At 71.2% G+C, this 110,513-nt stretch carries 113 protein-coding genes and 1 other RNA gene (2 of these 114 only partly in view); 69 read left to right on the top strand and 45 right to left on the bottom strand.

Translation table 11 applies throughout. The features are described from left to right. From ACIPJY_RS01560 to ACIPJY_RS01585, 6 genes are all read left to right on the top strand, one after another. On the top strand, positions 1-361 hold the 3' portion of the coding sequence (locus ACIPJY_RS01560; RefSeq protein WP_400460309.1) for an ATP-binding protein. 71 nt of this gene lie to the left of the window's left edge; only the last 361 of its 432 coding nucleotides appear in the window; its start codon lies beyond the left edge, outside the window; it ends in the stop codon at positions 359-361. Between the two features lie 109 nt (positions 362-470). Then, positions 471-1,430, top strand: a complete 960-nt coding sequence (locus ACIPJY_RS01565; RefSeq protein WP_400460307.1) for an AraC family transcriptional regulator — start codon at positions 471-473, stop codon at positions 1,428-1,430. Between the two features lie 36 nt (positions 1,431-1,466). Beyond that, positions 1,467-2,024: an RBBP9/YdeN family alpha/beta hydrolase gene (locus tag ACIPJY_RS01570; protein WP_400460305.1), complete on the top strand. Its 558-nt coding sequence runs from the start codon at positions 1,467-1,469 to the stop codon at positions 2,022-2,024. A gap of 129 nt (positions 2,025-2,153) precedes the next feature. Continuing rightward, positions 2,154-3,284 (top strand): hypothetical protein, encoded by a 1,131-nt coding sequence (locus tag ACIPJY_RS01575; protein ID WP_400460303.1) that lies wholly within the window; start codon positions 2,154-2,156, stop codon positions 3,282-3,284. A 44-nt stretch (positions 3,285-3,328) separates the two neighbouring features. Next, positions 3,329-4,180: a Nif3-like dinuclear metal center hexameric protein gene (locus tag ACIPJY_RS01580; protein ID WP_400460301.1), complete on the top strand. Its 852-nt coding sequence runs from the start codon at positions 3,329-3,331 to the stop codon at positions 4,178-4,180. A gap of 2 nt (positions 4,181-4,182) precedes the next feature. After that, entirely contained in the window at positions 4,183-4,917 is a 735-nt protein-coding gene (locus ACIPJY_RS01585) for a zinc ribbon domain-containing protein (RefSeq protein WP_400460300.1), read from the top strand. 151 nt (positions 4,918-5,068) lie between these two features. Here ACIPJY_RS01585 and rnpB read toward each other — a convergent pair. The 3 genes from rnpB to map all read right to left on the bottom strand — a co-directional run bounded on the left by rnpB (position 5,069) and on the right by map (position 7,078). Then, an RNA gene (gene rnpB / locus ACIPJY_RS01590) (RNase P RNA component class A) lies at positions 5,069-5,425 on the bottom strand. A 26-nt stretch (positions 5,426-5,451) separates the two neighbouring features. After that, on the bottom strand, positions 5,452-6,201 hold the full coding sequence (gene ppgK / locus ACIPJY_RS01595) for a polyphosphate--glucose phosphotransferase (RefSeq protein WP_400460298.1): 750 nt from the start codon (positions 6,199-6,201) through the stop codon (positions 5,452-5,454). 13 nt (positions 6,202-6,214) lie between these two features. Further along, on the bottom strand, positions 6,215-7,078 hold the full coding sequence (gene map, locus ACIPJY_RS01600; RefSeq protein WP_400460296.1) for a type I methionyl aminopeptidase: 864 nt from the start codon (positions 7,076-7,078) through the stop codon (positions 6,215-6,217). A 131-nt stretch (positions 7,079-7,209) separates the two neighbouring features. On the opposite strand from map, the gene ACIPJY_RS01605 reads away from it, so the two are divergent. Continuing rightward, entirely contained in the window at positions 7,210-7,386 is a 177-nt protein-coding gene (locus tag ACIPJY_RS01605) for an SPOR domain-containing protein (protein ID WP_400460294.1), read from the top strand. On the opposite strand, the gene ACIPJY_RS01610 is transcribed toward ACIPJY_RS01605, so the two are convergent. Beyond that, positions 7,383-9,146 carry an NAD+ synthase gene (locus ACIPJY_RS01610; protein ID WP_400460292.1) on the bottom strand — a complete coding sequence of 588 codons (1,764 nt, stop codon included), beginning with the start codon at positions 9,144-9,146 and terminating at the stop codon, positions 7,383-7,385. The two genes, ACIPJY_RS01605 and ACIPJY_RS01610, sit on opposite strands and share 4 nt — an antisense overlap. Positions 9,147-9,207: 61 nt before the next feature. On the opposite strand from ACIPJY_RS01610, the gene glnA (ACIPJY_RS01615) reads away from it, so the two are divergent. From glnA (ACIPJY_RS01615) to ACIPJY_RS01635, 5 genes are all read left to right on the top strand, one after another. Continuing rightward, positions 9,208-10,545, top strand: coding sequence for a type I glutamate--ammonia ligase (gene glnA / locus ACIPJY_RS01615; protein ID WP_400460290.1), 1,338 nt, complete (start codon positions 9,208-9,210; stop codon positions 10,543-10,545). 37 nt (positions 10,546-10,582) lie between these two features. Beyond that, complete coding sequence (locus tag ACIPJY_RS01620; protein WP_400460288.1) at positions 10,583-13,534, top strand: bifunctional [glutamine synthetase] adenylyltransferase/[glutamine synthetase]-adenylyl-L-tyrosine phosphorylase; 2,952 nt, start codon at positions 10,583-10,585, stop codon at positions 13,532-13,534. A 503-nt stretch (positions 13,535-14,037) separates the two neighbouring features. Next, positions 14,038-15,633 (top strand): glycosyltransferase family 2 protein, encoded by a 1,596-nt coding sequence (locus tag ACIPJY_RS01625; protein WP_400460286.1) that lies wholly within the window; start codon positions 14,038-14,040, stop codon positions 15,631-15,633. After that, a complete protein-coding gene (locus tag ACIPJY_RS01630; protein ID WP_400460285.1) occupies positions 15,626-17,158 on the top strand; it encodes a glycosyl hydrolase in 1,533 nt (510 codons plus the stop codon). The genes ACIPJY_RS01625 and ACIPJY_RS01630 overlap by 8 nt, the downstream gene beginning before the upstream one ends. After that, on the top strand, positions 17,155-18,591 hold the full coding sequence (locus ACIPJY_RS01635; protein ID WP_400460283.1) for a UDP-glucose dehydrogenase family protein: 1,437 nt from the start codon (positions 17,155-17,157) through the stop codon (positions 18,589-18,591). Before ACIPJY_RS01630 ends, ACIPJY_RS01635 begins: the two co-directional genes overlap by 4 nt. 229 nt (positions 18,592-18,820) lie before the next feature. Here the strand turns inward: ACIPJY_RS01635 and glnA (ACIPJY_RS01640) are convergent, their stop codons facing one another. Next, the gene (gene glnA / locus ACIPJY_RS01640; protein ID WP_400460281.1) at positions 18,821-20,245 is read right to left on the bottom strand and encodes a type I glutamate--ammonia ligase; all 1,425 of its coding nucleotides are present in this window, start codon (positions 20,243-20,245) and stop codon (positions 18,821-18,823) included. 141 nt (positions 20,246-20,386) lie between these two features. On the opposite strand from glnA (ACIPJY_RS01640), the gene ACIPJY_RS01645 reads away from it, so the two are divergent. After that, positions 20,387-20,821, top strand: a complete 435-nt coding sequence (locus tag ACIPJY_RS01645) for an RDD family protein (RefSeq protein ID WP_400460279.1) — start codon at positions 20,387-20,389, stop codon at positions 20,819-20,821. Positions 20,822-21,001: 180 nt separating this feature from the next. Here ACIPJY_RS01645 and ACIPJY_RS01650 read toward each other — a convergent pair whose 3' ends face one another. Next, positions 21,002-21,715, bottom strand: a complete 714-nt coding sequence (locus ACIPJY_RS01650; RefSeq protein WP_400460277.1) for a DUF4191 family protein — start codon at positions 21,713-21,715, stop codon at positions 21,002-21,004. Positions 21,716-21,842: 127 nt separating this feature from the next. On the opposite strand from ACIPJY_RS01650, the gene ACIPJY_RS01655 reads away from it, so the two are divergent. After that, the gene (locus tag ACIPJY_RS01655) at positions 21,843-22,721 is read left to right on the top strand and encodes a hypothetical protein (protein ID WP_400460275.1); all 879 of its coding nucleotides are present in this window, start codon (positions 21,843-21,845) and stop codon (positions 22,719-22,721) included. A gap of 179 nt (positions 22,722-22,900) precedes the next feature. Here ACIPJY_RS01655 and sucB read toward each other — a convergent pair whose 3' ends face one another. From sucB to ACIPJY_RS01670, 3 genes are all read right to left on the bottom strand, one after another. Beyond that, a complete protein-coding gene (gene sucB / locus ACIPJY_RS01660; protein WP_400460273.1) occupies positions 22,901-24,409 on the bottom strand; it encodes a 2-oxoglutarate dehydrogenase, E2 component, dihydrolipoamide succinyltransferase in 1,509 nt (502 codons plus the stop codon). 64 nt (positions 24,410-24,473) lie between these two features. Then, positions 24,474-25,847 (bottom strand): dihydrolipoyl dehydrogenase, encoded by a 1,374-nt coding sequence (gene lpdA, locus ACIPJY_RS01665; RefSeq protein ID WP_400460271.1) that lies wholly within the window; start codon positions 25,845-25,847, stop codon positions 24,474-24,476. A 162-nt stretch (positions 25,848-26,009) separates the two neighbouring features. After that, entirely contained in the window at positions 26,010-27,515 is a 1,506-nt protein-coding gene (locus ACIPJY_RS01670; protein ID WP_400460269.1) for a leucyl aminopeptidase, read from the bottom strand. Positions 27,516-27,590: 75 nt separating this feature from the next. Here ACIPJY_RS01670 and ACIPJY_RS01675 point away from each other — a divergent pair, with 75 nt between their 5' ends. From ACIPJY_RS01675 to ACIPJY_RS01695, 5 genes are all read left to right on the top strand, one after another. Continuing rightward, positions 27,591-28,523, top strand: coding sequence for a proteasome assembly chaperone family protein (locus ACIPJY_RS01675; protein ID WP_400460267.1), 933 nt, complete (start codon positions 27,591-27,593; stop codon positions 28,521-28,523). 146 nt (positions 28,524-28,669) lie between these two features. Beyond that, complete coding sequence (locus ACIPJY_RS01680; protein WP_400460265.1) at positions 28,670-29,995, top strand: nitrate/nitrite transporter; 1,326 nt, start codon at positions 28,670-28,672, stop codon at positions 29,993-29,995. Between the two features lie 196 nt (positions 29,996-30,191). After that, positions 30,192-31,472 carry an RNA polymerase sigma factor gene (locus ACIPJY_RS01685; RefSeq protein WP_400460263.1) on the top strand — a complete coding sequence of 427 codons (1,281 nt, stop codon included), beginning with the start codon at positions 30,192-30,194 and terminating at the stop codon, positions 31,470-31,472. Between the two features lie 9 nt (positions 31,473-31,481). Further along, positions 31,482-32,741, top strand: coding sequence for a MurT ligase domain-containing protein (locus ACIPJY_RS01690; protein WP_400468124.1), 1,260 nt, complete (start codon positions 31,482-31,484; stop codon positions 32,739-32,741). Continuing rightward, positions 32,738-33,511, top strand: coding sequence for a type 1 glutamine amidotransferase (locus ACIPJY_RS01695; RefSeq protein WP_400460259.1), 774 nt, complete (start codon positions 32,738-32,740; stop codon positions 33,509-33,511). Before ACIPJY_RS01690 ends, ACIPJY_RS01695 begins: the two co-directional genes overlap by 4 nt. Before the next feature lie 78 nt (positions 33,512-33,589). On the opposite strand, the gene ACIPJY_RS01700 is transcribed toward ACIPJY_RS01695, so the two are convergent. Then, entirely contained in the window at positions 33,590-33,814 is a 225-nt protein-coding gene (locus ACIPJY_RS01700; RefSeq protein ID WP_400460258.1) for a hypothetical protein, read from the bottom strand. A 194-nt stretch (positions 33,815-34,008) separates the two neighbouring features. On the opposite strand from ACIPJY_RS01700, the gene ACIPJY_RS01705 reads away from it, so the two are divergent. Then, positions 34,009-36,135: a type IIA DNA topoisomerase subunit B gene (locus ACIPJY_RS01705; RefSeq protein WP_400460257.1), complete on the top strand. Its 2,127-nt coding sequence runs from the start codon at positions 34,009-34,011 to the stop codon at positions 36,133-36,135. Between the two features lie 202 nt (positions 36,136-36,337). Here the strand turns inward: ACIPJY_RS01705 and ACIPJY_RS01710 are convergent, their stop codons facing one another. Then, on the bottom strand, positions 36,338-38,824 hold the full coding sequence (locus ACIPJY_RS01710; RefSeq protein WP_400460255.1) for a DNA topoisomerase (ATP-hydrolyzing) subunit A: 2,487 nt from the start codon (positions 38,822-38,824) through the stop codon (positions 36,338-36,340). Positions 38,825-38,883: 59 nt separating this feature from the next. Here ACIPJY_RS01710 and ACIPJY_RS01715 point away from each other — a divergent pair, with 59 nt between their 5' ends. Next, positions 38,884-40,035 (top strand): alkaline phosphatase family protein, encoded by a 1,152-nt coding sequence (locus tag ACIPJY_RS01715; RefSeq protein ID WP_400460253.1) that lies wholly within the window; start codon positions 38,884-38,886, stop codon positions 40,033-40,035. Between the two features lie 56 nt (positions 40,036-40,091). On the opposite strand, the gene sepH is transcribed toward ACIPJY_RS01715, so the two are convergent. Next, positions 40,092-41,105, bottom strand: a complete 1,014-nt coding sequence (sepH, locus tag ACIPJY_RS01720) for a septation protein SepH (RefSeq protein WP_400460251.1) — start codon at positions 41,103-41,105, stop codon at positions 40,092-40,094. Between the two features lie 274 nt (positions 41,106-41,379). On the opposite strand from sepH, the gene ACIPJY_RS01725 reads away from it, so the two are divergent. After that, on the top strand, positions 41,380-41,679 hold the full coding sequence (locus ACIPJY_RS01725) for a DUF4193 domain-containing protein (protein ID WP_031263038.1): 300 nt from the start codon (positions 41,380-41,382) through the stop codon (positions 41,677-41,679). Between the two features lie 138 nt (positions 41,680-41,817). Here ACIPJY_RS01725 and ACIPJY_RS01730 read toward each other — a convergent pair whose 3' ends face one another. Continuing rightward, complete coding sequence (locus tag ACIPJY_RS01730; protein ID WP_400460248.1) at positions 41,818-42,249, bottom strand: DUF3093 domain-containing protein; 432 nt, start codon at positions 42,247-42,249, stop codon at positions 41,818-41,820. A 65-nt stretch (positions 42,250-42,314) separates the two neighbouring features. Between ACIPJY_RS01730 and dut the strand changes: the two genes are divergently transcribed. From dut to dxs, 5 genes are all read left to right on the top strand, one after another. Further along, the gene (gene dut / locus ACIPJY_RS01735) at positions 42,315-42,779 is read left to right on the top strand and encodes a dUTP diphosphatase (RefSeq protein WP_400460246.1); all 465 of its coding nucleotides are present in this window, start codon (positions 42,315-42,317) and stop codon (positions 42,777-42,779) included. Beyond that, on the top strand, positions 42,776-43,498 hold the full coding sequence (locus ACIPJY_RS01740) for a DUF3710 domain-containing protein (protein WP_400460244.1): 723 nt from the start codon (positions 42,776-42,778) through the stop codon (positions 43,496-43,498). Before dut ends, ACIPJY_RS01740 begins: the two co-directional genes overlap by 4 nt. 10 nt (positions 43,499-43,508) lie before the next feature. After that, positions 43,509-44,255 (top strand): DUF3159 domain-containing protein, encoded by a 747-nt coding sequence (locus tag ACIPJY_RS01745; protein WP_400460242.1) that lies wholly within the window; start codon positions 43,509-43,511, stop codon positions 44,253-44,255. A gap of 128 nt (positions 44,256-44,383) precedes the next feature. Further along, on the top strand, positions 44,384-47,200 hold the full coding sequence (gene acnA, locus ACIPJY_RS01750) for an aconitate hydratase AcnA (RefSeq protein ID WP_400460240.1): 2,817 nt from the start codon (positions 44,384-44,386) through the stop codon (positions 47,198-47,200). 131 nt (positions 47,201-47,331) lie between these two features. Beyond that, the gene (gene dxs / locus ACIPJY_RS01755; RefSeq protein ID WP_400460238.1) at positions 47,332-49,275 is read left to right on the top strand and encodes a 1-deoxy-D-xylulose-5-phosphate synthase; all 1,944 of its coding nucleotides are present in this window, start codon (positions 47,332-47,334) and stop codon (positions 49,273-49,275) included. 230 nt (positions 49,276-49,505) lie between these two features. On the opposite strand, the gene ACIPJY_RS01760 is transcribed toward dxs, so the two are convergent. The 4 genes from ACIPJY_RS01760 to ACIPJY_RS01775 form a co-directional block, all read right to left on the bottom strand. After that, complete coding sequence (locus ACIPJY_RS01760; protein ID WP_400460236.1) at positions 49,506-51,650, bottom strand: 3-hydroxyacyl-CoA dehydrogenase NAD-binding domain-containing protein; 2,145 nt, start codon at positions 51,648-51,650, stop codon at positions 49,506-49,508. After that, a complete protein-coding gene (locus tag ACIPJY_RS01765) occupies positions 51,647-52,858 on the bottom strand; it encodes a thiolase family protein (protein WP_400460234.1) in 1,212 nt (403 codons plus the stop codon). The genes ACIPJY_RS01760 and ACIPJY_RS01765 overlap by 4 nt, the downstream gene beginning before the upstream one ends. A gap of 135 nt (positions 52,859-52,993) precedes the next feature. After that, a complete protein-coding gene (locus ACIPJY_RS01770; protein ID WP_400460232.1) occupies positions 52,994-54,232 on the bottom strand; it encodes an HRDC domain-containing protein in 1,239 nt (412 codons plus the stop codon). After that, a complete protein-coding gene (locus ACIPJY_RS01775; RefSeq protein ID WP_400460230.1) occupies positions 54,225-54,839 on the bottom strand; it encodes a DUF3000 domain-containing protein in 615 nt (204 codons plus the stop codon). Before ACIPJY_RS01775 ends, ACIPJY_RS01770 begins: the two co-directional genes overlap by 8 nt. A 23-nt stretch (positions 54,840-54,862) precedes the next feature. Between ACIPJY_RS01775 and ACIPJY_RS01780 the strand changes: the two genes are divergently transcribed. After that, positions 54,863-56,086: an alpha/beta hydrolase family protein gene (locus ACIPJY_RS01780; RefSeq protein ID WP_400460228.1), complete on the top strand. Its 1,224-nt coding sequence runs from the start codon at positions 54,863-54,865 to the stop codon at positions 56,084-56,086. Positions 56,087-56,155: 69 nt separating this feature from the next. Here ACIPJY_RS01780 and ACIPJY_RS01785 read toward each other — a convergent pair whose 3' ends face one another. Together ACIPJY_RS01785 and ACIPJY_RS01790 are read right to left on the bottom strand one after the other, a co-directional pair. Then, positions 56,156-56,608, bottom strand: coding sequence for a SufE family protein (locus ACIPJY_RS01785; protein ID WP_400460226.1), 453 nt, complete (start codon positions 56,606-56,608; stop codon positions 56,156-56,158). After that, entirely contained in the window at positions 56,605-57,516 is a 912-nt protein-coding gene (locus ACIPJY_RS01790; RefSeq protein WP_400460224.1) for a sulfurtransferase, read from the bottom strand. The genes ACIPJY_RS01785 and ACIPJY_RS01790 overlap by 4 nt, the downstream gene beginning before the upstream one ends. Before the next feature lie 130 nt (positions 57,517-57,646). On the opposite strand from ACIPJY_RS01790, the gene zapE reads away from it, so the two are divergent. From zapE to ACIPJY_RS01805, 3 genes are all read left to right on the top strand, one after another. Then, positions 57,647-58,654, top strand: coding sequence for a cell division protein ZapE (gene zapE, locus ACIPJY_RS01795; RefSeq protein WP_400460222.1), 1,008 nt, complete (start codon positions 57,647-57,649; stop codon positions 58,652-58,654). A 336-nt stretch (positions 58,655-58,990) separates the two neighbouring features. Then, positions 58,991-60,265: an ammonium transporter gene (locus tag ACIPJY_RS01800; RefSeq protein WP_400460220.1), complete on the top strand. Its 1,275-nt coding sequence runs from the start codon at positions 58,991-58,993 to the stop codon at positions 60,263-60,265. 252 nt (positions 60,266-60,517) lie between these two features. Continuing rightward, on the top strand, positions 60,518-61,168 hold the full coding sequence (locus ACIPJY_RS01805; RefSeq protein WP_400460218.1) for a tyrosine-protein phosphatase: 651 nt from the start codon (positions 60,518-60,520) through the stop codon (positions 61,166-61,168). Between the two features lie 91 nt (positions 61,169-61,259). Here the strand turns inward: ACIPJY_RS01805 and ACIPJY_RS01810 are convergent, their stop codons facing one another. Further along, positions 61,260-62,231: an aldo/keto reductase gene (locus ACIPJY_RS01810; protein ID WP_400460216.1), complete on the bottom strand. Its 972-nt coding sequence runs from the start codon at positions 62,229-62,231 to the stop codon at positions 61,260-61,262. Between the two features lie 172 nt (positions 62,232-62,403). On the opposite strand from ACIPJY_RS01810, the gene ACIPJY_RS01815 reads away from it, so the two are divergent. Next, positions 62,404-62,796: a ChaB family protein gene (locus ACIPJY_RS01815; protein ID WP_400460214.1), complete on the top strand. Its 393-nt coding sequence runs from the start codon at positions 62,404-62,406 to the stop codon at positions 62,794-62,796. Positions 62,797-62,880: 84 nt separating this feature from the next. Then, positions 62,881-63,849 (top strand): beta-ketoacyl-ACP synthase 3, encoded by a 969-nt coding sequence (locus ACIPJY_RS01820; protein ID WP_400460212.1) that lies wholly within the window; start codon positions 62,881-62,883, stop codon positions 63,847-63,849. Here the strand turns inward: ACIPJY_RS01820 and ACIPJY_RS01825 are convergent. From ACIPJY_RS01825 to ACIPJY_RS01850, 6 genes are all read right to left on the bottom strand, one after another. Continuing rightward, on the bottom strand, positions 63,846-64,727 hold the full coding sequence (locus ACIPJY_RS01825; RefSeq protein WP_400460210.1) for a hypothetical protein: 882 nt from the start codon (positions 64,725-64,727) through the stop codon (positions 63,846-63,848). The two genes, ACIPJY_RS01820 and ACIPJY_RS01825, sit on opposite strands and share 4 nt — an antisense overlap. A gap of 191 nt (positions 64,728-64,918) precedes the next feature. Then, a complete protein-coding gene (locus tag ACIPJY_RS01830) occupies positions 64,919-65,848 on the bottom strand; it encodes a hypothetical protein (RefSeq protein ID WP_400460208.1) in 930 nt (309 codons plus the stop codon). 295 nt (positions 65,849-66,143) lie between these two features. Continuing rightward, positions 66,144-66,539, bottom strand: a complete 396-nt coding sequence (gene fliW / locus ACIPJY_RS01835) for a flagellar assembly protein FliW (RefSeq protein ID WP_400460206.1) — start codon at positions 66,537-66,539, stop codon at positions 66,144-66,146. Next, positions 66,536-67,417 carry a flagellar hook-associated protein FlgL gene (gene flgL, locus ACIPJY_RS01840; protein ID WP_400460204.1) on the bottom strand — a complete coding sequence of 294 codons (882 nt, stop codon included), beginning with the start codon at positions 67,415-67,417 and terminating at the stop codon, positions 66,536-66,538. Before flgL ends, fliW begins: the two co-directional genes overlap by 4 nt. Before the next feature lie 2 nt (positions 67,418-67,419). Further along, positions 67,420-68,841 carry a flagellar hook-associated protein FlgK gene (flgK, locus tag ACIPJY_RS01845; protein ID WP_400460202.1) on the bottom strand — a complete coding sequence of 474 codons (1,422 nt, stop codon included), beginning with the start codon at positions 68,839-68,841 and terminating at the stop codon, positions 67,420-67,422. Positions 68,842-68,845: 4 nt separating this feature from the next. Beyond that, on the bottom strand, positions 68,846-69,331 hold the full coding sequence (locus tag ACIPJY_RS01850) for a flagellar protein FlgN (protein WP_400460200.1): 486 nt from the start codon (positions 69,329-69,331) through the stop codon (positions 68,846-68,848). Positions 69,332-69,742: 411 nt separating this feature from the next. Here ACIPJY_RS01850 and ACIPJY_RS01855 point away from each other — a divergent pair, with 411 nt between their 5' ends. The 17 genes from ACIPJY_RS01855 (at position 69,743) to ACIPJY_RS01935 (ending at position 84,147) form a co-directional block, all read left to right on the top strand. Beyond that, the gene (locus ACIPJY_RS01855; RefSeq protein WP_400460198.1) at positions 69,743-70,561 is read left to right on the top strand and encodes a sigma-70 family RNA polymerase sigma factor; all 819 of its coding nucleotides are present in this window, start codon (positions 69,743-69,745) and stop codon (positions 70,559-70,561) included. A 131-nt stretch (positions 70,562-70,692) separates the two neighbouring features. Then, complete coding sequence (locus ACIPJY_RS01860) at positions 70,693-71,532, top strand: flagellin (protein WP_400460196.1); 840 nt, start codon at positions 70,693-70,695, stop codon at positions 71,530-71,532. An 85-nt stretch (positions 71,533-71,617) separates the two neighbouring features. Further along, complete coding sequence (gene fliD, locus ACIPJY_RS01865) at positions 71,618-73,024, top strand: flagellar filament capping protein FliD (protein ID WP_400460194.1); 1,407 nt, start codon at positions 71,618-71,620, stop codon at positions 73,022-73,024. 11 nt (positions 73,025-73,035) lie between these two features. Continuing rightward, positions 73,036-73,473, top strand: coding sequence for a flagellar export chaperone FliS (gene fliS / locus ACIPJY_RS01870; RefSeq protein ID WP_400460192.1), 438 nt, complete (start codon positions 73,036-73,038; stop codon positions 73,471-73,473). Further along, entirely contained in the window at positions 73,463-73,747 is a 285-nt protein-coding gene (locus ACIPJY_RS01875) for a hypothetical protein (protein ID WP_400468126.1), read from the top strand. The genes fliS and ACIPJY_RS01875 overlap by 11 nt, the downstream gene beginning before the upstream one ends. A 265-nt stretch (positions 73,748-74,012) precedes the next feature. Next, entirely contained in the window at positions 74,013-74,357 is a 345-nt protein-coding gene (locus ACIPJY_RS01880; RefSeq protein WP_400460891.1) for a flagellar basal body rod protein FlgB, read from the top strand. Then, entirely contained in the window at positions 74,354-74,749 is a 396-nt protein-coding gene (locus ACIPJY_RS01885) for a flagellar basal body rod protein FlgC (protein ID WP_400460188.1), read from the top strand. Before ACIPJY_RS01880 ends, ACIPJY_RS01885 begins: the two co-directional genes overlap by 4 nt. Next, positions 74,749-75,081 carry a flagellar hook-basal body complex protein FliE gene (fliE, locus tag ACIPJY_RS01890; protein WP_400460186.1) on the top strand — a complete coding sequence of 111 codons (333 nt, stop codon included), beginning with the start codon at positions 74,749-74,751 and terminating at the stop codon, positions 75,079-75,081. The genes ACIPJY_RS01885 and fliE overlap by 1 nt, the downstream gene beginning before the upstream one ends. Next, entirely contained in the window at positions 75,081-76,775 is a 1,695-nt protein-coding gene (fliF, locus tag ACIPJY_RS01895) for a flagellar basal-body MS-ring/collar protein FliF (RefSeq protein WP_400460184.1), read from the top strand. The genes fliE and fliF overlap by 1 nt, the downstream gene beginning before the upstream one ends. After that, entirely contained in the window at positions 76,772-77,806 is a 1,035-nt protein-coding gene (fliG, locus tag ACIPJY_RS01900; protein WP_400460182.1) for a flagellar motor switch protein FliG, read from the top strand. The genes fliF and fliG overlap by 4 nt, the downstream gene beginning before the upstream one ends. Next, the gene (locus ACIPJY_RS01905; protein WP_400460180.1) at positions 77,799-78,503 is read left to right on the top strand and encodes a hypothetical protein; all 705 of its coding nucleotides are present in this window, start codon (positions 77,799-77,801) and stop codon (positions 78,501-78,503) included. The genes fliG and ACIPJY_RS01905 overlap by 8 nt, the downstream gene beginning before the upstream one ends. Then, positions 78,500-79,828: a FliI/YscN family ATPase gene (locus tag ACIPJY_RS01910; protein ID WP_400460178.1), complete on the top strand. Its 1,329-nt coding sequence runs from the start codon at positions 78,500-78,502 to the stop codon at positions 79,826-79,828. The genes ACIPJY_RS01905 and ACIPJY_RS01910 overlap by 4 nt, the downstream gene beginning before the upstream one ends. Continuing rightward, entirely contained in the window at positions 79,828-80,259 is a 432-nt protein-coding gene (locus ACIPJY_RS01915) for a flagellar FliJ family protein (RefSeq protein ID WP_400460176.1), read from the top strand. Before ACIPJY_RS01910 ends, ACIPJY_RS01915 begins: the two co-directional genes overlap by 1 nt. Beyond that, positions 80,256-80,960, top strand: coding sequence for a C40 family peptidase (locus ACIPJY_RS01920; protein WP_400460174.1), 705 nt, complete (start codon positions 80,256-80,258; stop codon positions 80,958-80,960). The genes ACIPJY_RS01915 and ACIPJY_RS01920 overlap by 4 nt, the downstream gene beginning before the upstream one ends. Beyond that, a complete protein-coding gene (locus ACIPJY_RS01925; RefSeq protein WP_400460172.1) occupies positions 80,957-82,468 on the top strand; it encodes a flagellar hook-length control protein FliK in 1,512 nt (503 codons plus the stop codon). The genes ACIPJY_RS01920 and ACIPJY_RS01925 overlap by 4 nt, the downstream gene beginning before the upstream one ends. A 23-nt stretch (positions 82,469-82,491) precedes the next feature. Further along, positions 82,492-82,923, top strand: a complete 432-nt coding sequence (locus ACIPJY_RS01930; protein ID WP_400460170.1) for a flagellar hook assembly protein FlgD — start codon at positions 82,492-82,494, stop codon at positions 82,921-82,923. Between the two features lie 48 nt (positions 82,924-82,971). Beyond that, the gene (locus tag ACIPJY_RS01935; protein ID WP_400460168.1) at positions 82,972-84,147 is read left to right on the top strand and encodes a flagellar hook protein FlgE; all 1,176 of its coding nucleotides are present in this window, start codon (positions 82,972-82,974) and stop codon (positions 84,145-84,147) included. 716 nt (positions 84,148-84,863) lie between these two features. On the opposite strand, the gene ACIPJY_RS01940 is transcribed toward ACIPJY_RS01935, so the two are convergent. Then, a complete protein-coding gene (locus ACIPJY_RS01940; protein ID WP_400468128.1) occupies positions 84,864-85,331 on the bottom strand; it encodes a MarR family winged helix-turn-helix transcriptional regulator in 468 nt (155 codons plus the stop codon). Positions 85,332-85,448: 117 nt separating this feature from the next. On the opposite strand from ACIPJY_RS01940, the gene ACIPJY_RS01945 reads away from it, so the two are divergent. Beyond that, on the top strand, positions 85,449-86,051 hold the full coding sequence (locus ACIPJY_RS01945; protein WP_400460165.1) for a hypothetical protein: 603 nt from the start codon (positions 85,449-85,451) through the stop codon (positions 86,049-86,051). Between the two features lie 31 nt (positions 86,052-86,082). After that, the gene (locus ACIPJY_RS01950; protein WP_400460163.1) at positions 86,083-87,069 is read left to right on the top strand and encodes a signal peptidase I; all 987 of its coding nucleotides are present in this window, start codon (positions 86,083-86,085) and stop codon (positions 87,067-87,069) included. A gap of 28 nt (positions 87,070-87,097) precedes the next feature. Here ACIPJY_RS01950 and ACIPJY_RS01955 read toward each other — a convergent pair whose 3' ends face one another. Both ACIPJY_RS01955 and ACIPJY_RS01960 read right to left on the bottom strand, forming a co-directional pair. After that, positions 87,098-87,709 (bottom strand): hypothetical protein, encoded by a 612-nt coding sequence (locus ACIPJY_RS01955; protein WP_400460161.1) that lies wholly within the window; start codon positions 87,707-87,709, stop codon positions 87,098-87,100. A 79-nt stretch (positions 87,710-87,788) separates the two neighbouring features. Next, entirely contained in the window at positions 87,789-88,841 is a 1,053-nt protein-coding gene (locus ACIPJY_RS01960) for a BLUF domain-containing protein (RefSeq protein ID WP_400460159.1), read from the bottom strand. A gap of 365 nt (positions 88,842-89,206) precedes the next feature. Here ACIPJY_RS01960 and ACIPJY_RS01965 point away from each other — a divergent pair, with 365 nt between their 5' ends. The 5 genes from ACIPJY_RS01965 to ACIPJY_RS01985 all read left to right on the top strand — a co-directional run bounded on the left by ACIPJY_RS01965 (position 89,207) and on the right by ACIPJY_RS01985 (position 91,260). Beyond that, positions 89,207-89,338, top strand: a complete 132-nt coding sequence (locus tag ACIPJY_RS01965) for a hypothetical protein (RefSeq protein WP_400460157.1) — start codon at positions 89,207-89,209, stop codon at positions 89,336-89,338. A 224-nt stretch (positions 89,339-89,562) separates the two neighbouring features. Next, positions 89,563-90,315 carry a glycoside hydrolase family 16 protein gene (locus tag ACIPJY_RS01970; protein WP_400460154.1) on the top strand — a complete coding sequence of 251 codons (753 nt, stop codon included), beginning with the start codon at positions 89,563-89,565 and terminating at the stop codon, positions 90,313-90,315. Between the two features lie 90 nt (positions 90,316-90,405). Beyond that, positions 90,406-90,663: a hypothetical protein gene (locus ACIPJY_RS01975; RefSeq protein WP_400460147.1), complete on the top strand. Its 258-nt coding sequence runs from the start codon at positions 90,406-90,408 to the stop codon at positions 90,661-90,663. Next, a complete protein-coding gene (locus tag ACIPJY_RS01980) occupies positions 90,660-90,902 on the top strand; it encodes a dihydrofolate reductase family protein (RefSeq protein ID WP_400460145.1) in 243 nt (80 codons plus the stop codon). Before ACIPJY_RS01975 ends, ACIPJY_RS01980 begins: the two co-directional genes overlap by 4 nt. A gap of 49 nt (positions 90,903-90,951) precedes the next feature. Beyond that, on the top strand, positions 90,952-91,260 hold the full coding sequence (locus ACIPJY_RS01985) for a hypothetical protein (protein ID WP_400460142.1): 309 nt from the start codon (positions 90,952-90,954) through the stop codon (positions 91,258-91,260). A gap of 10 nt (positions 91,261-91,270) precedes the next feature. Here ACIPJY_RS01985 and ACIPJY_RS01990 read toward each other — a convergent pair whose 3' ends face one another. After that, positions 91,271-91,906 (bottom strand): hypothetical protein, encoded by a 636-nt coding sequence (locus ACIPJY_RS01990; protein ID WP_400460140.1) that lies wholly within the window; start codon positions 91,904-91,906, stop codon positions 91,271-91,273. 178 nt (positions 91,907-92,084) lie between these two features. On the opposite strand from ACIPJY_RS01990, the gene ACIPJY_RS01995 reads away from it, so the two are divergent. Continuing rightward, entirely contained in the window at positions 92,085-93,344 is a 1,260-nt protein-coding gene (locus ACIPJY_RS01995; protein WP_400460138.1) for an MFS transporter, read from the top strand. Between the two features lie 85 nt (positions 93,345-93,429). Here ACIPJY_RS01995 and ACIPJY_RS02000 read toward each other — a convergent pair whose 3' ends face one another. Together ACIPJY_RS02000 and ACIPJY_RS02005 are read right to left on the bottom strand one after the other, a co-directional pair. Next, a complete protein-coding gene (locus ACIPJY_RS02000; protein ID WP_400460136.1) occupies positions 93,430-94,122 on the bottom strand; it encodes a hypothetical protein in 693 nt (230 codons plus the stop codon). Positions 94,123-94,159: 37 nt separating this feature from the next. Next, positions 94,160-95,011 carry a PHP domain-containing protein gene (locus ACIPJY_RS02005; protein WP_400460135.1) on the bottom strand — a complete coding sequence of 284 codons (852 nt, stop codon included), beginning with the start codon at positions 95,009-95,011 and terminating at the stop codon, positions 94,160-94,162. 66 nt (positions 95,012-95,077) lie between these two features. Between ACIPJY_RS02005 and ACIPJY_RS02010 the strand changes: the two genes are divergently transcribed. After that, complete coding sequence (locus ACIPJY_RS02010; protein WP_400460133.1) at positions 95,078-95,218, top strand: hypothetical protein; 141 nt, start codon at positions 95,078-95,080, stop codon at positions 95,216-95,218. Between the two features lie 47 nt (positions 95,219-95,265). Here ACIPJY_RS02010 and ACIPJY_RS02015 read toward each other — a convergent pair whose 3' ends face one another. Continuing rightward, a complete protein-coding gene (locus tag ACIPJY_RS02015) occupies positions 95,266-96,132 on the bottom strand; it encodes an SDR family oxidoreductase (RefSeq protein WP_400460131.1) in 867 nt (288 codons plus the stop codon). A gap of 105 nt (positions 96,133-96,237) precedes the next feature. On the opposite strand from ACIPJY_RS02015, the gene ACIPJY_RS02020 reads away from it, so the two are divergent. Continuing rightward, the gene (locus tag ACIPJY_RS02020) at positions 96,238-96,804 is read left to right on the top strand and encodes a dihydrofolate reductase family protein (RefSeq protein WP_400460129.1); all 567 of its coding nucleotides are present in this window, start codon (positions 96,238-96,240) and stop codon (positions 96,802-96,804) included. A gap of 92 nt (positions 96,805-96,896) precedes the next feature. Here the strand turns inward: ACIPJY_RS02020 and ACIPJY_RS02025 are convergent, their stop codons facing one another. Then, positions 96,897-97,841, bottom strand: a complete 945-nt coding sequence (locus ACIPJY_RS02025) for a glycoside hydrolase family 16 protein (protein WP_400460126.1) — start codon at positions 97,839-97,841, stop codon at positions 96,897-96,899. 246 nt (positions 97,842-98,087) lie between these two features. Here ACIPJY_RS02025 and ACIPJY_RS02030 point away from each other — a divergent pair, with 246 nt between their 5' ends. Further along, positions 98,088-98,591 (top strand): hypothetical protein, encoded by a 504-nt coding sequence (locus ACIPJY_RS02030; protein WP_400460123.1) that lies wholly within the window; start codon positions 98,088-98,090, stop codon positions 98,589-98,591. A gap of 51 nt (positions 98,592-98,642) precedes the next feature. On the opposite strand, the gene ACIPJY_RS02035 is transcribed toward ACIPJY_RS02030, so the two are convergent. From ACIPJY_RS02035 to ACIPJY_RS02045, 3 genes are read right to left on the bottom strand one after another with little or no spacing between them, the layout of a single operon-like run. Beyond that, positions 98,643-99,002 carry a YciI family protein gene (locus ACIPJY_RS02035; protein WP_400460120.1) on the bottom strand — a complete coding sequence of 120 codons (360 nt, stop codon included), beginning with the start codon at positions 99,000-99,002 and terminating at the stop codon, positions 98,643-98,645. A gap of 28 nt (positions 99,003-99,030) precedes the next feature. Next, entirely contained in the window at positions 99,031-99,591 is a 561-nt protein-coding gene (locus ACIPJY_RS02040; protein ID WP_400460117.1) for a GrpB family protein, read from the bottom strand. A 7-nt stretch (positions 99,592-99,598) separates the two neighbouring features. Then, positions 99,599-100,240: a GNAT family N-acetyltransferase gene (locus ACIPJY_RS02045; RefSeq protein WP_400460114.1), complete on the bottom strand. Its 642-nt coding sequence runs from the start codon at positions 100,238-100,240 to the stop codon at positions 99,599-99,601. 52 nt (positions 100,241-100,292) lie between these two features. On the opposite strand from ACIPJY_RS02045, the gene ACIPJY_RS02050 reads away from it, so the two are divergent. Together ACIPJY_RS02050 and ACIPJY_RS02055 are read left to right on the top strand one after the other, a co-directional pair. Next, complete coding sequence (locus ACIPJY_RS02050; protein WP_400460112.1) at positions 100,293-100,823, top strand: tetratricopeptide repeat protein; 531 nt, start codon at positions 100,293-100,295, stop codon at positions 100,821-100,823. Between the two features lie 18 nt (positions 100,824-100,841). After that, the gene (locus tag ACIPJY_RS02055) at positions 100,842-101,027 is read left to right on the top strand and encodes a hypothetical protein (RefSeq protein ID WP_400460109.1); all 186 of its coding nucleotides are present in this window, start codon (positions 100,842-100,844) and stop codon (positions 101,025-101,027) included. On the opposite strand, the gene ACIPJY_RS02060 is transcribed toward ACIPJY_RS02055, so the two are convergent. Then, positions 101,002-101,712 (bottom strand): HAD family hydrolase, encoded by a 711-nt coding sequence (locus ACIPJY_RS02060; RefSeq protein ID WP_400460106.1) that lies wholly within the window; start codon positions 101,710-101,712, stop codon positions 101,002-101,004. The two genes, ACIPJY_RS02055 and ACIPJY_RS02060, sit on opposite strands and share 26 nt — an antisense overlap. Positions 101,713-101,823: 111 nt before the next feature. Between ACIPJY_RS02060 and ACIPJY_RS02065 the strand changes: the two genes are divergently transcribed. From ACIPJY_RS02065 to ACIPJY_RS02075, 3 genes are read left to right on the top strand one after another with little or no spacing between them, the layout of a single operon-like run. Further along, positions 101,824-102,069, top strand: coding sequence for a DUF4177 domain-containing protein (locus ACIPJY_RS02065; RefSeq protein ID WP_400460103.1), 246 nt, complete (start codon positions 101,824-101,826; stop codon positions 102,067-102,069). Further along, positions 102,066-102,332, top strand: a complete 267-nt coding sequence (locus ACIPJY_RS02070) for a hypothetical protein (protein ID WP_400460100.1) — start codon at positions 102,066-102,068, stop codon at positions 102,330-102,332. The genes ACIPJY_RS02065 and ACIPJY_RS02070 overlap by 4 nt, the downstream gene beginning before the upstream one ends. 44 nt (positions 102,333-102,376) lie before the next feature. Next, on the top strand, positions 102,377-102,958 hold the full coding sequence (locus tag ACIPJY_RS02075; protein ID WP_400460097.1) for a GNAT family N-acetyltransferase: 582 nt from the start codon (positions 102,377-102,379) through the stop codon (positions 102,956-102,958). A gap of 106 nt (positions 102,959-103,064) precedes the next feature. Here ACIPJY_RS02075 and ACIPJY_RS02080 read toward each other — a convergent pair whose 3' ends face one another. Further along, positions 103,065-104,066, bottom strand: a complete 1,002-nt coding sequence (locus ACIPJY_RS02080) for a hypothetical protein (RefSeq protein WP_400460095.1) — start codon at positions 104,064-104,066, stop codon at positions 103,065-103,067. Between the two features lie 35 nt (positions 104,067-104,101). Beyond that, a complete protein-coding gene (locus tag ACIPJY_RS02085; protein WP_400460092.1) occupies positions 104,102-105,034 on the bottom strand; it encodes an NADP-dependent oxidoreductase in 933 nt (310 codons plus the stop codon). Between the two features lie 92 nt (positions 105,035-105,126). Here ACIPJY_RS02085 and ACIPJY_RS02090 point away from each other — a divergent pair, with 92 nt between their 5' ends. Beyond that, positions 105,127-105,606: a MarR family winged helix-turn-helix transcriptional regulator gene (locus ACIPJY_RS02090; protein WP_400460089.1), complete on the top strand. Its 480-nt coding sequence runs from the start codon at positions 105,127-105,129 to the stop codon at positions 105,604-105,606. 16 nt (positions 105,607-105,622) lie between these two features. Here ACIPJY_RS02090 and ACIPJY_RS02095 read toward each other — a convergent pair whose 3' ends face one another. From ACIPJY_RS02095 to ACIPJY_RS02105, 3 genes are all read right to left on the bottom strand, one after another. Next, entirely contained in the window at positions 105,623-106,609 is a 987-nt protein-coding gene (locus tag ACIPJY_RS02095) for a squalene cyclase (RefSeq protein ID WP_400460086.1), read from the bottom strand. A gap of 77 nt (positions 106,610-106,686) precedes the next feature. After that, positions 106,687-107,142, bottom strand: coding sequence for a VOC family protein (locus tag ACIPJY_RS02100; RefSeq protein WP_400460084.1), 456 nt, complete (start codon positions 107,140-107,142; stop codon positions 106,687-106,689). A gap of 85 nt (positions 107,143-107,227) precedes the next feature. After that, the gene (locus ACIPJY_RS02105; protein ID WP_400460081.1) at positions 107,228-107,596 is read right to left on the bottom strand and encodes a VOC family protein; all 369 of its coding nucleotides are present in this window, start codon (positions 107,594-107,596) and stop codon (positions 107,228-107,230) included. Between the two features lie 62 nt (positions 107,597-107,658). On the opposite strand from ACIPJY_RS02105, the gene ACIPJY_RS02110 reads away from it, so the two are divergent. Further along, positions 107,659-108,117, top strand: a complete 459-nt coding sequence (locus ACIPJY_RS02110) for a MarR family winged helix-turn-helix transcriptional regulator (RefSeq protein ID WP_400460078.1) — start codon at positions 107,659-107,661, stop codon at positions 108,115-108,117. A 43-nt stretch (positions 108,118-108,160) separates the two neighbouring features. Then, a complete protein-coding gene (locus ACIPJY_RS02115) occupies positions 108,161-108,808 on the top strand; it encodes a dihydrofolate reductase family protein (protein ID WP_400460076.1) in 648 nt (215 codons plus the stop codon). Between the two features lie 73 nt (positions 108,809-108,881). Here the strand turns inward: ACIPJY_RS02115 and ACIPJY_RS02120 are convergent, their stop codons facing one another. Both ACIPJY_RS02120 and ACIPJY_RS02125 read right to left on the bottom strand, forming a co-directional pair. Beyond that, positions 108,882-109,766, bottom strand: coding sequence for an aldo/keto reductase (locus ACIPJY_RS02120; protein ID WP_400460073.1), 885 nt, complete (start codon positions 109,764-109,766; stop codon positions 108,882-108,884). Between the two features lie 118 nt (positions 109,767-109,884). Then, positions 109,885-110,513, bottom strand: the 3' portion of a protein-coding gene (locus ACIPJY_RS02125) for an MFS transporter (protein WP_400460070.1). The gene runs 574 nt beyond the window's last position; the window shows 629 of its 1,203 coding nt (coding positions 575-1,203); its start codon lies beyond the right edge, outside the window; its stop codon occupies positions 109,885-109,887.

Raw genomic sequence — 110,513 nt, forward strand, 5'->3', positions numbered from 1 at the left:
CTTCCTCGCGGGCGTCTGGGGCACGGAACCGTCCGTCGGTCCGGAAGACCGCATGGCCTTCGAGCTGGCGCTCGTCGAGCTCGCCTCGAACGTCGTCGAACACGCCGGTGGCGGCGCGCGGGTCGCGTGCTCGCTCGCGCTCGCGGTCACGGGCGACGGCCTGGAGGCCCGACTCACCGACGACGGTCGGCCCACCTCCGTCGATCCGTCGGCTGCCGAGCTCCCCGACGCGTCCGCCGAGAGCGGCCGCGGTCTGGCCCTGGTCGGCATGGTCGTCGACGAGCTCCGGTACGAGCGCGACGGCGACCGGAACCGGTGGACGGTCCGACGCGGACGTGCTCCGGACGGGCTGACGCCCTGATCCGCGCCGCGTGACACCCTGATCCACAATGCGCAGCCAGGAGGCCGGAACCCGCAAGACAGCTCGTCCGATTGCGGCCTCGACTGGCGGTCGTGTCACGATGCGCGCGATGACAGTCGAGCCCGATCCCCGCATGAGCTTCGAGACGTCCGGCGACGATCTCGATGACGCTCGGCGCATGTACGAGGACGCCTACGAGGGCTCCGGGTTCATCGCTCGACGCACGTCCCGGCCGTTCTCGTACCGGTTCCGCGTCGTCGGCGACCAGACCATGTCGCTGCGGTCGAGTCGCTTCGACGCCGGCATCCGCGGGGCGGTGGAGTCCCGCGACGAGTACGTCGTGATGTGGACGGTCGACGGTGGTGGGCGCGTCGACATCGGGCGGGACGAGGTGTCCTTCGGTCCCGGTGCGCCGATGATGTTCCCGACCGGACGGGCGTTCGAGTTCGAGCTCGCCGACGTCCGGCAGAGCCTGGTGCAGTTCGACCGGACCTACCTCGAGGGCATCGCCGCCGAGGTGCACGGCGCACAGCCCGGGTCCCTCGTGTTCGACCACGCAGCCGTACCGGCAGCCGACGACGTCCGGATGTGGCACCGGCAGGTCCAGGACGCGGCCGCCGTCGTGCTCGGCACCGGTCCGGTCTCGCCACTCGCGATGGCGGAGACGGCGCGGGCCACGGCGACGACGCTGCTCCGCACGTTCCCGCACCGGCTGCTCACGGCAGAGGTCTCCCTGCCACAGGGCGCGACCGGGCGGGTCCGCGAGGCCGTCGAGTACATGTCCGCGTTCGCGCACACCCCGATCTCCACCACGGACGTCGCGGCGCACGTCGGGTTGAGCGTGCGCGGGCTCCAGCAGGCGTTCCAGCGCCAGATCGGCTCCGCACCGAACGCGATGCTCCGCGGGATCCGGCTCGACCGCATCCGTCAGGAGCTGCGACGTGGCACGCCGGGCGAGTTCACGGTGGCCTCGGTCGCCGTCCGCTGGGGGTTCGCACACCTGGGCCGGTTCTCGGCCGCGTACGCCGCGCGGTTCGGCGAGTACCCGCGGGACACGCTGCAGAACTGAGTGGGCACCGGCTCCGACGCCCTCTACGCTCGGACCGTGAACCGAGAACGACCGTGGGTGATCGTCCCCGGGATCTGGAACTCCGACCCTGAGCACTGGCAGTCGCGCTGGCAGGCCGAGCGGGGCGGCGACGCCGTGCGGATCGCGCCGACGTCGTGGTCCGAACCCGAGCCCGCGGACTGGTTCGCCGCCATCGACCGGGCGATCGCCGCGGTGGACGGGCCGCCGGTGCTCGTCGCGCACAGCCTCGGCGTCCTCGCGGTCGCGGGATGGCTCGCTGCCGATGGCGGCCGGAACGACGACGGACGGGTCGCCGGGGCCTTCCTCGTCGCCGCACCCGACCCCGGGGCCCCCGGGTTCCCCGAGGCCGCCGCAGGGTTCGCCGCACCTGACCGGGCGGTCCGGACGCCGACCCTGCTCGTCGTGAGCGACGACGACCCGTACTGCACGCCGGAGCGGGCCGAGGCGATGGCAGCGAGCCTCGGCTCGGACGTCCGCAGGATCGGCGCTCACGGGCACGTGAACGTCGCCAGCGGCGTCGGGGAGTGGCCGGACGGGCGTGCACTGCTCGAGGAGTTCGCGCGGGGCTGCTGAGGCGCGTGTGACGAGAGTGCACCCGCGGTCTCGACACGCCGATCACCTTCGACGCGATATGGCAGGCGATCCCGCGACACACCGGGGATGAGCGACAGCATCCACCCCGCGATATTTATCCTTCGGAACATGGAAACGCAGTCCGGTGCACGCACCCCTCTCGTCGACCCGTTCGGTCGCGAGCTCGAGGAGTGGCTCCGTGACGCCCCGGCCACCCGTGCCCCGTACGTGTCGGACCTCGTGGTCCCGCCCGTCACCGGCCCGGTGCAGCGACCGGACGCCGCCGCGGCAGCCGAACCCGTGCTCGAGCAGGTCGGACCCGACGAGGTCGAGCCCGAGCGGGTCGACCTCGAGCAGCTCGGCGCCTCGTCATCGGACGACACCGCGTTCCGCCGGCCCCGCGACCGTGGGCGCCACGCCTCGGTCTGCGCCCCGTCGTTCCCCGAACCGCCCGAGCGGCTCGCCCTGCGCATCGAGGAGCTCGCGGTCGAGGTGTCCGCGCAGAGCGGCCGCGCCACGATCGAGCGCATCGTGATCCTCGAGGACGAGGTCCGCCGTCGCGACGAGGACCTCGCCCGGCTCGCCGCATGGGAGGCCGTCGTCGCCGACCTGAGCGACCCGGAGATCGACGCGGCGCGGGCCTACGCCCGGTCCGTGTTCGAGGACCTGCTCGCCGACGCCGCCGACGAGGCGGATCGTCGCGACCGCGCCGCTGCACGCCGCGCCGCGACCACCGCTGCCGTCACGGTCGTGGCGCCGGTCCCCGCCGTCGAGGCCGCTCCCGCCGCGGCTCCCGCGCTCGTGCTGCCCCCGGTCGCCGCACCGGTCGTCGTCAGCGCGACCACTGCCGTGGACGGCGCGTCTGCGGATCGTGACGAGCCCGCGCGACTGGTGCCCACCCTCTCCCCGTCTCCACGGCCGTCACGCCTCTCCGCAAGCTCCGCGGCGCGCCGGAACCGGCAGCCGTGGGCCCAGGCCGTCACACCGGTGTCGGCGAACACGCGACCCACCCCGCTCATCCAGCCCGTGACCGGACCGACCGTGGTCGACCGCGACACGTTCGCAGCCGTGCTCCGTGCGCACCGTGCCGAGACGGCGGGCACGCCGGTCGTCTTCCCGGAGGAGCACGCCGCCGCGCTGCCGGAGACGGCTGCCGAGCCCGCGACGTCCACCGCCGACGTCGAGCGGGTCGAGTCGGCCCAGCCCGGCTGGTGGTCCCGCGTCGTCGCCGCTGTCCTGCGGGTCCTCGGTCGCCGCTGACCTGTCGGCACCGGCCCCGTCGATCCCCTCGGTAGACTGTCCGGATGCCGACCCTGCGCGATCTCCAGGCCGTGATCGAGTCCCTGTGGCCGGTCGCGGGAACCGAGTCGTGGGACTCCGTCGGCCTGGTCTCCGGTGACCCGGACGCAGTCGTCGAGCACGTGCACCTCGCCGTCGACGCCGTGCCGGACACCGCGCGCGAGGCCATCTCGGTCGGGGCGGACCTGCTGCTGACGCACCACCCGCTGTTGCTCCGCGGTGTGACGACCATCGCCGAGGACACCTACAAGGGCGCGGTGCTCGCGACCCTCGTCCGCGGCGGGTGCGCCCTCGTCGCCGCCCACACCAACGCCGACGTCGTCGCGTCGGGCACCTCCGCGGTGCTGGCCGACCGTCTCGCGCTGCAGGATCTCCGTCCCCTCGAACCGGGCACTGCGCCGGACACCGGCATCGGCCGCGTCGGCGTCCTGCCGGAAGCGGTGCCGCTCGGCGTGCTCGCCCGGCGCATCGTCGACGTCCTGCCGCCCACCGCGTCGGGCGTCCGCGTGTCCGGCGACTACGAGCGACCCGTCCGCACCGTGGCGCTCTGTGCCGGCGCGGGGGACTCGCTGCTCGGCAACGCACTGGTGCGCGACGCCGACGTCTACGTCACGAGCGACCTCCGGCACCACCCGGCGTCGGAGTTCCGTGAGCAGGCGATGCTCACCGACGGACCCGCCCTGATCGACACGTCGCACTGGGCCACCGAGTGGCTCTGGCTCGACGTCGCCGCGGAACAGCTCCGGCAGGCCGCCGGGGTCCGCGTGACCGTGAGCGACCTCCGGACCGACCCGTGGGACTTCGCCGTCCTGCCGAGCGCGGCCGCCCCCACCCCCACCACCGAACAAGGAGCCTGACCATGAAGGCAGCACCCGAGGACCAGGTCATCCTCCTCGACGTCCAGCGACTCGACAACGACATCACGCGCATCGCGCACCGGATCAGTTCCCTGCAGAAGGGCGACCGGCTCACCGAGCTGAGCGCGAGCGCGTCCGGCCTCCGCAGCCGGCTCGCCGCGGCGACCGGTGACGTCGAGGACGCCGAGCGCGACCTCGCGCGGCTCGAGTCCGACACCGCGACCGCCCAGGCCCGCGTGACGCGCGACACCACCATGCTCGCGAACGTGTCGAGCGCGAAGGACGCCGCCGGCCTGCAGAGCGAGCTCGACTCGCTGCAGCGCCGCATCGGCGACCTCGAGACGTCGGAGCTCGAGATCATGGAGAAGCTCGACGTGCTGCGTGCCCGGGTCGGCGACATCGAGGCCGAACTCGCCGACGTCGAGGCGTCCCGCTCCGGCCTCGTCGCCGAGCGTGACACCGAGATCGCCCGCCTCGAGGCCGACCGCTCCGCCGTGGTGCAGAGCCGCGCGGACGTCGCCGCGAAGGTGCCGGAGGAGCTCCTCGCGCTGTACGAGCGGCAGCGTGCCCGGTACGGCTTCGGCGCCTCGCTGCTGCAGGGCGGCGTGTCGACGGCGTCGGGCGTGACCCTCACGGGTGCCGACCTGCAGGCGATCCGTGCCGCGGCGCCGGACGACGTCGTGCTCTGCCCGGACAGCGAGGCGGTCCTGGTCCGCACGAGCGAGTCCGGCCTGTAGCGCAGCCGCGGCGCTCGCGCGCTGCGCCGCGCTCGCGCCCGTGGTGCGGACGCACTTCGCACAACCGGAAGCACCCCGAACCACGGAGTTCCGTGGTTCGGGGTGCTCCCGGTTGTGCGACGGCACGCGGTGCCGTGCGATGTACGGGGTGCGAACGGGCCGGCCGTACGCCGGGTTCTGTCCCGCCTTGCGGCGGTGACGGCCATCTCTCTCGGACCGACGTTGCCGTCGGCCTCCAGCGGTCTACCCGAGGACTCGGCGAGCAGCCTCGACGTCCTCTGTCTGACCTTGCTCCGGGCGAGGTTTACCGAGCGGATCCGGTCACCCGGACCCCTGGTGGTCTCTTACACCACCGTTTCACCCTTACCGGTGTCGCCACCGGCGGTCTGCTTTCTGTGGCACTGTCTCGCGGGTTGCCCCGGGTGGGTGTTACCCACCGCCCTGCTCTGTGGAGCCCGGACGTTCCTCGGCACTCCCGGGGGAGTGACGCGACCGTCTCACCGACCCGTTCGCAGACCGAGTTTAGCCGACTACTCAGGCGCTGCGGGCCGCCAGGGTCGCCGCGCCGATGATGCCGGCGTTGTTGCGGAGCGTCGCGGGGATGATGTCCGCCTGCAGGTCGAGCAGGGGGAGGAACTCCTCGTACTGCTTCGAGACCCCACCGCCGACGACGAAGAGCTCCGGGGAGAGCAGCGCCTCGAGCCGCGAGTAGTACTTCTGCAGTCGCTTCGCCCAGTGCTTCCACGACAGGTCGTCGCGCTCCTTCGCCGCGAAGGACGCCTTCGTCTCGTAGTCGACCCCGTCGATCTCCAGGTGGCCGAGCTCCGCGTTGACGATGAGCACGCCGTCGTTGATGAGCGCCGTGCCGATGCCCGTGCCGAGCGTCGTCATGATGACGAGCCCGTCGCGGCCCTTCGCCGCGCCGAACTGCTGCTCGGCGAACCCGGCGGCGTCGGCGTCGTTGACGAAGTGGATGGAGCGGCCGAGCTCCTTCTCGAACAGGGCCTCTGCCTCGAAGCCGATCCACTTCTTCGACACGTTCGCCGCCGACATGGTCTTGCCGTCCCGCACGATCGCCGGGAAGCAGACGCCGACCGCGACGTCGGACGCCGGGGAGAGCTCGTCGAGGATCGAGGACGCGACCGCGACGATGTCGTGCGGCTTGCCGCCCTCGGGGGTGGCCTTCTTGATGCGCTCGGTCGTCAGTTCACCGGTCGTCGTGTCGACGATCGCGCCCTTGATGCCCGTACCGCCGATGTCGACGCCGACTGCGAGTGTGGTCATTGAGCGGTGCCTTTCAGGAGACGGTCAGGAGTTCGGCGCCACGGTCCGTGACGACGAGGGTCTGTTCGAACTGTGCGGTCCAGGACTTGTCGCGCGTGCTGACGGTCCAGTCGTCGGCCCAGATGTCGGCCTCGATCCCGCCGAGCGTGAGCATCGGCTCGATGGTGAAGACCATGCCGGGCTCGATGACGGTGTCGTACTGCGGCGCGTCGTGGTGCGGGATGATCAGCCCCGAGTGGAAGGCCCGGCCGACGCCGTGGCCCGTGTAGTCGCGGACGACGCCGTAGCCGAAGCGCTTCGCGTAGGACTCGATCGCGCGTCCGATGACGTTCACCTGCCGACCGGGAGCGACCGCGCGGATGCCGCGGTTCATCGCCTCCTCTGTGCGGGTGACGAGGTCGACGACCTCCGGTGCTGCCTGCCCCACGACGAACGTGCGGTTCGTGTCGCCGTGCATGCCGTCCTTGTACGCGGTGATGTCGATGTTCACCAGGTCGCCGTCCTGCAGCACGGTGTCGTCCGGGATGCCGTGGCAGATCACCTCGTTCACCGAGGAGCACAGCGACTTCGGGTACCCGCGGTAGCCGAGCGTCGAGGGGTACGCCCCGTGCGCGACGATGAACTCGTGGCCGATTCGGTCGAGCTCGTCGGTGGTGACACCCGGACGGATAGCGGCTCCCACGGCGTCGATCGCCTGCGAGGCGATGCGGCCCGCGGTGCGGATCAGCTCGACCTCGTCCGGGGTGTACGTGTCGCCGAGGCCGTGCTCGTGCGGCTCCACCCGGCCGACGTACTCCGGCCGCTCGATGTCCTTCGGGACGGGCCGCTGCGGAGAGATGCGGCCGGCAGTCAGGTGTCCGTGTTCGTCCCGGGGCATGCGCTCCACTCTAGCCGCGCGGGCACGGCCTCCGGACCCGCGGTACGACACCCGCGCGGGCACGGCCTCCGGACACGCGGTACGGCACCCGCGCGGGCACGGCCTCCGGACCCGCGGGTACGGTGGAGCGCATGAGCGACGAGCGCATCGAGTCCCAGTGGTGGTTCAACGAGAAGACCCACACGGTCGAGCAGGGGCCGCAGTCCCCCCAGCGCGACCGGATCGGCCCGTTCGAGACGCGTGAGGAAGCGCAGCACGCCCTCGAACGCATCGCGGCCAACAACGACAAGTGGGACGAGGAGTCCTAGGCGGCACCAGGGCCCGAGGGTCGGTAGGTGATCGGCAGCCGCCGGTCCCGACCGAACGCCATGCCGCTGATCTTGGGCCCGATCGCACCCTGCCGGCGCTTCCACTCCGAGCGGTCCACCAGGCGTGTGACCTCGGCCACGACGTCCGCGTCGAAGCCCGCGGCGACGATGTCCGCCGCGCCCTCGGCCCGCGTGACGTAACGGTCCAGGATCGCGTCGAGCACCTCGTACGGCGGCAGGCTGTCCTGGTCCTCCTGCCCCTCACGGAGCTCCGCGGACGGCGGCTTCGTGATCGAGTTCTCCGGGATCGGCTCGGTCTCGCCGCGTGACGCCGCGAGCGCGTTCCGCCACCGGGCGAGCTCCCACACGGTGGTCTTCGGGACGTCCTTGATCGGTGCGAACCCTCCGACCGAGTCCCCGTAGATCGTGGAGTACCCGACCGCGAGCTCGGTCTTGTTCCCCGTGGTCAGCACGAGGTGCCCGTCCAGGTTCGACAGCCCCATCAGGATCAGGGCCCGGACCCGCGCCTGGATGTTCTCGGCGGCGAGACCGGTCAGCGCCAGCTGTGCGTCGAACGGTGCGACCAGGTCGGCGATCGGCTCGGTGCGGTACCGCAGGCCGAGCCGCGCCGCGACGTCGTCGGCGTCGGACACCGAGTGCGACGAGGACCACCGCGACGGCATCGAGACCCCGACGACCTGCTCCGGGCCGAGTGCGTCGACCGCGATCGCCGCGCACACGGCGGAGTCGATCCCGCCGGAGAGCCCGAGGACGACCGACCGGAACCCGTTCTTCCGCACGTAGTCGCCCGTGCCGAGCACGAGCGCGTCCCAGATCGCGGCGAGGTCGGACGGCAGGACGGCCACGTCCCGGGGGAGCGCCGGACGCTCGGCGAGCGAACCCGGTGTCGAGTTCGGGGTGTCGAGCGCGACCCGCTGCACGTGGTCGGTGACGAGGGCCTCGGTCCGGGCCGGCGCCGGGTCGACGTCCACGACGAGCAGGTGCGTCCGGAACTGCGGCGCCCGCGCCAGGATCGTGCCGCGCTCGTCGACCACGACCGAGTCGCCGTCGAAGACCAGGTCGTCCTGCCCGCCGACGATGTTGACGTAGGCGACGATCGTGTCCGACTCGGTCGCCCGGCGCGTGACCAGCGGCAGCCGGACCTCGTCCTTGTCGGCCACCCACGGCGACGCGTTCACCACGAGGAGCAGCCCGGCGTCGGCGTCGAGCACCCGGGCGACGGGGCCGCCGTCCCGCCAGAGGTCCTCGCAGATGATGACCGCCACGTCGACGTCGGCGATCCGGGCGACCAGCAGGTCCGACCCGGGGATGAACACCCGGTACTCGTCGAACACGGAGTAGTTCGGCAGGTGGTACTTGGCCGTGGTGGCCACGACGCGCCCGTGCTGCAGGATGCTGGCGCAGTTCTTCGCGATGGCGGTCGGCGCGGTGCTGACGTCGACCGGGCGCGGCTCGAACGGGCCGTCCGGGTGGCCGACGACGACCGGGACGTCCCCGAGCCCCTCCTCGGCGAGGCGCGCCGCGAGCGACGTCACGGCGGCGCGTGCGGCGCGGAGGAACGACGGCCGGGACGCCAGGTCCTCGATCGGGTAGCCGGAGATCGCCATCTCACCGGCGGCGACGAGGTCGGCGCCACGCGCGGCGGCCGTGCGGACGGCCTCGACGATCCCGGCGGCGTTCCCGTCGAGGTCACCGACGACGGGGTTCGTCTGGGCGAGTGCCAAGCGGAGACGGGGCATGACCACTAGCCTATTGAGCACGGTCCCCGGAGGGCCGTGGTGGAACGCGGAAAGGGCGTGCATGGACAAGCAGACGGACTTCGTGCTCCGCACCATCGAGGAGCGGGGCATCAAGTTCATCCGACTCTGGTTCACGGACGTCATCGGGACGCTGAAGTCCGTGGCGATCGCCCCGGCCGAGGTCGAGGGCGCGTTCGCCGAGGGCATCGGCTTCGACGGCTCCGCGATCGAGGGGCTCAGCCGCTCGTACGAGGCCGACGTGCTGGCGCACCCGGACCCCTCGACGTTCCAGATCCTGCCGTGGCGCGGCGAGATCGACCCCACCGCGCGGATGTTCTGCGACATCGCGACGCCGGACGGGCAGCCCGCCGTCGCCGATCCGCGCAACGTCCTGAAGCGCACGCTGGCCAAGGCGAGCGAGCGCGGGTTCACGTTCTACACGCACCCCGAGATCGAGTTCTACCTGCTCAAGGACCGCGACTGGAAGGACGGCGGCCCGAAGCCCGTCGACCAGGCCGGCTACTTCGACAACGTCCCCGGTGGCAGCGCCCACGACTTCCGTCGCCGCGCCGTCCGGATGCTCGAGGACCTCGGCATCTCGGTGGAGTTCAGCCACCACGAGGCCGGCCCCGGCCAGAACGAGATCGACCTCCGCTACGCCGACGCACTGACGATGGCGGACAACATCATGACGTTCCGCACGGTCGTGAAAGAGGTCGCGATCGAGCAGGGCGTCTACGCGACGTTCATGCCGAAGCCGATCTCCGGGCAGCCCGGCTCCGGCATGCACACGCACGTGTCGCTGTTCGAGGGCGACCAGAACGCCTTCTACGAGCCCGGCGGCGAGTACCAGCTCTCCCCGACGGCCAAGCACTTCATCGCCGGCCTGCTCAAGCACGCGCCGGAGATCACCGCGGTCACGAACCAGTTCGTGAACTCGTACAAGCGCCTCTGGGGTGGCGACGAGGCCCCGTCCTTCGTGACGTGGGGCCACAACAACCGCTCGGCACTCGTCCGCGTCCCGCTGTACAAGCCGAACAAGGGCCAGTCCTCGCGCGTGGAGTACCGCGGCATCGACTCCGCGGCGAACCCCTACCTGGCGTACTCGCTCATCCTCGCGGCCGGCCTCAAGGGCATCGAGGAAGGCTACGAGCTCCCCGCCGAGGCCGAGGACAACGTCTGGGGCCTGACCGACTCGGAGCGCAAGGCCCTCGGGTACGCGCAGCTCCCGGCCAGCCTCGACCACGCGCTGTCCCTGATGGAGGACTCCGAGCTCGTCGCGGAGACCCTCGGCGAGCAGGTGTTCAACTTCGTGCTCCTCAACAAGCGGCAGGAGTGGCAGCGCTACCGCGACCAGGTGACGCCGTTCGAGCTCGACACCAACCTGGGCATGCTCTAGCGCTCATGAGCAGCTCCGCGACGACCCCAGCCGCAGCATGACCGGCCGGACGAAGACGTCGCGTTCCGAGTTGGCCCGGCTCGGCTTCGCGGACCTCTCGGAGAGCCTGGAACGACTGACCGAGCTGCACGACCGGTTCGGTTCCGACCTGCGGGTCACGGTGCACGAGTGGCCGGGGCTCTGGGAGACCACGGCTGATCCCGACGGCGCGCTCCGACTGTTGGAGCGGCTGATGGAGTCGCACCAGGACGCGCTCCGCCCCGTCCTGGCGGACGACGCGGCGACCGAGCGCCTGGTGCGCCTGCTCGGCGCCTCGGTCGGGCTCGGCGAGTTCTTCCAGCGGCGGCCGTCCGAACTCGCGCTGCTGCTCGAGCCGGTCACCGAACCGTGGACGCAGGCCGCGTACACGGCGTCCCTGACCGAGGCCGTCGACGGTGCGACGGGTGAGCCGGCCCGGATGCGCCTCCGCGTCCGGTACCGCCGGCACCTGGCGCAGATCGCCCTGTTCGACGTCCTGAACGTCTCGCCGACCCAGGCGTTCCCGGCCGTCGCCGCCGGACTCGCCGACCTGGCCGGCGCCGCGCTCGACGTCGCGGTCGACGTGGCCCGCCGTGAGGTCCCGTTCCCGGCCGAGGACGTCGCCGCCACCCCGCTGGCGGTGATCGCGATGGGCAAGGCCGGCGCCCGCGAGCTCAACTACGTCAGCGACGTCGACGTCATCTTCGTGACGGAACCCACGGACACGATCGACACGGACAAGGCCGTCCGCATCTCGACCCGGATCGCGATCGCCGCGACCCACGTCATCACGGACCTCGCCGCCGAACCCGCATTGTGGGAGGTCGACGCGAACCTCCGGCCAGAGGGCAAGGACGGCGCGCTGGTCCGGACGCTCGACTCCCACGTGGCCTACTACGAGCGCTGGGCCAAGGAGTGGGAGTTCCAGGCCCTGCTCAAGGCGCGCCCGATCGCCGGGTCCGCCGACCTCGGGGAGCGGTACGCGGTGGCGGTCGCCCCGTTCGTCTGGCGGTCCTCGAAGCGCCCCGGGTTCGTCGAGTCCGTGCAGCGGATGCGCGAGCGTGTCACCGACAACATCCCGGACGCCGAGGTCGACCGGCAGCTGAAGCTCGGTCCCGGCGGCCTCCGCGACGTCGAGTTCACGGTGCAGCTCCTGCAGCTCGTGCACGGCCAGGACGACGAGCGCGTCCGCGTCCGGTCCACCCTCGAGGCGATGGACGCCCTGACCGAGGCCGGCTACGTCGGTCGCCCCGAGGCGGCTCGGTTCGGTCCGGACTACGCGCTCCTGCGGGTGCTCGAGCACCGGATCCAGCTCCGTCGGCTGCAGCGCACGCACCTGATGCCCTCCGACGAGGACGAACTCCGCGTCCTGGCCCGGTCGAGCGGTCTCGCGACCAGTGCGTCGGCGCTCGAGACCCGGTGGCGCTCGGTGAAGCTCGAGGTCCGCGGGCTGCACGAGCGCCTGTTCTACCGCCCGCTGCTGTCCGCGGTCGCGGCGTCCGACGGCGGCATCGTGCTGACGAGCGAGCAGGCCAGGAACCGCCTCGGCGCGATCGGCTTCGTCGACCCCGACGGCGCGCTCGGCCACATCCGCGTGCTCACCCAGGGCACCTCGCGCCGCGCGGCGATCCAGCGGAACCTGCTGCCCGTCCTGCTGCGGTGGATGGCGGAGGGACCGGCACCGGACCGCGCGCTCCTGGCCTTCCGCCGCCTCAGCGACACCCTGGGGGAGTCCAGCTGGTTCCTCCGCATGCTCCGTGACTCCTCGGGCGCCGCGCACAGCCTGACGACCGTGCTGTCCGAGTCGGCGTTCCTCTCCGGGCTCCTCGAACGCTTCCCCGAGGCCGTCGCGTGGCTCGACGAACCCGAGACGCTGCTCCAGCCCCGGCCGCTCGCGTCGCTGCTGTCCGAGATGCGGGCGACCACCGGCCGGCACGGCGACGACGTCGATGCCGCGGCCAGCCTGATCCGCTCGATCCGCCGGCGGGAGACCCTGCGGCTCGGCATGGCCGCCGCACTCGGCCGGCTCGACGTGGACCAGCTCGGCCCGGCCCTCAGCGACATCACCGAGGCGACGCTGACCGGCGCGCTCGCCCTCGCACGGCGCGACGCCCCGGACGACCTCGAGTTCGGCGTCATCGCGATGGGGCGGTACGGCGGCCGCGAGCTCGGCTTCGGCTCGGACGCCGACGTGCTCTACGTCTACCGCGCACCCGCGGACGCCGGTGAGACCGCACCCCGAGCGGCACAGGTGATCGTGCGCGAGCTCACCCGCCTCACCGAGGACGCCATCTACCCGTTCGACCTCGACATCGACCTGCGGCCGGAGGGCAAGAACGGACCGGTCGTCCGGACGCTCGAGTCCTACGGCGCGTACTACGCCCGGTGGTCCCTGACGTGGGAGGCCCAGGCGCTCCTCCGGGCCCGCGGCGCCGTGGGCGACGAAGCACTCCTGCGGGACTTCGAGCACCTCGCCGACCGCACCCGGTACCCCGAGCAGATCGCCGAGCGCGAGGTCCGCGAGGTCCGGCGGATCAAGGCCCGCGTCGAGTCCGAACGCCTGCCGCGTGGCGCCGACCCGGCCCGGCACCTCAAGCTCGGTCGTGGCTCCCTCAGCGACGTCGAGTGGTTCGTGCAGCTGCTCCAGCTGCAGTACGCGCTGACGGTGCCGGCACTCCGCACCACCTCGACGCTCGACGCGCTCGACGGCGCCGTCGCCGAGGGACTGGTGACACCGGAGGACGGCGAACGCCTGGCCGCCGCCTGGCGGTTCGCCTCCCGCACCAGGAGCGCCCTGGTGCTCTGGTCCGGCAAGACCACCGACGTGCTGCCGGTCGACCGGATCCAGCTCGAGGGCGTCGCACGGCTGATGGAGTACCCACCAGGGTCCGCCACCCGCCTGGAAGAGGACTACCTCGGCGTCACCCGTCGTGCACGACAGGTGTTCGAGCGGGAGTTCTACGGCGACTGAGCCGCGCGACACGCCCGAGGTGCGGCGTTCGACCGGAAGATGACATGTCGTCGGAGGTTAAATCTCCGTGACGCGAACCGTCCCCCGATCCGGGCCGCCCTGTACCCCGTTGTGCGACGCCTTTCGGACCGTTACCGAACCGTTGCGAACTCTGCGGACAACCGCAACCGGCGGTGCGGACGCACCGGGTGACGCGTTACGGAACCATGCTGTGACCTGGGATTCTCCGACGAGCCGAGCCGAGCCTCCAGGCCGCGTGACCGGCTGTCGCCCCCACGTGACCCGCTTGTTGCAGTCCGCACATGTGCTGACAGCATCCGGGAGGACAGGAGTAGTGGGGCCGGTGGGGGACTCCGGTGTACCCCGTAACGCATTGGTAACACCCCCAGAGGGGGGTCACGTTGCCAGGCGTGCCTCCGAGATGCATGAATGGGGTCACCCGAACCGACCCCCGATTTCCCGATGGCGCGGAATCACCACCCCGAACGTTGAAGCAGGGATCGATGTTCACTTTCATTCTGCAGATCAGGCAGATGGTCGACGGGCACCCCGAGTTCTACCTCTTCGCCGTGTACTCCATGGTGATCTGGTTGCTCTGGTTGCTCAAGGTCGTCCTGTCCGCCCGTTACCGCCCCTTCACCGGCACGTACACCGGGACGACGAGTGTCGTCGTCCCCGTCGTGGACGAGCCACTCGACCTCTTCCGGGACGTCATCGGCCGCATGGTCGAGCAGCGCCCCGGCGAGATCATCGTCGTCATCAACGGCGCACGCAACGAGGCCCTCGAGGAGGTCTGCGACGAGTTCGCCCCACTCGTCCGCTGGACCCACACCCCGATCCCCGGCAAGCGGAACGCCGTCAAGGTCGGCACCGAGATGTCGAACGGTGACATCACCGTCCTCGTCGACTCGGACACCGTCTGGACCCCCGGCACGCTCGAGGAGCTGCTCCGCCCGTTCGCCGACGAGTCCGTCGGCGGCGTGACCACCCGGCAGCGCATCCTCGAGCCGACCCGCTCCTGGATCACCCGCTGGGCGGACTGGCTGGAGAACTCGCGCGCGCTCTACTCGATGCCCGCGCAGAGCGTCCTCGGCCAGATCGGCTGCCTGCCGGGCCGCACGATCGCGTTCCGCCGGAACATCCTCGTCCGCGTCATGGACAAGTTCATGGGCGAGAAGTTCATGGGCGTCTTCCTCGAGGTCTCCGACGACCGCACGCTGACGAACCTGACCCTCAAGGAGGGCTACCGGACCGTCTACCAGTACACGTCGCTCGTGTACACGGACGCTCCGCTCCAGGTGAAGAAGCTGTTCAAGCAGCAGCTCCGCTGGGCCCGCGGCTCGCAGTACAACACGCTGCGCATGATGCCGTGGATGCTCGGGCACGCCCCGCTGCTGGCCCTCTTCTTCATCACCGACATCATCCTGCCGTTCATGCTCTTCGGCGTGATCGCGGGCTGGATCTACCGCGCGATCACCGGCCAGGGCGAGAACCTCTACCAGGGGATCCTGCACCAGTACGGCTTCTCGACGGGCTTCGTCTACGTCGCCGGCCTGATGGTCGTCTCGAGCGTGCTGAGCATGGCGATCCGGCAGATGCGGCACCTGGCGGAGAAGCCCAGCGACTTCTTCCGCCTGCCGATGTTCATCATCGTGTCGACGTTCTTCCTCATGCCGATCCGGCTCATCGGGTTCTTCCGACTGGCCCACGCCAGCGGCTGGGGGACCCGTGCGGGTGCCTACGCCGGCGGCCCGATGGAGACCGAACCCGCGCAGCCGCAGCCGGTCGTGGCGCAGACCCCGGTCAGCCCGGTGGACCGTGCCGCGTACGCCACCGACGACGCGTACGACCAGGCCGCAGCGGACCGGGCGTTCGACGACATCTTCGGGGCGGGCGCCGGCACGGCGACCGGTCTGGACGTCTCGACGAACTCCACCACCACCGTCCTGGCGACCCGTCGTGAGGCGGCGGCAGCTGCCGCGGGTGCCCCCGCCGTGGCCGCCGCGCCCGCGAAGGTGCGTCGCTACAACCCCTACGCGGCGATCCCGTACGTGATCGGCATCGCCATCTTCGCTCTGGAGGCTCTCGCCATTGTCTGACCTCTTCCGCTCCACCAGCACGTGGTGGGCACCCTCCAGCAAGCACGCCAAGCGCACCGCGGTCGGCACGGCCGCTATCGTCCTGGCACTCGCACTCATCACCTGGTCCGTCTGGATCTCCCCGTCCAGCCCCGTCTCCACCGCCGTCCACCACGCCCTCGGCGTGAAGACCGCGCAGGAGAAGGCGGTCGACGCGGCCGCGCTGCAGAAGAAGCTCGACGCGGCGCAGGAGCAGATCTGGAAGCTCGAGGGGCAGCTCAAGTCCTCGACGGCCCAGTCCGGGTCGCGTGGTGACCAGGTCGCCCAGCTCAAGGCACAGATCGCGTCGCTGCAGTCGCAGCTCGGCTCCGCGAAGGCGGCCGCCGGTTCCGGCAAGAGCGGGACGGGAGGCTCGTCAGGCTCCGGCACGTCGGGTTCCGGTTCGTCCGGGTCGGGTTCCGGCTCGGGGTCCGGATCCGGCACCGGCTCCGGTTCCGGGGGCGGCGTCACCAAGCCGAACACCGGCCCGTCCAAGGACCCGTCGACCACCACCCCCGTGGCGGTGCCGACGAAGGCCGAGATCATGGCGCAGCCGACGCGCTGGTACGGCCTGTACACGGCGCAGTCGCCCTTCAACTGGGCGGAGTACGACCAGGTCTCGCAGCAGGTCGGCAAGGCCACGAACATGGTCGGGTTCTTCCAGGGCTTCGACCAGGACTTCAACGCCAGCGCCGTGAACCGCGCGTGGGCGAACGGCCGACTGCCCCTCATGACGTGGGAGTCCGCGCCCGCGCAGACCGGCAACGACCAGAAGTACGTCGCCGGGTACACGAACCAGGACATCATCAGCGGCAAGTTCGACGCCTACCTGACCAAGTACGCCAAGGCGCTCAAGGCGAACGGGCAGCCGATGGTCATCCGTCTCGACCACGAGATGAACGGCTCTTGGTACAACTGGTCCGAGGGCACGGCGCAGCAGAACGCGCAGGGCTCCTACGTGGACATGTGGCAGCACGTGCACAAGGTGTTCGCGGACGCCGGCGCGAACGACTACGTCATCTGGAACTGGGCCCCGAGCCGCATCGACAAGCTCGGCAACACGAAGTACCAGACCCTCGCGTACATGAAGGAGTACTACCCGGGTCCCGACAACGTCGACTGGGTGGGCATGAGCGGCTACTACCGTGACGCCTCCGAGACCCCGTCATACCAGAACACGTTCGGCGCCACGGTCGACCAGCTTCGCCAGGTCGCCCCGGGGAAGAAGATCCTCCTCAGCGAGATCGGCGCGACCGAGACGGGGACCTCCGTCTCCAGCGGGCAGAAGGCGAAGTGGATGACCTCGCTCTTCGACGCCCTCGCCGATCCGGCGAACGACGACGTCATCGGGTTCTCGTACTTCAGCGAGACCGCCACCACCGTCGTCGACGGAGTCCGCTCCACCAACGACTGGCGACTCAACTCGCGCTCCGACAGCCTCCAGGCCTTCGTGGACGGCATCAAGCGCACCGACATCGACTACGACCTGCAGGAGGTCACCAAGTGAGTGCTCCGAAGAAGCCCCAGTCCTCGTCCACCACCCCCGACGTCCGTCCGGCACCCGTGATCAGCGTCATCGGCACCGGGTACCTCGGTGCCACCCACGCGGCCGCCATGGCCGAGATGGGCTTCGAGACCATCGGCGTGGACGTCGACCCCGCCAAGCTCGCCGCGCTCTCCGCCGGCGAGGTCCCGTTCTACGAGCCCGGGCTGCCCGAGCTCATCACGAAGCACGTCGCGACCGGTCGTCTCCGGTTCACGGCGGACATCGCGGAGGCCGTGGCCGCGGCCGACGTGCACTTCGTCTGCGTCGGCACCCCGCAGAAGGCCGGGTCGCACGCCGCGAACCTCGCCTACGTGGAGAGCGCCACCCGGGGCGTCGCCGAGAACCTCACCCACCCGGGCCTCATCGTCGGCAAGTCGACGGTTCCGGTGGGCACGGCCGCCCGGCTCCGCGGCATCGTCCGCGAGTTCGCGCCGTCCGGCATCACCGCCGAACTGATCTGGAACCCGGAGTTCCTCCGCGAGGGCAAGGCCGTCGACGACACGCTGCACCCGGACCGCCTGGTCTGGGGTGGCGCCTCGGAGGCCGCCGACGCCGTCATCCGCGAGGTGTACGCCGCCCCGATCAGCGAGGGCACCCCGGTCATCACGACGGACCTCGCGACCGCCGAGCTCGTCAAGGTCAGCGCCAACGCGTTCCTCGCCACGAAGATCTCGTTCATCAACGCGATCTCCGAGATGTGCGCGATCACCGGCGCGGACGTCACGACCCTCGCCGACGCCCTCGGGCACGACGCCCGCATCGGCCGGAAGTTCCTGAACGCCGGGCTCGGTTTCGGCGGCGGCTGCCTGCCGAAGGACATCCGCGCGCTGATGTACCGCGCGAACGAGATCGGCGCCGGTCAGGTCGTCGGCCTCATGCAGCAGGTCGACGAGATCAACATGGGCCAGCGCCAGCGGGTCATCGACATGGCGATCGAGTCCGCCGGCGGGTCGGTGCTCAACCGTCGCGTCGCGGTCATCGGGGCGGCGTTCAAGCCGCTCACCGACGACGTCCGTGACTCGCCGGCGCTCAACGTCGCGGCGGCACTGCACCTGCGCGGCGCCCAGGTCACGCTCTGGGACCCGGAGGCCATGGACACCGCGAAGCGCTCCTTCCCGACGTTGAGCTACACGACGTCGATGACGGACGCGATCGAGGGCGCCGACATCGTGCTCGTCCTCACCGAGTGGGACGACATCATCGAGGCGGACCCGGTCGCGCTCGCGAACATCGTCGGGCGTCGAGAGGTCATCGACGCGCGCAACTGCCTCCCGGTCGAGAACTGGGTCAAGGCGGGGTGGACCGTCCGTTCCCTGGGACGTCCCACTCCGGTCACGGGTGCACCCGTGAGCGTGGCGGCAGGGACCTACGACTCGTTGGCCACGAGCCGCTAGTCCTCGCAGCAGACGGGGCTCGTGCCGGGGCGGCGCGGGCCCCGTTCGCGCGCCCGGGGGCGTGCGGGGCGGTCGTTCCGCGCGTGGGTTGTCGAAACGCGCGTAGGTGGTCGTTCCTTCCGACTGCCTACGCGCGATTCCCCTTCCCAGTGCGGGTGTTGTGGGTTCGATCGTGACATGGGAAGGGCCCCACACCTGATGGTGCGGGGCCCTTCTCGTGGTTCGGAGATCAGACGCCGAAGTACAGCTCGTACTCGAACGGGTGCGGGCGCTGCGCGAGCGGGAGGATCTCGTTCTCGCGCTTGTAGTCGATCCAGGTCTGGATGAGGTCCTCGGTGAAGACGTTGCCCTTCGTGAGGAACTCGTGGTCGGCCTCGAGCGCGTCGAGGGCCTCGTCGAGGGAGCCCGGGACCTGGGGGATGCCCTTGGCCTCCTCCGGGGGGAGCTCGTAGAGGTCCTTGTCGACCGGCTCGTGCGGCTCGATGCGGTTCTGGATGCCGTCGAGGCCCGCCATGAGCTGCGCCGCGAAGGCGAGGTACGGGTTGCCCGAGGCGTCCGGCGCGCGGAACTCGATGCGCTTGGCCTTCGGGTTCGTGCCCGTGATCGGGATGCGGATCGCCGCGGAGCGGTTGCCGGCCGAGTAGACCAGGTTGACCGGGGCCTCGAAGCCCTTCACCAGGCGGTGGTACGAGTTGATCGACGGGTTCGTGAAGGCGAGCAGCGCCGAGGCGTGCTTCAGGATGCCGCCGATGTACCAGCGCGCCAGGTCGGAGAGACCGCCGTAGCCGTTCTCGTCGTAGAACAGCGGCTTGCCGTCGCTCCAGAGCGACTGGTGGGTGTGCATGCCCGAGCCGTTGTCACCGAAGAGCGGCTTCGGCATGAACGTGGCGACCTTGCCCCACTGGTCCGCGGTGTTCTTGACGATGTACTTGAACTTCAGGATGTCGTCCGCGGCGTGGACCATCGTGTCGAACTTGTAGTTGATCTCCTGCTGGCCGCCGGTGCCCACCTCGTGGTGCGAGCGCTCGAGCTCGAAGCCCGCCTCGATCAGCTTGAGGGTGATGTCGTCGCGGAGATCGGCGGTCTTGTCGACCGGCGAGACGGGGAAGTAGCCGCCCTTGTACGGGGTCTTGTTGGCGAGGTTGCCGCCCTCTTCTTCACGACCGGTGTTCCAGGCGCCCTCTTCGGAGTCGACCGCGTAGAAGGACTGGTTCTGCGTCACCGAGTAGCGCACGTCGTCGAAGATGTAGAACTCGGCCTCGGGGGCGAAGAACGCGGTGTCCGCGATGCCCGTCGACGCCAGGTACTTCTCCGCCTTCTTGGCGACCTGGCGCGGGTCACGGCCGTAGATCTCGCCGTTGCGGGGGTTGTAGATGTCGAAGATCATGATCAGCGTGCGCTCGGCGCGGAACTGGTCGATGTACGCCGTCGTCACGTCAGGGATGAGCTGCATGTCGGACTCGTGGATCGACGCGAAGCCGCGGATCGAGGAGCCGTCGAAGAGCTGACCGACCGAGAAGAAGTCCTCGTCGACCGTGGACGCCGGGATGTTGAAGTGCTGCTGAACGCCCGGCAGGTCGGTGAAGCGGATGTCGAGGAACTTGACGTCCGTGTCCTTGATGAAGGCCAGGACCTCGGAGGAATCGCTGAACATGTGTGTCGATCTCCTGGGGGTTGGGTGATGTGGAGGTGCCGCGGGTGCACCCTCCGACGAGGCTATTGACACGGGGTTTCCCGGACGTGACTGGGTTGTTTCGAGCGTGTTACGTGGTGTTCGTTCGCCTACCCTGGAGGCATGGCCCGCTCCAACCCGTCCTCGTCCGCTGCAGCTCCCGGTGCGGGGGACTGGCCGGGCAAGGTCCTCGGTCTGCCGGAGTCCGGCCCGCGGTCGATGAGCGGCTTCGGGCGGCGGCTCGGTGGCCTGGCGATCGACTGGGCACTCGCTTCCGTGATCTCGCTGGTGATCGGCACGTACGGCGCAGCGGGCAACTTCGTCACCCTCGGGATCTTCGCGGTGCTGCAGGTGGTGTTCATCGCCCTGCTGTCCGGGTCGTTCGGGCACGTGTGCGTGGGCTTGCGCGTGGTGCCGGTCCGCGGGGGCTACGTGGGAGTGTGGCGCCCGGCGCTCCGGACGGTGCTGCTCTGCGTCGTGATCCCGGTGCTGATCCACGCGAAGGACGGCCGGCCGCTGCACGACGCCGCCGCCGGCACGGTGCTCGTCCGCCGCTGAGCGCGCGTGCGCCGCAGCGCGCGTGCCTGCAGTGTGCGGCGTTCCGGACACCGTGCGAGGTGTCGGGGCCCGCACGCTGTACGGGGCCTCGCACACTGGGGACCCCGAACGCACGCCGGGGACCTCCGAACGCACGAACGCCCCCGACCTGAGCGGTCGAGGGCGTTCGGGAGGCGTCGGTCAGCGCGGTCGACCGGCACGCACACGCGTGGGGTCGATGCCCTTCGGGATCGCCGACGCGGGGTTCTGCGTCAGGGAGTCCAGGCGGTTCGCGACGGCCAGGACCTCGTTGCGGTTGAGCGACTTCTTGAACTTGTTCATCGCACGGGGGAGCTTGTGCAGCGTCACCGCGTCCGAGCCGTCACCCACGTGCACGACGTGCACGGGGACGTTCGGGACGATGCGCTGGACCTTGCGGCGCTCTTCGTCGACCTGCCGCGTGAGGTTGCCGAGCTGCCCCTCCGTGATGAGCACGACGCCCGGGGTGCCGACCGCGCGGTAGACAGCGGCCTGCGAACGACCGTGGACCGCGACCGGCATCTCGCTCGAACGCCACTGCCGACGGAGCGAGTTCGACAGCACGGCGCCGACGGCACCGGGCTGGCCTTCGATCTGCGAGTACGCGGCGCGCTCCGCGAGGCGACCGAGCACGATCAGGAACAGCAGCACACCGAGCAGCACGCCCGCGACGATCCAGAGGACGACCGCGAGCCAGTTCTGCCCCGGCAGCAGGAGTGCGAGCAGCACACCGAGCACGACCGGCACGACGAACGCGGCGGCGAACCACCAGATCGACGTCGGGTCGGCCCGACGGGTCATCTGGAACACCTGGAACATCTGCTTGAGACGCCCGGGCTCCTTCGCCTTCGTGTCGGTCGTAGTGCTGCGTGCCATGGACCCAGGATACGGCCTGACGGCCTCGCCGTGGACCGTCGATGATCCGGCTGTGGGCGAACGGAGTTCTCCACAGGTCTGGTCGACCGGCCTGGAGGCCCGCCCCACCTCCGTCAGGCTCGTCACCATGGACACGATCACCTTCCAGGGCTGCTGGACCGGGCCCGACACGGGCCCCTTCGCCGCGTGGGTCGCCGACCGCTCCGCGGCGGACCCGGTGCACTGCATCCGCATCGACGCGGTCGGGCGCGACCCGTCCGGCCGGCTCGCGGTCCGCACCGAAGCGCTGCGCGGCGCACGGCTGCCGGACGCGCTGGACCGGATCGGCAGTCCCACGCTCGGGGTCGCCGTCACGCTCACGGTGCCGCTGCTGCTCCTCGCGGCGGACGCCCGGTCCGGAGCGCTCCTGCTCGGCGACGCCCGAGCCGACGACGTCCTGGTCGACGACGCCGGCGTGACGGTGCTGGTGGACCACCCGCCCGGTGCCGACCCGCCCGGTGCCGACCCGCCCGGTGCCGATCCGTCCGGTGCCCACCCGCCCGATCTTGTGCCGAGGCACCCACACGACCATGCCCGGGTGCCCGAAGCGCTCCCGGTCCGGAGGTCGGAGGCGCCGGGTGCCACCGCGCTGGTGCTCGCCGTCCGTGCCGTCTGGGAACGCGTCGACCCACGAGAGCCCTGCCGCGCGATGGTGGACGCCGCGATCGCCACCACGGTGGACGGGGGAGTCGACGACGTCCTCCGGCTGCTCGGGACCGTCCGGGCAACCGCTCCGCCGCGTCCCGTTCGGTGGGACCCGCCGCGGGACGACTTCCTGTTCGAGGCTCCCGACGGAACGGCGACGGCGGATGCGGGCGTGGTCGGGTGGATCCGGCGGGTCGTCGAGCGCGGTGTGACACTGCCGAACGGCCGGTCCGTCCCGACGCGCAGGGTCGTCGTCGGGGTCGTGGTCCTCGCCGGTGTCGTGGCGGCAGGCATCCTGGGCGTCGACGGTGCACGCCGCTGACCCCCGACGGAACGGCGACGGTGCCGCCGTGCCGCCCTGCCGCCGTGCTGCGTCGAACGTCGCGGTGGTCCCGCGTCCGGGAACGCCGACGGCCCCGGCTCCCACCAGGGGAACCGGGGCCGTCGAGCCGATCGAGCGATCAGCCGGTCCGGACGGACAGGCCGGTCAGCACCAGCGGATCAGTACCCGAGGTTCGGGCCGAAGTTGCCCTCTTCCAGACGGTTCTTCACCGCGACCAGGTACCGGGACGCGTCCGCGCCGTCGATGATCCGGTGGTCGTAGGACAGCGCCAGATACACGAACGAACGGATCGCGATGGCCTCTTGTCCGTCGACCTTCACGACCGCCGGCCGCTTCGTCACGATGCCCGTACCGAGGATCGCCGACTGCGGCAGGAACACGACGGGCGTGTCGAACAGCGCGCCACGCGAACCGGTGTTGGTCAGCGTGAACGTGCCACCCGCGAGCTCGTCGGGCTTGAGCTGGTTGTTGCGGGTGCGCTCGGCGAGGTCCGCGATCGACTTCGAGAACTGCGCGAGGTCGAGCGACGCGGCGTCCTTGATGACCGGGGTGAGCAGACCACGCTCGGTGTCGACGGCGATCGAGACGTTCTCGGTCTCCGGGTAGACGATCTCCTCGCCCTCGACGGTGGAGTTGATCTTCGGGTGGGCCTTGAGCGCCTCGGACGCCGCCAGGGCGAAGAACGGCATGAAGGAGAGCTTCGAGCCGGTCTTCTCGAGGAACTCGGCCTTGTGCGCATCGCGGAACTGCGCGACCTTCGTGACGTCCACCTCGACGACGCTGGTGAGCTGCGCGGTCGACGTCATCGACTGCACGGCACGCTCGGCGACGACCTTGCGGAGGCGGGTCATCTTCTCGCGGGTGCCACGGAGCGGCGACACCTCGGCGACGAACGGGCCGGACGCAGCCGGGGCGCTCTGGGCCGAGCCACCGGCGGCCGGAGCGGCCGTGACGGCGGCGAGCACGTCCTCCTTGCGGATGCGCCCACCGACACCGGTGCCGGTGACGGTCGACAGGTCGACGCCCTGCTCGTTCGCGAGCTTGCGGACGAGCGGGGTGACGTAGCCGGAGGCGGCACCGGTCTGGGTCGGGTTCGGGACCTCGGCCGACGCGGCGGGCGCGCTGGAGACCGCTGCGGCCGGAGCCGGGACGGCTGCCGGCGGCGCCGGGGCGGCGGCGGGCGGCGGGACCGGAGCGGCGGCGGGCACGGGTGCCGCTGCAGGCGGTGCCGCCGGAGCCGCAGGTGCTGCAGGCTGCGTCTGGCCGGCCGGGGCGGGCTCGGGCTCGGTCGGCTCCGGAGCGGGGGTCTCGGACTCCTGCTCCGTGCTCGGGGCGGCCTCTGGCTCGGACTGCTCGGCGGCGGCCTCGTTCGAGTCACCCGAGTCCGACGCGGCAGCGTCGTCCGAGGAGTCCGACGAACCGGAGCCGTTGCCGTCGCCGATCTTCACCAGGGCAGTGCCGACCTCGACGGTCTCGTCCTCCTGGACGAGGATCTCCTCGACGACGCCGGCGATCGGCGACGGGATCTCGGTGTCGACCTTGTCGGTCGAGACCTCGAGCAGCGGCTCGTCGACCTCGACCCGGTCACCGACGTTCTTCAGCCATCGGGTCACCGTGCCCTCGGTGACGCTCTCGCCGAGCGCCGGGAGGTTGACGGATTCGCTCATCGGGTGGACTCCTCTTCGCAGGGGTTGTGCTTGGTTGATGATGTCGTTGTCACGGTACGGCCGCTCACAGCGCGTGGAGCGGCTTGCCCGCGAGGTGGAGGAAGGCTTCGCCGAGCGCCTCGTTCTGCGTCGGGTGCGCGTGGACCAGGGGCGCGACGTCCTCGGGGTGCGCCTCCCAGTTCACGGCGAGCTGCGCTTCACCGATGAGCTCGCCGACACGAGCGCCGATCATGCTGACGCCGACGACCGGGCCGTCGACGACGCGGACGACCTTGATCGAGCCGGACGTGCCGATGATGTGGCTCTTGCCGTTCCCGGCGAGGTTGTACTCGTACGAGTCGACCTTGTCGGCGCCGTACTCGGCTTCGGCCTTGGCCTGCGAGAGGCCGACCGATGCGACCTCGGGGTCGGAGTACGTGATCTTCGGGATGTTCTTGTCCTCGATGATCACCGGGTTCAGACCGGCGATCTCCTCGGCGACGAAGATGCCCTGCTGGAAGCCGCGGTGCGCGAGCTGCAGGCCGGGGACGATGTCGCCGACGGCGTAGACGTTCGGGATGTTCGTCGCGAGGCGCTCGTTCGTGGTGACGAAACCGCGGTCCATCGCGACGCCGACCTCCTCGAAGCCGACGTTCTGCGTGACCGGGCCACGACCGACCGCGACCAGGAGGATGTCGCCATCGAAGGTCTTGCCGTCCTCGAGGGTGACGACGACGCCGTTCTCGTGCTGCTCGACGCCCTGGAAGCGGACACCGAGCGAGAACTCGATGCCGCGCTTGCGGAAGGCCCGCTCGAGCTGCTTCGACATCGACTCGTCCTCGGCGGGGACCAGATGGGGGAGCGCCTCGACGATGGTGACCTCGGCGCCGAAGGACTTCCAGACGCTGGCGAACTCGACGCCGATCACGCCGCCGCCCAGGATGACGACCTTGTTCGGGACGTAGTCCATGCGGAGCGCGGTCTCCGAGGTGATCACGCGACCGCCGATCTCGAGGCCCGGCAGGGACTTCGAGTAGGAGCCGGTCGCGAGCACGACGTTCTTGCCGACGATGTTCTGGTCGCCGACCTGCACGGTGTTCTGCGAGGTGAGCCGGCCCCAGCCCTCGACGACGGTGATGCCGCGGGCCTTGATGAGCCCCTGGAGGCCCTTGTACTTGGAGGTGATGACGCCCTGCTGGTACTCGATGACCTTCGGGACGTCGACACCGGCGAACTCGGCGATGACGCCGTACTTCTCGGCGTCGCGGGTGCCGTCGGCGATCTCGGCCGCGTGGAGCAGGGCCTTCGTCGGGATGCAGCCGCGGTGCAGGCAGGTCCCTCCGAGCTTGTCGCCCTCGATGAGCGCGACGCTCATCCCGAGCTCGGCCGCCCGCAGCGCTGCGGCGTACCCGCCGCTACCGCCACCGAGGACCACGACGTCGTAAGTCTGTTCCGTCACCTGGTGCAACTCCCTCGTGCATGTCGGGGCCGGTCGGACCCCATTGGACACCCGTGTGCTGGACACGCGGCGTGCCTGACGGTCGGACCGCATGGTTCCGGCCCCGTCCCGTTGGTTCCGGCGGGTGGCTCTGGGACGGCCGCCGCGCCGGAACCAAACCTACTACTTGGACTGGAGCTCTTCTGCGAGCGAGATGAGTGTCCGGACCATGACGCCGGTGGCGCCCTTGCCGAGCCACCCGTACCCGCCGCCCTTGTTCTCGGACGGGCCCGCGATGTCGAGGTGCGCCCACGGGATGCCCTCGCCGACGAAGCGCTGCAGGAACTTGCCCGCCAGGAGCATGCCGCCGGCCGGGTTGCCGACCGTGGCGTTCACCATGTCGGCGACCTCGCTGGCGAGTCGGGCGTCGAGCTCCTCGGGGAGGGGCATCGGCCAGATCGGCTCGGCGACGGACTCGGCGACCGCGCGGAGCTGGGCCACGAGGTCGTCGGTGCCCATCAGGCCGGTGGTGCGGTCGCCCAGCGCGACGACCTGGGCGCCGGTGAGCGTCGCGATGTCGACGACCGCGTCCGGCTGCTCGAGCGAGGCGGCGACGAGGCCGTCGCCGAGGACGAGGCGGCCCTCGGCGTCGGTGTTCGTGACCTCGACGGTCTTGCCGTTCTTGAGCGTGAGGACGTCGCCGGGGCGCGTGGCCGAACCGGACGGCATGTTCTCGGCGAGGCAGAGCCACGCGGTGACCTTGACGTCGAGGCCGAGCCGGGCGGCGGCGACGGTGGCGGCCAGCACGGTGGCGGCACCGGTCATGTCCGTCTTCATGCCGAGCATCGAACCGGCGGGCTTCAGCGAGAGGCCGCCGGAGTCGAAGGTGATGCCCTTCCCGACGAGGGCGAGGTGCTTCGACGCGGACTCCGGTGCGTACCGGACGACGACGAGCCGCGGCGGGCGGACCGATCCGACGCCGACGCCGAGGATGCCGCCGAAGCCCTGTTCCTCGAGGGCGGTCTCGTCGAGGACCTCGACGGTCAGGGGGAGCCCCTCGGTGAAGCCGGTGGCGACCGCGGCGACGTCGGACGGACCGAGGTCGCCGGCGGCGGTGTTCACCAGGTCACGGACGAGCGCGGTGGCGTCGGCGACGGCGGCCGGGCGGAGCGTCACGTCGGACCCGGACACCGCGTCCGCCGGGGCGAGGACGGTGATGGTCTGCGCGCCACGGCCCGGAGCGGTGGTGCCGGCGCCCTTGTGCCGGGTGAAGGCGTACGCACCGAGTGCGGCGCCCTCGAGTGCGGCGTCGACGAGCTCGGCGGAGTCGGTCGGCAGCGCGAGGACGATCGACGCGGCCTGGGGGAGCTGCCGGATGGCGCTGCCGGCGGCGGAGCGGACCGCGGCGACATCGGACGAGGACGACGAAGCCGTCGCGGACCCGAGCCCGATCAGCGCGATGCTCGACGCCGACACGTCGGTCGCGGGCAGCCGGACGAGCTGGTCCTTCGCACCGGTCACGCCGATCGCGGCGAGGTCGAGGCCCTCGACCGCGGCGACGGCACCGGTCGCGCCGGCGACGACGGTCGCGGGGGCGTCACCGGAGCCGGGCCGGACACCGAGCACGAGCGCGTCGGCGGAGATCGAGGAGGGGGATGAACTGTCGGTGGAGAGCGTCGGTCGGACCATGCTCCAACCCTATCCACGCGGTGTTCGCTGTCGGCGTGGGCTGCGCGGCAGGTGTGGGACAACCGCCCGCCTAGCATGGTGACGGTGAACCACCCCGAGGAGCTCTACACGTTCGACGCGTCCGCCCCGACGGTGCCGGCGGGCCTGCACCTGGTCGCCGGGCTGACCGGGTTCGCGGACGCCGGGTCGGCGGTGGCGCAGGTCACGACCTCGGTCCTCGAGCGGCTCGAGACCCGGCTCGTCGCCGAGTTCGACCCCGACGTCCTGCTGGACTGGCGCGCCCGCCGTCCGGTGATCACGTTCGAGCACGACCACATCACGGACATCGAGCCGCCCCGGCTCGCGCTGCACCTCGTGCGGGACGAGATCGGCCAGCCGTTCCTCTTCCTCTCCGGGTACGAGCCGGACTTCCAGTGGAACCGCTTCGTCCGCGCCGTCACCGACCTGGCCGCGCAGCTGCAGGTGGTGGACACCACCTGGGTGCAGTCCATCCCGATGCCCGTCCCGCACACCCGGCCGATCAGCCTCACCGTCTCCGGCACCCGCGCGGACCTCGTCGAGTCGATGAGCGTCTGGAAGCCCGAGACCCAGGCGCCCGCGAACGTCCTGCACCTGGTCGAGCACCGGCTGAGCCAGCTCGACCAGCAGGTCACGGGCCTCGTGCTCCTGGTGCCGCACTACCTCTCCGACACCGAGTACCCGGACGCTGCCGTCGCGGCGCTGTCCGGCATCTCCGCGTCGACCGGCCTCATCTTCCCGACGGACGCCCTCCGCGAGGAAGGACGCGAGTTCATCGCCAGGGTCGACGAGCAGGTCGCCGGCAACGGGGAGCTGCAGCGGCTGGTCTCCGCGCTCGAGGAACGGCACGACACCTACATGGAGGGCAACCCGATCGCCTCGCCGCTCACGGGTGTGGACGGCCAGGTGCCGAGCGCCGACGCCATCGCCGACGAGCTCGAGCGGTTCTTGGCGGACCGCCGCTCCGACGGCGACGCCGGCGAGGACTGAGACCGCACCGTCCACGGTCAGCGACGCACGTCGCGATCGTGCGCACGGCCTCCAGTCCGGTCTGGAGGCTGTGCACAGGTCCCCGACGCGCGTCGCGTCCTCCACAGCCCGTCCTGGCGGCGGAGCCGCGCCGATAGCCTTGTCGGGTGAACTCCCGCCGTGCCTTCGTCGTCTGGGGCGTCGCGGTCCTCGCGTACGTCCTCGCGGTCGTGCAGCGGTCCTCGCTCGGGGTCTCCGGCGTCGACGCGCAAGACCGCTTCGCGGTCTCCGCCGCCGTCCTCTCCACCCTCGCCGTCGTGCAGATCGCGGTCTACGCCGGCCTGCAGATCCCCGTCGGCATCGCGCTCGACCGGATCGGGCCCCGTCGGCTCGTGCTCCTCGGCGCACTGCTGCTGACCCTCGGGCAGGCCGTCGTCGCGGTGTCGCCCACCATCGGTCCGGCCGTCGTCGGACGTGTCCTGGTCGGTGCCGGCGACGCGATGACCTTCATCTCGGTGATCCGCCTGCTGCCGATGTGGTTCAGCGGGCGCATCCTGCCGCAGATCTCGCAGTGGACGGGCAACCTCGGCCAGATCGGGCAGATCGCCTCGGCGTTCCCGTTCGCCCTGCTGCTGCACACCGCCGGCTGGTCCGTCGCCTACGCGGTCGCCGCCGCGGCCAGCGCCGTCGGGCTCGTCCTGGCGTTCGCGTTCGTGCGGAACGGCCCGGTGCCGGTGCGCACGGACACCATCCCGCTGCCGCTCCCGCACACCTGGTCGGGGGCGTTCCACACCTTCGGGAACGCGCTCCGCCGACCGGGCACCCAGCTCGGGTTCTGGTCCCACTACGTGACGCAGTCCTCCGGCACGGTGTTCAGCCTGCTGTGGGGTGTGCCGATGCTCCGCGGCCTCGGCTACTCCGCGACCGAAGCGGCGGGATTCCTCACGGTGATCGTCGTCGTCGGGTTCGTCGCCGGGCCGCTCCTCGGTGTCCTCTGCGCCCGGTTCCCGCTCCGGCGCTCGAACCTGGTGCTCGGCGTCGTCGTGCTGCTCGGCGTGGTGTGGACCGCGATCCTGCTCTGGCCGGGGCACCCGCCGACGTGGCTCCTGGTGCTGCTCGTCGTCGCGATGGGCATCGGCGGCCCCGGCTCGCTGATCGGGTTCGACTTCGCCCGGTCGTTCAACCCGATGGGGTCCCTCGGGTCCGCGAACGGCGTGGTCAACGTCGGCGGGTTCCTGGCGGCCTTCGTGATGATGTTCTGCATCGGGGCGCTGCTGGACGCCGTCGCTCGGGCGACCGGCGACACCGTCTTCGCGTGGTCGAACTTCCGGATCGCGCTCACCGTGCAGTACGTCGTCGTCGGGTTCGGCGTGGCGATGCTCCTGCACGCGCGGCGCCGCACCCGCGCGCTCATGCAGGTGCAGGACGGAATACGGGTGGCCCCGCTCTGGGTTGCACTCGTTGCACGCCTACGGAAGCAGAGCGTGCAATAATGAAAGCCGGACCCGTTCGGGTTCCCCGTGTTCAGGTGCTCTTCAAGTGCGCCGGATTCAGTGGGGGACTTGACATGGGTCCTAGTGCTGCCCGGACAACGAGGACCAGCGACGCGGGGGAGACTGCGGCGCGGGCCCTGGGCAGCGAGGGAAGGCCACGACCCCAGGAACGTGGCACGAAAAGAGAGGTGATCGCATGGCTGCCCGGAGCACGACGATCGATCCCACGAAGGACAACGCCGACCAGGTGACGGAAACCGACGCCACCGAGACCGACGGCACGGCCGCGCCGAAGAAGCGCGCCACCAAGGCCCCCGCCAAGAAGGCGGCCCCGAAGAAGGCGGCAGCGAAGAAGCCGGCGACCAAGAAGGCCGCGGCGGACGACGACGCCGACGACGAGACCGTCGAGCCCGTCGACGTCGACGCGACGGACGACACCGACGACGACGCCGAGGAGAAGCCGGCGACGGCTGCTGCCGAGGCAGCGAACGCGGTCGCCGCGGGCGCGCTCGTCATCTCCCAGTCCGACGACGACGAGGCCCCGGTCTACTCGACCACCATCACGGGTGCGACGGCCGACCCCGTCAAGGACTACCTGAAGCAGATCGGCAAGGTCGCGCTGCTCAACGCCGAGCAGGAAGTCGAGCTCGCGATGCGCATCGAGGCCGGCCTGTTCGCCGAGGACAAGCTGCAGCACTCGACCGGCCTGTCGAAGCCCGAGGAGCGCGAGCTCCGCTGGGTCGCGCGTGACGGCCAGCGCGCGAAGTCGCACCTGCTCGGCGCGAACCTCCGCCTGGTCGTGTCGCTCGCCAAGCGCTACACCGGCCGCGGCATGCAGTTCCTCGACCTCATCCAAGAGGGCAACCTGGGCCTGATCCGTGCGGTCGAGAAGTTCGACTACACCAAGGGCTTCAAGTTCTCGACCTACGCGACGTGGTGGATCCGCCAGGCGATCACCCGCGCCATGGCCGACCAGGCCCGCACCATCCGCATCCCGGTGCACATGGTCGAGGTCATCAACAAGCTCGCGCGTGTCCAGCGGCAGATGCTGCAGGACCTCGGTCGCGAACCCACTCCGGAAGAGCTCGCCCGCGAACTCGACATGACCCCGGAGAAGGTCGTCGAGGTGCAGAAGTACGGCCGCGAGCCGATCTCGCTGCACACCCCGCTCGGTGAAGACGGCGACTCCGAGTTCGGTGACCTCATCGAGGACACCGAGGCGGTCGTCCCCGCCGACGCGGTCGGCTTCACGATGCTCCAGAAGCAGCTCGAGAGCCTGCTCGACTCCCTGTCCGAGCGCGAGGCGGGCGTCATCCGCATGCGCTTCGGCCTCGGTGACGGCCAGCCGAAGACGCTCGACCAGATCGGTGACACGTTCGGCGTGACGCGTGAGCGCATCCGCCAGATCGAGTCCAAGACGATGGCGAAGCTCCGCCACCCGTCGCGGTCGCAGTCGCTGCGCGACTACCTCGAGTAGGCCGTGACGGTGCGCTTCTTCATCCCGATCCTCATCGGGCGGATCCTCCGCGCCCTCGCTCGTGCGCGGGGCGGGGGGTCCGCCTACCCGGGCTACATCGTCCTGAAGCTCGTGCCGGACTTCCTCCAGCACGTGACGAAGCAGTTCCCGAACGGCGTCGTCTTCGTGCTCGGGTCGAACGGCAAGTCCACGACGACGCACATGATCTCCGAGATCGTCCGTGCGCACGGGCTCCGCGTGTTCACGAACCCCTCCGGCGCCAACCTGCCGCAGGGCATCGCGTCGGCGCTGCTGTCCGAGGTGTCCCTCGGCGGCAAGCTCAAGGCGGACATCGGCATCCTCGAGGTCGACGAGGCCTTCGCGGTCGAGCTCGCGGGCATCCTGACCCCCTCCACGGTCACGATGCTCAACGTCCAGGTCGACCAGCTCTACCGGTTCTTCGAGACCGAGCGCGTGGCGGACATGATGCTCGACACCGCTGCGCTGTCCACGGCGAACGTGATCACGAACCACGACGACCAGTTCCTCGACGCCTACGTCGGGGTCGACGGACAGCGCGTGCTCCGCTTCGGTGCCAGCGCCGAGATCGTGGCCGCGGCACCGAACGGCCTGCAGAACGCCGACGACTTCGGTCGTGCAGCCGGGGCGGAGACCGCTGCGGACGCGGTGGTCATCGAGAACCGCGGCGACGCGGCGACGATCGCGTTCGACGGCGCCGACATCCCCGTCCGCCTGCCCGCGCGCGGCCTGCACTACGCCGTCGACGCGGCCGCCGCCACCGCGACGGCCAGCGCCGCACTCGGCACGCAGTTCCGGACGGACGCGGTCACCGCGGCGTTCGCGAAGATGAAGCCGGCGTACGGCCGCGGTGAGCGTCTGCCCATCGCCGGTGAGTCGGCCGAGTTCACGATGTTCAAGAACGCCGCGAGCCTCCAGCTCAACCTCGACGCACTGCCGGACCACCCCGAGCAGGTGCTCATGGCGATCGACGAGGGCACGCCGGACATCTCCTGGATCTACGACATCGACTTCTCGAAGCTCGACCACGTCGACGTCGTCTCCGGTGACAAGGCGTGGCAGATCGCGATCGCCCTCGAGCACGCCGGTGTGCGCATCGGCCGTGTCGAGCCCGACGTCGAGGCCGCGATCGCGCTCATGCAGGGCCTCGGCAGGACCACGAGCGGGACGAAGAACTTCATCGTCAACTACGAGATCATGATGATCGCCCGGAAGGCCCTCGGCCACCCGGACCTGGAGAAGACCGCATGACGGCCGAACGCCTGACAATCCTGCACGTCTACCCCCGGCAGATGGGTGTCTCGGGGGACCGCGGCAACGTGGTGGCCCTCACCCGTCGTGCGGACGCCGCGGACATCCCGACCGAGGTACTCGAGTACGCCCCCGGTGACGACCTGCCCACGTCGGCCGACGTCGTCGTGGTGGGCAACGGCCCGCTCAGCGCGATGCGGTCCCTCGGCGACGACGTGGCCCGCATCGGCGCCCCCCTGCGCTCGTTCGCGGCCGACGGTGTCCCGATCGTGGCCGTCGGCGGTGGGTTCGACCTCGCGTCCACGGAGATCGTGCCGACCGACGGTGCGCCGCTCGCCGGGTTCGGTGTCTTCGACGCCCGAGCCGTGCGCGGTGCCGAGCGCCGGGTGAACTACTTCGTCCTCGAGACCCGGTACCCGCTGCTCCCCGGCGCGTCCAAGCGGCTCGCGGGCTTCGAGGACCACGCCACGAAGATCGAGCTCGGCGCCGGGGTGACCCCGTTCGCGGACGTCGTCTCCGGCGGTGGCAACCAGGCCGGTGCCGCCGTCGAAGGCGCCATCAACGGGACCTCGTTCGGCACGCACACACAGGGGCCGCTGCTGCCGCTGAACCCCGCGCTGACCGACGCCGTCCTCGCGGCCGCGGCGGAGCGTCTCGGCCGTGCGTACGCGCCGGACCCCGAGCGCACCGCGGACATCGACCGCTACGCGCGCGAAGCCCGGGCGACCGTCGACCGCTACGTGGACAAGGCGTTCAAGCGCATCGCCTGACGCCCCGCAGGCACCAGGGAGAAACAGCAGCGGCCCGGATCCGATCGGATCCGGGCCGCTGCTGTGTCGTCGTCGGCGTTACTTCGACTCGTAGAGTCGGCTGCTCTCGTCGTGCCACTCGATGGCGGTGGCGGCGAGCTTGTCCTTGAACTCGGCGCCGTGGTGGGCGCAGAAGAACAGTTCACCGCTCGCCATGGTGGCTCGGATGTACGCCTGCGCGCCACAGCTGTCACAACGGTCGGCCGCGGTGAGCTCGTGGCTGCCGAGTTCGTCGATGGAGAGGTCCTGCACGGTCTGGGTCATTGCTGTGCTCCTCACGGATGGCAGGTGGTGCGGGTCGGTCCATTCGCACGGGGTGCGCTTGGGTCCACCCATTTCAACACGTGCTGCCTGAATACGTCGCATTGTCGGACCCCCATTTCGCTGAGCGCGGATCGGTCGTCCCCAGAGCGAGTGTCAGCACGGAGACCGTCGGTGGTGCTCGGTATCCTCGGGAGGTGAGCTCCGACTACTCCGCACGCCATCTCTCCGTCCTCGAAGGACTCGAGGCCGTTCGGAAGCGTCCGGGCATGTACATCGGCTCGACGGACTCCCGCGGCCTGATGCACTGCCTCTGGGAGATCATCGACAACTCCGTCGACGAAGCCCTCGCCGGGCACGGCGACGAGATCGGTGTGCGGCTCTTCCCGGACGGCTCCGTCCAGGTCACCGACACCGCACGCGGCATCCCGGTCGACGTCGAGCCGAAGACCGGGCTCACCGGGGTCGAGGTCGTGTTCACGAAGCTGCACGCCGGCGGCAAGTTCGGCTCGGGGTCGTACGCGGCGTCCGGTGGCCTGCACGGCGTCGGCGCCTCGGTCGTGAACGCGCTGTCCGAGCGCCTCGACGTCGAGGTCGACCGCGGCGGCAAGACCTACGCGATGTCCTTCCACCGCGGGGAGCCCGGCACGTTCGACGACACGAAGGGGATCGGACCGGACGCCCCGTTCAGCCCGTTCACCTCGGGCAGCGAGCTCCGCGTCGTCGGCAAGGTGAAGAAGGGCGTCACCGGCTCGCGGATCCGCTACTGGGCGGACCGGCAGATCTTCACGAAGGACGCCGCCTTCAGCATGTCCGACCTGGTGAACCGCGCGCGGCAGACCGCGTTCCTGGTCCCCGGGCTCGGGCTCACCATCACCGACGAGCGCCCGGCCGCGATCGAGGCAGCCGCAGCCCGGGCCGAGGCGACGGGCACCGCGGTCGACGCCGGTCCGGTCATCGAGCGCTTCCGCTACGAGGGCGGCATCGGCGAGTTCGTCGAGCACCTCGCCCCGGACACCGCGCTCACCGACGTCTGGCGCATCCAGGGCACCGGCACCTTCACCGAGACCGTGCCGATGCTCGACGACAAGGGGCACATGGTCTCCACCGACGTCGAGCGCTCGTGCGAGGTCGACCTGGCGCTCCGCTGGGGCGGCGGCTACGAGACGGTGTTCCGCAGCTTCGTGAACATCATCGCCACGCCGAAGGGCGGCACGCACCAGACCGGCTTCGAGAGCGGTGTGATGAAGGCCGTCCGCACCCAGGTCGAGGCCAACGCCCGCAAGCTCAAGGTCGGCCAGGACAAGCTCGACAAGGACGACGTCCTCGCCGGCATGACGGCCGTGCTGACCGTCCGGCTGCCCGAGCCGCAGTTCGAGGGCCAGACGAAAGAGGTCCTCGGGACGCCGGCGGTCCGGAAGATCGTCGACCAGGTGGTGTCGAAGCGCCTGACCGAGATCCTCACGTCGACGCAGCGCACCGAGAAGGCACAGGCCGCGGCCCTGCTCGAGAAGGTCGTCTCCGAGATGAAGTCCCGCATCTCGGCCCGCGCCCACAAGGAGACCCAGCGCCGGAAGAACGCGCTCGAGAACTCCTCGCTGCCGACGAAGCTCGCGGACTGCCGGTCGAACGACGTCGAGGGCACCGAGCTCTTCATCGTCGAGGGCGACTCGGCCCTCGGTACCGCCAAGCTCGCGCGCAACAGCGAGTACCAGGCGCTGCTGCCGATCCGCGGCAAGATCCTGAACGTGCAGAAGGCCTCGGTCTCGGACATGCTCAGCAACGCCGAGTGCGCGTCGATCATCCAGGTCATCGGCGCCGGCTCCGGCCGGACGTTCGAGCTCGACCAGGCCCGCTACGGCAAGGTCATCATCATGTCGGACGCTGACGTCGACGGCGCGCACATCCGCACGCTGCTCCTGACGCTGTTCTTCCGCTACATGCGGCCGATGATCGAACAGGGCCGGGTCTTCGCGGCCGTCCCGCCGCTGCACCGGGTGGTCGTGGTGAACCGCGGCAAGCCGAACGACACGCTCTACACGTACTCCGAGCAGGAACTGCAGTCGGTACTGAAGAAGCTCGAGAAGTCCGGCAAGAAGTACCAGGAGCCGATCCAGCGGTACAAGGGCCTCGGCGAGATGGACGCCGACCAGCTGGCGGAGACCACGATGGACCGCACGCACCGCACCCTGCGCCGGGTCAACGTCAACGACGCAGAGGGCGCCGCAAAGGTCTTCGAGCTCCTGATGGGCAACGACGTCGCCCCGCGCAAGGAATTCATCCTGGCCGGCGAGGGCCTGGACCGCGACCGCATCGACGTCTGACGCTCCCGCACCGCTCAGCGCGCGAGACGCCTCCGGCTGTGCGAGACGCCGCCGAATCCGGCGGCGTCTCGAGCACCAAGAGGCGCCTCGGCGGAAACCAGGCGCCTCGGCGGAAACCAGGCGCCTCGGCGGAAACCAGGCGCCTCGGCGGAAACCAGGCGCCTCGGCGGAAACCAGGCGCCTCGGCGGACCCGGGCCGCCCCTACGCCTCGCCGCGGGTGCCGTCGAGCGCCGCGGCGCTGCCGCCGATGGAGCCGATGACCGCCTCGAGGGGGCTGCCGGAACCGTCGCGCTTCGAGAGCCAGTCGGGCAGGGTCCGAGCGGCGCCGTCGGTCCCGACCGCGTGCGGCGGCGCGATGCCCGCCCACGCCACCGTGAGTCCGTCCTCGCCCTTGAGGAACGCGTGCGCCCGGACACCCTGGGTGGCACGGCCCTTCGCCGGGAACTCCGACAACGAGGACACCTTCGCGCGCCCGGTGTCCGTCCCCGGCAGCGCCGACGACGACGCGGACACGGTGGCGACGACGGCGTCCTCGGAGGGGGCGACCGCGCCGAACCAGATCACCGACGCGCCCGATGCGAGCGCCACACCGGCGACCCCGCCCGCCGGCAGTCCCTGCGCGCGGACGCCGGACGCCGGGAACCGCAGCAGCTGCGCGTTCGAGGTGATGAACACGAGGTCGTCCGTCTCCGGCGACTGCGTCGCACCGACGACGGCGTCGCCCGGCTTCAGGCCGATCGCGACGAACTCCGGCTTGTCCGGCCAGGCCCCGGGGACGACGCGCTTCACGACGCCCTGTGCGGTGCCGATCGCCACGGAGAGCGTCGACGCCGCACCGAGGTCGACGATCGCGACGACGGACTCGGTGCGGGGGATGCCGATGTAGTCGTTGATCCGCACCCCGGCGTCCAACCGCACCGCGGCGGGCGGCACGGCGGGCACGTCGACGGGGGAGAACCGCACGATGCGCCCGGTCGACGTCAGCGCGCCGACCTGGCCACGGACGGTGCTCACGACGCTGCCCAGGACCGCGTCGTGCTTGGAGCGCTTCGGCACCCGGACGACGTCGAGCTCCGAGGACGGGATGTCCACGCGGATGATGCGGCCGGTGGTGGAGAGCAGCACGCGGCACGGTGCGTCCGCGACCTGCAGGGACTCGGGGTCGACGACGGCCTTCTTGCCGCCGCGGACCGGGGCGTCCGCCTCGGTAAGCAGGGTGCGGCGCGGGGTCGCGAAGCGGTCGGAGACCTCGGTCAGCTCGAGCGCGACCTGGGCACGGAGCCGTTCGTCGGACGCCAGCAGCTCTTCGAGCGCGGCGATGTCGGCGAGGAGCTGGTCGCGCTCACCCTCGAGCTCGAGGCGGGAGAACTTCGTCAGGCGACGGAGCCGGAGTTCGAGGATGTACTCGGCCTGCACCTCGGACAGGTCGAAGACGTCCTGCAGGCGGGAACGGGCGGCCTCGGAGTCGTCCGAGGAGCGGATGACCTCGATGACCTCGTCGATGTCCAGGATCGCGACGAGCAGGCCCTCGACCAGGTGCAACCGCTCACGCCGACGTGCCAGCCGGTACTCGGAGCGGCGCGTCACGACCGCGAGCCGGTGCTGCACGTAGACGTCGAGCAGCTCGCGGAGCCCGAGGGTCTTCGGCGATCCACCGACGAGCGCGACGTTGTTGATCCCGAAGCCCTCTTCGAGCGGCGTGTGCTTGTACAGCTGCTCGAGGACGGCCGTGGCGTTGAAGCCGGACTTGATGCCGATCACGAGCCGCAGCCCGTGGTTCCGGTCGGTGAGGTCGTTGACGTCCGAGATGCCGACGAGCTTCTTGGACTGAACGCCGTCCTTGATCTTCTCGATGACCCGCTCGGGGCCGACGAGGTACGGGAGCTCGGTGACGACGAGACCGGTCTTCCTGGGGGTCAGGTTCTCGACGGAGACCTTCGCGCGGGTGCGGAAGGTGCCCCGGCCGGTGGCGTACGCGTCGCGCACACCGGAGAGCCCGACGATCGTGCCGCCGGAGGGCAGGTCCGGCCCGGGCACGTACTCCATCAGTTCTTCGAGGGTGGCCCGCGGGTTCATCAGCAGGTGCTTGGCCGCCTCGACCACCTCGCCGAGGTTGTGCGGCGCCATGTTGGTCGCCATGCCGACCGCGATGCCCGACGCGCCGTTGACGAGCAGGTTCGGGAACGCCGCCGGCAGCACGCCGGGCTGCATGATCTGGTTGTCGTAGTTCGGGACGAAGTCGACGACGTCCTCGCCGAGGCCCTCCGTCATCGCCATCGACGGCTCGGCCAGGCGGGCCTCGGTGTAGCGGGCGGCAGCGGGGCCGTCGTCGAGGGACCCGAAGTTGCCGTGTCCGTCGACCAGCGGCACCCGCATCGTGAACGGCTGCGCCATGCGCACGAGGGCGTCGTAGATCGCGCCGTCGCCGTGCGGGTGCAGCTTGCCCATCACCTCACCGGTGACGCGCGCGCTCTTGACGTGCCCGCGGTCCGGCCGGAGGCCCATCTCGGACATCTGGTACAGGATGCGGCGCTGCACCGGCTTGAGGCCGTCCCGCGCGTCCGGGAGCGCGCGCGAGTAGATGACGGAGTACGCGTACTCGAGGAAGGAGCCCTGCATCTCCTCGGAGACGTCGACGTCCTCGATGCGCTCACCGTCGGGCAGGCCGACTGCGTCCGTGCGTGCCATGGCACCTTCCTGCAGGCCCAGAGCGATCCGGCCCAGCGTGATCTGGGAGACTTCTGGGGATGGCAACCAGCGTACCGATCACCTCCGACGACACCGCGAACCTCGCCGACGTGCTCCCGAGTTGCCTCGTGGCGCTCGGCGCTGCGGACGACGCGTGGTTGCGTGCACACGGCCTGGAGGCTCGGATCACCCTCCGTCCCGCACGTTCCGTGGTCGTCGTGCTGGTCGACGGCCTCGGCGCGGGTTCCCTCGCCGCGCGTGCCGGGCACGCGCGGTTCCTGGCGGCCTCCCGGAAGCGCCTGCGGAGCGGGTTCCCGACCACGACGGCGGCCGCGCTCTCGACCCTGACGACCGGCCGCTCGCCCGGGACGCACGGCGTGGTCGGGTACAGCGGCTGGAACCCGGACACCGGCAGGGTGATGAACCTGCTCGGCGGCTGGGACGACGAGGTCCCGGCCGGGTGGCTCCTCGCCCCGACGCTGTTCACCGAGGCCGCCGCGCTCGGGGTGGACCCCGTCGTGGTGGGGCCGGCACGCTACCGCACGTCGGGCATGACGGCGAACGTCCTCGGCGGGGCCCGGTACGTCTCCGCCGACGCGATCGCCGACCGGGTGGACGCCGCCCTGGCGGAGACCGCCGCCGGTCGGTCGCTGGTGTACCTCTACGTCCCGGAACTCGACTCGATCGGGCACAAGTCCGGATGGCAGTCGGACCGGTGGACGGGCGCGCTCGAGGCCCTCGACGGGGAGCTGGCCCGGCTCGACGCCCGCGTGGCGTCCGACGTCGGCGTGCTGGTCACGGCCGACCACGGGATGCTCGACGTCCCGCCCGAGGCGAACATCCCGATCGACCCGGAGCTGCTGCGCGACGTGGTCGGGGTCGCCGGGGACCCGCGCTGCCGTCAGCTCGCGGTCGCCCCCGGGACCGACGTCCCCGCCCTGGTCGAGGCGTGGCGCACGCGGTACGGCAAGCGGGCGTACGTCGCCAGTCGTGACGAGGCGGTCGCTGCCGGGTGGTTCGGTGCGGTGTCCGACGCGGTCCTGCCGAGGATCGGCGACGTGGTCGTGGTGGCACGGGGCTCGTGGGCCTTCAACGACGACCGGGAGCTCGACCCCCGCAAGGACCCGAAGCGGATGGTCGGCCAGCACGGCGCCCTGACCGACGAGGAGCTGGGCGTGCCCCTGCGGCTCGCCGGCGCCTTCGCGAACTGAACCACCCCGGTCACGCGAGGTGCGTGACCGGGGTGGGTGGGGCCTCCAGGCCGGTCCTAGGCCATGTCGTCATCGGGACGCGTCCCGAAGACGATCTCGTCCCAGCTCGGCATGGACCGGCGGTTGCGCTTCTTGCGCTCCTGGCGCGCCTCCGGTTCCGGAGCCGACGCCGGACGGCCGTCCGGCTGCGGAGCGGTGTCGTTCGTGTCGTCGAAGCCCTGCAGCGGGATGTCGACCACGCTGACGGACCCGCGCGGCTCGTCGCGCTGGTCGGCGATGGACACCGACTCGCGTTCGCCGCGGCGGCGGCGGAGGGCTTCGAGCAGGTCGGCGGTCTCGTTGCCGGGCGCGCGCTCCTCGATCTGCGCCGAGCCGATGCGGGGGAGCGGCGGGCGGAGCGGGGCGCGGTCGGTGACCTCGGGGTTGGTGACGTCCTCGTCGGGCTCGTCGACCCGGAAGGCGCCGGAGTCGAAGCGGGTGCCGTCGGTGTCCTCGGGGTCGAGCTCGACGGCGCGGAGGCGGGGTGCGAGTCCCTCGTCCTCGGTGTGCGACAGCCGGTGCGCGTCGCCGTTGTCCGGCGTCAGCGTCGAGGTCTTCGGGTCGAAGTGCCACTGGGCGTCGTGCTCGACCTCGGCGGCGGTGTAGCGGACCTGCACCATCCAGCCGTTCTCGACGTGCTTCCAGCTCGACCAGGTGACCGCGGTGGCGTCGCCGGCCTCGAGGCGGGCGGTGATCGCCTCGCCGAAGCTGTCCGGCGTGGTGTCGTCGACCGGGGTGACCGCGACGCGGTGTGCGGCGTCGAGGATGAAGGCGCGCTCAGCGAGCACGGGGCCCTCGAAGCGGCGGACGTACTCGACGTCGACGTCCAGTGCGGCTGCGACGTCGGTGGCGTCGGCTCCGCCCCGGATGCGGGCCTGCACGTCCTTCGGGGACACGCGCTTCTGCGGCGTGCCGTCGGGGTTCGCCTGCCGGACCTGCCCCGGCAGTGCCGAGGTGACGGGCAACCGGAACTCGCTGCCGCCGTCGGTCGCGAGCAGGAGTGCCCCGGATTCCACTCCGATGACTCTCACGTCTTGCATGGTTCCGCCTTCCGAGCGTGACGTACGGTCGTGCGTCGTACCCGGGAAGTATGCAGCGGGACGGAGCGGAATCCGGGGAGGCGCACGGGCGTGCCGCGTGCTCGTCGCGTGTCGGTTCCGGGATCTCGGGAATGGACCGACGCGGTCGCGGGTTGCAGCGCCAGACGAGCCACCCGACGTTCAGTTTGCATCAGGGCGGCGCGTGTTGGATACTGTCGCCGCCGATCTCCGGCGACGACCCTCTCGATACGAGAAATGGATGGGCATGGCCACCGATTACGACGCCCCCCGGAAGACCGACGACAACTCCGACTCGGAGTCGATCGAGGCCCTCAAGGAGCGCGTGCCCGACAAGATGTCGGGGGTCGTCGATGATGATTCCGACAACCCGGGCAGCTTCGAGCTGGCCGGACAGGACCTCAGCGACGTCGACCTGGACGTCGTCGTGCTCCCCCCGCAGGTCGACGAGTTCACCTGTGTCGAGTGCTTCCTCGTGAAGCACCGCTCACAGCTCGACCACGAGTCGAAGCTCGGCCCGGTCTGCGCGGAGTGCGCGGCGCTCTAGGGCACGCATGTGAGGACGGCCCGCATCCCCTCGGGGATGCGGGCCGTTCGTTCGTGATGCGGGTTCTGTCGGGCGCTGTCAGGGCTGTCGGCCCTGTCGGCCCTGTCGGCCCTGTCGGCCCTGTCGGGCCTGCCGGGCTCAGGACCGCAGGGCGGCGGCGACCTTCTCCGGGTCGCGCACGCTGACCAGCCAGTACGGGGTGGGGTCGTCGTCGTCGCGGACCTCGACGCGGACGACGCCCTTGACGTAGCCGCGGAACAGCGTCCACGCCCGGGCGTCGAGCTTCGGCCCGCGCTGGGTCGTCGCCTCGGCGCCGGTGTAGCCGTCGACGGCGCCGACGAGCGTCCGGGGGAGGTGCGCCCGGCCCGCGCGGAACTCGGTGTCCGTCACCTCGATCACGGGCGCCAGCACCCACAGGAGCACCAGGACGGCGACCTCCATGCAGGCGGCGACGACGATCCCCGTCGCGATGTTGATCGGGAGGAACACGAGCAGGCTCGCGGGGATGACGAGCGCCGTCGCCAGGTACAGGCTCGGCGGCGCCCAGAGGCGTTCGCGGTACAGGGTCACGACACCATTCGACCACGAACCGGGGCAGGTCACGGAACGGTCACGGTCTGCACTACCCTCGACACGTGACCGAACCAGTCGACGTGCTCTGGACCGGGGAGAACGCTCCCGGCTACGCCCACCCCGGTGATGCCGGTGCCGACCTCGTCTCGGCCGAGGCCGTCGTCCTCGCTCCCGGTGAGCGTCGGCTCGTCGGCACGGGGCTGTCGATCGCGCTCCCGGACGGGCACGCCGCGTTCGTCGTGCCGCGCAGCGGGCTCGCCGCCAAGCACGGCATCACGATCGTGAACGCCCCCGGCACGGTCGACGCCGGCTACCGCGGCGAGATCAAGGTCGCGCTGCTGAACACGGACCAGAACGAGCCCTACGCGGTGCAGGTCGGTGACCGGATCGCGCAGATGATCGTGATGCCCGTGGCCCAGGCCGTCTTCACCCGTGTCGACGAGCTGCCGGACAGCGTCCGCGGCCAGGGCGGCTTCGGGTCGTCGGGCTACGGTGTCACGAACGAGCAGGAAGGGACGCAGCGATGAGGATCGGGCGACGCAAGCGTGACGAGGTCGAGGTGGCCGAGGAGGTCGCCGGCGACGTCGAGGTGGCGGAGACGACCCCCGAGGTCGAGCTCGCCGACGAGGCCGACGCCGGTCTCGACGAGGTCGTGGCCGTCGCTCCGACGGACAAGTCCGCTCCGGAGGACCGTGAGGACAACGGGCCGCTCGACGAGACCGAGGCGAACCCGGTCCGCCCGTACGTGGACCTCGGCGGCGTGAAGATCCTGCCGCGCGAGGGCCTGCACCTGCGGCTCGAGGTCGAGGAGGGCTCGCAGCGCGTCGTCGCCGTCGGGCTCGACTACGACGAGTCCACGCTCCAGGTCCAGCCGTTCGCCGCTCCCCGTTCCACGGGGCTCTGGCACGAGATCCGCGCGCAGATCGCCGAGCAGATCGAGCGTCAGGGCGGTGCCGTGACCGAGGTCGACGGCCCGTTCGGCCCGGAGCTCCGCGCCACCGTCCCCGTCGTGGTCGACGGTGAGGGCGGCGCCGGCGGTGCTCGTCCGGCGCGCTTCATCGGCGTCGACGGCCCGCGCTGGTTCCTCCGTGGTGTCATCGCCGGCAAGGCCGCAGAGGACCCGGAGTCGGCCGAGGAGATCGAGGAGCTGTTCCGCAGCGTCGTGGTCGTCCGCGGTGGCACGCCGATGCCGCCGCGCGACCTGATCCCGCTGCACATGCCGAAGTCGACGCAGTCGGCGATCTGAGACCGGCGCCGTGCCCGAGGAAGACGACGACCGGTTCGCGGACGAGCGGGAGCAGCCGCTCTCGCTGAACGCGCAGCTCCGCGACGCCGTCCGGAACGCCGGCATCGGCCAGGTCGCCCCCGGTGAGGCACCGTCCGGCAGGGCCCTCGTGACCGCCGTCGGCGGCGCCAGGGGGCTCGCCGAGTCGGTCCTGCCCGGGTTCGCGTTCCTGATCGTCTACGCGATCACGAAGGAACTCGTGCCGAGCGTCGTGATCCCCGTGGTCGTCGGACTCGTGTTCGTCGTGCTCCGGCTGCTGCAGCGCCAGTCGATCGCGATGTCGTTCGCCGGCATCCTCGGCGTCGCGATCTCTGCCGGGCTCGCACTCATCACGGGCAAGGCCGAGAGCAACTTCATCCCGGGCATCCTGATCAACCTGGTCTGCCTGGTCGGGCTCCTCGTGACCCTGGCGATCCGACGGCCGCTCATCGGCCTGGTCGTGGGGCTGCTCGCGCAGGGCGAGGACGGCGGCCCGATGGACTGGCGTGCCGACCCCGCCAAGCGACGGGTGCTCACGGTCGCCACGTGGATGTGGGTCGGGCTGTTCGCACTCCGTCTGGTCATCGAGATCCCGCTCTACCTGGCGGCGCAGGTCGAACTGCTCGCCGGCATCAAGCTCATCACCGGCGTCCCGCTGTACGCGGCGCTGCTCTGGGTGACGTGGCTCCTGGTGCGGACGGTCTTCCGGCGCGACGAGGACGACGCCCGCGCGGTGTAGAGTTATCTCGACATCAAGACATCTCCCGCCGGGCGCACCACAGCCGGCGGGTTTAGGTTTGCCTTGCTGGTGGGACGGTCCGCGGCCCGCGAGGATGAGGGCAAACCGATCAGTAGGGAGGCGGCACGGTGGCTGCAGTCAATAGCTTCGGCTCGAAGGACACACTGTCGGTTGGGGGTGTCGACTACGCGATCCACCGGATCGACTCGGTCCCCGGCCACGAGAAGCTCCCGTACAGCCTGAAGGTGCTGCTCGAGAACCTCCTCCGCACCGAGGATGGCAAGAACGTCACGGCGGACCAGATCCGCTCGCTCGGCTCCTGGCGTCCCGACGCCGACCCGGACACCGAGATCCAGTTCTCCCCGGCCCGCGTGGTCATGCAGGACTTCACCGGTGTCCCGTGCATCGTCGACCTCGCCACCATGCGCGAGGCAATGGCCGAGATCGGCGGGGACCCGAACAAGATCAACCCGCTGTCGCCGGCCGAGATGGTCATCGACCACTCTGTCATCGCCGACCTGTTCGGCAGCACGGACGCGCTCCAGCGCAACACCGACCTCGAGTACGAGCGGAACGGGGAGCGCTACCAGTTCCTCCGCTGGGGCCAGACCGCGTTCGAGGACTTCAAGGTCGTCCCGCCGGGGACCGGCATCGTCCACCAGGTCAACATCGAGTACCTGGCGAAGGTCACCTACACGCGTGACTTCGACGGCGAGACCTACGCCTACCCGGACACGCTCGTCGGCACCGATTCGCACACCACGATGGTGAACGGCCTCGGCGTGCTCGGCTGGGGCGTCGGCGGCATCGAGGCCGAGGCGGCGATGCTCGGTCAGCCGGTGTCGATGCTCATCCCGAAGGTCGTCGGCTTCAAGCTCTCCGGGGAGATCCCGGCCGGCGTGACGGCGACCGACGTGGTGCTCACCATCACGCAGGAGCTCCGCAAGCACGGCGTCGTCGGCAAGTTCGTCGAGTTCTACGGCGAAGGCGTCAGCGCCGTCCCGCTCGCGAACCGCGCCACGATCGGCAACATGTCGCCGGAGTTCGGCTCCACCGCGGCGATCTTCCCGGTCGACGACGTCACGCTCGACTACCTGCGACTGACCGGTCGCGACGAGGCCCAGATCGCCCTGGTCGAGGCCTACTCCAAGGCCCAGGGCCTCTGGCACGACGCCTCCGTCGAGCCGAACTACTCCGAGTACATGGAGCTCGACCTCTCCACGGTCGTCCCGTCGATCTCCGGGCCGAAGCGTCCCCAGGACCGCATCGAGCTGTCGAAGGCGAAGGACCAGTTCGAGGTCGACCTGAACAACTACACCTCGCCGTCCGCGCAGACCGACCTGGACGACGCCGTCGAGGAGACCTTCCCGGCGTCCGACCCGATCGCCGCCGGCTCCACGAACGAGGACACCAAGACGCACGACCACGTGTACGTCTCGAGCGCCCCGTCGACGGCCTCGCAGCCGACGAAGGTCCTCATGGACGGGGCCGACCCGTTCACGATCGACCACGGCGCCGTCGCGATCGCCGCGATCACCTCGTGCACGAACACGTCGAACCCGTCGGTCATGATGGCCGCCGGCATCCTCGCCAGGAACGCCGCGAACAAGGGCCTGACCGCGAAGCCGTGGGTCAAGACCACGCTCGCACCGGGGTCGAAGGTCGTCACGGACTACTACGAGAAGGCCGGTCTCACGACCTACCTCGAGCAGCTCGGCTTCTACACGGTCGGGTACGGCTGCACCACCTGCATCGGCAACTCGGGCCCGCTGCCCGAGGAGATCTCGCAGGCCGTGCAGGACAACGACCTCGCCGTCACCGCGGTGCTCTCCGGCAACCGCAACTTCGAGGGGCGCATCAACCCCGACGTGAAGATGAACTACCTGGCCTCGCCGCCGCTGGTCATCGCGTACGCCCTCGCCGGGTCGATGCACTTCGACTTCGACAAGGACGCCCTCGGTCAGGACGCGGACGGCAACGACGTCTTCCTGGCGGACATCTGGCCGGACGCAGCAGAGGTCCAGCAGGTCATCGACGAGTCCATCGACACGGAGATGTTCACCCACGAGTACGGCTCCGTGTTCGAGGGCGACGACCGCTGGAAGAACCTGCCGACCCCGACGGGCGACACCTTCGAGTGGGACACCGAGTCGACGTACGTCCGGAAGCCCCCGTACTTCGAGGGGATGACGATGACGCCGGACGCCGTGTCCGACATCTCCGGCGCCCGAGTCCTGGCGAAGCTCGGCGACTCGGTCACGACCGACCACATCTCGCCGGCCGGCTCGATCAAGGCCGACAGCCCGGCGGGCAAGTACCTCGCCGAGCACGGCGTCGACCGCAAGGACTTCAACTCCTACGGCTCGCGTCGCGGGAACCACGAGGTCATGATCCGCGGCACGTTCGCGAACATCCGCCTGCGCAACCAGCTCCTCGACGGCGTGGAGGGCGGCTACACCCGTGACTTCACGACGCCCGACGGCGAGCAGTCGTTCATCTACGACGCCTCGCAGCACTACCAGGAGCAGGGCATCCCGCTGGTCGTCTTCGGTGGCAAGGAGTACGGCTCCGGCTCGTCGCGCGACTGGGCGGCCAAGGGCACGAACCTGCTCGGCGTGAAGGCCGTCATCACCGAGAGCTTCGAGCGCATCCACCGCTCGAACCTGATCGGCATGGGTGTCGTCCCGCTGCAGTTCCCGGTGGGCGAGTCGATCGAGTCCCTCGGGCTCGACGGCACCGAGGTCGTCTCGATCTCGGGTCTCACCGAGCTCAACGAGGGGCGGACGCCGAAGACGGTCCACGTCACCGCCACGCCGAGCGAGCACTCGCCCGCCGGCAAGGCGACGGTGGAGTTCGACGCGGTCGTCCGCATCGACACCCCCGGTGAGGCCGACTACTACCGCAACGGCGGCATCCTGCAGTACGTGCTCCGCTCGCTCGTCTGATCGGCGACCACCGGTCGCTGACGCGACCGCACGACGGACTGGAGGCCCGGTGCACGACCCGCACCGAGCCTCCAGTCCGTCTGCTGGTTGCGCGAATAGAGTGAGGCCTTCGCAGTACGAAAGGAGCGCCCGTGAGCCTGCTCGCCAGCATCACGTCGCCGCGCGACCTGAAGCGTCTCAGTGACGCACAGATGACGGAACTGTCCGCGGAGATCCGGCGGTTCCTCGTCGCAGAGGTCGCCAAGACCGGCGGGCACCTCGGGCCGAACCTCGGCGTCGTCGAGCTGACGCTCGCGATGCACCGGGTGTTCGACTCCCCGAACGACCCCTTCGTCTTCGACACCGGACACCAGTCCTACGTGCACAAGCTCGTCACCGGGCGACAGGACTTCTCGCACCTGCGCGAGCGCGGCGGCATCGCCGGGTACCCGCAGCGGAGCGAGTCCGAGCACGACATCGTCGAGTCGTCGCACGCGTCCTCGTCGCTGTCCTGGGCGGACGGCATCTCGCGGGCCTTCCGTCAGACCGGCCAGTCCGGGCGCACCGTCGTCGCGGTCGTCGGGGACGGCGCCCTGACCGGCGGGATGACGTGGGAGGCGCTCAACAACATCTCCGACGACAACGACCGACGGCTCGTGATCGTCGTCAACGACAACGGGCGCTCGTACGCGCCGACGATCGGCGGGATGGCCCGCTACCTCAACTCGGTGCGGACCCGCCGTGAGTACCGCGCGCTGTTCGAGAAGACCCAGGCGGTCGCCGCGCGGTTCGGTGCGCCCGGCCGGGCCGTCTACCGCGGGATGCGCGGCGGGATGCACGGGTTCCTGTCGCGGTTCACGAACAACGAGGCGCTGTACTCGAACCTCGACGTCAAGTACATCGGGCCGGTGAACGGGCACGACCAGCAGGCGCTCGAGGCGGCGCTCCGCCAGGCCAAGGCGTACGGGGCCCCGGTCATCGTGCACGCCATCACGGAGAAGGGGCACGGGTTCGAGCCGGCGCTCCGCGACCAGGCGGACCAGTTCCACGCCGTCGGTCACATCGACCCCGAGACCGGGGAGTCGTTGGAGACCGCATCGGGTCCGTCGTGGACCTCGGTCTTCGCGTCGGAGCTCGCGGCCGTCGGGTCCTCGGACCCCCGGATCGTCGCGATCACGGCGGCGATGCTCCGGCCGACCGGACTGCACCTGTTCCAGGAACAGCACCCCGACCGGGTCATCGACGTCGGGATCGCCGAGCAGCACGCCGTCACCTCGGCGGCCGGGCTGGCGTACGGGGGACTGCACCCCGTGGTCGCGCTCTACGCCACGTTCCTCAACCGGGCGTTCGACCAGGTGCTCATGGACGTGGCCCTGCACCGTGCCGGCGTGACGTTCGTGCTCGACCGCGCCGGGGTCACCGGCCCCGACGGCCCGTCGCACCACGGCATGTGGGACCTCGCGCTGCTGCAGGTCGTCCCCGGGATCCGGATCGCCGCCCCGCGGGACGCCCCGACCCTGCGCGATGAGTTCCGCGAGGCCGTGGCGATCGACGACGCGCCGACCGTGCTCCGGTGGTCGAAGGGGCAGGTCGGGCCGGACATCCCCGCACTGCGGCGGCTGCCCGACGGGGTGGACGTGCTCCACGAGTCGGACTCCGCGGACGAGGACGTGCTCGTCGTGGCCGTCGGTTCGATGGTGCCGGTCGCACTCGAGGCGGCGGCGCTCCTGGAGTCGCAGGGCATCGGGGTCACCGTCGTCGACCCGCGGTGGGTCGTGCCGATCGCGGCGTCGCTGATCGAGTTGTCGCGGTCGCACCGCCTGGTGATCACCGTCGAGGACGGCGTGCGTGTCGGTGGCGTCGGGACCCGGCTGCGGCAGGACCTGCGCGCGGCCGGGGTCGACACCGGGGTGAACGAGCTCGGGCTGCCGGACGAGTTCATCGACCACGCGACGCGTTCCCAGATCCTCGGGGACGTCGGGCTCACGGCGCAGGCGATCGCGCGCGGCGTGATCGACCAGGTCGTCGGGACGAAGTTGCCGCAGGCGAAGCCGGCGCGGTCGCGGTCGTCCGCCGCGTCGTCGTCGGAGCGCTAGCGCCGCCGGGCGCCGTCGCCGCCGTCGCCGCCGCCGCCGCTGGCGCTGCCGCCGCTGGCGCCGCTGGTGCCGTCCGGCGTCGCAGAGCCGAAACCGCTTCGCACCACGGACGTCCGTGGTGCGGAGCGGTTCTCGTTGTGCGACGCCGAAGCGCGCCAGCGGCCGCGCGAGCGTCGCGCCGCGCCGCGCCAGCGCCAGCGGCCGCGCGAGCGTCGCGCCCGCGCCCGCGCCTAGCGGGAGGCGGGGCCGACGATCGCCGGGTCGTGGAACGCGCCGCCGAACACGCGCTCCGAGGCCCCGGAGCGGTCGAGGTACGGGCTGATGCCGCCGGCCTGGAACGGGTAGCCGGCACCGAGGATCAGACCGAGGTCGATCTCCTCGACGTGCTGGACGACCTCGTCTTCGAGCATGCGGTGCAGCTCGTCGGCGAGCGCGTCCTCGAAGCGCTGCTGCATGGTGGCGGCGTCGACGGGCTTCGCGTCCTTCTTGGCCGGTGCGACGAGCTTCACGGCGGCGGGGTCGTACCCGGTCGCGGTGCCCTTCTTGTCGCGGGTCAGGATGTGCCCGAACTCGGCGATCTTCTTCAGCCCGTCACCGGGGTAGAAGCGCTCCGGCCAGGCCGCGTGGTGCGAATCGAGCACGTGCGCCCCGACCGGCAGCCCGACGAGCTCGAGCAGCTCGAACGGCGACATCGGCAGGCCGAGCGGCTGTGCGCCCGCGGCGACGACGTCGAACGGCGTGCCCTCCTCGACGCCGCGCATGGCCTCGCCGAGCACCCGGGCCAGCACCCGGTTCACGACGAAGCCCGGCTGGTCGGCGGTCACGATCGCCGTCTTCTTGAGGGTCTTCGCGACCGAGAGCGCCGTGGCGACGGCCTCGTCGGACGTCTCCGTGGCGCGGACGACCTCGACGAGCGGCATCACCGCGACCGGGTTGAAGAAGTGGAACCCGACGAGCCGTTCCGGGTGGGTGAGGACGGAAGCCATCTCCTGCACCGACAGCGACGAGGTGTTCGTGGCGAGGATGGCCTCCGGCGCCACCACCTTCTCGATCGCGGCGAGCACGTCCTGCTTGACGGACATCTCCTCGAACACGGCCTCGATCACCCAGTCGGCGTCCGCGAACGCGTCGTAGGAGACCGAGCCGCTGACGAGCGCCGAGATGCGGTTCGCGTCGTCCTGCGAGACCCGGCCCTTCGCGAGCAGTTCGGCGACCGATGCCCGGATGCGGGCGACCCCGGCGTTCACGCGCTCCTGCGACACGTCGGTGATCACCACGGGCACGCCGAGCCGTCGGGCGAACAGGAGTGCGAACTGCGATGCCATGAGTCCGGCGCCGAGGACGCCGACCTTGGTCACGGGACGCGCGGCCACGTCGGTCGGCGCGCCGACCGGCTTCTTCGCCCGCTTCTGGACGAGGTCGAACGCGTACATCGACGCGGCGAACTGGTCGCCGGAGATCAGGTCGGCGAGGGCATCGTCCTCACCGGCGAAGCGCTCGTCCAGCGAACCCCCGCGAGCGGCGGCGACGAGGTCGAGCGCGCGGAACGGCGACTTCGGCACCGTGCCGATCTTCGACGCGACCTGCGACCGGGCGACCTTGACGACCGTGCCCCACGCGGCCTTCTCGAGGACGCCGGGCTCGTTCTTCCGGCTGACCTTCGTCGCGCCGGACACGACACCGTCGGCCCAGGCGACCGCGGACGGCAGGAACGTCACCGACGGGATGAGCGCGTCGCCGATGCCGAGCTCGACGGCGGCCGGGCCGTCGAGCAGGCGGTTGTTCTTCAGCGGGTTCTCGACGATGACGCGGAGTGCCTTCTCCGGGCCGATCAGCCGGGGGAGGAGCGTGGCGCCGCCCCAGCCGGGGATGATGCCGAGGAAGACCTCGGGGAGCCCGATGCCCTGCGCGGCCGAGGAGAACACCCGGTAGTCGCAGTGCAGCCCGATCTCGAGGCCACCGCCGAGGGCGATCCCGTTGATGAACGCGAACGAGGGGACGCCGAGCTCGCCGAACTTGCGGAGCGTCGCGTGGCCGAGCGCGGCGAGGTCGTGTGCGACCTCGCGCGAGGGCACGGACGCCGCCTGGGAGAGGTCGGCACCGGCGGCGAAGCAGTACTGCTTCCCGGTGACGGCGACGGCCCGGACCGTGCCGTTCGCCGCCTCCGTCTTCAGGGTGTCGAGCACGCCGGAGAGTTCCCGGAGGGTGCGGGGACCGAGGGTGTTCGGCCGCTTGTAGTCCTTGCCGTTGTCGAGCGTGATGAGCCCGAGCGTCCCGCCGGAGGGCAGCGGGACGTGCTTGAGGTACGAGTGCGTGATGACCTCGTCCTCGCTGAGGGCGAGCAGTCGGTCGTTGTCGACGAGGGTCATGGTCATGCCGCCTTCCGTGCCGCTGACTTGCTGAAGTGCGGGTTCTCCCAGATCACGGTGCCGCCCTGGCCGAGTCCGATGCACATCGTGGTGACGCCGTACTTGACGTCCGGACGCTCGGCGAACTGTGCGGCGAGCTGGGTCATCAGACGGACGCCGCTGGACGCCAGCGGGTGCCCGACGGCGATCGCGCCGCCCCAGGCGTTGACGTTCGGGGAGTCGGCGGCGATGCCGTAGTTGTCGAGGAACGCGAGCACCTGGACGGCGAACGCCTCGTTGATCTCGAACAGGCCGATGTCGTCGATCGACAGGCCCGCCTTCGCGAGCGCCTTGTCGGTGGCCGGGACGGGCCCGACGCCCATCACCTCGGGGTCGACGCCCGCGAACGCGAACGAGACCATGCGCATCTTCGGCGTCAGGCCGAACTGCTTCGCGCCCGCATCGGACGCGATGAGGCTCATCGTGGCGCCGTCGTTCAGGCCGGCGGCGTTCCCCGCGGTGACCCGGCCGTGCGGCCGGAACGGGGTCTTCAGCGCGGCGAGTGCCTCGAGCGTGGTGCCGGGGCGTGGCGGCTCGTCCGTCGTGACGATGTCCCAGCCCTGGCCGGAGTCGACCTCCACCGGCACCATGTCCGGGGCCAGCTTGCCGGCCGCCCACGCGGCGGCGTACCGCTGCTGGGACTGCACGGCGAACGCGTCGGTGCGGTCCTTCGTGATCGCCGGGAAGCGGTCGTGCAGGCGCTCGGCGGTCTTGCCCATCACCAGGGCGTCGCCGTTCACCATGCGTTCCGCGACGAACCGCGGGTTCGGGTCGGAGTTGAACCCCATCGGGTGGCGGCCCATGTGCTCGACACCGCCGGCGATGGCGATGTCGGCGGCGCCGAACGCGATCGCACCCGCGAGGGTCGTCACGCTCGTCATGGCGCCGGCGCACATCCGGTCGATGGCGTACCCGGGGACGGACTTCGGCAGACCGGCGAGCATGCCGACGGTGCGGCCGAGGGTCAGCCCCTGGTCGCCCTGCTGGGTGGTGGCCGCGACCGCGACGTCGTCCACGGCAGCGTGGTCGAGGGACGGGTTCCGGTCGAGCAGGCCGCGCATCGCGTGCACGGCGAGGTCGTCGGCGCGGGTCCGCCAGAACACCCCCTTCTCCCCGGCGCGTCCGAACGGTGTCCGCACGCCGTCGACGAAGACGACGTCTGATGCCTTTGGCAAAGCTGGCCTCCACAGATCCACATCGATCGAGCCGGGGCGATCGGTCCGCCCAGGCCCTGAGGTCGGGGCGAACCCCGACGTCCCTCCCGACGCTATGCCCCACGCCTGGGCGGGAGCACCTCGGTTGGTCGGTTCCTACGAGGCGTCGGGGTCCTCGGTGGTGGAGTCCTGTGCAGCAGCGACAACGAACGCCGAGGCGATCAGTGCGGCCGTGGCCTCGACCTGCCAGGGGCGGGCATCGAGCGCGACGAGCGCCGCAGCGACGGACTCGACCGTCACGGTGGCGGGCGGCTCCCACGAGATGGTCCGGAGCGTGTCCGGTGTGAGGAGGTTCTCGAGCGGGATGGTGAGTTCCTCGGCCCGCGCCGTGACGGCGGCCCGTGCGGCCTTGTACCGGCGGTCGGCCTCGGGGTTCCGGTCCGCCCAGGCGCGGGGCGGCGGCAGCGTCGGCTCGCCCTTGCCCCGGAGACGCGGCAGGTCGTCGGTGGTGCGGCCCTCCTCGACGGCGGCCCACCAGCGGTCGAGCTCCGAGCGGCTGGCCCGGCCCGTGAAGGCCTTCACCGCGGCGAGGTCCTTGCGGGACTCCGGCGCGGCGGCGGCAGCGGCGACGATCGCCGAGTCCGGGATGATCCGCCCCGGGGCGATGTCGGTCTCCTGGGCGAAGGCGTCCCTGGCGGTCCACAGCGACCGGGCGATCGCGAGGGCCCGGGTCCCGCGGAGCGCGTGCATGCCGGACAGGCGTCGCCACGGCTCGGCGCGCGCCGGCTTCGGCGCCCGGTGCAGCACGGCGTCGAACTCCTGGCGAGCGATGTCGGTCTTGCCGGCGTCGTCGAGCACGGCGGCGAGGGCGTCGCGGAGGTCGGGGAGCAGCTCGACGTCGAGCGCCGCGTACACGAGCCACGACTGCGGGAGCGGCCGCGTCGACCAGTCGGCCGCGGAGTGCGCCTTCGCGAGCGTGATGCCGAGGAGCTGCTCGACGACGGCGCCGAGACCCACGCGCGGGAACCCGGCGATCCGGGCGCCGAGCTCGGTGTCGAAGATGCGGGTCGGGACGAGCCCGACCTCGCGGAGGCACGGCAGGTCCTGCGAGGCGGCGTGGAACAGCCACTCCTCGTCGACGATCGCGTCCTGGAGCTCCTGGAACGACCCGATCGCGATGGGGTCGAACAGGAAGGCGCCGGCATCGCGGCGGAACACCTGGATGAGGTAGGCGCGCTGCGAGTACCGGTAGCCGCTGGCGCGTTCCGCGTCGACGGCGACAGGGCCGTGCCCGGCGGCGATCGCGGCGACGGCCTCGAGGTAGTCGGCGCGCGACTCGATCACCTTGACCGCGTCGTGCCCTTCTTCGAAGGGGACAACAAGGGCGTCAGTCACGGGCGAGCCTCCTGGGGCCGAGGAGCGTCACACCGTCCGACGACGGCGGCAGTCCTGCGAGCATGGCGACGATCTCCTCCCAGGCCTCGACGTGCGCGACGAGGTCGGCCGCGCCGACACCGCTGCCGTCCAGGTCGACCACGCGCGGCGTCCACGACGCCCGGAGCTCCAGCTGTGCGCCGTCGCCCTGGGCGGCGAGCTCGCCGTAGCCGCGGGAGATGATCTTGGTTGCGGTGCCCGAAGCGTGGTCGTACTCGGCGCCGTGCGCATCGAGCGCGTCCACGAGCCAGCTCCACGTCACGTCGGCGACGAACTCGTCGACCCCGATCTCCGGTTCGAGCGGCGCCTGCGCGAACGTCACGATGCGGAACGCCCCGTGCCAGCCCTCGGGCTCGGCGGGGTCGTACAGGGCGATGAACCGGCCGGTCCCGAGGTCCGAGTCGACTCCGTGCTCGACCCCCGACACGTCCGCCGCGAGGGCGATCGAGAAGGGGGCCATGCGGCTCGGGGACGGGATCTCGGTGACCGTCGTCTCGGTGCGGGTCCCGCCTGCCGCGACGAACGCGCGGAGCTGCGCGAAGGCGTCGGGCTCTCGGGTTTCGGACACGAATGCAGACTAGGCTCCGGACCATGTCCCGTTCCGCGCGACCCGCCGAGGAGGCGGTGCAGGACACCGCACGCTCCGCCGGTCTCATCGCACTCGGCGCCGGGGTCGCGGCCGCCGCCGTCGGCACCGCGGTGGTCGGTGGCTTCGTCGCCGCGATCGCCCGCATGGTCGTCACACCGGACCGTAAACGGACCGAACGGGTCCCGATCGTGGCCGTCGACACCGGTCGTGGCACGGTCACCCTCGAGCGATCGCCGGACACCGAGCTGCAGGGCCGGTACAGCCTCTGGTTCGGCAACGGCACCGGGCACATGCGCGTCGGCGAGGTGATCGGCACCACCGCCGACACCGTCACGCGCCGCATCATCGCCGTCGACGCCGGTGACCCGACGAACGCCCGCCGCGGCCGGTGGGGCGGCTGGTTCTACCTGACGCCGGGCGAACTCGACGTCCCCGTCGAGGACGTCGACGTTCCGACCCCGAACGGCCCGGCCCCCGCGTGGATCGTGCGCGCCGACGACCCGGCGGCGCCGTGGGCGGTCCTGGTGCACGGCCGCGGCGTCACCCGCGCCGAGACCATCCGCGCGGTCCCGGTGTTCCGTGCCGCGGGCTACTCCGTGCTGCTCGCCTCGTGGCGGAACGACGGCGTCGCGCCGAGGAGCGTCGACGGCCGGTACGGGCTCGGCTCCACCGAGTGGGAGGACGTCGACGCCGCGCTCCGCTGGGTCGACGGCCAGGGCGCGACGAGCGTCGTGCTGATGGGCTGGTCGATGGGCGGCGCGGTGGTGCTGCAGACACTGCTCCGCTCGCCGTCGGCGCACCTCGTCGACGGGCTCGTGCTCGAGTCGCCCGTGGTCGACTGGCACGCGGTGCTCAAGTCCCAGGGGCAGGCCCTGAAGCTGCCGAAGGTCGTCCGGAAGGTCGCCCAGCGGGTCCTCCGCACCCCGGTGCTGCACCGGGCCGCCGGACTGCACAGCCCGGTCGACCTGCGGGAGCTCGACATGGTCGCCCGCGCCGACGAGCTCGACGTGCCGATCCTGCTCCTGCACAGCGACGACGACGGGTTCGTGCCGTCGTCCGCCTCGCACGACCTGGCGGCCGCCCGCCCGGACCTGGTCCGGCTCGAGGTCGCGCACGAGGCCCGGCACACCAAGCTCTGGAACCACGACGCCGACTGGTTCGACGCCCGCATCCTCGCGTGGCTCACCGAGGTGGTGCGGCCGCAGGGCGCGACCAGCGCCCGGTAGACCACCAGGTGACGGACTGGAGGCCCGGTGCCAGCTGGCACCGGGCCTCCAGCCCGTCTGGTCGTGCGTCTACTGCACCGCCACCAGCGCGCGCACCTGTCGCTGCACCCGACCGAGCATGCCGACCATCCCACGGATCCGCAGCGGGCTGACCGCCTCGGACAGGCCGAGGGTCAGCGGGTAGTCGGACGGCACGGCCAGGACCTGCTCGGCGGTGAGGCCGGAGAGGCCCTGCGCCAGGATCGAGGCGAAGCCGCGGGTGGTCGGGGCCTCGCGCGGCGCCGTGGCGTGCATCCGGACGATGCCGGGTGCGTCGCCGTCGGCACCGACGGTCACCGTGATGAACACGGGGGACTGGCACTCCTCGACCCGCTCGAGTTCGTCCTCGTGTCCGCGGAGGCGTTCGGGCAGGGCGGGCAGCTCGTTCGAGAACTCGAGCAGCAGCTGCAGCCGGTCGGCCTGGGACAGTTCGAGGAAGTCGTCGCGGATCTCCGCGAGGGCCTGGGGGAGGTCGGTGCTCATCGGTTCGGCAGCGTACCCGGCTCCGCTCCCTGCACGATGGGGACGCGGACGGCGCTGCCCCACTCGGTCCAGGAGCCGTCGTAGTTGCGGACGTTCTCGTAGCCGAGCAGGTGCTGCAGCACGAACCAGGTGTGGCTCGACCGCTCGCCGATGCGGCAGTAGGCGATGACCTCGTCCGCGTCGCCGATGCCGGCGCCGTCGCGGTACACGGCGTCGAGTTCCGCGCGGGACTTGAACGTGCCGTCGGCGGCGGCCGCCGTCGCCCACGGGATGTTCACCGCGGTCGGGATGTGGCCGCCGCGCAGGGCGCCCTCTTCCGGGTAGTCCGGGGCCGTGGTGCGGTCGCCGCTGTACTCCGGGGCGCTCCGAACGTCGATGAGGGGCTTGCCGAGGTGGTCGAGCACGTCCTCCTTGAAGGCGCGGACGAGCGTGTCGGTCCGCTCGACGACGGGGTACTCGACGGGCGTGACCTCGGTGCGGTCGGTCGTCAGCGCGCGGTCCTCGGCGATCCACTTCGCGCGGCCGCCGTCGAGCAGGCGGACGTCCTCGTGGCCGAAGAGCGTGAACACCCAGAGGGCGTAGGCGGCCCACCAGTTGTTCTTGTCGCCGTAGATCACGACCGTGGTGTCGCGGCCGATGCCCTTGCCGCCGACGAGCCGGGCGAAGGCCTCACCGTCGATGTAGTCGCGCTGCACCGGGTCGTTGAGGTCGGTGTGCCAGTCGATCTTCACCGCGCCCGGGACGTGACCGGTCTCGTACAGCAGCACGTCCTCGTCGGACTCGACGACGACCAGGTCCGGGGAGCCCTGCCCGGCGTCCAGCTGTTCCTGGAGCCACTCGGTGGAGACGAGCCGCTCGGGGTGGGCGTAGGCGCGGAACTTGTCGGACGGGTCGACCGGTGCGGTCATCGAGGTGCCTCCTTGTGGGTCGTGGCGCCGGACTAGGATCGGTGCTCGGCGTCGGGAGCAACGGTACGCGGACGTACTGTCTGCCCGATGCAACGTGACACCGCACGACACGCTTCCCGGAAGGCACTGCATGCCCCAGCACCTCGTCGATCGCGACCCGCAGGTCTCCCCCCAGCAGATGGCCGCGTCGCTGGTGCCGCCGCCCCAGTTCACCGAGGCGTCGTTCGCGTCGTACCGGCCCGACCCGGACTACGCGTCCCAAGCAGCGGTGCGCGACGCGGTGGAGTCCTTCGTGGCGACCCGGCCGGAGCCGGCCAAGCGTGGGCTGTTCGGCCGTCGTCGCGCTGCCGCCACGGACACCCCGCCGAAGTCGGGCGTCTACCTCGACGGCGGGTTCGGCGTCGGGAAGACCCACCTGCTCGCCGCGGCGTACCACGCGGAACCCGGGCGCAAGACGTTCGGCACGTTCATCGAGTACACCGCCCTCGTCGGCGCGCTCGGCTTCCAGGGGACGATCGACCTGCTCCGCGGGACGTCGCTCGTGTGCATCGACGAGTTCGAGCTCGACGACCCGGGCGACACCATGGTGATGACGCGGCTCATCAAGGAGCTCAGCGAGAGCGGTACCCGGTTCGCCGCCACGTCGAACACCCCGCCAGGAGCCCTCGGTGAGGGCCGCTTCGCCGCGCAGGACTTCCTCCGCGAGATCCAGGCGATGTCCGACCGGTTCGACACGCTGCGCATCGACGGGCTCGACTACCGGCGCCGGGCGGTCGACGAGTCCGCCGCGGTCGTGTCGGACGTGGCGTCGTCGTTGCCCGCGTCCGGGTCGGTCACGCTCGACGACTTCGGTTCCGTCGTCGCGCACCTGGCCTCCGTGCACCCGTCGAAGTACGTCGCGCTCGTCGACGGGCTGGACGCGGTCGGGCTCACCGACGTCGCGGAGTTCACCGACCAGACCGACGCGCTGCGCTGGGTCGCGCTCGTGGACCGGCTGTACGACGCGCAGGTGCGGATCGTCGCCTCCGGGACGCCCCTCGACGCGGTGTACCCCTCGTCGATGCTGGACGGCGGGTACCGGAAGAAGTACCTGCGTGCCGCGAGTCGCGTCGTCGCCCTGACGCGCGCGGCGGACTGAGCGCGTCGGCGCACCGCCCGTCTGCTCACCGGCCCCCTGCCGCCTCACCCTTCCCGCCGGGCTGGTGCCGGGCCTCCCGTCCGGGTTGTACGACGCGTGTCGGGCACCGTCCGGACGGACTGCGGGAACTCCTGGCCCCCGTCCAGGGGGCCGCGAGGCCCCGGAAACACGACGTTTACAAACCGACCCGTCGCGTTACACCCGCGAAACACATCGTGCTCCCTCACGAAACCTCACCTCGCCAGACTCTGTCCTACCCGAGGCGGACACGTCGGTGCCCCGATGCACAGCAAGCACCGCCGACGTGGTGACCGCACTGCAATCGAGAGGTGAGACATGCTTGATCAAGGCAACACGACCTTCGTGTTGGTGATGGCAGCGCTGGTGTTGTTCATGACACCCGGCCTGGCGTTCTTCTACGGCGGACTGGTGAAGGCCAAGTCCGTCATCAGCATGATGATGATGTCCTTCGGGGCGATCGCACTGGTGAGCGTCCTCTGGGTCGTCTTCGGCTACGCGATCGCGTTCGCCAACCACGGGAACGGCACGGCCGTCTCCGGTGTCGTCGGCTTCTTCAGCATCGACTGGAACCAGATCGGTCTCGGCCAGGCGTTCGAAGAGGCGAAGGCCTCCACGATCAACGCCGCCTACCCGTCGATGGCGTTCGTCGGCTTCCAGGCCACCTTCGCGATCATCACGGTCGCGCTCATCTCCGGCGCCATCGCCGACCGCGCCAAGTTCGGCGCCTGGATGGTCTTCGCCGGCGTCTGGGTCACGGTCGTCTACTTCCCGGTCGCCTCGTGGGTCTTCAACCTCACCTCGGGTTGGGCAGCCACGTGGGGTGTCATCGACTTCGCCGGTGGGACCGCGGTGCACATCAACGCCGGTGCCGCCGGTCTCGCCCTGGCGATCGTCCTCGGCAAGCGCGTCGGCTTCGCCAAGGGTGCGCACAAGCCGCACAACCCGCCCTTCGTCCTGCTCGGTGCCGCGATCCTCTGGTTCGGCTGGTTCGGCTTCAACGCCGGGTCCGAGGGTGCTGCTGACGGCATCGCCGCGATCGCCTGGGTGAACACGCTCGCCGCGCCGGCCGCCGCGATCCTCGGCTGGCTGCTCGTCGAGAAGCTCAAGGACGGCAAGGCCACGTCGATCGGTGCCGCTTCCGGTGCCGTGACCGGCCTGGTCGCGATCACCCCCGCCTGTGCCGCACTCACCCCGGGCTGGGGCATCCTGCTCGGCTTCCTCGCGGGCATCGTCTGCTGCTTCGCGATCGACTGGAAGTACCGCCTCGGCTTCGACGACTCGCTCGACGTGGTCGGCGTGCACCTGGTCGGCGGCATCTTCGGCACGCTGTTCCTGGGCATCTTCGCCAACGACACCGGCCTGATCTACTCCGGCTCGTTCGCGCAGCTCGGCAAGCAGGCTGCTGCTGCCGGTGCGGTCGGTGCGTACTCCTTCGTGCTGGCGTTCATCATCGGGTGGATCATCGAGAAGACGATGGGCTTCCGCGTGAAGACCGAGGACGAGGTCGCCGGCATCGACACCGCGGTGCACGGCGAGGAGGGCTACGTGCTCTACGAAGACCGCGACGAGACCCCGGTCGGCGTCCGGTAGCGTCCGGTCCTGATCGGCTCGTCCGGTCCTGATCGGCTGGTCCGGTCCTGATCGGCTGGTCCGGTCTTGATCGGCTGGAGGCCCCCGCGTGTTTGCGGGGGCCTTCGGCGTGTGCGGGGTGCGTGGCGCCGTCGTTCTGCGGAGGCGCCGCTGTGTGTCCGAGACGCCGCAGTTTCCGGCGGTGTCTCGGCAGGTGTGTGGTGCCTCGCGGGGTCGGGGGTGCCGCGTGCTCCGGCGTGGCAGGGTGGGGGCATGACGACGACGTCGACGCTGACCAACCTCCGCGAGGTCGGAGGGCCCGGGCTGCAGGACGACCGGCCCCGGACGGTGTACCGGTCGAACACCGAGGAGTCCGTCCCCGCGAGTGCCTACCCCGCCCTGGCCGCGGTGGTCGACCTCCGCCGGGACGACGAGGTCGAACGGGTCCCGCACCCGCTCGGCGACTCGCCCGGGTACCGCGGCGTGCCGTTGTTCGATCCGTCCACGACCGAGTCCGGCGCCTCCGCGGTCCAGCTCGAGGAGCAGTACGTCGACTGGCTCACGCGGCACCGGACCGGTATCGCCGCTGCGCTCCGGGCGATCGCCGGAACCGAGGGCGACGTGCTCGTCTGCTGCTCGGCGGGGAAGGACCGCACCGGGGTGGTCAGCGCGCTGCTCGCGCGGCTCTGGGGTGCGTCGATCGACCGGATCGGCGAGGACTACGCGGCGAGTGCGGACGGGCTGGCGGAGCGGTTCGCCCGCGAGCGTGCCGTCAGTGCGGATCCCGAGGCGACGGCGGTGGCGCAGCGCTGCGTGCCGGAGATCATGACGACGGTCATCGGGTACGTCGAAGCACGATGGGGGAGCGTCGAGGGCTACCTGCGCTGGATCGGCCTGACGGACGCGGAGATCCGCGCGCTCTGAGACCCCGGACGTGCTGCCCTGGACGTGACCACAGACGGGAGGCCCGGTGCGCGTCGGACGCGCACCGGGCCTCCTGTCCGGGGTTCCTCGGTCACCAGGCGTAGTCCTCCGGCGAGGTCTTGTGCCCGGGGAACAGCTCGTCGAGGCGCGCCAGCGCCGCGTCGTCGAGACGGATGTCCACGGCGCGGACCGCGGACTCCCACTGCTCCATGGTGCGGGGGCCGGTGATCGGTGCGGTGATGCCCGGCTGGTGCAACAGCCACGCCAGTGCGAGCTCACCCGGGGTGTGGCCGAGTTCCTTCGCGAAGGCCTCGTAGCCGGTCAGCTGGTCGCGGTGGCCTTCGACGTACTCGGCGCTCCGGCCGGAGAGGCGGCGCGAGCCCTGTTCGGTCTTCTCGATGATGCCGCCGAGGAGTCCGCCCTGCAGCGGCGACCACGGGATGACCCCGAGACCGTAGTGGCGGGCGGCGGGCAGGACCTCGCGCTCGACGTCGCGGACGACGAGGTTGTAGATCGACTGCTCGCTGACCAGGCCGAGGAAGTTGCGGTGCTTCGCGGCTTCCTGCGCCTGGGCGATGTGCCAGCCGGCGAAGTTCGAGGAACCGACGTAGAGCACCTTGCCCTGCTGGACGGCGAGCTCCATCGCCTGCCAGATCTCGTCCCAGGGGGTGTCCCGGTCGACGTGGTGCATCTGGTACAGGTCGATGTGGTCCGTCTGCAGACGCCGGAGGCTGGCGTCTAGCGACTGCCGGATGTTGTACGCGGAGAGCTTCCCGCCGTTCGGCCAGTCGATCATGTCGCCGTAGACCTTGGTCGCGAGGACCGTCTTCTCGCGGCGACCGCCGCCCTTCGCGAACCAGCGGCCGATGATCTCCTCGGTGGCACCCTTGCCCACCGAGCCGCCGTAGCCGTTGGCGGTGTCGAAGAAGTTCACGCCGAGCTCGTGCGCCCGGTCCATGATCGCGTGGGAGTCGTCCTCGCTGGTCTCCGGGCCGAAGTTCATCGTCCCGAGCACGGCTCGCGAGACCGACAGCCCTGTCCGTCCGAGATGTGTGTAGTCCATGGGTCGTGTCTACCGCTCGGCTCGGAGTCCTGCCAGGCCCTGGGAGTACCGGTGACGGGGAAGGGCACGGCGTTCGGTCACCGTCGGCCGTGTCGTGCGGCTCGCGCTCCGGCGTCGGTCGTGCCAGGAAGCCGGTCGTGTCAGGAAGCCGGTCGTCAGGAAGGAACAGACCATGCCAGCAGAGGACGAGATCCCGAGCACCCTGCAGCGTTCGCCGAAGCACGCGCAGGAGGTGTTCGTCGCCGCGCTCGACTCCGCCGAGGAGGAGTACGGCGACGGTGAGCGCGCGCACCGCACCGCGTACGCAGCCGTGAAGCACGAGTACGAGAAGGTGGGCGACCACTGGGAGGCGAAGGAGTCGTCCGGGCCCTCTGACTCCGGCGCGGCGGGTTCCCGCGGATCCGGGGCGACGCAGGAGGGTGTCGACGCGAACGCCTCGAAGGCGCACCTGATGGACGTCGCGAGGCGGCTCGACGTCAGCGGGCGGTCGACGATGGACAAGGGCGAGCTCGTCGAGGCGATCAAGAAGGCGAACCGTCGGGAGAGCGACCGATCGCGGCGCTGACGTGGTCCCACCGCGGACCGTACGTCCACCGCTGTATTCCTGGTCGGGCATGGGCCTGTCCCGGGGCGGAGTAACGTGCGGCGGATGAACATCCCAGCACTCCGCGGCAGCCGGATCCTCGGGTTCGGACACCACCAGCCGTCCCGCGTCCTCACCAACGACGAGCTCTCCACGATGGTCGACACCAACGACGAGTGGATCGTGTCCCGGACGGGCATCTCCACTCGCCACATCGCCGGCCCCGACGACACCGTGACCTCGATGGCGACGGCAGCGGGCGCCGCTGCCCTGGCCGACGCCGGGGTGCTGCCCGGGGACGTCGACCTGGTGATCGTCGCGTCCACGACGCACCGCGATCGTGCGCCGTACACCGCCGGACGGGTCGCTGCGGCGCTCGGGATGGCGAACGGACCGGCCCCGATCGACATCAACACCGCGTGCAGCGGGTTCGAGTACGCGATGGCGCTCGCCGACCAGGCGATCCGGACCGGGTCCGCCGACACCGCGCTCGTGATCGGGTCGGAGTTGCTGTCGGGCATCGTCGACTGGACCGACCGCACCACGTGCGTGCTGGTGGGTGACGGCGCCGGCGCAGCGGTGCTCGGGGTGTCCTCGACGCCCGAGATCGGCCCGGTCTCGTGGGGCAGCGTGCCGCACCTGGAGCGCGCGGTCGTGGTCGACGGAGACCCGGAGCGGTTCTCCCAGGAGGGTCGGTCGATCTACCGCTGGGCGATCACCGAGGCCGAGGGGCACGCCCGTCGCGTCGTGGAGCAGGCGGGCCTGACGATGGACGACATCCAGGTGTTCGCGTTCCACCAGGCGAACCTGCGGATCATCGAGCCGCTCGTCACCGCGCTCGGCGGAGAGTCGAAGTTCGTGATCCGCGACGTCGTGGAGTCCGGGAACACCTCGGCCGCCAGCGTGCCGTTGGGCCTGTCGAAGGCCTGGGCACGCGGGGACCTGCCCGAGGGTGTGCCCGCGCTGCTGTTCGGGTTCGGCGGCGGGTTCGCCCACGCCGGGCAGGTCGTGACGACGCCGGTCAGGGCGTTCTAGAGCGCGGTGTCGGAGCGCTTCCCGCTCGTGTCGTCCGTGCCGGTCGCGTCGGGTTCGTCCTTGCGACGGCGCCACGGCAGCTGACGCTGCTTCGGGGCCTTCGACTCCAGGACGATCGGGAAGTGCGCCGGCGGCAGACCGAAGCCGGTGCGTGAGGCCTGGATCACCTTGCGCCCCAGCGCGTGGTTGCCGAGCCCACCGACCGCGGCACCGATCCCGAAGGGCAGCGCGCGACCGAGCATCGACGTGCCCTGCCTGGCGGCGAACCGCTTCACGAAGGAGTCGCGGACCTGCTTGCCGATGCCGCTGACCGCCTGCTGGGGGAGCGAGGACGCGACCATCTCGCCCCAGAACGCCGTGCGGACCTGACCGCCGGCAGCCTGACCCGCGAGCTGCTTGATGAGCTGGGTGCCCGGCGTGCCGAGGATCATCGCCATCACCAGCGTGCGGGAACGCTCCGGGTCGTCCAGGGCGATGCCGTGCACCTCGGTCACCGACTGGGCGAAGAGCGCGGTCGTCTCGAGGAAGCCGACGGTCTCCGCGCCGCTCAGGCCGAAGCTCGCCGCGATGCCGATCCCGGGTACCACAGCGCTCGCACCCACCGCGGCGCCACCGGTCGTCACCGCCGTCAGGTAGTGCCGCTCGAGGATCTGGATCACCTCGGCCGGGGATGCATTGGGGTTCCGGCGCCGGATGCCGTTGACGTGTGCGACCACGACCGGACGCTGTACGTCCAGCACACGGTCGAGCCACTTGGCCCAGCCCTTCGCGGTCGTCGGGAGTCGGGTCTGCGGATCCGTCTGGTCGACGGGGGCGAGCGGCAGCGGCACGATCGCGTGGTCCCGCTGGTCCGACCGGTTGTTCTGCTTCGGGGCCATGCCGCCACGCTACGCCGGGCATGTGGGAGGCTCGCTGGATGGCTCCAGAACACGCATCCGATGCCGTCCGTCGGGCGGCGGGGTTCCTGACGGTCGCGGCGTTCGTCGTCGAGCGGCAACGGGCGCACCACCCCGGAGCGCCGTCGCGGCCCTGACCCCCGGCCACCACCGGCGTGCTCCGGTGTCTGTCGTCAGCGGCACGGGATGCCGGCGCGGGTGAGCTTGGCACGGATCACCTCCGGGTCCATCAGGTCGGCCCAGGTCAGCCGGACGAACCCACGGACCTCGGCGAAGGACCGAACGAAGTCCTCGCGCTGCTTCTCCTGCCAATACGCGTCCGCCGAGGAGGCTCCCGCGAGCATCGCGGGGTCCTCGTACTTGGCGCGGCCGTCCACCTCGACGACGACGCCCTGGTCGGGGAACCAGAAGTCGACGACCGCGCGCCGTTCGCCGGCCCGGACGAACTCCTGTTGCTGCACCGGGTCGGGCGCCCGGAGCTGACGGAACCGCACCCGGCACACCGATTCCGCGGGGGAACCCGACAGCACCGACCCCATCTCGACGGCCGCCCGCGCCCGAGCACGTGCCTTCGGCCCCACCGTCTCGATCGCGGCAGCGAGGTCCGCCCGGTCGACGTCGCGATGTCGGAGGACGTGATCGACGGCCGGCAGCGACTTCAGTGCCGGTTGGGTGGCTGCGACGTCGACGACCGTCCTGATGAGGTCACTGACGGGGGTCCCGTGCACGTCGGCGGGGGTCGAGAACGGGTGCCGCGCCGCGCCGTGCCGGACGAACCACGCGGTCACCGTGGTGTTCGCCGTCGTCGGGTCGAGGAGGTGCACCTTCGACGGCCACGCCCCCACGTGCGGGAGCCCGTGCAGGCTGCTCGCGGACAACCAGCCGACGACGGAACCCGGCGTCACCCGGGGCAGCGACGCCCGGACGAGGAGCACGTGCTGGTCCGCTGCACTGAGCCCCGTGACCGCGTCCGGCCGGACGAGCACCCCCGACCTGATGCGGAGGAGCCGCCCCCGGTGGACGTCGCGCTCCGCCGCGCGGCGTTCGGCACCGAAGAGGGTGCTCGTCCGGAGGAGGGGGACGTCGAAGGCTGGCGATCGCATGCCCCGAGCCTCCGGGAGCCCGCTGTTCGGCACGGCCCGCCGACGACATCTGTGGACGGATCACTCGGAAGCGCTGCCTGTGGAGGGCTGATGCGCGTGCAAGTTCCGACACCGCAGAAGTCGATCGACCGGTGCCGTGTCGGACCATGCACGTGCAACGGATGCGTCCGCAAACTTCGACACCGCAGAACACGATCGACTCGAGCGGTGTCGAAACAGTGGCGCGAACCGGGACCCCAGCGGGGGACGCAAGCGCGGCAAGCGCGCAGCGCGCGCCGCAAGCGCGCCGCCCGCGCTACCGCCGCGCGAGCTCCGCGCGCAGCGGGAGGTCCTGGTCCTCCAGGATGAACTGCGCGCCGACGCCCGTGCGGGCGTTCACCACGACGGGGGCGAGCAGGTTCACGGTGGTGCCGGCGGCGCCGGGGTTCGCCACGACCAGGAGCATCGCGTCCGACGCGGCAGCGAGCCCGATCGAGGCCGCCTGCGCGTCGGAGAGCGACGGCGCGTACGAGGGCAGGTGCGACGCCGCGTCGAGCAGGAACAGCCGCGGGTCGCTGACGCCGGACGCCGTGACGCCGAACCCGACCAGCGTGAACAGCCCGTCAGCGCCGGCGACCGGGACGAGCGTGAACGACACCAGGGGCTCGAGACCGAACGGCGCGACGGCGAACGTGAGGGGGATGTTGCTCATGAGAGGTAGTCCATCAGGGTCGGCTGCAGGACCTTCGCGGTGACGGCGAGGGCTGCCTGGTAGTTGGTCTGCTGCACCTGCAGGTCGAGGACGGCCTTCGCGAGGTCCTTGTCCTCGATCGAGGACCGGCGGGACTCCAGCGAGACCGCTCCGGAGGCCAGCGACGACTGCGCCGCCAGTGCCGCGGCGTGCCGCACACCGACGTCGGCCTGCACACCGCGCACGGTGGCGATGTGCGCGTCGACGTCGTTCAGCCGGGGATTCACGTTCACGCCGTTCTGCAGGTCGGAGACGATGGAGTCGATCATCGAGAACACCGACGACGACCCGGAGCCGAACACGTCCGTCCCCGCGGTGTCCACCCGCAGCGTGGTGCCGTCGCCGATGCGCCGCTCGACGGGCGCGGTGGCGGACGCCCACCCGGTCGCGGGGTCGTACGCGGTCGCCGCCGTCGAGGACCCGGCGAACACCGAACGGGTGCCGTACGAGGCGTTCGCGCTCGACGCCAGGTCCGCGGCCAGCGCCTGGAACTGCGTCACGTAGGCGTCGCGGTCGGTGTCGCTCATGGTGCCCGTGTTCGCCGCCTGCACGGTGAGGTCCCGCACCTTCGACAGCACCGAGTAGACGTCGCCGAGCGCGCTGTCGGTGTTCGCGAGCCACCCGACGGCGTCGTTCGCGTTGCGGGTGTACTGCGCGTTCGCGGCCTGCTCCTTGCGGACCTGCATCGCGGACGCGGTGCCGACGGGGTCGTCCGACGGCTTGCCGATGTTCCGCAGCGTGGTCGCCTGGTCGGTGAGCTGTGCGAGCTTCGCCGCCCCCGCCTGCAGGCGCGTGGTCGCGGCGGCCATGGACATCTGGGTGGTGACCCGGGTGATCATCGTCATCCCCTCCCGACGAGGCCGACGCGGTTGATGAGGGTGTCGAGCATCTCGTCGACGGCCGTCAGGACGCGTGCCGCGCCCTGGTACGCGTGCTGGTAGTTCAGCAGGTTCACGTTCTCCTCGTCGAGGTCGACGCCGGCGCTCGACTGCTGCTGGGTGCGCGCGTTGGTGAGCGCTAGTCCGGTGAGCGTCGATTCGGACGTGGCCGACCGGGAGGCGGTGCCCACCCCCGCCACGAACGTCGCCCACGTGCGGTCGGGCGCGCCGAGCGCGGCGCCCAGCTGGCCGATGGCGTCGGCGACCGAGCCGTCGTGGTCGCCCGCCGCGTTCCGCGTCGCGATGCCGCTGGCATCGGTGGGGACGACGGTGAGGCCCTGCGCCGCCGGCACGCCGGCGGTCAGGGCGAAGAAGTCGACGCCGGTGGTGCCGGCGGGCGTGGTGCCGGCGTGGTGCGCGGCGTTCACCTGGGTGGCGATCGCGGTGGCGACGGCGTCGTACGCGGCGGACGCCTGCGCGAGTGCACCACCGGTGCCGTTCGCGTCCGCCGGCGCGAGCATCGAGACGTTCCCGGCGATCGACCCGCCGTCGAGCGCGACCGCGGTGCCGGAGCCGGACGCCCACGTCAGGGTCACGGCAGAACCGTCACCGAGCCGGGTGCCGCCGCCGATGGTCACCGCGCGGGCGTCGGTGCCCTGCACGAGCGGGTTGCCGCCGACGAGCACGTCGACGGTGCCGTCCGCGTTTGTCCGCGTGGTGCCGCCGGCCAGGGAGGCGATCTGCTCGGTGAGCTGGTCGCGCTGGTCGATGAGCTCGTTGGCGTTCCCGCCGCCGGCGAGGGTGGCGCGGATCGTGCCGTTGAGGTCGGCGACCTGCTTCGCCGCGTCGTTCAGCTGCGAGACCTGCCCGGCGACGGTGTTCCGGACGCTCGTCCACTGGGCGTCGACGGCCTTCGAGCCGCTCGCGAGTGCCGAGGCGACGGTGTTCGCGGCGCCGAGGAGCGCGGTCGCGGCACCCGGGTCGTCGGTGTGCGTGGCGAGGTCGCTCCAGGCCGACCAGAAGTCGTCGAGCTTCGCGGAGAGGCCGTCCGATCCGGGCTCGTGCAGCCCGGTCTCGAGCTGGTCGAGCGCGGTCGCCCTGGCCGTGGCGTACGCGGACGACCCGGCAGCCGCACGGACGCCGGCGTCGAGGGTGAGGGAGCCGAGTCGCGCGATGCCGTCGACCGACACGCCCTGGCCGGCGAGCGCCGCGGTGCCACGGACGAACCCGGTCTGGACGGTGGGGACGGAGGTCTGGGTGATGCGCTGCCGCGTGTACCCGGTGGTGCCGGCGTTGGCGATGTTCTGCCCGGTGACGTCGATGCCGGCGCGCGCTGCGGTGAGACCGGAGTACGCGGTCGCGAGGGATCCGAAGGTGCTGACCACGGCGCTACAGGTTCCCGTCGAACAGGCGCGCTTCGCCCGCCGCGCGGCCGGAGGACCCGGTGGCGTCGTACGTCGCGGTGTCGCCGACTGTGCCGGCGAGGGTCTCCTCGGTCGCCTGCGCGGCGGTGCGGAGGAATCGGTCGTTCTCGTCGCGGAGCGCGCCGATCTGGGTGGTGAGCTCGAGCATCGCCTGCAGGTGGGCGGCGAGGATCTCGCCCCACGGGCCGTTCGGCGCCGCTGCGACGACCTCGCGCAGGGGTGCCGCGGGGTCGACGCCCCACTCCTCGGCGACGGCGGCGCTCTGCGCGCTGCGCTCGAGGCCGGTCGTGCGGAGGCGTTCGAGCACCTGCTCGACCTCACGGCTGGCGTGGGACACCCAGCGGGAGCGCCCGGCGGCGAGCAGCAGCTGCTCCTCCTCGAGCTTGAACGTGAGCAGTTCGAGCAGTTCTCGTTCGCGCCAGAGCACGGCGGACAGGTCGTTCACGCTCATCATCTCCTCCCGGTGTCGGTCGTCCTGTGGACACCGAGGACTATCGGCAGCGCCACCACCGACGTAAGCGGTGCGAACGCCGGGGGAGGCGACGCTCCTCCACAACGGGGGTCAGGAACGACCGTTCTCCACCCCGTGTCCTCCCAAATGCCGACCGGGAAAACCCCCTCGTCCCCCCGCACTGGGGACGCCTGCGGGGGTGTTCAGGGGATTGCCAGCCGATACATTCGGATTCGCACCCCCGGGGGACAACCGGGGCGCGTCACAGGGGCGCAGGTGCACCGCTCGGAGGGACCCGGGCGGTTCTTCGGCGTACCACCCGGCCTCCACGCGGCCGGTGATCGCCATGCCCACCGACAGGGTCAGCCCCACGGACGGGGTCAGTCACACCGAGACGACCAGGGGAAGCGCATGGACCGCACCGAACGCAACGCGATGATCACCGAGCACCTGCCGCTCGTGGGGTACATCGTGTCCGACGTCCGTGCCCGCGCAACCCACCTCGACCGCGACGACCTCGCCGCCGTCGGCTCGCTGGCCCTGGTGACCGCGGCCGACGCGTTCGACCCCACGCTCGGCGTCCCGTTCGGCGCCTACGCCCGCACCCGGATCACCGGTGCCATCGCCGACGACATGCGTTCGGCGGACTGGGCGAGCCGCGGTACCCGGAAGCGGATCCGCGAGGCGCTCGCGACACAGGAGGCGCTGTCCTCCCGACTCGGCCGCAGCGTCTCGGTGCAGGAGATCGCGGACGCCATGGGTGTCGACCGCCAGACCGCCGCCGACGCGATGAGCGACGCGGGACGCACCGTCACGCCGATCGACGAGACCGTGCACGACACCGTCGCCGCCGAGATCCCGATGCCGGGCGACGACCTCGTCGAGGCCGAGCGCCGACGCTACCTCCGTGCCGCCGTCGAGGCGCTGCCCGAGCGGATGCGCTTCGTGGTGGAGGCCGTGTACTTCGGCGACCGCTCGGTGACCGACGTGGCCGCCGAGCTCGGCATCACGCACTCCGCCGTCTCGCAGCAGCGCTCCGAAGCGATGCGGCTGCTCCGCGACGGCCTCGCCACGCACTACGGCGACGGGGGAGCGGTCCCCGAGCCGGCCTCGCGCACGACCGCCGCGCGTCGGAGCGCGTACCTCGCCAAGGTCGCCGCGAACGCCGCCGTCGGGGTGGCCCGCGCCGTGCAGGACGCCGCGACCGGCCACCAGGTGGTCGCGAGCTGAGACGTGGGGACCGACCCGGACGGAGAAATCCGGGACGGTTCTCCTAACGCCTCCGGCCGCCCGGCCGACAGGCACCGTTGCCAGCCCACGGACGGGCCGGCGAAGACCCAGATTTCACGGAGGAAACCACCATGGGTATGTCCATCAACACCAACCTCTCGGCACTCAACACGTACCGGAACCTCAACTCGACGCAGAACGACCTGTCGAAGTCCCTCGAGAAGCTCTCGTCGGGTCTCCGCATCAACCGTGCTGCCGACGACGCGGCCGGTCTGTCGATCTCCGAGGGGCTGAAGTCCCAGGTCGGTGGCCTCACGGTCGCCGCCCGCAACGCGCAGGACGGCATCTCCGTCGTGCAGACCGCTGAAGGTGGTCTCACCGAGACCCACTCGATCCTCCAGCGCATGCGCGACCTGGCGGTGCAGGCCGGCAACGACTCGAACAACGAGGACTCGCGCACGGCGATCACCACCGAGGTCGGGGAGCTCTCCAAGGAGCTCACCCGCATCTCGCAGTCGACCAACTTCAACGGCATCAACCTGCTCGACGGCTCCGCCGGCACCGCGGGCGTCCTGAAGTTCCAGGTCGGCGCGAACGGCGACGCTGCGAGCCAGATCGACGTGGACCTCTCCAAGGCGAACGTCAGCGACGTGGCCGACGCCGTGGGTGCCCTCACCTTCGACAGCGCCGACAACGCGCAGGCCGCGATCACCGAGATCGACAAGCAGATCAAGTACGTGTCGTCGGCTCGTTCGAACATCGGTGCCATCCAGAACCGCTTCGACCACGCCATCAACGTGACGAACGTGGCCAAGGAGAACCTCACCGCTGCGTCCTCGCGCATCACCGACGTCGACATGGCGGAGGAGATGGTCAAGTACACGCGCGACAACATCCTCAGCCAGGCCGGCACGTCGATGCTCGCGCAGGCGAACCAGAGCACGCAGAACGTCCTCTCGCTGCTCCGCTAGTCGCGTGGTGCCGCTCTCCGGGACCGTTCAGGTGTCCTGGGGAGCGGCACACCGTCCCTGACCACGACCCTCCCGAGGAGCCACGATGACCACGTCGTCCGTGTCGTCGACCAGCGGCAACTTCGCCATCGACGGACTCGTCTCCGGGCTCGACACCACGAGCCTGATCAACTCGCTCATGTCGATCGAGTCGGTCCCGCAGACGCTCCTCAAGAACAAGGTCACGACGACCAACTCGTTCATCTCGTCGCTGCAGACGATCAACTCGTTGGTCCAGACCCTCGCGACGAAGGCCACGGCGGCCGCGAAGGCCTCCTCGCTCGACGTGTTCAGTGCCACGAGCTCGAACGCTGCGGTCACCGTGGCGACCGGCGCGAACGCCACCGCTGGCTCGGTCTCGTTCAGCGTCGGCACCACCGCGTCGGCGCAGATCGGCGTCACCGCGGCGATGTCGACCTGGTCCGCCGACCCCCAGCCGATCACGATCACCAGGGCCGACGGCACCACGACCACGGTCACGCCGGGGTCGGGCTCGCTCGACGACGTCGCGTCCGCGATCACGAAGTCCGGCGCCGGCGTCACCGCCACCAAGGTCGCCGCCGGGACGGACGCGAACGGCACGAAGCTCTACCGCCTGCAGCTCACCTCCACCACGACGGGCGCCGCGGGCGCGTTCACGATCTCCCGCGGGACCGCCGACGACGTCGCAGCGGGCACCGCCACGAACGTCCTCACCGAGATCGGCGCGGCCGTCGTCACGCAGGCCTCCGACGCGTCGGTCACGCTGTGGGCGGGCACCGCCGCAGCACAGACGGTGACGAGCGCGTCGAACACCTTCACCGACCTGGTCCCCGGCCTCACCGTCACGGTCACCAAGCCGACGACCGACCCGGTGACGGTGACCGTCGCACAGGACACGACCCAGGCGCAGGCCGTCGCGTCCGGCCTGGTCGACGCCTTCAACGCGATCACCTCGTACTACGGCTCGAACACCGGCCTCACGAGCACGACCAGCGCGACCACCGGCACCACGACCACCACGGCCGGCGTGCTCCTCGGCGACGCCACCACGCGCGACGCCGTGCAGCGCCTCACGAGCACCATGTCCGCCCCGGTGAACGGCAAGTCCCCGTCGTCGATCGGCATCTCGATCACCAAGGACGGCGACTTCACGTTCGACGCCGACGTCTTCCAGAAGGCCCTCACCACCGACCCGCAGGGCACCCAGGCGATCATCTCCGGACTCGCGACCTCGGTCGGGTCCGCCGCGACGGCCATCTCGGACAAGTACACGGGCTCCATCACCACCGCGATCACCGGCCAGCAGTCGGTGGTCAAGGACCTCAACGACCAGATCGACCGCTGGACGGACCGCCTCGCATCGCGCAAGTCCGCGCTGCAGACGCAGTACGCCGCGCTCGAGACCAGCCTCAGCAAGCTCCAGTCGCAGTCGAGCTGGCTCACCAGCCAGCTCTCGAGCACCTCGAGCTGATCGGGAACCCCATGACCTACGACAACCTGGCCCAACGCCGCCGCGCCCAGTACACGAACGAGGCCGTCCTCTCCGCGACGCCCGCCCAGCTCGTGACGCTGCTGTACGACCGGCTCCTCCTCGACCTGCACCGTGCCGAGGCCGCACAGGTCCGGAGCGACTGGGACGGTGCCCGCGAGCAGCTCCTGCATGCCCAGGCCATCGTCGGCGAACTCTCCGCGACGCTGCGCATCGACGCGTGGGACGGCGGCGAGGGCCTCCTGGCGATCTACAACTACGCCTCGACCTCGCTGATCACCGCGAACGTACACCGCGACGTGCAGGCCACCCGCGACTGCATCCGCATCCTCGACCCGCTGCGCCAGGCATGGCACGACGCGGCCGCCGCGATGCCGGCGACGCCGGCACCGGCGCAGCACACGACGGGCGGGGCCCTCGGTGTCGCCTGAGCAGGACCGGACCGCCGCTTGGGAGGCCGTGCTCACCTCCCTCGAGCAGGCGGCCGTCGTCGACGACCCGGCCCCGTGGCGCGAGCCGACCGGGCTGGGTCGGATCCCGCGGGTCCTGGTGGGTCGGGCCTCCCGGCTGCTCGCCGCGCAGCGGGACCGCATCGCGGTCCTGGAACAGGAGCGGCGCGCGACGCTCGACCACCTCGGTGCGCTGCGCCAGGTCGACGCGACCCGCGAGCCGCAGCGCTCGGTCTACCTCGACGCCTCCGCGTAGCGCGGTCGAACCGCGCGGAGGAAGTCGAAACGAGCGTCGGTGGTCCGAAGTTCTCACCTCCTACGCGCGAAACGACCGCCCACGCGCGGGGCGGGAAGTCGGAACGTGCGCGGTACCCCCGTTCGGGGCAAGCACTAACGGCACTGGAGCAGGGCTCCGATAGCCACACCCGAGCACGGATCGCTCGACCACCCGGCCACGGATCGGCCACCACCGCACGGTGACATCGCACAGGGACGATGCCGCCATGACGAGGGGACCCTCCGTGTTCGATTCCGTGACGTCGGCGGCGCTGCAGAGCGCGCTCGACGGACTCTCGATGCGCCAGCGGGTGATCGCGAACAACGTCGCGAACGTCAACACGCCGAACTACCACGCCGAGAAGGTGCAGTTCGAGGACGCGCTCGCCCAGTCGATCGTCGACGGGAACGGCAGCACCACGCCGACCGTCGCGCGCAGCCTCGAGCCGACGAACACGAACGGCAACAACGTCAACCTCGACGAGGAGACGCTCTCCAACGTCGACACCGTGCTCCGCTACCAGTTCGCCACCCAGGCGATGAACTCCGAGCTCACCAGCGTCCGTGCGGCGATGCGGACCACCTCGTGACCACGTTCGACGCGATCGGGATCGCGAGCACCGGCCTCACCGTGCACCGGAAGTGGCTCGACGCCATCTCCGACAACATCGCCAACGTCAACACGGCCACCTCGATGGACGACAGCGCCTTCCAGGCCCGCTACGTCGAGGTGCAGGAGGGCAACGGCGTCTCCGGCGCCTACGTCAAGGGCGCTGCGTTCGGCAGCGCCGCCGGTCGTGTGACGTACGACCCGGACAACCCGCTCGCGAACGAGGAGGGGTACGTCCGCCTGCCGGACATCGACCTCGGCACGCAGATGGCGGACCTCATCATGGCCCAGCGCGGCTACCAGGCGAACGCCGCCGTGGTCGACCGTGCCAAGACCGCCTACGAGGCGGCACTGCAGATCGGGAAGAACTGATGCCCATCGACGGCGTGAACGGTGTGACCACCAACGCGATGACGTCCGCGATGACGTCCGTCACGGGGACGAGCAGCGACAGCGCGACGACCGGGACCACCGGCACCGACGGCAGCGGGTTCGCCGCGTCCCTCGGCAACGCGGTCGACGGCCTGCAGCAGCTGCAGAGCGACTCGAAGACCCTCGCGCTCAAGGCGGTCACGGGCAACCTCGACGACATCCACGACGCCACCATCGCGTCCACCCGCGCGCAGGTCACCCTCGAACTCGTCGCCGCCGTCCGCAACAAGGGCGTCGACGCGTTCAACGAGATCATGAGGATGCAGGCCTGATGCCCGCCGCACTGCAGAACGTCTTCGGCCGCCTCGGCGCCTACGTCAAGGGCTTCTCCGCCGCCCAGCGCACGATCGCGATCCTGGTCGTCGCCGCGCTCGTCCTCGGCGGCTTCGCGCTCGTCTCCTGGCTCGGGAAGCCGTCGTACGCGCCGCTGTTCACCGGCCTCGCCGCTGCGGACGCCAGCTCGGTCACCGACCAGCTCACCACCGACGGGGTCCCGTTCCAGCTCACCGACGGCGGCGCGACGATCCTCGTGCCGCAGTCGGACGTGTACACGGAGCGCCTCAAGGCCGCGTCGAACGGGCTGCCCTCCTCGAACGAGGGCGGGTACTCGCTGCTCGACAAGATGGGCGTGACGAGCTCCGAGTTCCAGCAGGACGTCACCTACAAGCGGGCGATCGAGGGCGAGCTCGCGAAGACGATCTCCGCCATGGACGGCGTGCAGACCGCGACCGTGCAGCTCGCGATCCCGGAGAAGTCCGTGTTCGTCTCCGAGGAGAAGGACCCGACGGCGTCGGTGTTCATCGCCACGAAGAACGGCACGCAGCTCACCACCGACCAGGTGCAGTCGATCGTGCACCTGACCAGCGCCGCGGTCGAGGGCATGCAGACCACCGACGTGTCCGTCGTCGACTCGAAGGGCCAGACGCTCTCCGCCGTCGGGACCGGCGCGACCGGGACCGGCGCCGACCAGGCCGCCGACTACGACGCGTCCACGTCGAAGAAGATCCAGGACCTGCTCGACACCACGCTCGGGGCGGGCAACGCCAGCGTCGTGGTGTCCGCGACGATGAACCAGAACACCGCGACCCGCACGGCGGAGTCCTACGCCACGCCGACGTCCGGGCCGGTGGCGCTGAACGAGTCCTCGACGACCGAGCAGTACGGCTCGGGTGCTGCGGGCGGCGCCGGTGCGACCGGGGTCCTCGGGCCGGACAACATCGCCGTCCCGAACGGCACCGCGTCGAGCGGCACGGGCACGGGTACGGGTACGGGCGACGACGGGTACACGAACGATTCCGCGACGAAGAACAACGCCGTCGACCACACCACCGAGACCACCCAGATCCCGGCCGGCTCCCTCGACCGCCAGACGATCTCGGTCGCGCTGAACTCCAAGGCCGACTCGGTCGCCAACGCGAACCTGCAGAGCATCAACGACCTCGTGGCGGCGGCCGCCGGCGTGGACACCGCGCGCGGTGACCAGGTCAAGGTCGCGATGATGGACTTCGACTCCAGCGCCGCCGACGCCGCCGCGAAGGCCCTCAAGGCGCAGCAGGCCGCCGACCAGCAGGAGGCGCTCTGGTCCTCGATCCGGACCGCCGGGATCGTCGTCGGGATCGCGTTGGCCCTGATCGCCCTCATCGTCTTCCTGGTCCGCCGCGGCCGACGGCAGGAGCGCGAGAGCGTCGACGTCGGCGAGCTCGACGCCTTCGGCAGCGCGTTCGAGCTGCCGCTCGCAGTCGATGCCGCGGAGGCCCGCGCGGGGATGCTCGCCGGCGCCGCCGGGGACGCCCCGACCGTCGCCCTGCCGACCCTGCCCCACGACGACGCCCCGACCGAGGTGCTCACGACCGACGAGATCACCGCCGAGCGCCGTCGTCAGGACATCTCGAACCTGGCCGAGCGCGACCCGAAGCGCACGGCCGAGCTCCTCCGCGGGCTCCTCGACGACCGGACGTCGGTGTGAGCGCCCCCGCCGCCGGCGCCGCGGACCGCGCCCTGACCGGCGCCCAGAAGGTCGCGCTCATCCTCATGCAGATGGAGACCGACCGCGCTGCCGAGGTGATGAAGCAGTTCTCCGAGCTCGAGGCCGAGGAGATCTCCGCCGAGATCGTCCGGATGCGCCGGGTGGAGGACGCCGTCGTCGACAAGACCCTCACCGAGTTCCACCGGATGACGCTCACCGGGCGGACCCAGCGCCGCGGCGGCAAGGAGACCGCCCTCGGGCTGCTCGAGGCGTCCTTCGGCGCAGAGCGTGCCGCGGGGGTGATGGACCGGCTCGCGTCGAACCTCGCCGGCCAGTCGTTCGACTTCCTCGACGACGCCGAGCCCGGTCAGGTGATCACCCTCCTGGAGGGCGAGCTGCCGCAGACCATTGCCCTCGTCCTCGCGCACCTCAAGCCGGCCCAGGCCAGCGCGGTGCTCGCCGGGGTCGACGAGCGCGCCCGCACCGACGTCGCGCAGGCCTTCGCCACGATGGGCACGGCCACCCCCGAGTCCGTCGGGATCGTCGCCGGCGTGCTCCGGCAGCGCGCCGGCGCCGTGGTGTCCCCGCGCGAGAGCGTCGAGGTCGTCGGCGGCATCGCGCCCCTCGTCGACATCATCAACCGCTCCGACGTCGCCACCGAGAAGGCCGTGCTCGACGGCCTCGAGGCACGCGACCCGGAACTCGCCGAGGACATCCGCTCCCGGATGCTGACGTTCGAGGACATCGTCAAGCTCGAGTCGCGCGACATCCAGCAGGTGCTCCGCGGCATCGACTCGAAGATCCTCGCGACGGCGATGAAGGGCGCGGCCGGCCCGGTCGTCGAGACCATCCGCGCGAACGTCTCCGAGCGCAACCGGGAGCTCCTCGACGACGAGCTGCAGGCGATGGGCCCGGTCAGGGTCTCGCAGGTCGAGGAGGCGCGCGCCGAGGTCGTCCGCTCCGTCCGCGAGCTCGAGGCGCAGGGCGTCATCACCGTCCACCGCGCCGAGGAGGACGAGCTCGTTGAGTGACACCACGTTCGAGCGCCTGGCGTTCCCCGTCGTCGCCGACGCCGGCCTGCAGGCCCGTGTCGCGAGTGCCGAGGTGCGCGGACACGCGGCCGGGTACGCTGCGGGACTCCGCGCCGCGCAGGCCGAGACGGACGCGCTCCGCGCGGAGCTGGACGCGGTCCACGCCCACCGCACGGCGCAGCTCGAGGCCGAGTCGGCACGTCGCCTCGCCGTGCTCGGCGCGATGACCGACGCGCTCGTCGCACGCACCGTGCCGGTGCTGGAGTCGGCCGAGCAGTCGGTGGTGGACGCCGCCATGGAACTGGCCGAGGCCGCCGTCGGGTACGCGATCCGAGCCTCCCGTCCCGCAGACGGGGACGACACCGGACTGGGCCCCCTCGCGCCGGTTCCGGACCGCTGCGGAGCTTGCGGAGCGGCGGGCCGGCCGAGCGCGCGGGGAGAGGCCGCGGTCGCCCCCGGTGCGGAGGCCACCGTCCGGCGGGCGCTCGCGTCCGTCGACCACACCCTCGTCATCGCGGTCCGGCTCAGCCCGGCGGACGCCGCCGCCGTCACCGCGCTGGACCTGCCCGTCGCGGTGCGTGCCGACGCGACCCTGCGAGACGGCGACGCCGTCGTCGACCTGCCGGACGGCGTCCTGGACGCCCGCATCGGCGCGGCGCTCGCGCGCGCACGCACCGCACTCGGGGTGACCGCATGACCGCCACGCTGCTCCGTCCGCGCGCGCTCGACGCGGCCGTCGCCCTCGCCGCGCCCCAGCGCGTCGGTGTCGTGACGAGCGCCGTCGGGCTCGGGCTGACGATCGCCGGGCTCGACGCCCGGATCGGCGAGGTCGTGGTCGTCGGGCACGAGGACGGCCCGCAGACCACCGTCGAGGTCGTCGCGACCGACGCCTCCGGGGTGCGCTGCATGCCGCTCGGCCGCCTGACCGGGATCACCGCAGGCACACCCGCACGACTCACCGGCCGACCGGTGCTCGTGCCGACCGGACGCGGGCTCTTCGGGCGGGTGCTCGATGGGCTCGGCCGCCCGATCGACGACCGCGGACCGCTCGACGCCGACGCGTGGGTCGACCTCGACCACGCCACGCCGAACGCGATGGCCCGCACCCGGATCGACACACCGATGCAGCTCGGCGTCCGGGTGCTCGACACCCTGACCACCGTCGGCCGCGGGCAGCGCATGGGCCTGTTCGCCGGGTCCGGCGTCGGCAAGTCCTCGCTGCTGTCGATGATCGCCAGGGGGAGCGACGCCGCGGTCAACGTGATCGCACTCGTCGGGGAGCGCGGCCGCGAGGTGCGTGAGTTCCTCGAGGACGACCTCGGACCCGAGGGCCTCGCCCGCTCGATCGTCGTCGTGTCCACCTCGGACGAGCCCGCGCTGATGCGGCTGCGCGCGGCGTTCGTCGCCACCCGCATCGCGGAGTCGTTCCGCGACGCCGGCCAGGACGTCGTGCTCATGATGGACTCGCTCACCCGCGTCGCGATGGCGCAGCGGGAGATCGGCCTGTCCGTGGGGGAGCCGCCGGCGACCAGGGGCTACCCGCCGTCGACGTTCTCGGTGCTCGCCGGGCTGCTCGAGCGCGCCGGGACGGACCGCGTCGGCAGCATCACCGGCCTGTACACGGTGCTCGTGGACGGGGACGACCACAACGAACCGATCGCCGACGCCGCGCGCAGCATCCTCGACGGGCACGTGGTGCTCGACCGGAAGCTCGCCGTCACCGGGCACTTCCCGTCGGTGGACGCGCTCGGGTCGATCTCCCGCGTGGCGTCGAAGGTGACCTCGTCCGCCGAGCGCGACGCCGCGACCGGGCTCCGGAAGGTGATGGCCGCCAGGAAGGCCGCGCAGGACCTCCTCGACGTGGGCGCCTACCAGCGCGGGACGAACCCGCTCGTCGACGCGGCCGTCGACCACCAGGACGCGATCGACGCGTTCCTGCGCCAGGGCATGGACGAGCGGGCGACCGCCGTCGACTCCTGGCAGCGTCTCGGTGCGCTCGTCGCCCGGCTCGGAGGCGTCTGATGGCACGTCGCTTCCCCCTGGCCGGGCTGCTCCGGCTCCGGCACGCCGAGCAGGACCGCGCCGCCGCCGCCCTGGCCGCGGCGAACGAACGGATGCGCGACGCCGCCGATGCCCGGACCGCCGCCCGGCGCACCCTCGACGACACCGCGTCGACGATGCCCGTCGAGGACGCCGCGACCCTCAGCGCCGTCGCCGCCGCACGGGCCGCGACCCGCGGGATGCTCGAGGAGCTCGACGCCGTCGTGCAGAACCGCCGCGCCGACACCGACCGCGCCCAGGCCGACTACAACGCCGCACGCCGGTCCGCCCTCGGACTCGAGAAGCTCGAGGAGCAGCACACCGTGCAGACCACCGCGGAGGAACTCCGCGCCGAGCAGAACGCCCTCGACGAGATCGCGGCAAGCAGCCGTGGGGAAGGCGGAGCCCGATGAGCCTCGACACCGTGCTGAGCCGGATCTCGGAGATCCGCTCCCAGATCGACACGCTGCAGAGCGGGACCGGCAGCGCCGCCACCGCGACCTCCGCGTCCTCCGCCGACTCGGCGTCCGCGTTCGCCACGGCGCTGGCGGCGACCGGCACCGGGACCACCACCGCCGCGACGACCGCCGCCGCGCCGGCCACGTCGGTCGACGCCGGGCAGGGCACCGTCGCGACCGGCAGCGGCGCCACCGGCGACGACGTGGTCGCGGACGCGGAGAAGTACCTCGGCGTGCCGTACGTGTTCGGCGGCACCACGACCTCGGGCATGGACTGCTCGGGCCTGGTGCAGACCGTCTTCAAGGACCTCGGGGTCACCATGCCCCGGGTCGTGCCGGACCAAGCGAAGATGGGCACCGAGGTGGCCTCCCTCGCCGATGCGCAGCCCGGCGACCTGATCATCCCGAAGGGCGAGGGGCACGTCGTCATCTACGTCGGCGACGGGAAGGTGCTGCACGCGCCCCGTCCCGGCAAGGACGTCCGGATCGTCGACAACTGGTACAAGGACTCGGACATCGCGACCATCCGTCGCATCGTCCCGTCGGCCCAGGACGCCGCGGCGTCGAAGGCGTCCGCCGCATCCGCCGCCGGGTCGGGCACCGACCTGCAGACCGCCGCCCTGATGTCCCTGCTGCAGTCCGGGAGTGCCGCATGAGCATGACGATCGCCCCCAGCACGCCTGCGGCACCGAGCCGTGGCGGGTCGAGCACGTCCGACGCCGCCGCGACCGGAGCCGGGTTCGACGCCGCGATGTCCGCGGTCACCGGTGCACACCCCGACCGTGGCCGCCCCGACGGCCGGCACGCTGCCGCTGCCGGCACGACCGCCGCTCCGGCGTCGGACGAGGACCGTCCCGCAGCCGACGCGACGACCGCGACCGCGACCCAGGCGCCGACCGCCGATGCCGACGCGTCCGCCACCACCTCCGGGCTGGTCGCCCTGCTCGGACTCGCGCCCGCTCCGACCACTCCGGCCGCCCCGACCGGCCCGACCGGCACGGCCGGCACAGCCACCATGCGGCCGGAGTCCGCCCAGTCGGCACCGACGGCCCCGACGACCCCGACGGTCCCGACCGGCACGGACACCGCGACCACGGCGACGGTCGGCGGGGTCGCCGCGGCTCCGGCAGCGACGACCGTGGCGGCCGGTGGTGCTCCGGTGCCCGTCGCCCCGGCTCCGTCCGCGCGGACCGACACCGTTCGCGGACGGGCCACCGGGTCCAGCGCCCCGGCAGCGTCGTCCACGGCACGGACGTCCGCCGCGACGGCCACGACCACGCCCACGTCCTCGACGAACGACGCCCCGGTGGACGGCGCCCCGCGGTCGACGACCACCGCCACGCCCGCGCCCGGTCCGGGTGACGGCGCGGCGGCGGCCGCACCGACTGCCACCGCACCGACCTCGACGTCACCGACCACCGCGGCACCGACCTCCACGGCATCGACTTCCGCGGCGCCGGCCGCGGCCACGGCACCGATCGCCGCACCCGTCTCGCGTCCGGCCACCGCGCCTGACGTGACGCCCGTGGCGGGCGCGCCGAGCGCGACCGGCGCGACCGGTCCTCGCACGACCGGCCACGCTGCGGTGCCGAGCGCGCCCACCCAGGGCGACCCGAGCCTCCAGACCGGCGCGACCGACCACGCGCCGGAGGTGCCGTTCACGCTCCCGACCACGTCGACGACGGCCGCCCCGACGACCACCCCGACCAGCGCGCCGTCCCAGCCGGCCGCGCCGGCACCGCTCGCGCAGCAGCTCGCGCGCCCGGTGTTCACGCTCGCGCAGGCCGGCCCGGGGGAGCACGTCGTCACCGTCCAGGTGGTGCCGGACACCCTCGGCCCGGTCACGGTCCGCGCGCACGTCACCGCGCACGGGATGCACGTCGAGCTGTTCGCGGCCTCGGACGCGGGGCGGGACGCCGTGCGCCAGGTGCTGCCGGACCTCCGCCGCGAGGGCAGCGCCGTCTCCACCACCCTCGACCTCTCCTCCCAGAACCACCCCGGCCAGCCGGGGCAGACGGCCGGGCAGTCCGCTGCTTGGGACGGGCGCCCGACCGGCGACCGCCCCGTGGCCGACGACGGCCGGGAGGCTCGACCCACCTCCGCGCACCCCGCGCGGCCCGCCACCACCACCGTCCGCACCGCGGGACTCGACGTCCTCGCCTGACCGGCTCACGACAAGGAACGCACATGCCCATCGACGGGATCACCGGCACCGTGGACCAGGCCACGCAGGCCGCCGCACTCGCCGCGAACAGCACCTCGCAGAAGTCGCAGACCATGGACTCCGAGGTGTTCATGAAGCTGCTCGTCACGCAGCTGCAGAACCAGGATCCGTCCTCACCGATGGACACGAACCAGATGATCAGCCAGCAGACGCAGCTCGCGATGATGGAGCAGATCACCAACCAGACCACGACGGGGAACGAGAACTTCTCGTTGCAGATGCGCATCGCCGCGGCGAACCTCGTCGGCCAGCAGGTCAGCTACACGGACGCGACCACCGGGGCCTCGGTCACCGGGACCGCCACGGCCGTGTCCTACGCGCAGAGCGTGCCGACCGTGACCGTGAACGGGAAGGAGGTCGATCTCGACGTGATCTCCGGTATCAAGACCGCCTGACCGCTCCTTCCCCCGCTCCCTCATTCCTCGTTCTGAAAGGAACACCCCATGCTCCGCTCGCTCTACTCCGGGATCTCCGGCCTCCGCTCCCACCAGGAGATGCTCGACGTCACCGGCAACAACATCGCCAACGTCAACACCGTCGGCTTCAAGGCGTCCTCGACCGTCTTCCAGGACACCCTGTCGCAGATGACGCAGGGCGCCGGCGGCCCGCAGTCCGGCGGCGGTGGCACCAACCCGGCGCAGATCGGCCTCGGCGTCCAGGTCGCCGGCGTCTCCACGAACTTCGCCCAGGGATCGGCCCAGGCAACCGGCAAGGCGACCGACCTGATGATCTCCGGCGACGGGTTCTTCGTCACCCGCCTCGGCAACGACACCGTGTACACGCGTGCGGGTGCGTTCGACTTCGACGCGAACGGCCGTCTGGTCAGCGCGGACGGCAAGATCGTGCAGGGTTACTCCGCCACGAACGGCGTGGTCAACGACGGCGGCCAGCTCACCGACATCGTCCTGCCGCTCGATGCCGCGGCACCGGCGACCGCGACGTCTTCGGCCACCGTCACGGGCAACCTGCCGTCCGACACCGCCGTCGGCGAGACGCTCAACCGCGACGCCACCGTGTTCGACCAGAACGGCAGCAAGCACACGCTCTCCCTGGCGTACACGCGGACCACGACCGGGTGGAGCGTCACGGCGTCGAACGGGCAGGGCACCTCGGCCACCGGGGCGATCACCTTCGCCACGGACGGCTCCGTCGCGTCCGGCGGCACCCTCGCGGTCGGCGGCATCACCGTCGACATGACCCAGCTCTCCGGGTTCGCGGCGCTCAACACCGCGTCGATCTCTTCGCAGAACGGGCACGAGGCCGGATCGCTGCAGGGCTACTCGATCTCGAAGGACGGCACCGTCGTCGGCACGTTCTCGAACGGGTCGTCGCTCGCCATCGGGCGCATCGCGCTCGCGACGTTCGCGAACCCTGCCGGCCTCGAGAAGACCGGTGCGTCCGGCTACCGCGCCACCGCGAACTCCGGCCAGGCCACGGTCGGTGCACCGGGCTCCGCTGGTGTGGGGTCGCTGGCGTCCGGCACGCTCGAGATGTCGAACGTCGACCTGTCGCAGGAGTTCACGAACCTGATCGTGGCGCAGCGCGGGTTCCAGGCGAACGCTCGCATCATCACCACGTCCGACGAGGTGCTGCAGGAGCTGACGAACCTGAAGCGGTGAAAAAGCGGGAAACTTATCTGTCTCCTCAACGGGGCCGTCTCCGGGAAAGCGCGGGGCGGCCCCGTCTCCGGTGTCTCGTACGGGTGCGTATTCTGTCCGTCGGAGGCGAGCGATGACGCGAGTCGGGCTGCACCCCGGAGGCGCCTGGGACGATCGGACGGTGCGTCGCGTTTCGGGGGCCGATCAGCAGATCCGCGACTCCCTGCTGAGGGACTTCTGCAGCTTTCGTTGACTCGTTGACTCGTTGACTCGTTGGTTCAGGTCGCGAGTGCGGCCGTTGAGTTGGTGATTGCTTCGTACTCGATGAGCGTCGACTTCCCGAGCCCGCGCTGTCGACGCCGGCCCAGCCCATCGACCCCTGGAGCCCGGCGTCGGAAAACGCTCGGACGAACGTCCCGGAACGGGACTGGCTGCCTTGGTCCGAGTGGACCACCGCTCCCGAGGGGTCTCCCCTGGAGATCTCCATCAGCGGTGCCGCGACAGCGAACCAGAGCCGCTGCTGCGAGCACAGCCGCCGGACCCGCCGGGCCGACACCAGGTGGCCGGCTGCGGCGAGGTCGTCCGCGACGAACCGGTCCCCGAACGTCGGCTCGTCGCGGTGCGCATCGACGGCGGCGTTGGTCAGACCCGCGTTCTCCCGATCGCGCCAGCTCCCCGGGTCCTTGCACCAGGCATGGAACGCCTGCTTCGCGAAGCCCAGCACCCGGTGGTCTTCCTCAGTCGACGCTGGCTTCGCGGAAAGCGTGCGACACGCGTTCGGTGAAGTGGATGAACACATCCGTGCTCTCCGGCGGCAAGGACTGCCGGAGGGCACGGCGATAGGCGGCCCGGAGCATCCCGACCACCGCGAATCCGTCGGCGCTCAGCTCGATCCGTACGCTCCGGCGGTCGTCCGGGTTGCGGACCCGATCGAGCAGGCCTCGCTTGGTCAGTCGGTCGAGCAAGGCGGTGACGGCTCCCGTCCCCATCTCCAGGTACCCGCCGAGTTCCTTCGGTGTGCGGTCGTCGTCGACTGCGCCGAGGAACTTCAGGGCGCGGAGGTCGACCGGGTTCAGGTCGTGCGTGACGGCGAGGTGCTGCATCAGGTGCGCGTGCTCGACCTGAGCGCTGTAGAACGCAGCGACCGCATCGTCCAGCAGACGATCCTGGTCGGCGTCACTCATCGGAGGAGGGCTCGCGCTCATGGCTCCATCTTAGACGAGATCCGTTTGAGCCAAAAATTGACTTGAACGTATTTATAGGCGTATGGTGCATCTAGCTCGAAATTCGAGTGAACTTGCAACCCGAACGGATCTCTTCTCATGCGTCGCCCGAACCGCACCCTCGCCCGTGTCGCCACCTTCTCCGTCATCCCGGCCGCCCTGCTCGCCGCCGGTGTCGCGGTGTCCACCGCGTCGTACTCGGCGTTCTCGGCCACCTCGTCGGACGATGCCAACAACTGGTCGATGGGATCGGTGGCGCTGAGCAACGACGCATCGAACGGTGCGCTCTTCGCCGCGTCGAACCTCAAGCCCGGTTCCACCGGGACGAACTGCATCGCCGTCACCTCGACCGGATCGCTCCCCAGTGCAGTGAAGCTCTACGCCACGAACGTGCAGCAGACCAAGGCGCTGGCCTCGTACGTGACCCTGCAGGTCAAGCAGGGCAGCGGCGGAGGCTACGGCACGTGCAACGGCTTCACCGCGGCGGCCGGGTCCGACGGTCTCCTCTACAACGACTCCCTCGCGTCGTTCGCGTCCACGCGAACGAGCTACGCCACCGGCGTCGGGACGTGGAAGCCCACCGGTGACAAGTCGGAGACCAAGACCTACCAGATCACCTACACCGTCTCGTCGGATGCGCCGGCGTCCCTGATGGGTGCCACCGCGAGCCTCGGGTTCACCTGGGAAGCACAGAACTCCTGAGTGGCCGGGAGGAAACGAGAGGGGGTCGGTGATGCGTCCGTCCGTGTGGGGTCGGTTCGCCGTGGTGCTCGGCGCCCGGGGGATCCTGGCTGCCGTCCTCGGTCTCGTGTTCTGGGCTGTCGCTCCGATGGTCCTCGGCTGGCACACCACCACGGTGATGACCGGCTCCATGGAGCCGTCCCTGCACCCGGGTGACGTCGTGGTGAGCAAGACGGTCACCGCGGGAGAACTCCGGAAGGGGCAGGTCTTGCTCTTCGCCGACCCCGACCACGTCGGCACTCTCCGGCTGCACCGGTTCGACTCCCTCAACAGCGACGGAACCCTCACCACGAAGGGCGACGCGAACCCCTCCGCCGATTCCACGCACATCTCCCGGTCCGCGGTCACGGGAGTCGGGTACCTCCGTGTCCCGCTCATCGGCACACCCGTCCTCTGGGCTGCGGACCATCGAACGGGCCCGCTCGTGGCCCTCGGTTCAGCCCTCGTTCTCGTGGCTGGACTCGCCGTCCTGCCCGCCGTCGCAGGTCCGAGCGGGACGACGGGGGCATCCGGGCGTGGGCCCCGGCATCGTCAGCAGGACCACCGGCCGTGGGTGGCGGGAGCACTCCTCGTCGCTTCTGTCTGCACCGTCGCGGCGCTGGCGGTATCCGCTCCGGCGGCCGCCGCGGCCTTCGCTGCCATCGCCACCGCACCCAGCACGATGGCGACCGTGGCCGCGACCCCGGCCACTGCGCTGACGTGCACGTCGAACACGGACGGGTCGGTCACCATCGGGTGGAGCTACGACGGGGCGACACCGGAGCGGTTCACCACGGTGATCGACGGCGTCGCGAGCAGCGACACCAGCGCCGGCACCGCCCGATCCACCACGATCAGCTCCTGGGACCTATTCTCGTTCCGCACCTCCAGCGTCACCGTCCGGGCCGACGTCACGTCGACGTGGACGACGACCTCCGCCAGCAGCGTCCGCATCAGCACCGTTCGCTTCCTCGGACTCGGCCGCACCAGTTGCGCCTGACCCGATCCCGCCCTCGTGGGCCGGGAGGTCACGACGTCCTCGAAGGCGCCGCGCGGAGCCCGGTAGAGCGCCGCTCGAGATCGGCCAGCGCACGGATGACCTCCGGATCCCGGTGCCGCCACCGGTCGACGACGTCGATGCCGAGCCGGCCGGCGGCGTTCCGGGTCGTCAATGCGCGGACAGCGAGCAACTCGGCTCCGTCCGGCTGCTGACCGAGGCGCTGTGTGAGCGTGGCGAGCCGGATGAAGCCGCCGCGGTACCCGATCCAGACCACCGCCAGGACGATGATCAGCACCGCGGTCAACGTGGTACCCAGGAGGTGCGCTACGTGCAGCGTCTCCTGCTGTTGTTCTGCCCCGGCAGCCGCTATCCGCTTCGCGCTCTGGCTCGCGCCCTGCAGCGGTGTGCTGACCGACTTGCCCATGAACGGCACCCTCTCGAGTGCCGCTGCGGTGCTGCTCAACTGCTCCTGGAACGCGGTGCCCTGGTCGTGCACACGAGTTCCGATTTCGGCGAGGGCGCTGATCGATGCGGAGACCGCTCGCCCGAGCAGGACTGCGGCGACCATCCCCGCCACCACGACGACATCGAGCAGCACCTGGCCTGCCGTGCGGATCGGACGTGCGTCGTAGAACACCATGGACAGGTCCTACCACTCGCGCGATGCTGTACCTCTCGGTCATCGGCACAGGTGCAGTCGGCGGAACCGGCTCCCGTCGTCAGGCGCTGGGGATCGTGGGCAGGTCCCAGTAGGCGGGTCGTTCGTAGTGTTCGGTCCAACCCCGTCGCATGCGGGACGCGGCGCGGTCGAAAGCGTCGACGACGTCGGTGTCCGGTGTGAGGAGCGCCTGCAGGCGGATGCCGTCGTAGAGGGCAAGGAGCTGCTGTGCACCGCGGATCGGATCCATCGTGGCGGGTTCCCGCCCGGCACGGACGTCTTCGGAGAGGGCGGTGCGCACCGTCTCTCGGAACTGGAGATAGGCGGACCGGTAGTAGTCCGCTCCGTCGGTCGACGGGTCGGTCGACGTGGCGAGGGTCGACGCGATCAGGCGCATCAGGGCTGGTTCCTCGGCATGGGCGGCGAGGAGCGCGTGCAGGAACGCGATCGTGCCCTTCTCGGCGGCGAGGGGGAGCAGGGGAGCGGAGACTGCTCGGGTCCACCGCATCACGGTCGCGGCGAGCACAGCGTGCTGCGACGGGAAGAGTGCCAGGACCTCGGGGACGGTCATCCCCGCGCGTTCTGCGACGTCCTCGAGGGTGAACCGGGACGCGCCGCCGGCGTGGACAGCGGTGATCGCGGCGTTCAGGATCCGGGTTCGGGGGATCTCCTCGTCGGCCGCGTCCTGGTTCGTCAAGGGAGCGAGCGGGTGCTTCCGGAACCAGTCGAGCAGGGCACGCGCGCGTGACGCACCGAACGTGGAGTCGTTGGGGCGGTTGGCGGTGAAGAGGTCGCTGAACCCCGGCACGTCGTGCAGCAACGGGTCGAGCGGTTGGAACGCCATCGACCAGTCCGGGAAGGACCGGTGGCTGATCGGCTCGTCGAGGAGCACTCGGACGTTGGTGTGGCGGGGATCGGCTCGGACCTGATCGAAGCGTTCGGCGACGACGTCGTCGTCGCCCTCGATGATGCCGATGCAGTTGTCGTCGCGGTGTGCGAGCATCCCGGTGACACCGAGTCGGGTGTTCTTCTCCCGGCCGACGGCGAGGATCTGCGCGAGTTCCGAGTCCGTGATCGGTCGGGTCTGCGTGCTGGTGTAGACGAGCGATCGCATGGTCGTTTCCCCTCAGGTTCTGACATGACCGAACCGACCACATCGTGCTCCACCTCGACCGCTGCGGCAACCCCCTGAACGGGAGACGCCGCGGCGACCGCAGTACTCACACGGATGACGTCTCGGGCTCGACCCGAACGACGTCGTGGACATCGTCGGTCGGCTCGATTCGCACCGCACGTCGACCGGCAGCCGGATCCGAGCAGATCGCGTCCGGCGTGCAGGACGAGCTGCTGCACGTGGGAACACGATCCGAACCGGCAACGTCGTGATGGAGCCGATGAAGGCGTGGTCGTCGTTCTGGTCCGGGAATGTCTCGGCGTCGGCGGACGTCGTACTCGTCACCACATGCGAAGGAGCAACCGATGAGCCACGAACTCGACCGGACCACGACGACCCTCGATGACCGCGACTGCTGGCCCGCGCAGCGCGCACTCCACGACGAACCGACCCCGCGCTTCGGTCGGTACCTGGGGCTCATCAACGGGCGGGGCTGACGCCCGGCGCTGGTGTGAACCGGCGTCGCACGACCGAGAACAGCCCGCACCACGGACTTCCGTGGTGCGGGCTGTTCTTCGTTGTGCGCCATACCAGCACGGGGCCGCCGAGGTCAACCACATGCGCAAGTTGTCCTTTGCACTTACGATCCCGGAGGCCGAGATCCGGCTGGGCGCCCCAGGGAACGGGCGCCTCGAGTCACGTCAGGGAGTGACAGCTCATCATGCGCAACAGCACCAAGAAGCGGGCGACACTCGCCGCCGCCGTCCTCACCACCGCGGTCGTCGCGGTGGCGCTGGGGTCGGGGACCGCTGCCTACGCGGGGGTCACCGCCCCGGTCGGCAACGTCGGGAAGTTCAAGCAGTCGTTCGTCGAGAACTTCAGCACCACCGCTGCCGCGAACGGCACGTTCGCGAAGACCTACAAGAACTCGTGGCAGCCGTACCCGGACGCCGGGCAGTACTCCTCGGGTTCGCAGATCAGCGCCCACGACGGCCTGATGGACGTCACGCTGGACGGGGCCCACGGCGCTGCCGGGACCTTCGGCACGCCGAACGGCGCCTGGAGCCACGTCGGCGGCAAGTTCACCGTCCGGGCCAAGGCCACCGGCGGCGACGGGAACGGCGCAGCGTTCATGCTGTGGCCGTCGTCGAACACCTGGTCGGACGGGGAGATCGACTTCCCGGAGGGCAACTTCGAGGCGACGCCGATGGCGTTCCAGCACTCGATGACGCCGGGGCAGGAGGCGAACTCCACCATGATCTCGTCCGGGGTGAACTGGCGCGCCTGGCACACCTACTCGGTCGAGTGGATCCCCGGGAAGTCCGTCACGTACTCCGTCGACGGCACGGTGATCAGGACGACCACCAAGGACGTCCCGACGACGGCGCACCGCTACATGTTCCAGGTCGGGAACTGGGGCGCCTCCGGGCACCTGTTCGTCGACTGGGTCAGCACCTACGACTACGTGGGCTGATCCCGGCACGCCCGCCCTGCCGTGTCGGGCAGCTCGGCGGACGCCCCCGGGATCGTTGATTCCGGGGGCGTCCGGGCCTACCGTGTGCGGATGGCCGACCTCGTCCTGAAGACGTCGATCTCGATCGACGGGTTCGTCGCCGGCGCCGGGACACACGTCGTCGGGCGGCGGCTGTTCGAGACGTGGATCGGGCTCCGGACGACCTCGGACAGCCCGATGGCAGCGCCGATCAACGACGCGCCGAAGGTCGTCGTCACCCGGCAGACCGACTTCGACCTCGCCGGGCTGAGTGCCGGGATCCCGCCGTCGAGCGGGCCGAGACCCGGATCGCGCCCGACCTCGGCGTGATCGAGCAGCTCAAGGCCGAACCGGGTCCGTACCTCCTGGCGCAGGGCGGGGTGTCCTTCGCACGATCGCTCATCGCGGCCGGGCTCGTGGACGAGTACCGCTTCGCGGTGCTGCCCGTCGCGCTCGGGAGTGGGGAAGCCCTGTTCGCCGGGCTCGCCGACGAGCTGGACCTGGCGCTCGTGAGCTCGACCGTGTTCGCGGGCGGCGCGATGGGGAACGTGTACCGACCCGTCCGGTGAGCGCGCCCGGCGACCGTCGGTGCCGCGCCGGGGCCGTAGGCTCTCCCGCGTGGAAGCTCCGTTGCCCTCCGGTACGACGCGACGTCGCGTGCGACTCCGGCTCGTCCGCCCGTTCCTGACGTGGTTCGCCCGTCCCACCGTGACGGTCGACGGCGTCGGGCACCCCGCGCAGTGGGGCGACGGCACCTGGGCCGTGCCGGACGGCGGCGGGACCGTCATCGGCGTGTACCTCTACAACCGGGTCTGGCGGTTCGGTTCGGCGTCCGTGGTGGTCTCGGCCGACGGCGATGCGGACGCGTTCGAGTACCGGGCCGGGCCGCTGCCGGTCGGTGCGGGGCGGTTGCGCGTCCGCGCGTAGCGGCTCGTGCTCACACCGTCTGCGTGAAGGAGCGGAGCGCCTTGCCGTAGGCGTCCGGGTCGTCCCGGGTCATCGCCGTGACCAGCAGTCCGTGCTCCCGGACACGTCGGGTGGCGTCTCCGGCGCACGGGATGACGACGACTCGCCTGAGGCCCGCCCGCCACGCCGGGACCAGGGCGTCGAGCGCGTCCCGCTCCGGCTGCCGCCGCAGTCGCGACGGCTCCATCTGTTCGTCGAACCGTGCGGTTCGCCAAGCGTCGTGCCCGCTCGTGAACGCGTCGTCACCGAACGCGTCCGACCAGGACGGGCCGGACAACTCCGCGAGCAGCGCTGCTCGTTCGGGAGCGCCCGGCGGCGCGCTGTCGAGACGGTCTACCAGCGTGCGGTCCTCGTCTTCCGCTGCGTGCGCCAGGCAGGCTCGCCACAGCGCCGGCCACGCGGCGGACCAGGTACGGCGCTCGTCGTCGGTCGGCGGTTCGAGCTCGGGGGTCGCGACGAGTCGCGGCGGGAGGTCGTCCCCGTCGACGTGCAGCCCCCGGGCTTCCCGGATCCAGAGCAGCTCGAGCAGCACCTGCGACCCGTCCTCGATGGTGAGCACCATGTCGTGCGGCCAGGGGTTGCCCGGCATCGGCGTCGACGAGATCACTGCGTCCCCCTCCTCGTCCTGGTCCAGCGAAGCACGGCGAGCGGACCCGCACAAGCGGTTGCACGTCGTCCCGTCGCAGGGGCATGATGACGAGGTACCGCGACGTCGGTGCCATCGTCGAAGTCCAGGCCGACTTGTCTGCCGACGGTTCGCCCTCCTCGCGACGGAGGCATCGTCCATGACGACTGCACGCGCACCCCTCACCGTCGCCCCGGCACGGGCCGCGCTCGCCCGCTACCGCGGTGTCCTCACACGACCCGGAGCGCTCGACTTCTTCGTCCCGTCGGCCGTGGCCCGGCTCGGCGTCGCGACGACGGGACTCGCCCTGCTGTTCACGGTCCGGACCGCCACCGGGTCGTTCGCCGTCGCCGGGGCGGCCACCGCGGCCTTCGCGATCGCCGAGGCCGTGGTCGGGCCGCAGACGGCCAGGCTCGTGGACCGATGGGGTCAGGCTGCGGCGATCCCGCCGATCGTCGCCGTCCACGTGGCATCGATCGGGACCGTGGTCGCCGTCGCCGGGGCCACGCCGACGTCCGTCACCCTCGTGGTCGTCGCCATCGCGGGCGCCGCGGTGCCGCAGCCGGGCGCACTCTCCGCGGCGCGCTGGTCGGTGCTGCTCGCCGACCTTCCGGCGCTCCGCACGGCGTTCGCACTGGAAGCGACGGTCAACGACGTCGTGTTCCTGTCCGGCCCGGTCATCGCGACGCTCGCGTCCACCGCCCTCGCCCCGTGGTCCGGGTCGGTCATCGCTGCGACGCTCGTGGCGGTCGGCTGCGTGGTGCTCTCGACCCGTCGGGCGACGGCACCGCCACGGCACGGTGGACGGGCCCGCGAGGCAGTTCGTGGCGGGGGAGTACTCGCCACGCGGTCGTTCGTCGCGGTCCTCGGCGTGAACCTCGGCCTCGGGTGCTTCTTCGGCGCGGTCCCGCTCCTCGTCACCGCGGCGGCAACGGCCCGGGGCCTGCCAGCGCTCGCCGGCCTCGTGCTCGCGGTGTCCAGCGCCGCGAGCATCGTCTCGGGCATCGTCTACGGTTCACTGCGGTCCACACGGAGCCCCCGCACGGTGCAACTGCTCGCGACCAGCACGCTCGCCGCCGCGGTGCTCGTCGGGTGCGTCTGGCCGACGCTCCTCGGGTCGGCGGTGATGATGGCCCTCGGCGGTTCCGCGATCGCGCCGCTCGTGGCGTCGTCCTCGCAGATCGTGCAGGCGTCGGTCCCCGCGTCGAGGCGCACCCAGGGGTTCACCTGGGTCAACTCCGCCTCGGCTGCGGGCATCGCCGTCGGCGCCGCCGTCTCGGGGACCATGCTCGCGGTGAGCGGGGTCCAGGCTGCGACTGCTGTGCTGGTCGTCCTCGTGCTGGTCGGGGTCGCGTGCGCCGTTCCGACTGGCGCACGCCGGTCTGTCCGTGACGGTCCGGAGGATCCGTCGCGCACGTGACCACGTCGAGCGTGCCCGCCCCGGAGCGACCGCGGGGTCGTGGCCCGCGACGTGTTCGACGGCGAACGCAACGGCCGCTCGGCCATCACAGGAGCGGAGCGGTCGAGACGAACTGCACCACGATCAGATCGAGTTCGTCACGAGGGAGCACCGCGGTGACGACCCGTCCGTCGTCGAGGTCCGCGGCAAGGCCGACGACGAAGGGATCCGTGTCCAGCAGACACCCCGGTCGCTCGGCTCCGTCGATCGTGACGGTGCCGTCGCGGACGGCCGCGAGGTCGACGAGTTCCACCCACGGCTGCTCGGCGTGGTCCGGGAGCGCGTGTTGTTCGCGGCACTGGTTGTTCAGCACGTACTGGACGTGGTCGACGAGGCGTTCCGGAGCGGGTGCACGTTCGACACCGGGCGCGGTCCAGTGCGTCTGGACGGCCTCCCACAGCATCGGGTGACGCAGCTGCTCCAGGCGGCGGAGGAGCCAGTCCGGTCGCGGCGCGAGCGCCGGTGCGTCCAACGCTGCCCGCATGCCGTCGTCGACGTCGCGGAGGTTGACGGGGTCGGACGGCTGCCCGGGGTACCGCCACAGGGTGTAGCTCCGCGCAACCGTCACCGTCTGCAGGTCAGCCCCCTGCCAGGCCTCGACGAGACCGAGCGACCCCGTGTCCTCGAGGTGGGGTTGTCCGACCAGCCCGGCCACGTCGAGCCCGAGGTCCAGCACGCGGTGCCGTGCGGTCTCGTCCGGGTCGGGAAGGTCGGCAGCGGTCGTTCCCCCGAAGTCCACCCCACGAGCATCGATGCCGACCGCACCGGGCGTCAAGTCACCGTGTCCAGAAGTCCTCCGCTCGACGCCCGGGTCCGAACCCGAAGTGCTGCAGCATGGCGGTGGCCTCCGGGAAGCCGGCTGCCAGCACCTCGGGGTCGTGCGCATCGCTGCCGAAGGTGACCGCTCGCCCGCCCACGTCGGCCCACCACTCCGGGATCCAGGGCCAGAGTCGCCGTGTGTTCATCTCGAGAGCCCGGCCGGAGGCCGCGATGGCGCGCATCGCAGCGCGGAAGCCCTCCTCGAACACTCGCGGGTCGAACGGCCCCTCCTTGCCCGAGGGCCAGGTCCGGACCGCGTAGTCGATGTGCGTGAACACCTCGAACGTCGCCGATCCCGCCACCATCCGCGGGATCTCCTCGAGGTACGCCCACATCACGTCCGCTGCGGGTCGGTGCCGGTACAGCGTGACCGGTTCGGTCCGGTCCGTGCCGTCGGACGGCAGCATGTGCAGTGACCCGTTGACGCGCTCGATGCGACCGCTCTCGAGGAGCTCGGCGGCTGCGGCATCCCACACGTGCGGCTGCCCGAACTCGACCCCGGTGATGATCCGCAGGTCCGGGAACTCGTGCCGGCACCGATCGATCGACCCGAGGTACCCGTCGACGTCGAACGCCGGCAGGCGCACGTACCCGGACGCGTCGACCAGCCCGCCCGCGTGCGGACCGAGGTCGTCCTCGTGCACCCGCCAGGTGTCCTCGAAGTCTAGGTGCTCGGTGAAGACCAGCGCCGGGAGTCCGATCTGCACGGCACGGGCGCACGTTCGCCGCATCAGTCCGGGGGCAGCGGGGTCGGAGCCAGCGTCCCAGGAGTACTCACTGTGCACGTGCGCGTCTGCGGGCAACGTCATACGTCGACCCTGCCACGCAGCGGGCCGCAGCGTGCCGTGTCGAGCAGCCGGGTACGCTGACGTCCCATGAACGCTCGGGAGCAGCCGGTCCGTCGCAACCCCTGGTGGGCGGTCGCGCTCGTGTACGTCTTCGGCGGCGTGCTCGCCCTGGTCGCCGGCCGGATGCTGCCGTGGCAGGACCAGGACCGCCGCGACCCGGAGTGGTGACGATCAGTCGCGCCTGACCCGATCGGCGTCCGGCTCGCGGCCGGGCTTCACAACCCGAAGCCACCGTCCGTGGTGAGCACCTGTCCCACCATCCAGCTCCCCGACGCCGTCGCCAGCCACCCGATCAGCTCCGCGGGGTCCGCCGGGGTCCCGACACGGCCGAACGGCGTGCTCGCGATGTACGCGTGCAGGTCCTCGAGGGAGCGATCGGTGGTCGCCGGGTCCATGTACCCGGTGTTGACCGGCCCGGGGTTGATCGTGTTGAGGATGATCCCGAGTTCCAGGAGCTCGGCGGCGACGGTCGCGGTGACCCCGGCGAGCGCCGCCTTGCTGGCCGCGTACGCGACCTCCCCGCGCATCGCGCCGGAGATCTGCCCGGAGGTCATCCAGAACACGTGGCCCTGTGCCTCGGCGTAGGGGCCGTTGCCGACGATCCGGTCCCCGGGGCGCCGCGGCTCCTCGGGTTCCGGCGCACGGAGTCGCGCGAACTCCGCGGTGAGCAGCAGGGTCGATCGGGTGTTGACCTCCCAGAACGCGCTGAGCCGCTCCGGGGTCATGTCGAGGATGCTGCCGTCGTCGCCGCTCTTCGCGTGGTTGCAGACCAGGACGTCGAGCGCTCCGGTGAGCGCGGTCGCCGCACCGATCACCTCGGGGACGCTGGCGGGGTCGGACAGGTCGGCACCGACGTCGGCGAACCGGGCCCCGTCGACGAGGTGTTCCCGGACCCCGGTGCGGACGGCATCGAGATCGTCACCGCCCCACGGGAGCTCGAGGTCGTGCGGACGGTGGTGGTGGATGACGACGCTCGCGCCGAGGTCGGCGAGCTTCGTGGCGACGGCGAACCCGATGCCGCGGCGTCGCGAGACCCCGGTGACCAGGGCGGTCTTGCCGTGCAGGGGAAGGTGTGCGGACATGGTGAACCTCTCGATCGCGCCGGGGCACGGCGCAGGGATGGGAATCGGAGACGGTTCAGCGGCACTGCATGAGGAATAGCCTAGCGGCGGACCAGTGAGGTGACCATGGCGACGGTGCTGTACATGTCGATGTCGCTCGACGGGTTCGTGGCCGGACCGAACGTGACCGACGACAACGGGCTCGGTGACGGCGGGCCGCGCCTGCACGAGTGGGTGTTCCCGCCGACCGGCGACGTGAACACCCGGGTCGTCGCGGAGTTCATGGCGACCGGCGCGGTCGTCGCGGGTCGCGGGACCTTCGAGCCCGCCGGGGGCTGGGACGGTGACCACCACGACGGCGTCCCGATCTGGGTCCTGAGCCGGCACCCCGACCCCGCGTGGGCGGAGCGCTGGCCGAGCGTGCACGTCACGGACGACGTCCGGGTGGCGTTCGACGCAGCGCGGAGCGCCGCGGGCGCGCGCGACGTCCTGGTGCACGGCGCGACCGTGGCGCAGCTCGCGATCCGTGCGGGCCTGCTCGACGAGATGGAGATCCACCTGGTCCCGGTCCTCTTCGGCGCAGGCCGACGGTTGTTCGAGTACCTCGGGGTGGCGCAGCGGGAACTCGACCGCGTGCGGGTCCTGGCTGGCGACGGCGGCGTCACACACCTCCACTACCGCCTCGCGACGTGAGCCACCGGTGCGGTCGCGACCAGCAGACGGACTGGAGGCCCGGTGCCAGCTGGCACCGGGCCTCCAGTCCGTCGTTCAGTGCGTTGCGGACGTCACTCGGTCGTCGAGACCCAGTCGATGAGCAGGTGGCCGGAGGCCCCCCAGTTCCCGACCTGGAACATGTAGCGGTGCGGTGTCGTCGGGACGTCCTTGGTCAGCGTCTCGAGGACCTTGCCGTCGACGCTGTAGGTGACCGACTTCCCGGGGTCCCAGTCCACCGTGTAGGTGTGCCAGTCGCGCCAGGAGACGCCGGTGCCTACCTGGACCCGGTTCGCCTCTTGTCCGGGGACCATCGAGTGCTGGAACGCGGACGGGACGTCCTCGAAGTTGCCCTCGGGGAAGTCGATCTCGCCGTCGGACCAGGTGCCGGACGTCGGCCAGAGCATGAACGCCGCGCCGTTGCCGTCGCCGCCGGTGGCCTTCGCGCGGACCGAGAAGGACCCGCCGACGTGGCTCCACGCCCCGGCGGCCGAACCGAACGTGCCGGCGGTGCCGGAGCCGTTGCCGAGCGTGACGTCCATCACGCCGTCGTGCACCGAGACGGTCTTGCTCGGGGCGTAGATGCCGGACGTGCCGTCCGGGTACGGCTGCCACGACTGCGGGTAGGCACCCGCGACCTGGCCGGTCCCGGCGTCGGTGTCGAACGTCTCGACGAACGAGGCGTCCGGAGCATCGGCGGCGTCGGTGTCGGGCGTGGTGTCCGCGTCGTCCTCGGGTTCGGCTGTCGCGCTGGGCTGCGGCGTCGTGGTGACCGTCGGCGCGATCGGCTCGCCCGTCGCGGTGGCGGTCGGTGTCGGTGTCCGGGTCGGGCTCGGGTCTTCCGAGGGCGTCGCCGTGTCACTGGGGGCCGGCGAGTTCGGCGCGGTGGGGGATGGCTCGTGGGGCGCGTGGTGGTGTCCGCGGCCGCCCCACCAAGTGTGGGCGGACGCAGCGGTGGGGACACCGATCACGAGGGCAGCGGTGGTGGCTGCGGCGACGAGCACACGGCGGCGCGTCATCGGGTGATCCGTTCGGGCGTGGTGGCTGGGGTCGTGTCACGCATGGGCGTGCACGTGCTTCGAGTCGAGATGTCGGGCTCCTCGTGGGCTCGGGCGCGGGAAGCGGGCAGGTTCGGGACGCGATCCGGTCGACTGGGTCCGGGGCGTACTGGTGACGCGTCCCCGAACATCTTGCCTCATCTGTGCCCCGTTCGGGGGCCGTCACGGAATTCGATCGGTGCTGACGCTCCTGCGAAGATTGCCGACGTGAGTGCTCCCACGTCCGGCGCCGAGGTCACCGGACACGAGGGCGGTTGGTTCGTCGTCGACGGCGAGGTCCGCCACCTCGACGACGTCCACTGGGCGCCGCTGCCGTCGGACGGTCGGTCCGCGCCCGGGGAGGTGCGGGCCCGTGTCGTCGGCGGCGAGCCGTCCGGGTACGTCGGCCGGGTTCTGCTGCTCGCCTCGACGGCGGCACTCGACGGCGCCCGACGCAGCACCGTTCGCCGACTCTGGACCACGCCGATCGCCATCGTCGTCAGCGCCGTGGTCTTCGCCGGGCTCGAGCTGAGCGGGCTGCCGTGGCGCGCGGACCCGGCCGGGCAGGTCCTGGTCGGCGTCGGGGCCTGCATCCCCGTCCTGGCCGTCGCGCTCGGCACGTGGTGGTTCGTCACCCGCGATGCGACCGGTCGGGTCGTCGTGGCGATGGGTGGGCGGCGCACCCGGCAGCAGTACGAGACGCAACGCGCGAGGGTCGGCGGGTCGGACTAGCGCGGGCGTCGTCCCGTCCGCCCCGGCCCTGAACGCAGCCGGCCGGTACGCCTACCCGCGCGGTGCCCGGATGACGCCCCCGCTGTGCACCGGGCGCACTTCGACGCCGCTGCCCGGTGTCCGTGCGACCGGGTTCGTCGCCGCGATGCGGACCGCCTCGTCGATGTCGGTCGCCTCGATCACGTAGAAGCCGGCGACGATCTGACCGGCGTCGACGAACGGTCCTGGCGTGGACCCGTCGACACGGACCGACACGGCGAGGTCGCGCGGGGTCAGTGCGTACGCCAGGAGCATCGAGTCGGCGGCGAGGAGCTCGCCGGCGTGGTCGTCGCACTCCTTGATGTCCTCGGGCGTCGCATCGGGTGCGTGGGCGGAGTCGGGTGCGTAGATCAGAGCAGCGAAGAGCGGCACGTCATCGTCCTTCCGTGATGGGTGATTCCTACACCCGTCCGGTCGCGTCGGTTGCCCGTGCCCGCTCCTTGATCGCGGTGATCACGGCGGTCTTCGCGTCGGCGTAGTCGTTCATGTCGTCCCAGCGCCTGGTCAGCAGCGCGCGCTTCGTCGCCGCGTACAGCGCGCGGTCTTCGGCATCCCGGCGCAGGTGGTCGCGGAGGAGCAGGTACTCCTGCACGGCGGTGTCGCCCCGCTCGTAGACGTGCACGTGGACGTCCCGCTCCGGGGTGCGCACGAGCCGGTGCCGCGGCTCGCGGACGCGGAGCTCGTACCCGGCGGCGAGGAGCTGGTCGAGGTACTCGCTCTCCGCGGTGATGTCCGTGACCGCGACCACGACGTCGATGATCGGCTTCGCGGCCAGCCCCGGCACGGACGTCGACCCGATGTGCTCGATGTCGACGTCGGTGCCCGCCAGCGCTCGGGCGATTCGCTGCCGGTGCTCCGAGTACACGTCCGGCCACGACGCGTCGTACTCGTGGAGCTGGACCGCGACGGCCTCGGGTCCGCCGATGATCTCGACCGTGGTGACGTCCTCGTGCGCGCTCATCAGGGCATCATCCCAGCAGGAACGCGCGCGCGGCCTCGACCCCGTGCCGCTCGAGCTGCCAGTCCGGGCGGACGAAGTCGCCTCGGGTCAGGCGGACACGGACCTCGTCCACCGTCTCGCCGGGTCGGGTCTGCGAACGCGTGACGCCGTTCCGCTCGTAGCCGAGCTTCTCCGAGACCCGGAGCGAGCCGCCGTTCCAGGCGGCCGCGCTGGACTCGCAGCCGGCGCCGAGGTCGTCGAACGCGAAGCCGAGCAGCGCCGCGCGCATCTCCGTCCCGAGCCCGACGCCCTGGTGCGCCGACGCCAGCCAGGATCCGCTCTCGACGGTCTTCCGCGCACCGAACCGGCGGGCGTGGAGTTCCTGGACCCCGATGGGCGCGCCGTCACGGAGCACGGTGAACGACACCGCCCACGAGTCACGGGTCACCCCGGCGCGGAGCTTCCAGTGGTACTGGGCCAGCGACACCGCCAGGGCATCCGGCTCGGCGTCCGTCCACGGCACCCCGAACGGCATCCGCTCGGGGTCGTGCACCCCGGACAGCGCCGCCTGGACCAGTCCGGGCAGGTCGTCGTCGCGGACCGGCCGGAGCTCCAGCCGGGGCGTGAGGAGTCGGAGTCCGAACAGCGGCCACACCTCTTCGACGTCCATCGGCCCACGATAGGGGCCGCGGGCACCGTGTGACGGCCGATAGCCTGTCCGGATGCCGGGCCCGACAGACGCCGACCACACCGACACCGCCGACCAGTGGGAGGCGCGGGTCGCCGCGCTCTGGGCGGACGAGACCATCGGGGACCAGGACCGTCTCGCCGCCATGCGGGCACTCGCCACGAGCGCTCCGCACCCGGCGCTCGGCGCGTTCGAGCTCGGCGGCGCGTTCGACTCCTCCGGCCGCGAGGCCGAAGCCGACGAGCAGTACGCGAGCGCCACGGCGCACGGACTCGGCTCGGTCGACCCGGAGCGCGCGGCCCAGCTCGTGGTGCAGCACGCCTCGACGCTCCGGAACCTCGACCGTGTCGACGAGGCGATCGCGATGCTCCGCGACGCACCCGCCCACCCGGCGACCGGAGCAGCTCCGCGCGTCTTCCTCGCGCTCGCACTGCACAGCGCCGGCCGCCCGGACGAGGCGCTCCGCGTCGCCATCGAGGCCGTCGAGCCCACACTGCCCCGCTACCACCGCTCGGTGCGCGCCTATGCGGCAGCCCTGACCGCAGACCGACCGGCGACGGACTGACATCGGAAGGAGAGCGCGGTGCTCCTCATCCTCTTGGTGCTGATGTGCTTCCTCGTGCCACCTGCGACGGTTCGGTTGCGTCGACTCCAGCAGGAGCCCGTGCACAACCGCGCGAAGATCGTCCGGTTGCGCTGGGCGATGGTGGCGCTGTCGGGTGGTCTGCTGGTCGTCGCCGCACTCATCCTCGTCCAGGTGCTGCGCTGAGCTCGGCGAGGACCCGGCGCGTGATCCCGGCCTCGTCCTGACCGCCGCGGTCGATCAGCAGGGACCGCATACCGGCTGCTCGAGCGCCGGCGACGTCGGTGGTCGGGTCGTCGCCCACGAAGAGGCAGTCGGCCGGAGGCACGTCCAGCGCGTCGGCCAGTGCACCGAACGCGCGGGGATCGGGCTTCTGCACACCGATGGACTCCGACACGCAGACCGCGTCGAGCTCCGCGGCGAGGCCGGTCCGATCGAGCTTGTCGTGTTGCTGCACCGTGCTCCCGTTCGTCAGCACGCCGACTCGGTAGCCCGTCGACCGGAGCTGCCGCAGGAGTTCCAGGCTGTCCGGGAACGCCCGCCAGGCTCCGCGGTACGCGCGCAGGTACTCCTCGAACAGTGCGTCCAGGTCGCCGTCGCCCGCAGGCAGCTCGACGCCGAGTGGCGGGAGCACGGTCCGGAGACGCGCCCGGCGTTGCTCCTGGAAGCTGATCCGCCCGCTGCGCCAGCGCTCGAACTCCCGCTGTTCCGCGGTGAACCAGGCCGTCACCGCCGCCTCGGTCGGCTCCATTCCGAGCAGGCGGAAGAAGGACTCGACGCCGTCCCGTGCCGACCCGACGTGGTCGAAGAGCGTGCCGTCGAGGTCGAACCCGACGGCACGGATCACGGAGTGAGGCACCCAGGCAGACACGGTTCGACCGTACCGATGCGCGGTGGCCGACGCTCGTCACCTGGGAACCTGACGCTCGAACTGGGGCGGTGCGCCCTCGTCGGGTGGGTGGACACACTGTGCGGAGATGCGATGGCATCGCTCGACAGGAAGGACAGCTCCGTGCACTACGTCGTCATCCAGGTGATCCTCAAGGAGAAGCTGTGGGGCACCGGTTCGGGCAACCTCACGTCGCTCGAGGAGACCATCAACCGTCAGGCGGACAAGGGCTACCGACTGCACACGATCACGACCACGAGCAGCGGCAGCAAGGGATTGGGGGGCGGCGACCGCATCCAGGCCACCATGGTGTTCGAGAGCCTCGGCCAGGGGGCATGACCGTCGACCGGAGCGCGCGGTCGTCGTCGTCGCCGATCCGCGCGCTCGTGGGAGTCGTGACCTTGCTCCTCGGCTTGTCGAGCAACCTGGTGGTACCCGGACTCGGATTGCTGGTGTTGGGAGTGCTCTTCCGACCGCGGGCGCGGTCGTCGAGACCGTACGTCGTCGGCACGGTCGTCGTCGGGGTCGTGAGCGGTGTCGTACTCACCGCGATGATCGCCGATCTGGTCTGGGGCCCGTCGGTCGGATCGAGCTTCGGCTGACGCTCCGCGAGGCCGAAGTAGGACGCGCGTGCGAGGATCGAGCCATGGGGGAGACGATGGTGCTGCCGGCCGGGGTTCCCGAGCGGGCGGAGCTCGAAGCGCAGGGGTGGACCGTCGTCGCGCGCTCGTTCGGTGCGCAGCTCGACGCGGAGCGCATCGACCGCGGCCGACTCGACGCCGCTGTCGCCGCCGCACGAGCACCCGGCGGCGTCCGGGAACTCGGTGTCGGCGATGTCGACGCGGTCCTGCGACTCGACGCGGAGACGGTGCACGACTACCCCGGCAGCAGCGCCACGCGACACGAACCCCTCGACCGGACCACGGCTGCCCCAACGGCCTCGCGACGGGCGTTCGGCGCCTTCGCGGCGGACGGGGCACTCATCGCGATGTCGTACGTCGACGTGGAGGGGACCGCGGCAGAGACCCTCTTCACCGTCGTGCACCCGGCGTGGCGACGGCGAGGCCTGGGCGTCGCGGTCAAGGCCGTGTCGGTCGTGCGGCTCGTCGCCGAGGGCGTCGTGCGCTTCCGCACCGGTGGATCGCTCGAGAACACGGCGATCCTGCGCGCCAACGAAGCGCTCGGCTACGCCCGCGACGAGGAGTGGGTGACGCTCGAGCGCGCGTGAACCGGGGCGGCACGGAGAGTTCTTCCGGACGTTTGACGGATCCGGTCCCCGAACCCCGGCATTCGTGAACCGGATCCGTCATCGAGCGATCCGAACGTGCCCGCCGTCAGGCGCGCGTGCGTCGACCGAGCCGACCGAGCCGACCGAGCCGACCGAGCTGACCGAGCCGACCGGGCCCGCCGAGCCGGTCGGCGGCGAGCACCGCGATGCCGAGCAGCGCTCCGGCGACGGTCCAGATCGCCACCGTGATCGCGATCCCGGACGGCGGCAGCGCCGTGACGGAACTGGCGAACCCGCCGGACGTCGGGAACTCGGTGATCGGCGCCGCGAGCTCGATGACGGGGAACATCACCCCGGTGACGGCCGAGACGAACGCCGCACCGCCCGCGGCCACGGCGGCGAGTGGGACCAGGAGCGACCGGCGTCGGGTCCACGTCGCGACGGTGGCCACGACGAGCCCGAGCACGGCACCGGTCGTCACGGCCCACACCCAGTCCCGGTCGAGCGGGAACCGACCGAAGCCGGCGCCCACGAACGTCCCCGAACTCGGCAGACCCGAGAACCACGGGGCGTTGCCACGCCGGAGCCACCACCCGAGGAGCCCTGCCGCGGCGCCGAGCACGCTCGTGAGCACGATCCGTCGGACGACCGCGCCCGTGGGCCGGCGGAGCGGACGCAGCACCGCGGTGAGCGACGCGAGGGTCCCACCGGCGGCGCCGACCGCGGTGAGGGCGAGGGTGACCGTGTTGAACACCGCGCCGTCCAGCGGCAGGAACATCACGTACCGCGAGGGGAGGACGTCCGCGACGTACCCCCAGCAGCAGAACGCGACGAGCGCGAACGCGACGACGAGCAGCGTCCTCGGACCGCGGCCGCGCGACAGCACCGGTGCGAAGAGGGCGACCAGCACGGCGAGGACGGTGCCGGCCAGCGTCGCGACCAGGACCACCGCGGGACCGAGCGCGAGCGCCCCGACCACGAGGAACCCCGTGTCGTTCCGCCCCGCGACAGCGACGACCACGGCGACCGCCAGCCAGAGCGCCGCCGCCCCGACGATGCCGACCCGGTACCCGACGAGGGCGCCCTGCCCGGTGATCCTGCTGCGCATCCGACCATCCTGGCGGATGGCGGCCCTCGTCACCGTCAGGCCGGCAGGACGATGACCTTGCCCGCCACCCGGCCCTCGCTGGCCTCGGCGTGCAGTCCGGGGAGAGCGGAGAGCGAGATGCGGCGCGTCACCTCGACCGTGAGCGACCCCTGGTCGACGAGCGCCGCGAGTTCGGCCAGGCGGTCGCGGTTGCTCAGGACGAACACCGTCACCGACCGCACCCCGCGGGACGCGTCGTCGGGGGTGGCCATCCAGGCCGTGGTGCTCACGACCACACCACCGTCGCGGACGAGTCCGACGAGTGCCGTGAACTGGTCGGGCTCGATCGGGGCGAGGTTGAGCAGCACGTCGACCTGGCCGTCGACGGCCGCGAGCAGGTCCGTCGCGGTGTGGTCGACGACGTGGTCCGCACCGGCCGCACGCACCGCGTCGACACTGCGCGGGCTGGCGGTCGCGATGACGTGCACCCCGGCGCGCTTCGCGAGCTGGATCGCGTACTTGCCCACGACACCGCCCGCGCCGACGATCAGGACGCGTTGCCCGGCCTCGAGTCCGCCGTCGTCGAAGAGCGCCTGCCAGGCGGTGAGCGCAACCGAGGGGATCGCGGCGGCGTCGGGGAGCGGGATGCTCGTCGGCGCCGCGGTCAGGACCGATGCCGGCGCGACCACGTACTCCGCCGCGCCGCCGTCCAGCTCCATCGGCAGGAACCCGAAGACGGCGTCGCCGACGGCGAGTCCGTCGACGTCCGGACCCACCGCGTCGACGGTGCCGGACACGTCGTAGCCGGGGACGTGGGGGAGGACGACCGGGATCGGGAGGAACCCGGCGCGCATGCCGTTGTCCGCCGCGTTGAACGCCGACGCGGCGACGCGCAGACGCACCTGCCCGGACTCGGGTTCGGGCTGCTGGACGTCTTCGATCCGCAGGACCTCGGGACCGCCCACTTCGTGGAACCGTGCTGCCTTCATGATGTGCTCCGATCGTTTGTGCTTCGAGTTTGAAGCAACTGACGGAAACGCTAACACTGCTTCGAACTCGAAGCAACAGGTATGATCGATCCATGGAACTGACCCCGACCCAGCTCACGGCGTACTTCGCCTTCACCGAGGTCAGCAGCTTGCTCCGTCACGCGGTCGAGCGGCAGCTGCGGGACGTCGGCGACCTCAGCTACGTGCAGTTCCAGCTCCTGGCACGCCTCGGGGACACCCCGGGTGGGCAGCAGCGGATGACCGACCTGGCGGACGGTGTGGTGATCAGCCGCAGCGGTCTGACCTACCAGGCGCAGCTGCTCGACCAGCGCGGGCTCGTCACGCGGTCCCCCTCGCCCGACGACGAACGGAGCACCGTGGTCACGATCACCGACGCCGGGCGCGACGTCCTCGCCGCGGTGTTCCCCGGTCACATCGAGACGGTGCAGAGCCTGCTCTTCGCGACGCTCTCGGATGCCGACGCCGAGGACCTCGCACGGATCCTCGGCCGGGCGAGCGAACACCTCCGCGCCATCCCGCCGCGCTCCGCAGCACCGCGCAAGCGGAAGTGACGTCCTCGGCGAGCCGTCAGTCGTGCTGCGCGGAGTCCCACCAGTCGAGCACGCGCGTGCCGATCAGGGTCAGCCACGGTGATGCCCCGCCGGGCGGGACGTCCTCGGCGAACCAGACCCGGCCAGTGTGCACGCCGTCCTGCACCCAGCGGCCGTCCGCGCCCCGGGCGTCCCTGACGAGCTGCACGGCGTCGGCGAGCCGCGGGTCCGGCATCGTGCCGTCGACGCGCGCCGCGGCCCGGAAGTGGTCCAGCGCCCGCAGCGCGCTGTAGACCCAGCGGAACGGGAACGTGAAGTGCCCCGTCCACGGACCGACCGGCTCGCCCGTCGACAGGCGTCGGAGCAGGTGTCGCTCGAGCAGGTACTCCTCGCCGCGGTGCCGAGCACCCCGCAGCACGTCGCTGCCACCCGTCAGTTCCTCGTGCGCGAGCAGCCCCTCGATCACGTTCAGGGTCGAGTGGAACGAGGAGCGCGTGGACCCCTCGACCCACTCGCAGTTCCACCCGCCGTCCTCGAGCTGGTGTGCGGGGAGCCACGTGGCGAGGCCGCTGACGTCCGCCCCGAGCCACGCCCCGTTCGCGAGCGTGAACCCGTTGATGCAGCAGTCGTCCTCGCCGCTCCAGTACGGCGCGTCGTTGTACTCCCAGCGGCTGTTCCGCGCGAGGAGCTCGGCCGTGCCCGCCAATGCCCCGGGATCGACGCCCCACCGGCGCAGCGCGTTGAGCGACCACGTGGTGGCCGTCCACGGCTGTCCCTGTTCGTCCTCGACGTCCCCCGCGACGTCGTGCCCGGGGTCCTGTGCCGGGAAGTACGCCCCGCCGGCCCACTGACCGTCCTCGTCCTGCAGCGCGAGGAGCGCTGCCCCGAACCCCTCGGTGGCGACGCTCGCGCGCGTCGCGCGCCACCGGTCCTGCGGTGCGCGCACGACGTCCCGCTCGACCTGCCAGCGCAACGCCGGGTCGGTCTCCAGCAACCAGTCGACGAGGGCGGGTTCCGTGGCCATGGACGGAGGCTACGCCGGACGGGAGGCCCGGTGCCAGGCCGACCCGGGCCTCCCGTCCGACGGTCGGTCGCGTCGCGTCACCGCGATCGCGCGTCGAAGAGTCGTTGCAGCTCGGGGCGCGTCCGTGCGACGCGCTGCGTCGCGATCCACCAGGTGCAGCCGAACGGATCCCGGATGGTGCCGCGGCGTTCGCCGTCGTCCGTGTCCTGCGCTGGGTCGAGCAGCACCGCGCCGGCGAGGACCGCTCGGTCGATCGCGGCGTCGGGGTCGTCCACGTACACGTGGATGCCGAAGCCCGGACCGTGCGTCGAGGTGGTCGGGTCCGCGCCCGTGGACGACGGTGCGGGTCGGTCGGCGAGCATCAGGGGGAGGTCCCCGATCCGGACCTCCGCGTGCAGGATGCGTCCGTCCGGCCTGGTGAGTCGCAGCAGTCGTGTCGCGCCGAACGCCCGCTCGGCGAACTCGATCGCCGCGGCCGCGTCGTCGAGCACGAGGTACGTCGTCAGCGTGTGGAAGCCCGTTGGCACGCCCACGTCGGCCCCTTCCTGGTGGTGCTGCGGAGCGTACGCCGGAGCTGCCGCCGGATCCCGCGTCGCGCGGTGCCGTCGGACCCGTTGATCAGGCGCGGTCGTGCAGGGTGACCTGGTAGCCGTCGGGGTCGGCGAACGTGAACGTCCGGCCGAAGGGGCCGTCGATCGGCGCCGAGACGATCGTGTGGCCGTCGGCGACCAGCGCGTCGTGGATGTCCTGCACGTCGGTGGCGTGCAGCCAGATCGCGGCGCCGATGCCCGGCTGCGGCACGGCGGCCAGGTCCGTGCCCGGGACGACGTCCCGCAGCGCGAACGCGATCGGCGTCGTCTCGAACACGACGGCGTGGGGCGGGCCCGCCGGGGAGCGGACGAGCCCGAGGTACTGCTCGTAGAACGCCTGCGACGCGTCGAGGTCGCTGGTCTGCAGGGAGATGAAGTCGGGACCGGTGACCGGCATGGAGTGCTCCTTCGTGTGATGTCAGTCTTCTGACACGCAGCAACCTATGTCAGACTACTGACATGAGTCAAGACGGAGCGGTCATCGACCTCGAGACCTCGTTGGGCTACCTGTTGAAGGAGGCCTCGAGTGCGCTGCGTGCTGCGATGGAAGCGGTGCTGCGGCCCCTCGGGCTCACGGTGACGCAGTACTCGTGCCTCGAGTTGCTGGCACAGCGCCCCGGCCTGTCGAACTCCGAGCTCGCTCGCGGGGCGTTCGTCACCCGGCAGTCGATGAGCGTGCTGCTGCAGGCGTTCGAGCGCGACGGCCTCGTGGTGCGGGCTGCCGAGCCGCCGTCCGGCAAGGCGCTGCCGACGCGGCTCACGCCGGAGGGCCGCCGTGTCCTCGAGCAGGCGAGCGCCGCCGTGCGGTCCGTCGAGGTCCGGATGCTCGACGGGATGACCGGCGACGAGCAGACCGCGGCGTTCCGGAGCATCCAGCGCATGACCCGCGCGCTGCGGGACGGCACCGACCGGGCCTGACACGATCGGCGCGCCGCGGTGCCGGCGGGCCTACCCTGGCGGCATGTCCAAGGTCAGGGTGCACAACTTCGCGATCTCGCTCGACGGGTACGGCACCGGTGCCGACCAGTCGCTCGAGCGGCCGTTCGGCCACGCCGACGGCCGGCTGATGTCCTGGTTCGCGGCCACCGCGACGTTCCGCGCGATGCAGGGAGCCACGGGCGGCGACACCGGGCTCGACGACGAGTACGCCCGTGCGTGGGGTCCGGGCATCGGCGTGGAGATCATGGGCCGGAACAAGTTCGGGCCGCAGCGCGGTCCGTGGACCGACGACGAGTGGACGGGCTGGTGGGGCGAGGACCCGCCGTTCCACACGCCGGTCGTGGTCCTCACCCACCACCCCCGCGAGACGCTCACGATGGCGGGCGGGACCACGTTCCAGTTCGTCGACGCCGACCCCGCCGCGGCGCTGGCCGTTGCTCGGGCAGCGGTGCCGGGGACCGACGTGCGGATCGGCGGCGGCGTCGAGACCGTGCGCTCGTTCCTGGCGGCCGACCTCGTCGACCACCTCCACGTCGTGGTGGTGCCCGTCGTGCTCGGGCGCGGGGAACGGCTGTGGGACGGGCTCGAGGGCCTCGAGGACCGGTTCGACGTCCGGGCGGAGTCGTCGCCGTCCGGCGTCGTGCACCTGACGTTCGAGCGCCGACGCTGAGGGCGCCGGCTCCGGGGCACCGGCTCCGGGGGCGCCGGCTCCGGGGGCACCGGATCCGGGCGCGCCGTGGGCCTCAGTCTTCGGGGATGACCCGCTCGAAGCGTGACGTGTCGGCGCCGTCGGGGTCGGGGCCGTTCCGGCGACCGGTGTCGAGGGCGTCGAGCGCGGCGAGCTCGTCATCGGAGAGCGCGAAGTCGAACACCGCGAAGTTCTCCGCGATCCGCCCGGGGTTCGTCGACTTCGGGATGGCGTTCCGGCCCTGCTGCACGTGCCAGCGCAGCATCACCTGCGCCGGCGTCTTCCCGTGCGCCCGGGCGATGGCGCCGATCGTCGGGTCGTCCAGGACACTGACCCGCTCGTCGCCGAAGCCCGGGTAGAAGGTGATCCCGCCGATCGGGGACCACGCCTGGTCGAGGATCCCGTGCTCGGCATCGGCACGCTGGACGTCGGGCTGCGTGAAGTACGGGTGCAGCTCGACCTGGTTCAGTGCCGGGATGACGTCGGTCCGTTCGAGGAGCGACCGCAGGTGGTGCGGCATGAAGTTGCTCACGCCGATCGCGCGGACCCGGCCGTCGGCGTACAGCCGCTCGAGTGCCTGGTACGCCTGCACGGTCCGGTCGAACCGGTCCGGTGCGGGATGGTGCAGGATCAGGACGTCGACCGTGTCGAAGCCGAGCTTCCCGGTCGCCTTGTCGAACGCGTGCAGGGTCTGGTCGTACCCGTAGTCGGAGACCCAGATCTTCGTCTCGACGACGATGTCGGCGCGATCGACACCCGACGCGCGGATGCCCTCGCCGACCTGACGTTCGTTGCCGTACGCGGCGGCGGTGTCGATGTGGCGGTAGCCGACCTCGAGTGCGGTGCGCACGGCGTCGACCGTCTCCTCGGGAGCGCTCTGGAAGACGCCGAAGCCGATCGGGGGGAGCTGGACGCCGTTGTTGAGCGTGATGTTGTCCATGCGTTCGACGCTAGGACCCGGACGGGCGGCGTGGATGGCTCTGTCGGTACCTGCTTCCAGGACCAGGACCAGGACCAGGACCAGGACCAGGACCAGGACCGATACCAGCGCCAGCGCGCTACCGCACGTCGGCGCGTTGCCGACCGGCCGCCGACGCGATGACGATGGTGATCGCCAGCAGCGCCGCCGGCACGAGCATCGCGATCCGCAGTCCGAGGTGCTCGCCGAGGAACCCGAGCGCGGGCGGTCCGACCAGGAACGCGATGTAGCCCGCGGTCGCCACGACGGACACCCGACGGTCTCCGTCGGTCGGGTGGTCGCCGGCTGCCGACACCGCGAGCGGGAAGCCGAGCGCGATGCCGAGCCCCCACACCACGGCGGCACCCGCGGTCACGAACGGCGACGGGGAGACGACGACGACCAGCACGCCGACCAGCCCGACGACCGCGCACGCCCGGACGACCGTGCCACGGCCGAACCGCGTCACGAGCGGGGTGCCGGCGGAGCGCCCGACGAGCATCGCCAGCGCGAAGCCGGTGAAGACCAGGGAGCCGAGGACCTCCGGGGCGTCGTGGTCGGTCGTCATGAGGAGCGGGAGCCAGTCGCTCGCAGCACCCTCCGCGAACGCCATCGCCAGGGTGATCACCGCGATGAACACGAGCTGCAGGGTGATGACGGACCTGCGGCGGCCGGTCGTCTCCGGTCGCGGCGGACCCGCGTCGGACGTCACCTCGGTCCGGGGCAGCG

Source organism: Curtobacterium sp. NPDC090223 (assembly GCF_044746585.1).
Taxonomy (GTDB): Bacteria; Actinomycetota; Actinomycetes; order Actinomycetales; family Microbacteriaceae; genus Curtobacterium.

What these genes read in the sequence shown, in the direction of transcription:
- ACIPJY_RS01565 (WP_400460307.1), top strand. Translation starts at nt 471, where the DNA reads ATGACAGTCGAGCCCGATCCCCGCATGAGCTTCGAGACGTCCGGCGAC.
- ACIPJY_RS01575 (WP_400460303.1), top strand. Translation starts at nt 2,154, where the DNA reads ATGGAAACGCAGTCCGGTGCACGCACCCCTCTCGTCGACCCGTTCGGT.
- ACIPJY_RS01580 (WP_400460301.1), top strand. Translation starts at nt 3,329, where the DNA reads ATGCCGACCCTGCGCGATCTCCAGGCCGTGATCGAGTCCCTGTGGCCG.
- ACIPJY_RS01585 (WP_400460300.1), top strand. Translation starts at nt 4,183, where the DNA reads ATGAAGGCAGCACCCGAGGACCAGGTCATCCTCCTCGACGTCCAGCGA.
- ppgK (WP_400460298.1), bottom strand. Translation starts at nt 6,201, where the DNA reads ATGACCACACTCGCAGTCGGCGTCGACATCGGCGGTACGGGCATCAAG.
- map (WP_400460296.1), bottom strand. Translation starts at nt 7,078, where the DNA reads ATGCCCCGGGACGAACACGGACACCTGACTGCCGGCCGCATCTCTCCG.
- ACIPJY_RS01605 (WP_400460294.1), top strand. Translation starts at nt 7,210, where the DNA reads ATGAGCGACGAGCGCATCGAGTCCCAGTGGTGGTTCAACGAGAAGACC.
- ACIPJY_RS01610 (WP_400460292.1), bottom strand. Translation starts at nt 9,146, where the DNA reads ATGCCCCGTCTCCGCTTGGCACTCGCCCAGACGAACCCCGTCGTCGGT.
- glnA (WP_400460290.1), top strand. Translation starts at nt 9,208, where the DNA reads ATGGACAAGCAGACGGACTTCGTGCTCCGCACCATCGAGGAGCGGGGC.
- ACIPJY_RS01620 (WP_400460288.1), top strand. Translation starts at nt 10,583, where the DNA reads ATGACCGGCCGGACGAAGACGTCGCGTTCCGAGTTGGCCCGGCTCGGC.
- ACIPJY_RS01625 (WP_400460286.1), top strand. Translation starts at nt 14,038, where the DNA reads ATGTTCACTTTCATTCTGCAGATCAGGCAGATGGTCGACGGGCACCCC.
- glnA (WP_400460281.1), bottom strand. Translation starts at nt 20,245, where the DNA reads ATGTTCAGCGATTCCTCCGAGGTCCTGGCCTTCATCAAGGACACGGAC.
- ACIPJY_RS01645 (WP_400460279.1), top strand. Translation starts at nt 20,387, where the DNA reads ATGGCCCGCTCCAACCCGTCCTCGTCCGCTGCAGCTCCCGGTGCGGGG.
- ACIPJY_RS01650 (WP_400460277.1), bottom strand. Translation starts at nt 21,715, where the DNA reads ATGGCACGCAGCACTACGACCGACACGAAGGCGAAGGAGCCCGGGCGT.
- ACIPJY_RS01655 (WP_400460275.1), top strand. Translation starts at nt 21,843, where the DNA reads ATGGACACGATCACCTTCCAGGGCTGCTGGACCGGGCCCGACACGGGC.
- sucB (WP_400460273.1), bottom strand. Translation starts at nt 24,409, where the DNA reads ATGAGCGAATCCGTCAACCTCCCGGCGCTCGGCGAGAGCGTCACCGAG.
- ACIPJY_RS01670 (WP_400460269.1), bottom strand. Translation starts at nt 27,515, where the DNA reads ATGGTCCGACCGACGCTCTCCACCGACAGTTCATCCCCCTCCTCGATC.
- ACIPJY_RS01675 (WP_400460267.1), top strand. Translation starts at nt 27,591, where the DNA reads ATGGTGACGGTGAACCACCCCGAGGAGCTCTACACGTTCGACGCGTCC.
- ACIPJY_RS01685 (WP_400460263.1), top strand. Translation starts at nt 30,192, where the DNA reads ATGGCTGCCCGGAGCACGACGATCGATCCCACGAAGGACAACGCCGAC.
- ACIPJY_RS01695 (WP_400460259.1), top strand. Translation starts at nt 32,738, where the DNA reads ATGACGGCCGAACGCCTGACAATCCTGCACGTCTACCCCCGGCAGATG.
- ACIPJY_RS01700 (WP_400460258.1), bottom strand. Translation starts at nt 33,814, where the DNA reads ATGACCCAGACCGTGCAGGACCTCTCCATCGACGAACTCGGCAGCCAC.
- ACIPJY_RS01710 (WP_400460255.1), bottom strand. Translation starts at nt 38,824, where the DNA reads ATGGCACGCACGGACGCAGTCGGCCTGCCCGACGGTGAGCGCATCGAG.
- ACIPJY_RS01715 (WP_400460253.1), top strand. Translation starts at nt 38,884, where the DNA reads ATGGCAACCAGCGTACCGATCACCTCCGACGACACCGCGAACCTCGCC.
- ACIPJY_RS01725 (WP_031263038.1), top strand. Translation starts at nt 41,380, where the DNA reads ATGGCCACCGATTACGACGCCCCCCGGAAGACCGACGACAACTCCGAC.
- ACIPJY_RS01740 (WP_400460244.1), top strand. Translation starts at nt 42,776, where the DNA reads ATGAGGATCGGGCGACGCAAGCGTGACGAGGTCGAGGTGGCCGAGGAG.
- ACIPJY_RS01760 (WP_400460236.1), bottom strand. Translation starts at nt 51,650, where the DNA reads ATGACCATGACCCTCGTCGACAACGACCGACTGCTCGCCCTCAGCGAG.
- ACIPJY_RS01780 (WP_400460228.1), top strand. Translation starts at nt 54,863, where the DNA reads ATGTCCCGTTCCGCGCGACCCGCCGAGGAGGCGGTGCAGGACACCGCA.
- ACIPJY_RS01785 (WP_400460226.1), bottom strand. Translation starts at nt 56,608, where the DNA reads ATGAGCACCGACCTCCCCCAGGCCCTCGCGGAGATCCGCGACGACTTC.
- ACIPJY_RS01790 (WP_400460224.1), bottom strand. Translation starts at nt 57,516, where the DNA reads ATGACCGCACCGGTCGACCCGTCCGACAAGTTCCGCGCCTACGCCCAC.
- zapE (WP_400460222.1), top strand. Translation starts at nt 57,647, where the DNA reads ATGCCCCAGCACCTCGTCGATCGCGACCCGCAGGTCTCCCCCCAGCAG.
- ACIPJY_RS01800 (WP_400460220.1), top strand. Translation starts at nt 58,991, where the DNA reads ATGCTTGATCAAGGCAACACGACCTTCGTGTTGGTGATGGCAGCGCTG.
- ACIPJY_RS01805 (WP_400460218.1), top strand. Translation starts at nt 60,518, where the DNA reads ATGACGACGACGTCGACGCTGACCAACCTCCGCGAGGTCGGAGGGCCC.
- ACIPJY_RS01810 (WP_400460216.1), bottom strand. Translation starts at nt 62,231, where the DNA reads ATGGACTACACACATCTCGGACGGACAGGGCTGTCGGTCTCGCGAGCC.
- ACIPJY_RS01815 (WP_400460214.1), top strand. Translation starts at nt 62,404, where the DNA reads ATGCCAGCAGAGGACGAGATCCCGAGCACCCTGCAGCGTTCGCCGAAG.
- ACIPJY_RS01820 (WP_400460212.1), top strand. Translation starts at nt 62,881, where the DNA reads ATGAACATCCCAGCACTCCGCGGCAGCCGGATCCTCGGGTTCGGACAC.
- ACIPJY_RS01825 (WP_400460210.1), bottom strand. Translation starts at nt 64,727, where the DNA reads ATGGCCCCGAAGCAGAACAACCGGTCGGACCAGCGGGACCACGCGATC.
- ACIPJY_RS01830 (WP_400460208.1), bottom strand. Translation starts at nt 65,848, where the DNA reads ATGCGATCGCCAGCCTTCGACGTCCCCCTCCTCCGGACGAGCACCCTC.
- fliW (WP_400460206.1), bottom strand. Translation starts at nt 66,539, where the DNA reads ATGAGCAACATCCCCCTCACGTTCGCCGTCGCGCCGTTCGGTCTCGAG.
- flgL (WP_400460204.1), bottom strand. Translation starts at nt 67,417, where the DNA reads ATGATCACCCGGGTCACCACCCAGATGTCCATGGCCGCCGCGACCACG.
- ACIPJY_RS01850 (WP_400460200.1), bottom strand. Translation starts at nt 69,331, where the DNA reads ATGAGCGTGAACGACCTGTCCGCCGTGCTCTGGCGCGAACGAGAACTG.
- ACIPJY_RS01855 (WP_400460198.1), top strand. Translation starts at nt 69,743, where the DNA reads ATGGACCGCACCGAACGCAACGCGATGATCACCGAGCACCTGCCGCTC.
- ACIPJY_RS01860 (WP_400460196.1), top strand. Translation starts at nt 70,693, where the DNA reads ATGGGTATGTCCATCAACACCAACCTCTCGGCACTCAACACGTACCGG.
- fliD (WP_400460194.1), top strand. Translation starts at nt 71,618, where the DNA reads ATGACCACGTCGTCCGTGTCGTCGACCAGCGGCAACTTCGCCATCGAC.
- fliS (WP_400460192.1), top strand. Translation starts at nt 73,036, where the DNA reads ATGACCTACGACAACCTGGCCCAACGCCGCCGCGCCCAGTACACGAAC.
- fliE (WP_400460186.1), top strand. Translation starts at nt 74,749, where the DNA reads ATGCCCATCGACGGCGTGAACGGTGTGACCACCAACGCGATGACGTCC.
- fliF (WP_400460184.1), top strand. Translation starts at nt 75,081, where the DNA reads ATGCCCGCCGCACTGCAGAACGTCTTCGGCCGCCTCGGCGCCTACGTC.
- ACIPJY_RS01910 (WP_400460178.1), top strand. Translation starts at nt 78,500, where the DNA reads ATGACCGCCACGCTGCTCCGTCCGCGCGCGCTCGACGCGGCCGTCGCC.
- ACIPJY_RS01915 (WP_400460176.1), top strand. Translation starts at nt 79,828, where the DNA reads ATGGCACGTCGCTTCCCCCTGGCCGGGCTGCTCCGGCTCCGGCACGCC.
- ACIPJY_RS01920 (WP_400460174.1), top strand. Translation starts at nt 80,256, where the DNA reads ATGAGCCTCGACACCGTGCTGAGCCGGATCTCGGAGATCCGCTCCCAG.
- ACIPJY_RS01925 (WP_400460172.1), top strand. Translation starts at nt 80,957, where the DNA reads ATGAGCATGACGATCGCCCCCAGCACGCCTGCGGCACCGAGCCGTGGC.
- ACIPJY_RS01930 (WP_400460170.1), top strand. Translation starts at nt 82,492, where the DNA reads ATGCCCATCGACGGGATCACCGGCACCGTGGACCAGGCCACGCAGGCC.
- ACIPJY_RS01935 (WP_400460168.1), top strand. Translation starts at nt 82,972, where the DNA reads ATGCTCCGCTCGCTCTACTCCGGGATCTCCGGCCTCCGCTCCCACCAG.
- ACIPJY_RS01940 (WP_400468128.1), bottom strand. Translation starts at nt 85,331, where the DNA reads ATGAGCGCGAGCCCTCCTCCGATGAGTGACGCCGACCAGGATCGTCTG.
- ACIPJY_RS01945 (WP_400460165.1), top strand. Translation starts at nt 85,449, where the DNA reads ATGCGTCGCCCGAACCGCACCCTCGCCCGTGTCGCCACCTTCTCCGTC.
- ACIPJY_RS01950 (WP_400460163.1), top strand. Translation starts at nt 86,083, where the DNA reads ATGCGTCCGTCCGTGTGGGGTCGGTTCGCCGTGGTGCTCGGCGCCCGG.
- ACIPJY_RS01955 (WP_400460161.1), bottom strand. Translation starts at nt 87,709, where the DNA reads ATGGTGTTCTACGACGCACGTCCGATCCGCACGGCAGGCCAGGTGCTG.
- ACIPJY_RS01960 (WP_400460159.1), bottom strand. Translation starts at nt 88,841, where the DNA reads ATGCGATCGCTCGTCTACACCAGCACGCAGACCCGACCGATCACGGAC.
- ACIPJY_RS01965 (WP_400460157.1), top strand. Translation starts at nt 89,207, where the DNA reads ATGAGCCACGAACTCGACCGGACCACGACGACCCTCGATGACCGCGAC.
- ACIPJY_RS01970 (WP_400460154.1), top strand. Translation starts at nt 89,563, where the DNA reads ATGCGCAACAGCACCAAGAAGCGGGCGACACTCGCCGCCGCCGTCCTC.
- ACIPJY_RS01975 (WP_400460147.1), top strand. Translation starts at nt 90,406, where the DNA reads ATGGCCGACCTCGTCCTGAAGACGTCGATCTCGATCGACGGGTTCGTC.
- ACIPJY_RS01995 (WP_400460138.1), top strand. Translation starts at nt 92,085, where the DNA reads ATGACGACTGCACGCGCACCCCTCACCGTCGCCCCGGCACGGGCCGCG.
- ACIPJY_RS02005 (WP_400460135.1), bottom strand. Translation starts at nt 95,011, where the DNA reads ATGACGTTGCCCGCAGACGCGCACGTGCACAGTGAGTACTCCTGGGAC.
- ACIPJY_RS02010 (WP_400460133.1), top strand. Translation starts at nt 95,078, where the DNA reads ATGAACGCTCGGGAGCAGCCGGTCCGTCGCAACCCCTGGTGGGCGGTC.
- ACIPJY_RS02015 (WP_400460131.1), bottom strand. Translation starts at nt 96,132, where the DNA reads ATGTCCGCACACCTTCCCCTGCACGGCAAGACCGCCCTGGTCACCGGG.
- ACIPJY_RS02020 (WP_400460129.1), top strand. Translation starts at nt 96,238, where the DNA reads ATGGCGACGGTGCTGTACATGTCGATGTCGCTCGACGGGTTCGTGGCC.
- ACIPJY_RS02025 (WP_400460126.1), bottom strand. Translation starts at nt 97,841, where the DNA reads ATGACGCGCCGCCGTGTGCTCGTCGCCGCAGCCACCACCGCTGCCCTC.
- ACIPJY_RS02040 (WP_400460117.1), bottom strand. Translation starts at nt 99,591, where the DNA reads ATGAGCGCGCACGAGGACGTCACCACGGTCGAGATCATCGGCGGACCC.
- ACIPJY_RS02045 (WP_400460114.1), bottom strand. Translation starts at nt 100,240, where the DNA reads ATGGACGTCGAAGAGGTGTGGCCGCTGTTCGGACTCCGACTCCTCACG.
- ACIPJY_RS02050 (WP_400460112.1), top strand. Translation starts at nt 100,293, where the DNA reads ATGCCGGGCCCGACAGACGCCGACCACACCGACACCGCCGACCAGTGG.
- ACIPJY_RS02065 (WP_400460103.1), top strand. Translation starts at nt 101,824, where the DNA reads ATGGCATCGCTCGACAGGAAGGACAGCTCCGTGCACTACGTCGTCATC.
- ACIPJY_RS02070 (WP_400460100.1), top strand. Translation starts at nt 102,066, where the DNA reads ATGACCGTCGACCGGAGCGCGCGGTCGTCGTCGTCGCCGATCCGCGCG.
- ACIPJY_RS02075 (WP_400460097.1), top strand. Translation starts at nt 102,377, where the DNA reads ATGGGGGAGACGATGGTGCTGCCGGCCGGGGTTCCCGAGCGGGCGGAG.
- ACIPJY_RS02080 (WP_400460095.1), bottom strand. Translation starts at nt 104,066, where the DNA reads ATGCGCAGCAGGATCACCGGGCAGGGCGCCCTCGTCGGGTACCGGGTC.
- ACIPJY_RS02085 (WP_400460092.1), bottom strand. Translation starts at nt 105,034, where the DNA reads ATGAAGGCAGCACGGTTCCACGAAGTGGGCGGTCCCGAGGTCCTGCGG.
- ACIPJY_RS02090 (WP_400460089.1), top strand. Translation starts at nt 105,127, where the DNA reads ATGGAACTGACCCCGACCCAGCTCACGGCGTACTTCGCCTTCACCGAG.
- ACIPJY_RS02095 (WP_400460086.1), bottom strand. Translation starts at nt 106,609, where the DNA reads ATGGCCACGGAACCCGCCCTCGTCGACTGGTTGCTGGAGACCGACCCG.
- ACIPJY_RS02105 (WP_400460081.1), bottom strand. Translation starts at nt 107,596, where the DNA reads ATGCCGGTCACCGGTCCCGACTTCATCTCCCTGCAGACCAGCGACCTC.
- ACIPJY_RS02110 (WP_400460078.1), top strand. Translation starts at nt 107,659, where the DNA reads ATGAGTCAAGACGGAGCGGTCATCGACCTCGAGACCTCGTTGGGCTAC.
- ACIPJY_RS02115 (WP_400460076.1), top strand. Translation starts at nt 108,161, where the DNA reads ATGTCCAAGGTCAGGGTGCACAACTTCGCGATCTCGCTCGACGGGTAC.
- ACIPJY_RS02120 (WP_400460073.1), bottom strand. Translation starts at nt 109,766, where the DNA reads ATGGACAACATCACGCTCAACAACGGCGTCCAGCTCCCCCCGATCGGC.